Origin of the sequence: Thiomicrorhabdus arctica DSM 13458, assembly GCF_000381085.1 — a bacterium.
In the GTDB taxonomy this organism is placed as follows: Bacteria; Pseudomonadota; Gammaproteobacteria; order Thiomicrospirales; family Thiomicrospiraceae; genus Thiomicrorhabdus; species Thiomicrorhabdus arctica.
The window spans coordinates 173,014-288,356 of record NZ_KB905899.1; the positions used below are offsets into that span (position 1 = coordinate 173,014).

The window sequence follows — 115,343 nt, forward strand, 5'->3', positions numbered from 1 at the left end:
TGAATTGGGTTTAACCATTATTCCGCGCGGTGGTGGAACCGGTTATACCGGGGGCGCCATTCCATTGCATGCTGATACGGTTGTGATTAATACTGAGAAACTTGAGTATTTAGGACTGGTTGAACAGGTTGAATTACCTCAAATTGGTAAGGTTGCGACGGTTAAAACAGGTGCAGGTGTCGTCACGCGTCGTGTTTCTGAGCAAGCTGAACGAGCAGGGTATGTCTTTGCTGTAGACCCGACCTCGCAGGATGCCTCAACGATTGGCGGCAATATCTCGATGAATGCGGGTGGTAAAAAGGCGGTATTATGGGGTACGACTCTGGATAACTTAGCTTCATGGCGGATGGTCACTCCGGATGCCAAATGGTTAGAAGTTGAACGTATTAACCATAATTTAGGCAAATTACAGGATCAAAAAACCGTTTTATTTGATATTCGTCGTTTTGAAAAAGATGGCGTGACTCAAATTGGTGATACTGAACGTTTAGAGATTCCAGGGACTGGATTCAGACAAGCCGGCCTGGGTAAAGACGTTACCGATAAGTTTTTAAGCGGTTTGCCGGGTGTTCAAAAAGAGGGCTGTGATGGGTTAATCACTTCTAGCCGTTTTATTGTCCATCGTATGCCAAGCCATACCCGTACCGTTTGTCTGGAGTTTTTTGGTACCGATCTTAGTCTTGCAGTGCCTGCCATTGTTGAAATTATTGATTTCGTTGAATCTAAGAAAAAAGAAGGCATCCTGATTGCCGGATTAGAGCATTTGGATGATCGTTATATTAAGGCGGTTAAATACAATACGAAAGCTACTCGTAAAGAGCTGCCTAAAATGCTCCTGTTGGCCGATATCTGTGGTGAAAATGGTTTTGAAGTTGCTAATACATGTAGTGAAATTGTTGCACTTGCAAATAAACGCAATGCAGAAGGTTTTATCGCTGTGAGTGAGGAAGCACGTAAACGTTTCTGGTTAGACCGTACGCGTACCGCCGCGATTTCATCACATACGAATGCCTTTAAAATCAATGAAGATGTGGTGATCCCGCTAGATCGTTTGAATGAATATAATGTTGAAATTGAAAAAATCAATATTGAAATGTCGATCAAAAATAAGATTGATATTTTAGATGCTTATATTGAATACTTTGAAGGGGATATTCCAGAGTTCATCCAAGCGGATGATTTTGAGGATGTCTCAGGTCCTTCCAACTATTTTAGGGGCAAGGTAGAAGAGACCCTTGCACACTTTAAAACGGTCAAAGCACGCTGGTTGGCAAAACTTGAACGACTAGAAAGCCCAGCAGTAGAGTGCTTGAACTTATTACCACAAGAATCCCATGCGAACGTTCGAGAGGGTGATACCTTAGCGAGTCTGTTTTTAAGACGTGAAACAATTTTGTCACATCGTACTGAAGTGAAAGAATTTTTGGCGAATACCTTTTTAGGTCATGATTTTGCAGCGTTGCATAAGCGTTTAGACAGCATTCATGCCGAGATCCGTACGGCGCGCTTGTTTGTTGCTTTGCATATGCACGCGGGTGATGGAAATATTCATACAAATATACCTGTGCACTCAGGCAATTATGAAATGGTGCATTTGGCCGAAGGCATTGTCGATCGCATTATGCAAGTAGCCAAGCGTCTAGGGGGCGTTATTTCTGGTGAGCATGGTATTGGTTTAACTAAAATTCAATATCTAGAAACCTCTAAGATTGAAGCTTTTGTAAAGTATAAAAACAGAGTCGATCCTAACGGTCATTTCAATAGAGGTAAGTTGATGCCAGGTTCAAGTCTGGATAACGCTTATACCCCATCTTTAAGTTTGGTCAATCAGGAAGCGATTATCTTAGAAGCCAGTGCAATTGATGAACTGAATAATGACATCAAGGATTGTTTACGCTGTGGTAAGTGTAAACCTGTTTGTCAGACACATATTCCTCGCGCCAATTTGCTATATTCACCCCGTGACAAAATTTTGGCAACCGGGCAGGTTATTGAAGCATTTTTATATGAAGAGCAGACTCGTCGTGGTATTTCCTTTAAGCATTTTGAGGCCATGAATGATGTGGCTGATCATTGCACCACTTGTCATAAGTGTGAAGATCCTTGCCCTGTGAATATAGATTTTGGCGATGTGTCTATTCGCATGCGAAATATCCTGACGAATATGGGGAAGAAGCGTTTTTCATTCACGACTAAAATGGCACTGTTTTTTCTAAATACGAAACAACCGTTTACTGTAAAACTTTTAAGAAAGGTCATGATTGGTTGGAGTGCCGTCGGTATTACGCTCGCGCATCGAGTGGCTAAGACTTTTGGTTTGTTTGGACGAAAATCTGAACTTCCTGCAAAGTCGAATAAAATAGCACCGATTCAACAGCAAGTGATTAATTTCGTGCGTAAGCCTTTGAATACGGGGCCAAACCAACCGACTGTACGCGCATTATTAGGCTTGGAAGAAGCCAATATGGTACCGATAATCAGTAACCCTCAAAAAGTGACGGATGAATCGGATGCGGTCTTCTATTTTCCTGGTTGTGGTTCAGAAAGGTTGTTTAGTGATATTGGGTTAGCAACCATAGCGATGCTGTCAGAAACTGGCGCGCAGACGGTTTTACCTCCGGGTTATCTCTGTTGTGGTTATCCTCAGACGGCCGCTGGTCAGGCTGAGAAAGGGGATCAAATTACCGCCGAGAATCGAGTATTGTTCCATCGAGTTGCCAATACGCTTAACTATCTGGATATAAAAACGGTTATTGTCTCTTGTGGTACTTGTATGGATCAACTGCTTAAATATGAGTTTGGACGAATTTTTCCAGACTGTCGTCTACTGGATATCCATGAATATTTACAAGAAAAAGGGGTAAGTTTGGATAATGCGACCGGGACGAAATATCTTTATCACGCACCATGCCATGACCCGATGAAAAAACAAGATGGTACCCAGGTTGCTAAGGACTTATTGAAAACAGAAGAGGTTTTATTCTCTGATCGTTGTTGTAGTGAAGCGGGGACTCTGGCAACCTCCAGACCGGATATTGCGGAGCAATTACGTTATAGAAAAACCATCGAACTACAGAATGGTATCCAGGAGCTCACGGGTGAAACAAAAGCGGATAAAGGCAATGTTAAAATATTAACGTCTTGTCCGGCATGTCAGCAAGGTTTGAATCGTTATGAAGGCGAAACGGGGTTGAAAACGGACTATATTGTCGTTGAATTAGCCAAGAATCTATTAGGTGAGCAGTGGCAGAAAGATTTTGTCCAGCAACTAAAGTTAGAAGGTGTGGAGAAGGTTCTGCTTTAAAGGCAAAGTTAAAAATAGCAGACCCAAAAAAGGCGCTTATTCATGAATAAGCGCCTTTTTTTATGGGGTTCAGGTAGATAATGAACAGATATTACAAACCTAATCTAAAGTGACCAGGCCTGGTCACTTTAAAAATCAGCTATTTAGGCGTTTGTGCCGCATAATAAGCCGCTAGATCTTTGATCTCTTTATCGGTTAACCCTTTAACAAAAGCAGCCATAGTGGCGTCTTTACGGAAGCCATCACGGAAGTCTTTCAGTTGTTTTTCAAGGTAGGTTGCATGCTGTCCGGCTAGTTTAGGAAAGTTTGGCACCATGCTGTTTCCAGCCGCACCGTGGCAACCGACACAGGTGACCGATTTAGCTGGGGCATCCATCGCGTTGGCTGAAACAGAAAATAAGAAACCCGTCGTGATTGCTGTAAGTAGTAATGTTTTCATCATCATTCTCTTTGAATTTAAATAGTTGAAATTTTTATTACCTTATTTAAAGCCATGTCTACTTGTAAATCAAGCGACAAACTCAAAGAGTTCAACTTACTGTCTCTTTGATAGAATAAATTTGAGGTAAAAAAAAACCGCCCGAAGGCGGTTTTTCACTAAAACGCTATAAATTATAGAGAAGAAGTGTAAGCAGCGATGTTTTCAATGTCTGCGTCAGAAAGACCAGCAGCCATTGGAGCCATCATAGAAGTCATAGGACCTATTTGCTCACCATTTTTGTATTTGTGCAATTTAGCAACGATATCTGCTGCAGCTTGACCTGCTAATTTAGGACCAACTCCGCCTTCAGCAGCCATACCGTGACAACCTACACATGTAGCGAAAGAAGCTTTACCCGCATTTGCGTCAGCAGCTTGAGCAGCTGCACCAAAAGAAACTAATCCAGCCGCAGCCAGAGCAATAATTGTATTTTTCATAATGTACTCTCCAAAGCACTATTTAAATGGTTCGGGCCTTTCGACCCTGGTGCCTATTACAGTCGAAAAGGCCTTCTGAGTCAAGATAGAAGAGTTGAGCAATCCTTAATATTTACTGGAAAGATGCCTTAATAAGTAATAGGGGGTATAAAGTATTGATAGAAATTAACGTTTCTCTTTAAAAAGGCTGTCTTCGAGTATGAAATTAGGTCCCTGATCGGTATTTTAAATTAGGTTCACCACTTTCATTTCAATTGTCTATTAAGTGAATATAATGATAGTTTGTTCGGTAAAATGGTCTTTGATATAGAAGTGAAAAGCATCGGTCGTGGATTTAATTGACCTCAATGACAAAATGAGTGAGTTGTTTTGAATGCCTAACGAACCCAACGGATTAAAAGTGTTATAGCACGAGGAAGTGATTTTGATTAGATTGTGGTTAGTTGTATTAGTGTTGACAGGGATAAGCTGGCTAGTGTTGAAATTAGCCCAAAAATCTATTCATTTGGGTTGGGTGTTTTTATTCTGGATAGTGGCGATATTTGGGAGTACTGTCTTATTGTATGGACTGTCGGTTTTGTTGGCAGGCCTTTAGAGAGGCGTATCCAACCTAACCTAATTAAGTATCGACTAGAGCTGATTCTGTAACTGTGTGGAGATCCCCCCTCCCTAGTTAGTGTTCAGGTTCGCTTTTAAACTCTTCAAGCATGCGCTGGAAGCTCAAGTAACGACTGTAAGCTATCTTACCCGATTCAACCGCATCTTTAATGGCACAGTTGGGTTCTATGCTATGCGTGCAGTTATTATATTTACAGTGACCTAAAAAGGGTGCAAAATCAGGGTAGTAACTTGCGAGTTCATTAACTGAACAAGCGGTTGGACTAAACTGTCGAATGCCGGGAGAATCGATGAGATTTCCACCATCTTGTTGGGATTGATCCATGCTGGGTAGGTGATATAGAATGCTGTTTGTTGTTGTGTGTTTGCCCAGCCCTGTGGCTTCAGAGAGCGTGCCAACTCGAATGCCTAAATCAGGGATTAGGGCATTAATCAGAGAAGACTTACCTGCACCTGATGGACCCACAAAAACGCTATTTTTGCTATTCATAAAGCTCTTCAGTTCTTGCAGTCCAGCCTGCGAGATCGTGGAAGCGGGTAGAATTTCAATCCCAAGTTCTGCATAGGGTTCCAACAGTGCCGCAATAGTATCCCAATCTTCATCGTCCTCTAATAAATCGACTTTGTTAATGATGATAATTACCGGTATGTCTAGCTGGGCAGCACCGACTAAATAGCGGTCAATCATATCAGGATGAATGCCTGGTAATACCGGCATCACGATACCAATAAAATCGATATTTGCCGCAATCATTCGCGTTTGGCCTCGAAAACCTGGACGACTAAATTCATGAGTTCGGGGTAAAACGCTCACCACTACGCCAGTACCTGCTTCAATATCCGTTTGCCAAATGACCTGATCGCCTGCAACAAGTTTCCCCAGGTGCTGGCGAATGGCGCACTTAAAATGTTCGCCCGATTCTGCTTCCACTAAAACGCGTTTTCCAAAGCTGGTAATGACTAGGCCAGGTTGTTCCGTCCCAAGCAAACTCATATCAGAGGTTTTTTTAGGCAGAACAGCAGACGTGTCAGCAGCACTTTTTTCAGAAGTTTGCTTTTGTCTTTTGGTGTTGACTCGGCGGGTTTGCTGGTCAGTGAGTTTACGTTTGGCCATAAAGTGATTGAAACCTTATTTTTAGTGTGTAACTAAAGTGAGAAACCTAATGTGACGTGTGAAGTGAAACCCAATAAAGAATTACCACAAGATTGGAGTCGGCTAATCACTTAATGTCCATTAATCCAGTAGAGCGTTAATTTTAGCGGCCATAATCATGTCGTTATTGGTTAAGCCTTTGGCATTATGGGTGGTCAACGTGATTTTTGCACTGTTGTAGCCAAAACAGATTTGCGGATGATGATCTTCTTTATTCGCTAACCAAGTGACCGCATTTACAAAACCTATGGTCTGCTGATAGTTTTTAAAGCTAAAGGTTTTAGACATGTTTAGATAATTTAGCGGTGCATCCCAGCCCGTTAAATGGCTTAAGTTGCTTTCAATGGCTGGAATGATTAAAGGCTTAGCCCCTTTCGGTATCTCTTCACAGCGTAATTGAGTCAGTTCTTGTGATAAAGTCATTTTTGATGTCATCCCTATAATGTCTAAATGAATTTGACGTCGCCTTTGTGACGAATTTTCTAATGATGATTCTTGCCGATTAACGTTTTTAAATGGTCAATACGAATTTTAGCGGGTGGATGGCTATCATGATAAGCCGAAAAACTCGGGTCAGGCGTTAAGGTGCTGGCATTATCTCGGTACATTTTCAATAAGGCAGAAATCAGATGTTCTGCACCCACATGTTTTGCGGCAAATGCATCGGCTTCAAATTCATGTTTACGGCTTTTAAGTGCACTGATTGGCCCCATGAAAAAGAACAGTGTGGGAACGGCGGTCATAAACAACAGTAGGGCAATGGCTGGTGTTTGAGAGCTCATTCCTAAACCACTGTAAAACGCGGGTAATTGAATCAACCAGCCCAGTAAGGCTAATCCTGCTAGGGTCAAGACGGTGCTTTCAATCAATTTTTGGCGAATATGACCATGTTTGAAGTGGCCTAACTCATGGGCTAAGACCGCTTCCACTTCTTCTGGGCTGAGTTTCTCTAATAAGGTATCAAAGAACACGATGCGTTTGTTTTTACCCATGCCTGTGAAGTAAGCGTTGCCATGGCCTGAACGCGATGAACCATCCATCACAAAAATGCCGTTAGATTCGAATCCGGTGCGCTCTAACAACTGGCTAATACGATGTTTCATTGCTTCATCTTCTAAGGGTGAGAATTTATTGAAAATCGGTGCAATCCATTTTGGGTAAGCCCACATCAAAACAAACTGAAAACTCATCCAAACTACCCAAGTATAAAACCACCAGGCCTGGTCAATATAATTCGTCATAATGCTGACTACCACCCAGATAAGCGGGATACCTAATACGATCATTAAGGCCCACTGCTTTAACAAGTCTGTGAAGAATTTTAGCGGAGTCGTTTTATTAAACCCAAATGCAGCTTCAATTTTGAAGGTGCTTATAATCGAAAAAGGCAGATGCAATAAAGAGACAAACCATAAGGCAGAAAGTAAAAATACCACATCTCGCCAAACAGGGTCTAAGGCCGTGGTTAACCAGAGGTTATAGATGTCTTGAAAACCTCCGCCTAATGTCATAAATAACAAGATAGCGGCATCATAAAACAATCCCAAACGACTGAGTTGTAATTTAGAACGACTGTAGTCAGCGGCCTTTTGGTGGGCTTCTAAGGTCACCACGTCACTAAATTCTTCAGGCACACTTTGGCGATGCTTCCCGATATGGAATTGATTTTTGATATTAAGCCAAACTTCAATTAAGACATTTAAGCTTAGGGCGAATAAGAATAAAGGGGTAATCCAGTTCATAAGGCTCTTTCTACCGTTTAGATGTTGGGGTTTCTATTTTTAAAAGGAGTTTTTACGTTAATATAACGACATATTGTATGTGAAAAGAGAACCTATTATGAAGTCTGATAAGAATTTAATTTGGATTGATTTGGAAATGACCGGATTACACCCTAAAACAGATCGAATTATTGAAATAGCAACGGTGATTACCGACAGTGAATTGAATGTATTAGCCGAAGGGCCTGTATTGGCTATCCAAACGGAGCAATCTACGCTTGATAGTATGGGGGAATGGTGCACCACGCACCATGGAAAATCCGGGTTAACCAAAAGAGTTCAAGAAAGTTGGGTGACGATGCAAGACGCTGAACGCTTAACCATTGAATTTTTAAAGCAATATGTGTCTGCAGGGAAGTCTCCAATGTGTGGTAATAGTATTTGTCAGGATCGTCGATTTATGGTTGAGCAGATGCCCTCGTTAGAACGATTTTTCCATTATCGAAATCTGGACGTCAGCACGCTTAAAGAACTTGCTAGACGTTGGGCGCCGAAGGTTTATCAATCACATAATAAAAGTGGTGCGCATTTAGCATTAGCGGATGTTCATGAGTCCATTGATGAGTTACAGCACTACCGGAAAAATATGTTTGTGGCAGAATTCAATTGAAGCTAAAAAGCGTTATGGTCCCTTAACGTTCATTATAGGGAGACTCTAAATAGTGTATTAAGCCGTTAGCCGTTTTTAGTGAAAAACGTGTAATCGATAGCTTTTTAATGCAAAATTCAAGCTCACTTTATATTTTCGAGTGGTGAGTTTAGGTTTGAAGATAATGCTTTTCTTCCTAAAGGTTTCCAATTTAGACCTTATATGGCAAATTTATTCAAACAAAGCACGGCTTTGGGTTTATAACACGCTCAAAATTTTATATAATCCTTCCTTTTCCGCGTGCAAACCACGTGGATGTATTAATAAACCTTAGTTAGTCTTTTCGGATCGTCTTTTTTGTCTATTTAAATATCAGATAAATGCAGTCTATTTTTGGAAGGATTTAACGTAATTAAAAGGACCAATGTTGTGGAAATGACTGGTGCTCAAATTCTTGTAAACTACCTAGAAGATGAGGGCGTAGAGCATATTTGGGGGTATCCTGGTGGAGCTGTTTTGCCTATTTATGATGCCCTTGATACTGACGCTAAAAAAGTAAGCCATATTTTAGTCCGTCACGAACAGGCTGCAGTGCATGCTGCAGACGGTTATGCGCGCTCTACAGGAAAGCCAGGAGTGGTTCTTGTAACCTCGGGACCCGGGGCGACTAATGCCGTCACTGGGATCGCGACCGCCTATATGGATTCAATTCCGTTGGTATGCATTACGGGTCAGGTGGCTACGTCACTGATCGGTTTAGATGCATTTCAAGAGATTGATACCACAGGGATTACAAGACCCATCGTCAAACACAACTTCTTGGTCAAGAATGTCGATGACCTTGCTATTACGCTCAAAAAAGCATTTTATTTAGCAACAACTGGCCGACCTGGCCCGGTTGTGGTCGACATTCCGAAAGATGTACAAACCGCCAAAAGCAACTATGCATTCCCACAAGAAGTTGAGATGCGCTCCTACTTGCCTGTAACAAAAGGGCATAGCGGACAGATTAAGAAAGCTGTAGAAATGATGCTTTCAGCTAAACGACCTATTTTATATACGGGTGGAGGAGTCATTTTAGGTGATGCTTCAGCCGAGTTAACAGAGTTAACGCATAAACTAGGATTTCCGATTACTCAAACATTGATGGGTTTGGGCGCTTTTCCAGCGTCCGATAAACAATCTGTCGGTATGTTGGGTATGCACGGTACTTACGAAGCCAATTTATCAATGCATCACAGTGATTTGATCATTGCGATAGGCGCCCGTTTTGATGACCGTGTGACCGGGAATTTAGAAAAATTCTGTCCGGATGCTAAAATTATTCACGTCGATATAGATCCCGCTTCTATTTCGAAAAACGTATTAGTCGATATTCCAATTGTCGGTCCAGTGAAGCAAGTCGTCACTGAAATGTTGGCAAATTTGGAAAAAACTAAATTAAAGTCAGATGAAAAGGCTTTGGCTGCGTGGTGGGCTCAAATTGAAGAGTGGCGTGCGACTGAATGTCTTCGCTATGACACTATGGGGGCAAAAATTAAACCTCAAGCGGCTGTTGAAGCGGTTTGGAAAGCGACTAAGGGAGACGCCTATGTTTCTTCCGATGTCGGTCAACATCAGATGTTTGCGGCACAGTACTATCCATTTGACAAGCCGCGTCGTTGGTTGAACTCTGGCGGCTTAGGAACTATGGGCTTCGGTCTTCCGGCGGCCATGGGAGCGGCGTTGGCTTTCCCAGATGAAATTATTGTCTGTGTCACCGGTGAAGGTTCTATTCAAATGAATATTCAGGAACTATCAACCTGTTTACAGTATGGGTTTGCGATCAAGATTATTTGTTTAAATAATGGTTTCTTAGGTATGGTTCGTCAGTGGCAAGAGTTCTTCTATGAGCGACGTTATTCAATGTCTTACATGGAGTCATTGCCTGATTTCGTTAAACTAGCGGAATCTTACGGTCATGTCGGTGTGCGCATTGACAATCCAAAAACAATGACGGCACAGTTGGACGAAGTGTTCTCTGAGAAATATAAAGATCGTTTGGTTTTTGTTGACATCATCACGGATCAACAAGAGAACGTCTATCCAATGATTCCTGCAGGCGCAGGTCTCAATGAAATGATTTTGGTATAGGAGTATAAGATGAAACATATTATTTCTATGCTAATGGAAAACGAAGCCGGGGCTTTATCTCGTGTGTCAGGACTTTTCTCAGCGCGTGGCTACAATATTCACGCGTTAACGGTTGCACCAACTGAAGACGATTCCTTATCACGTTTAACGTTGGTCACCAGTGGGACAGCTCAAGAGGTTGAACAAATCGTTAAGCACCTTAATCGCTTAGTAGATGTGGTCAAAGTTCTGGATTTAACCGAAGGTTCACATATTGAGCGTGAACTGATGTTGATTAAACTTTCAGCAACGGGTGATCTGCGTGAAGAGTATAAGCGCTTGGCGGATATTTTTCGTGGCGATATTATTGATGTGACAACGACAACCTATACGATTCAGATGGTCGGGCAATCTAAAAAATTAGATGCCTTCATTGATGCGTTAGATTCAGGATTGATTCTGGAAACCGTGCGTTCAGGAACGGTGGGTGTGTTACGCGGCGAAAAGTGTTTACACGTCTAGTCTGGTAAACCCGCGTAATACTTGACTAAAAATTGTCCGCCCTTAAAATAGCGGATAATCAAAACTCTAAAAATTAAATATTATTAACTACGAATATAAAATGTCTTTATATTCATACATTTAAAGGTTTTAACATGAACGTTTATTACGATAAAGATTGTAATCTATCTATCATCCAGGGCAAAAAAGTGGCCATCATCGGTTTTGGTTCTCAGGGTCATGCGCACGCAGCTAACCTAAAAGATTCGGGTGTAGATGTTACTGTGGGTCTACGTGCTGGTTCTTCTTCAATTGCTAAAGCGGAAGGTTACGGTCTTAAGACGGCTGACGTTGCAACGGCTGTTGCTGGTGCGGATGTTGTTATGATCCTTACACCAGATGAGTTTCAATCTGTGCTTTATAAAGAAGAGATTGAGCCTAACATCAAGCAAGGTGCTGTTTTAGCATTCGCTCACGGTTTTGCAATCATCTATAACCAAGTCGCTCCTCGTAAAGATTTAGATGTCATTATGATTGCTCCAAAAGCACCGGGTCACACAGTACGTTCAGAATTCGTCCGTGGTGGCGGTGTTCCTGATCTTATCGCAATCCACCAAGATGCTTCTGGTAACGCGAAAGAAGTTGCGTTAGCTTACGCTTCTGGTGTTGGTGGTGGACGTACTGCAATCATCGAAACAACTTTCCGTGACGAGTGTGAAACGGATCTGTTTGGTGAACAAGCAGTTCTTTGTGGTGGTGCAGTTGAGCTTGTTAAAGCTGGTTTCGATACTTTGGTTGAAGCTGGGTATGAACCTGAAATGGCATACTTCGAGTGTTTACACGAGCTTAAGTTAATTGTTGATTTAATGTTCGAAGGCGGAATCGCTGATATGAACTACTCAATCTCAAACAATGCTGAGTACGGTGAATATGTAACCGGTCCTAAGGTAATCAACGCTGAGTCACGTGAAGCAATGCGCATTGCATTGAAGAACATCCAGTCTGGTGAATATGCTAAGCAGTTCATTTTAGAAGGTCAGTCTGGTTACCCATCAATGACTGCTGCGCGTCGTAACAACGCAGAGCACGGCATTGAAGTAGTTGGTAAAAAGCTACGTACCATGATGCCTTGGATTGCAGCGAATAAGATCGTAGATCAAGACAAAAACTAATTTTTTAGCGGCTTGTTTTGCCCAGCTCTGCGTTGGTTCCTGGCTCGTTTAGTCATCCTAAACTTCACCAGAAACCGCCTTGATCTGAACAAAAACGCTCGCTAAAATAGTTTGATTGAAAACCCGCATTCTATTTGAGGTGCGGGTTTTTTATTGTCTGAAATTTGACCAGGCCTGGTAGGGTTTTTTGCCAATCTCTGTGGTGCTGATTAAAAGGCTCGCTAAATGGTTTTATTGAAAACCCGCATTCTCTTTGAGGTGTGGGTTTTTTATTGCCTTAAATTTAGGGAACGTGAGTTTGACCAGGCCTGGTCAAATTCATATTTGGGTATTTGAGAGTTGCGATAGGAACTGTTTTAGACGTCAATTCAAGCAAAATGGCCAAAGATTGGCCATTTAAGAAGGCGGTGTGCGAGGATTGTTAGAATTTGAAAGAAGGGCTTTCACCGGCATTAATCAAAGAGTCTAAGTCTGTTTCGAACAGCGTTTCAACTTCCCATTCCTGATTGCTAATGCGAGTCAGAACTTGTGCTGTCATCGCTGGAGAGTATCCGGAAATGACTCCAAGACGACCGCCCAATTTTAGTTTCTCTTTATAGGCTTGCGGGATTTCAGCAACAGAACCTGTTAATACAATCACATCATATTCTTGACCGTCTTTCCAGTCAGAGCTGCCATCACCGATTTCAAAGTGAATATTGTCAAAGTTGATTAAACGAGGTTTTGCTGTCTCCTGAATTTCTGCATAGAGTTCAACGCTCGTTACGTCTTTAGCAACCTTGGCGATAAGCGCCGTCAAGAAACCACTGCCAGTACCAATTTCTAAGACACTGTCTTCTGAATCAATGTCTAAAGCTTGCAGTAGTCGACCTTCAACTCTTGGAAACATCATTGTTTGACCTTGTCCAATAGACAGTTCAATATCACTGTACGCAAGGCCTTCATTGCCTTCCTTAACAAAAAAGTGACGAGGAACGTCCATAAATAGGTCAAGTATCTTTGGGTCAAGGACATCCCATGGGCGAATTTGTTGTTCTACCATGAAGAATCGAGCCTGATCTAAGTTCATATGATTGTCCTTTGTCTGTCTTTTTAAGCGATTTCGTTATGGGTTTTTAGCTTCATGTTATACCGGTCACGAGTCTAATTGATTCGCTTTGCTAATATGTGACCTGAAATTTTAACCAAAGGATTATATCCAAAAAAAGCCCTTTTATGGATGTTAATTCACTAGGGATGGATGTTAATTCACTAGGGAAGCGCTTTCTTGTGAATAAAGGCTTAAAAATTCATGTTAATATCTGTGTCTATGAATAGATCACTGCCCGCGACCTTACTGAGTCAAATTGCTGTAGAGCATCAAGCCGTTCTTAAAGAGTGCCATACAGCCGCTCTGCTGCCTCGTCTGTTTGCGGACAGTACGCATCAAGTCTGGTCATGTCTTTATGGATATGATTCTGAAGAGTTAAATTGCGTGCTTAAAGTCTGTTCTGTTGAGGGTGTCCGTCATTCGCCGTTTTGGCAAGCGATGCAACAGTTATTTTCGTTCGATTTTGCTCATGAGATGGGTCGTTATGGCCTTGTTTATCAACACGTTAAGAGTATGACTCCTTTAAAGATTCCACGTTTAATTGCCGCAGGTTCGGCAAATAAAGTCAATCAAAGTGGCTTTTTGTTAACCGAATTTGTGGATGGCAAGGTCATAGAGCCCAATAAAATTGGTGTACCGCATATTGAGCAGCTCGCCCATCACCTTGCGGCTTTACACCAAAGCACTCAAATTGTTTTTGGACCTTTATATGCTCCACAGTTGTCTATCGATTTGTGGGGTGACGCTTTAGCAAAAACCTTAAAAGATTTAAGCAGAGCGCAAAATATTGATTTGAGGATTGCAGATGACATAATTAGGCAGATAGCGAGTCTAGAGATTGATGCTTTTTATCCTATTATGCCGGATTTGCGTTGGGATCAGTTTTTAGTGACGGATGATGGTGTATTGAATCTAATTGATTTAGATGGGCTGGTATGGGGGCCAAGAGAGCTTGAACTGGTCTTAATTGAGTATCTATTAGACCCGTCGCAGTTAGACGTGTTCAAGGCTGTTTATACGCGATCACACGTTATGCCCGATTTGGACTCAGTACGAGATGTTTATCGATTGTTATTGTTTGTTATGAATGTCCTAGGAGAATCCGATTTAGAGAAGTGGATGGGGCACCCTGTCAGATTTAAATAACTCATGAGGGATGAGTTATTTTGTCAGGGGTGATATGACTTGTATTACGCAGTTTGGGCCTGGATTTGTAGAGCACGCCAGTTTTTGTAGCCATAAATCGCCAATGCTAGATAGACCAGAAACATCAAAATGGTGACGTAATAACCTGTTTGGAAGTAGAGTGTAATCGCCGCGACATTAATGACCATCCAATAAAGCCAGTTTTCTAATACTTTTCGAACCATTAGGGCTGTATTCATGACAGAAAATACAGTGACAGCTGCGTCTAAAAAAGGTAAGCGGTTTCCCGGAATGCTGGATAAGTAGAGTCCAATTAAGCTTGTTAACATGATTCCGATGCCGATAAAGAGTGCATGAAATTTGAGTGGACGGTTTGATATTCTGAGATTATCTTTAGGCGTTGTTTGTTGTTGCCATAGTATAAAGCCATAGACGGCCATACCCATATAGTAAACGTTCAAAATCGCTTGCATGGGCAGTTGGCCTTTCCAAAACAATACGGTGTAGATGAGTGTGCTCACAAGCGCTGCAGGCCAGCACCAAATAGACTCTTTAGCGGCTAGAATCACATAAAGAATTCCCAAGCTTGCTGCTAACCACTCCCAACCTGATTGGGCTAATAGTGCATTTAAAACGATGGAGATTGGGTTTTCTTCAGCAAACATGAATGTTTGCCTTTTCTCGATCCGTGCCAATCAATTTAATCACAAAAACCGTTTCTGGAATCTGTTCCAAGACATTGAGTATTTCCGTATCTAAGGTGTCCATTACGTCTCGATAGTTGCCATAGATATGGGTTGACATACTATTGCGCTGGATCGTGACGCTCGGATTTTTTGCTAAACGTTCAATGAAGTCAATAATTGGCTGACAGAACTCTTCTCTAAGCGGGTACATGCTGATTTCAACAGAGACTTTCATGGGTTGGTTCCTTTGTATTAGGCGATAAAAAAGGGCTCGAAAGAGCCCTTAGTTTAGCAGAGGTCTAGAAATAAACTCTAGCGGTAATTCCCAGTTGGCGTGGGTCACCAAGCTTGATATAAGTCTTTTCAACAGAATACGTCGGTTCGTTTGCGAAATGATAGCCACGAGTTGCATAGCGTTCATCCGTTAAGTTTTTGCCCCAAAGGTACGCTTCCCAATTGTCTCCTTCATAACCAAGTTGTGCATTGTAAATAGCATAAGAATTGGATTTGTAAGAGTGAGTATTACTAAAGTAGAAACTGTCCATGCCTTGTGTATCGGCTCTAAAGAAAATGCCTTTTTCTCCACGATATTGAAAACCAAACGTGTATTGATAGCTTGGTGCATGAGCTTGATCACGGTCAGAAACTTTAATGACTTCAGAAGCTGATATTCCTTTAACATCAGTTTGTAAAAGTCCAAGTGAGGCAAATAACTTATAGTTTGTTTTAGGGATCCAGTCAATATTCGCTTCTAAACCATAATTCGTTGCGGAGTCGAAATTTTCTTTATAAAACACATAATTGTTGCCGACATAACTATAGCCATCAAACTGCGGGTTTTTTCTATCCATATAAAACACGCTAATGTCCGTTTTAATAGTATTGTTAGCAAGGGTTGCTTTATGCCCAATTTCATAATTGATTAGGGATTCTTTTTTAAATTGAATCAAGTTGTTTTGTGCAGAGGGGAGTCCTATATTAAAACCACCTGCTTTATATCCTCTTGAAATGCTCGCGTAGGCTTGGCCGGCATTAATCATTTTTCTCGTTAGGCTTAGACCACCGCCCCAGAGGGTATCATTTGGTGAATAATATTCACTGTTGTTGTCGGTGTAACGGGTATTGTTGTTTTCAATTCTAAGGCTCGGAGAGAGTGTCCAGCGAGCATCGAGTTGAATATCTAGTTGACCGTAAGCGGCAAGTTTATTCATTGCATAGTCGCTGATAAGGTTTGCGCCATAATTATCTGTGGTGTGGTTTTGTTCACTTAGCTTTGAACCATAAAAGCCTAGTAGCCAGTCTGTTGATTGGTTGAGTATTCTGGATTTGGGGGTAGAGGTTAGGCGAATATCTTGAGTCAATGTTTGACGTTCTTTCTTATTTTGGTAATAGTAAGCATTATCAAAAATCGTTATGTTGTCTACATTCGTATGAAATCCAGGGTAGACCCAATCACCATCATAGGCATAAATCATATCTGAATGGGCAATAGATGTTTTACTTTCTACGACAAAGTTCGGGTTGCTCGTTGAATGGATGTTAATACCCATCGCTGAACTTTTTTGAGTATCTTTACCCGGTTGGTCAGAAAGGGTGGTGAAAGAGTTGTCCAGAGACCAGGCATCATAACCATTGTCTAAGTTTGCGTGCATAAGGGTCAAATCTACACGATTTTCACTGTTAGGGAGAAAGCGAAATTTTGCACGGGCATTCAATTCATCATGCTTGTTAGTGTCATCTCTATTTAAATAATTATTTTGTCTAAAGCCATTGTCTTGAGTTTTTTGAATGGCAATACGGTATTGAGGTGCAAATTCTGCAGAAGAAAAAGCGCCTGTCGTCATCACACCTACTTGGCGTAGGTTGTCTTGTCCAACTGTTGTCTCTATTAGGCTTTCTCGTTCGGCCTGTGGGTCATTGGTTTTAATGTTGATTAACCCACCGAGTGCGCTGGCACCATAGCGTGTTGATTGAGGGCCTCTTAGGACTTCCACCTGCTTGGTATCGAATAAGTTACTGGTCATACCAATGCCACTGAAATCAATATCATCAATAGCTAGGCCAATGCTAGAGTTGGGTGCACCCGTGTATTCATCTCTTTCACCAATTCCGCGTATTTGAATATGCCTTGCTCGAGAAGATTGCCCTGAATAATTGACATTAACCGTTTTTAACAGAATATCATCTAAATGTGTAATACCTTGATCTTGAAGTTCTGCTTGGGTTATGACATCAACACTGGCAGGAATATCTTGTTCAGAAGTTTCACGAAGATCGGCTGTCACAATAATGGGTGATAACGTTTCAGTAGAGTTGTCTGCATAGCTGGTAGTTGGGATTAAACAGGTCAAAATCACTGCTTGAATGGGGTTGATCTTAAATCGCATGGATTTACTTCCTTTTAAAAGTTTTAAAAGGACAGGAATACAGAAAGCTAGTGCATTAAGGTGTGGCGAATTTGATGATTGGGATCAAACGCCAGGTAAAAATGTAACACAATGTATTTAGCCTGTCCCTACGCCAGAATTATCTGGATCAGGTTCATAGGGTTTTCAACGTATTGAAATCTCAGGCTAAATGTAAGCCGCCCCTAGGCAATTGTTTTTTAATTTATGACTAAATTGAAAAACGGAAGAATTCTACCGCATTTTTGTGTCAGAATTAGAATAATTTAGCATTTAACCCAATTTAAAGTACGTGAATTTACGAATTAATAGCAAGAGAAGTCAATATGTCTGAAGAGGTGGCTAATAAGCCTAACATTAGTAAGGCAATTCTAGAGCGTTTACAGTCTCTGGAAGACCTACCGCATTTTCCAGATGCACTGATTAAATTAGAGTACGTTTTATCGACGGATGAAAACATCAAAATTGATGAGATTGTTCAATTGATTGTTCAAGATCCTAGGCTTGTTGCAGGTTTAATAGGTGTGGTGAATACCGCTAAATATACGACGGGTAATCATATTACAGATTTGGCTGAAGCCATCAGTCGTGTTGGACTAAAAGATGTACGTTTAATGGCGCATGCTATCAATTTTAAAGAGTCTTTTAAGCGAAAGCCGCCTTTTAGCCAAACTCGTTTTATCAAGCATGCGTTGTTGTCGGCATTTATTGCACAAGGTCTCGCAAAGGTTTTAAAGCTAAATTCAGGGGATGCATTTCTCTGTGGTCTCATGCGAGATATTGGAATTTACTTATTAGCGATTGAGGATCGAGAAGGGTATTTAAAAGTGATTAAGTTGGCTGGTTATGATATTTCGAAGCTCACACGCTCTGAGGTCACCGTTTTCGGTACTCAGCATGCCATGATGAGTGCGAGATTATTGCAGAAGTGGGGGTTTCCTCAGGAAGTTGTTCTTGGGATTGCTCACCACCATGCTCCAGATAAAGCGGCTCCTCAATTTCAGCCTTATGCCTATTTAACGTATTTGGCAGAACAGGCGGTGTTTAGATTAAATATTGATAACGGTATTGCGGATTTATCTGCGGGCGATCAAGAGTCACCGTCACTGTCTCTTTTGAGAGCTCTTAATCAGGTTGGATTGACGCTGGAAGCTTATGATGAATTGATTCATAAAGCCTATGAAGCAGCGGAAGAGGTTGGTTTGCACAATTAATTCATTCATGATGGTCTTTACTTTACATTTCAATTTCAATTTTCGTTCTGACCAGGCCTGGTCAAAAGTTTTTGACTTTATTCTGAATTAAATATTGAATAATTTCGTTATTCATTTCAGCTTTAAATAAGAAAATGCTAAAATGCTCAGCTGAATTTTAACTTTACTTCTTAATTTGTATATTTCAAGAGAATAAATCAATGCCAATCATTACGTTACCTGACGGTTCAACCAAACAATTCGACGAAGCTGTTTCTGTTATGCAAGTGGCAGAAAGCATTGGGGAGGGGCTTGCAAGAGCGACGGTTGCTGGACGAGTAAATGGTGACCTAGTGGATGCGTGTGATCTCATTACCGGCGATGCTTCTTTAGAGCTTGTCACGATGCGTGATGAAGATGGTGTACATATTATGCGTCACTCTTGTGCCCACCTGTTGGGACACGCATTAAAGCAACTCTATCCTGATGTTAAAATGGCCATCGGGCCAGTTATCGAGAATGGTTTTTATTATGATATCGAAATGGAACACAAGGTTACGCCAGACGATTTAAAGCAAATCGAAAAACGTATGCTGGCCTTGGCGAAAACCAAATACCCTGTTGTTAAAAAGATGTTGTCGCGTGACGAAGCCGTGGCCACTTTTGAAGCACGTGGGGAAGATTATAAGCTAGAGTTGATTCGTAACTTGCCAAATGAGACTGAATTTGGATTTTACTTTCATGAAGAGTATGTCGATATGTGTGTAGGTCCGCATTTACCGCATATGGGCTTTGTAAAGGCACTTAAGTTAACGCATGTTGCGGGTGCTTATTGGCGCGGTAATTCTGAAAATACTATGTTGCAGCGCATCTATGGTGTTGCTTTCTCCGACAAGCAAGCGCTTAAAGACTACTTGCTGATGATGGAAGAAGCTGAGAAACGTGACCACCGTAAATTAGGTAAGACACTTGATTTGTTTCATCTTGAAGATGTCTCTCCTGGCATGGCTTTCTGGCATCCGAAAGGCACGACTTTGTATCGTGTTGTAGAGGAATATATGCGCAGTCAATTAATTGAAAATGACTATGAAGAAGTTCGCACCCCTTTGATTATGGATCGCTCATTATGGGAGAAATCAGGTCACTGGGACAAATTTAAAGATAATATGTTTACCACCGAAACCGATAATCGGGATTATGCGGTGAAGCCGATGAACTGTCCCGGGCATATTCAGGTTTATAACCGTCAACTGCACAGTTACCGTGATTTACCAATCCGTATTGCAGAGTTTGGCTTGGTGCATCGTAATGAACCATCTGGTACCCTGCATGGTTTGATGCGTGTACGTTCTTTCACCCAAGATGACGCGCATATCTTCTGTACAGAAGAGCAGATTAAAGCAGAAGTTCAAGCCTGTATTGATTTGGTTTTTGAAACCTATGCTGATTTCGGTTTTGATAATATCGCTATTAAGTTCTCAACTCGCCCAGAGCAGCGTGTTGGCGCAGATGCTGTCTGGGACATGGCTGAGGCGGCGTTAGAAGAAACGTTGCAAGACGCTAACTTAGATTATGTGTTGCAACCGGGTGAAGGTGCCTTCTACGGCCCTAAGATTGAATTCCAGTTGAAAGACTGCATTGGACGCGTGTGGCAGTGTGGAACAATCCAATTAGACTTCTCCATGACACAAGCAGAACGGTTAAATGCTGTCTATATCGGTAAAGATAACGAGAAGCATCATCCTGTTATGATTCACCGAGCCATTTTGGGTTCACTTGAACGTTTTGTGGGTATTTTGATTGAACATTACGAAGGTAAGTTCCCAACTTGGTTAGCACCGACGCAATGTGTAATTGCCTCAATTTCGGAAGTCCACAACGAATATGTGGCCGAAATGAGTAAAAATTTGAAAAAACATGGCTTTAGAGTCGAATCGGACTTGAGAAATGAGAAGGTTGGGTTTAAAATTCGCGAGCATACTATGCAACGTGTTCCATATATCTTAGTGGTGGGTGATCAAGAGATGGAAAACGGGTCGGTAAATGTTCGTGCTCGTGGAGGTGAAAACCTAGGAAGCTTTACACTTGCACAACTCGTTGATTTGCTTACGACAGATATTGGTAATTTGGGCAGAGTTAGCGCCTAAACCAATCGTAAACGAACAGACAAAACAAAATTTTTTAATAATTGGAGGATATTGCTATCGCAATTCGAAGAGGCCGTGGAAGACCACAGCAACCTGAAGCACCAAAAGATAGAATTAATAGCGCGATTACTTCGCCTGAAGTACGCCTAGTAGCATCAGACGGGGAGCCTTTAGGCGTCGTCACCATTCAAGAAGCTTTTGATGCAGCTCAGGAAGCTGGGTTTGATTTGGTAGAAATTACCGCGAAAGCAAATCCACCAGTTTGTAAAATTATGGATTATGGTAAGTACCTTTACCAGCAGCAAAAAAAGCAGCACGATGCTAAGAAAAATCAAAAGCAAGTGCAGCTAAAAGAAGTTAAGTTTCGCCCAGGAACTGAAGAGGGAGATTATCAGGTAAAACTACGCAACCTGGTGAAATTCCTAAATAATGGAGATCGCGTCAAGGTAACTATATGGTTCCGTGGCCGCGAGATCACTCATAAGGAACTGGGATTGAAGATGTTGGAACGTATTCGGGATGATATTCAAGAGGTTGCGACCGTTGAACAAATGCCGAAAATGGAAGGCCGTCAAATGCAAATGATGGTTGCCCCAACAAAGAAAAAGTAAGGTTTGATTTTAAACCTTGCTTAACACAACAGTCGGGACTTCTGCTTATGTAAGTAAGTAGGGGTTACTGGTGCAGCTCCTTCAGTGCTGTTCGTTGTTCCGAAGTAGATTGTAAATTTTTGCAGTCTTATTAAAAAACCAAGTGACCTTTTAAAAGGGACCACTTAAATGCGGAGTTTCAATTAAATGCCAAAGTTGAAAACAAACAGTAGTGCTAAAAAGCGCTTCTCTAAAACTGGCTCAGGTCGTTTCAAGTGTAAACAATCTCATCTTCGTCATATTTTGACTAAGAAATCGACTAAGCGTAAACGTCAACTTCGTTCTGGAAGTATGATTCACGATCACGATGTAGCGATGGTTCGCCGCATGTTACCGTTCGCTTAATTGGAGATTTAAGACATGGCAAGAGTTAAAAGAGGTGTCGTAGCACGCCGTAGACACAACAAAGTATTAAAGCAAGCGAAAGGTTATTACGGAGCTCGTAGTAAAGTTTTCCGTGTTGCTAAGCAAGCAGTTATCAAAGCTGGTCAGTATGCATACCGCGATCGTCGCACTAAGAAGCGTCAATTTAGACGTCTTTGGATTGCACGTATCAACGCTGCAGCACGTATGAATGGAATGACGTATAGTCGTTTTATCAACGGCCTGAACCTAGCTCAGATTGCTGTTGACCGTAAGGTTCTTGCAGATATCGCTGTACATGATGCAGCCGCTTTTACTGTTTTCGCTGAAAAAGCCAAAGCAGCATTAGTGTAAAGAAATTGGACTAGGCTAGCCTAGGCCATTTCTTCTTTAGGGGGCTTCGGTCCCCTATTTTTTTATAGATTCCTGTTTTATTCAAAACAATCTTCTTAGCTTAAATAACGATTAAAGATTTCATTGATGAATCGCACCTGCTGATTTTTTAGACTGTAGTGAAATGTTTAATCTTTATTAAATCCTTTTTGGGACATTTAAAACATGCAAGAACAACTCCAAACAATCATTTTAAAGGCACAAGAGGCCGTTTCTGGTGTCACTGAGTTAGCAAAATTAGATGACATTCGTGTTCAATACCTTGGTAAAAAAGGTGAACTGACCGATATGATGAAAATGTTGGGTAAATTGTCAAATGAAGAGCGTCCGAAAGCGGGGCAAATCATTAACGAAGCCAAGCAAATGGTTCAAAGCATTTTGAATGCTAAGAAAAGAGAGTTGGACGATGCTAAGTTAGCGAAACAACTCTCGGAAGAGACCATTGATGTAACCCTACCTGGACGCGATGTCGATGTCGGAAGTTTGCATCCGGTAACACGTACCCTAAATCGAATTGAAACCCTGTTTTCAAAAGCGGGCTTTGATATTGAAACCGGCCCGGAAATTGAAGATGATTGGCATAACTTTGAAGCCTTAAATATTCCAGAAACCCATCCTGCACGTGCCATGCATGATACCTTCTATATCAATGAGAGTACGGTTTTAAGAACCCACACTTCGGGTGTGCAGATTCGTACCATGGAAAATAAAAAACCTCCCTTGCGTATCATTGCTCCAGGGCGTGTGTATCGTTGTGACTCTGATCAGACACATACGCCTATGTTTCACCAAATCGAAGGTTTGATTATTGAAAAGAATGCCAGCTTTGCGCAATTGCGTACATTGCTAATTGAATTCTTACGCCAGTTCTTTGAAGATGAAAACCTTGAAACACGTTTTAGACCCTCCTATTTTCCTTTTACAGAACCTTCCGCAGAAGTGGATATTGCGACGGATTTATTTGGAGATGGTCGTTGGATAGAAGTGCTGGGTTGTGGGATGGTGCATCCAAATGTATTGAGAAATGTAGGCATTGACCCAGATGAATATACTGGACTAGCCTTTGGGTTGGGTGTCGAACGTCTAGCAATGTTGCGCTACAACGTGAAAGACTTACGCCAGTTCTTTGAAAACGATTTACGTTTTTTACAACAGTTTAAATAAACCCGGCCTGCTGAAATACGCTTACGAGACAAAGAATTATGAAATTTAGTGAAAATTGGTTAAGAGAGTGGACAAATCCTCAGTGGGATACAAACACATTATCTGAAAAATTAAGTTTAGCCGGTCTAGAAGTCGACGGCGCAGAAGCTGTTGCAGGTCAATTTACCAATGTTGTAGTGGGTCATGTCTTATCCGTTGAAAAACATCCTGATGCTGATAAATTAAATGTAACTCAAGTTGATATCGGTGAAGCAGAGCCTGTACAGATTGTGTGTGGCGCCAAAAATGTCTTCGTTGGCATGAAAGCTTGTTGCGCTAAAGTCGGTGCCGTCTTGCCAGGTGATTTTAAGATTAAGAAAGCTAAATTACGCGGTGTGCCATCCAATGGCATGTTATGTGGTGCCACTGAGATTGGTCTCGCGGATGACGGTGTTGATGGTCTATTAGTACTTGATTCTGAGGCTCCAGTTGGTCAAGATATTCGTAAATATCTAGATTTAAACGATATGAGCATTGAGGTGGATTTAACCCCTAACCGTGCTGACTGTTTCAGTGTGCAGGGAATCGCGCGTGATGTACGTGCGATTAGTGGCGTAGCTTTGACCCAGCCGTTCGACATTAAAGACATGTCGGGTGATCGTGCTTGTACACAAACGGTTACCGTTTCTGAAAGCCAGGCCTGTCCAAAATATCTAGGCTGTGTCGTTACAGATTTTAATACTCAAGCTAAAACACCACGGTGGATGGTTCAAAAACTTGAACGTTCAGGACTTCGTCCATTGAGCCTTGTGGTTGATATCACCAACTATGTCTTGATGGAGTTGGGTCAACCGATGCACGCTTTTGATCTTGCTAAAATTCAAGGGTCAATCGAGATCCGTTTAGCCAAAGCAGATGAAAAACTCACCACTTTAGATGACAAAGAATTAACTCTTAAAGAAGATACTTTAGTCATTGCAGATGATTCAGGGGCCATTGCGTTAGCTGGAATTATGGGGGGAGTATCCACTTCGGTCACCGCTGAAACAGATGCGATATTCTTTGAATGTGCACATTTTTCACGTTTAGCGATCACTGGTAAAGCACGTAAATACGGTCTGCATACAGATTCGTCCATGCGTTTTGAGCGTGGTGTCGATCCAATGCTGCCAGAAAAAGCTTTAAATCGAGCATTACAGTTGTTCACGGACATTGCCGGCGGAACGGTTAGTGTCTTTAATCGTATTATCTCAGAAGCCGATTTACCCAAACCAGTTACGATCGAATTACGTCGTGCTACGATTGGCAGTCGCTTAGGGGTTGAAATTGAAGACGCTCAAATCCTAGAGATTTTTAAGCGGTTAGATTTTGAAATGGTGGCTACGGATGCTGGCTGGATGATGACGGCTCCGAGCTACCGTTTTGATATGTCCATTGAAATGGATTTGATTGAAGAAGTCGGACGTATCTTCGGCTACAATAACCTTCCAGAAACACCTGTTTTGGCACCGATGGTTTTGAATGAATTACCAGAAGATATTCAGTCTTTAATGTCGTTGAAAATAGCACTTGTGCAGCGAGGCTTTAATGAAGTCGTTACCTATAGCTTTGTTGAAGAGGTTAAGCAGAAGTTGCTAGAACCTGATCTACCTTATGTGCTGTTACAAAATCCCATTTCAGATGATATGAAAGCCATGCGTACCAGTTTGTTCCCTGGTTTATTACAAACGGTCGCTTACAATCAAAATCGTCAACAGCCACGCGTTCGAATCTTTGAAACAGGCTTGGTCTTCTATAAAAACGATTCTGATCCAACAGGAGCAACGCAAGTGCCAATGATGGGCGGTGTCATTGCGGGCCAAGTTGCTGCATCTGGTTGGGATGAAGCAGAACGTCATGTAGACTTCTACGACCTTAAAGGTGATGTAGAAACCCTGGTTCGTATGAGTCATCAACTTGCCCATATTCGTTTTGAAGCCTGTCAGCATCCCGCATTGCACCCAGGGCAATCTGCGAGCATTCTTAAAGATGGCAAAGAGGTCGGAATCATGGGGCAGTTACACCCTAGCTTGGTGAAAGCTATGGGCGTAAGCGGCCATGTTTATATGTTCCAAATCCGCCAAGATGCATTAATGCACATGCAAATACCTGCTGCACAAGCCGTCTCAAAGTACCCAGAAGTACAGCGTGACTTGGCTTTTGTTGTTGATGAGAATCTCTCAGCTCAAGCTTTGATTGATGCTGTTGTATCGGTGAAGTCGGAGATCTTCAAAGCGGTTGAGTTGTTTGACATTTACCGTGGACAAGGAGTGGATCCGACCCAGAAAAGCATCGCTTTAACATTAAAAATTCAACACGCTGAAAGAACGCTTCAGGACGAAGAAGTTGAAGCCTTGGTCGCCAATATTTTAAAAGCGGCAAAGCAAGCGGTGAATGCAGAACTAAGATAAAAAACAACATTACAGACTAGATATATAGAAATAGGAATAAAAATACAAATGACTTTAACAAAAGCAGACATTGCTCAGAACTTATCAGACACTTTTGGTTTCAATAAAAGAGAGTCTAAAGAGCTTGTTGAACAATTCTTCGACGAATTGAGTGAAGTTCTAGTAGCCGGAGAACAAATTAAATTATCTGGATTTGGCAACTTTGAACTGCGTGATAAAGCCTCACGTCCTGGACGTAATCCTAGAACAGGAGAAGATGTTCCCATTTCAGCAAGAAGAGTGGTAACATTTAAACCTGGACAAAAATTACGTGCGCAAATAGATAATTATGGCAAAGCCTAAGAATCAATCAAACACCTCAGCGCAACTTGAAATAGAGTTGCCTGACAAAAAGTACTTCACCATTGGTGAGGTGGCAGAACTTTGCCAGTTGAAGTCACATGTATTACGCTATTGGGAACAGGTGTTTCCTCAGCTTGAACCCAGCAAACGTAGTGGCCGTCGCTACTACCAGCGAATAGATGTCGAGTTAGTATTAGAAATAAAGTCTTTATTGCATGATCAAGGTTTTACGATTCCAGGTGCCAAAGCCAGGCTTTCTAAAGGGGCTGTGGATCTGACGAATAGTGCGCTGTCAAAAGAGCAAAAAACAGCCATGGAACTGTTGCAGACGATGCAAAGTGAGTTGTTACAGTTTAGACAATACATTAAGAGTCGTTTCTAGGTCTTAAAAACAGTTTATTTGAAGTCATAACGTCGCTATAATAAGCGCCGTTACTCATTTTCAAAGTGAGTCAATAAAATCTATTCGGGGTGTAGCGCAGCTTGGTAGCGCACTTGACTGGGGGTCAAGTGGTCGCAGGTTCAAATCCTGTCACTCCGACCACTATTGTTTGAGTTTAACTCAAAAATTTTCTTCTACTTATTTTCTAATATTACGTCTGATCATATTACCCATAATAAAAGCTATTGCTGGCTATTGCTTAACGTTAAGTCAGGTTATTGGCGACGATTTTTCTGTTGTATTTCTAAAAGAATAATTTCTCTTAATCGTGAACCCGCCAGGGCTTCATCATGATGTATGCTCGCTTGAATGAGTTCTTTCCATGTCTTTTGTAATTGCTTCTCCAGCTCAGAATTATTCATAACTAAACTCCATTAAATGTTGATAATAGTAATATTTTATTACTTTTATTCATTAAAATCAACTGTTTAATTAATCGTGACCAATACAACGCCCAGTATGAATGGGTTTAAGCAAAAAAATAGGCCGTTACACTTTACTTGGACTGACCACTAACTGTGGTGTTTATCAAAACGTTTTGGATAAGCTCCCACTATTGTCCACTTAAATATAAACGCAGTTCTCGGGCGCTTTTTCTTAAGAAACCATATTGGGTGATCAGCCCGGTAAACAGAAGCAGACTAATGCCGCTGAGTAGGCTGATTATCCATAAATTGAAATCTAAGCTAACCTCTATCTTGAGTAAATAGTGACTCATCAGACCACTGGCAATTTGCGCAAAAGTTGCGGCTAAAATACCTGCGACAGCGCCTAATAATGCAAATTCTGTTAAACCAATTTTAATGATCTCCTTGTTTTGCGCACCTAAGGTTCTTAAGAGTATCCAGCTTTGTATCCGGCTCTGCTGGCTTGCTAATGTGGCCGTAAACAATACCCCTATGCTGGCCAATAGGGTAAACAGATAAAGTCCAGAGACGGCCCAGCTAGCTTGCTTCATGATATCCTGAATCTGCTGCATGATTTGACGAACATCGATTAAGAGCACACCAGGAGTTCTCTTGGCGAATGCTTGGGTTAGTTCGGTTGCACGTTCGGAATGATTTTGCTTCTGACGGTCTCTTCCTTCATTCCTATCAGCAAGCTTAGGTAGATGAAAATTGCTGATGTAGGAAAATGCTATCGGGCGTTCTGCAACGGGTTCGAGTATAAAAAAGAAATTTAACCGAAAGCTCTGCCATTCGACTTTACGTAAACTGCTCACCTGATAATCGTAGTTTTGTCCGGCAAAGTTAAAACGTAAGGTATCACCGAGTTGAATACCGAATAGTTCTGCGATACTGGCCTCTACTGATACGCTAGGCAGGGTTAATGTATCTCTACTGATCTTGGCTGTAATCACATTGTATTTTGGTAATTCGGCAAGCAAGGCGATATTCGCCTCGCGCTCGAGCATTCTACGCGCTCGGTCGCTCACTTGTTCACTGGCGATGAGTGGCTGTTGATTAATGGCGATTAAACGACCGCGTACCATCGGTACAAGGGGTGGTGTCAGGTGTTGCTTGGCCAGTATCTTCACCACTTCTGATTCTTGATCTGGCTGAATATTCATAATAAAAGTGTTCGGTGTATTGGCTGGCAACGAGGCTTGCCAGTTTTGCAAAAGATCTTGGCGAACAAAACTCATAAGCATTAACACAAACAACACTAAACCTACGGAGACTAATTGTATTTTCACTAGGCCAGGTTCTTTGAGTAGATTAGAGAGTGCAATATGAAACCAGCCACGACTGTAACGTTGGAGTCGGTGGATACCTTTGAGCAGTAAACTGGCAGCCAGTAGAAGGATTAAACTGATTATGACCAGGCCTGGTAGGATCCATAACAGCGACTCTAGATCAAACATCAAACTGATTAAGCCAAGCAATAGAGCAAAACTCATTAACCAGTGAATGCTTTTGGGGTTACGCGGTACTGATTTTAAAACTTGCATTGGGGAGGTGTGTAATGCGGCTTGAAAAGCCTGCCAAGCAAAACTCCACAGTACTAAAATACCACTTAAAAACCCAGTGAGCAGAGCAGACCAAGGCGGCGTGATGATTAAGGGTTGAAAGTAGTCCGCCAATACAGGTTGGAGTAGCACCGAAAGGCTATACCCTATTAGGATTCCAATGAGACTGCTAAATAGGGCGATCCACGTGAGTTGTAGAGCAAACAGACGTTGCATCTTTGCATTATGAGCACCAAACGCACGCATTAATGCCATACTGTTTTCCCAACGGGTCAAGTAAAAACGGCTGGCGATTAAAATCGACATGCCTGCAATCAATACCGCGGATAAAGCCGACAAGTCCAAAAATAACCAAGCCGTCTTCAAGGAATTCCCCAAATCTTCTGAAGGCGCTTGCGCCGATAAGGTTTGCCAGTGTGGATTGTGTTGTTGCGCGATCTTTTCAGAAAAATCGGTAATCTGTTTTTCACTGCCGGCGAGACTCAATTCATAAGTTACGCGACTTCCTGGGCCAATCAACTGAGTTCTGTTTAACGTCGCTAAAGTGATAAAAACCTGTGGCGCAAAGCTCGACATGGGATTAATAAACGTGCTGGGTTGGATGCTACCCGCTAAACCGAGCTCCAAATGTCCTAAGGTTAAACGGCTCTCTTGAGTGAGTTGCAATAGGCTAATTAGTTTGGGCTCGACCCAAGCCTCATCAGTTTGAAGAGTTTGCAGAGGTTTAAAGGTCAAGTCGTTGGTTTGACGAAGCGTACCCCTTAATGGATACGTTGCACTGATGCCTTTAAGCTGCACCAGTTGAAACTGCTTATTGCTTAAAGCCATTGTGGTAAGCGTCGTACTGTGTGCGGTTTTTAAACCGGCATCCATCGCCATTTGTGACCATTTTTGCTCGATGGGACGGCTGCTTCGGATCACGAAGTCTGCCTTCAACGATTCTGATGCTTTGCGTAGCATGCTTTGTTGGACCGTATCGCCGAGCTGTTTGACTAATGTTACGGTGCTGCTGGCTAAGATGACGGCAATCATGAGCCATAACCAATCACCCCGTTTCAGACTCCTGCCAAACCATTTAGAGGCTGTGAGTGCATCTCGCCAAAAAGCTAGCATGATTGTTTATCCACTGATGGACTTGGAAGGGGGGTAAAAGTTTGCAGTTGACCATGCACCAATTGCAGCATTCGGTTGCACTGTTGGGCAAACTCATGGTCATGGGTGACCAGAATGAGCGTGGTTTTCTGCTGCTGATTGAGCTCAAAAAGTAGGTTTTGAATCTGCTTGGCGGTCTCTTCATCTAAATTTCCAGTGGGTTCATCAGCAAATAAAATTTTAGGTTTTGTAACAAACGCTCGGGCAATGGCAACACGTTGTTGCTCACCACCGGAGAGTTCGGCAGGACGATGTTGAGCGCGATGGGATAAGCCAACTTGTTGTAAAGCCTCTAAAGCCAGTTGTTTTGCATTAGGAATTTGAAACAACTCTAATGGCATTAATACGTTTTCGAGTGCACTCATGCTGGGCATTAATTGGAAGTTTTGGAAAATAAAGCCCACTTGTTGCGCACGCATTTTTGCTCGCGCATCTTCAGAAAGTGATTCAATTGCTTGACCAAATAGCTCTATGCAGCCCGACGTCGGCACGTCTAGTCCTGCCATCAAGGCTAATAGAGTAGACTTACCTGAACCTGATCGTCCTACAATCGCTAGAGTCTCTTCTGGCTGGACAGTGAGCTGGCAAGCTTTTAATATATCCAGGACAATCTCCTCTAAAGGAATTTGATAATGAACATTTTTCAGAGTAATAATCGGTTTAGGTGGCTGAGTGTTATGCATTTTGGTTGGCTTTTAGGATTTGTATTAACATGTATTTATCCTAGTCAAAGCCAGGCCAATGCGCAAGACAATCCGATACAAATAGCACAATCAACGTGGTTAGTGTTTGGCGACAGTTTAAGCGCCGCTTATGGCATGGATAAACAGCAAGGTTGGGTGGCCCTTTTACAGCAAAAACTGCAGAAAACAGGAGCGCATGTGCAAGTCGTTAATGCCAGTATCAGTGGTGAAACCACCAGTGGCGGTAAACAGCGATTACCCGCTTTGTTGCAACAATACCATCCACAGCGTTTGGTTCTTGAATTAGGCGCGAATGATGCCTTACGGGGTCAGGACCTACGAAGTACGCAACAAAACTTGCAGGCGATGATTTCCGCATGTGTTCAATACAATAAAGCGTGTCAGGTGGTTTTATTAGGGGTACGTTTACCTACGAATTACGGCCCTGCTTATGATGGAGTGTTTCAAGCGATGTACCAGAATCTGGCCGACAATAACCGGGTTTTGTTTGATGCATTTTTTTTAGAAACCGTCGTAGAGGACCCCGATTTGATGCAGTGGGACGGCTTACATCCGAATGCAGCCGCGCAACCACTGATTTTGCAAAGAGTTTGGCCTTTGCTTGAGCCGAACCGGGTACGAATAGAATAATAAATGGCTCAATTAAAACTCAGATTAAAGATGGGGATGACAAAAGAGAAGGGACTAGGGAGCCAAGTGAAATAATGCTTTAGTCAGAGCTTTCAAAACAAATGAGGGACTACGAACGAAATGTTCATTCTCTGTAGGATTAAAATAAGCATTATGGAATGGACCGAAATGGCGCTTGATAAATAAGTTAATGCGGTTCCATGTCATCAATAGAGTATTTATCCCTGTTAAATATCCTCCAAACTAAGGGGCAAAAGAATACGCTTGGGTTTTAATCATTCGATCGTTTTGAGTGGGTAAACAAGAGACCGTGATGCCGAGGTGCATGTCGATTATGATCCTTTCCGTCTACAGGTTCCGTTTAACCGTTCTAACTGGAAATTTAAGTTAGCCTTCCAATATAAACGGTATAATTGCGAGTTGGCTTTAACATTTATTTAAAATGTGGCTTAATTTAAACTCTGGAACCAAGTTATGGAACAAAAATTACGCAATGCAGTGGCTGCGATACGTGGACATAAAATTCCTGAACTGCCTAATGAAGTTTTGCTTCTGGAAAAGGAAATAAAAAGTAAATTTTGCAGTAGTGCAAAGGTTGCAGAAATTATTGAAATGAATACGACTTTATCCGGAGAAGTGATGCGTATTGCTAATTCACCAATCGTTAAACTCCGATCCCCTGTCTCTTCTATTCGTGATGCCGTCAATGCTATGGGAATGGATCAAATCTATAATTTGGTGGTTTCCGCAGCATTAAAAAATATTTTTGGCAGTAAAGGCTTGTTTAAAGATATTATGGATAACAGTGTCGATGTGGCTTTCTGTATGGCCGATTTGGCCGAGTGGGTGGAAGGCGTTACCCGTGATGAAGCTTATATGTTAGGACTTTTTCACAATTCAGGAGCTTTAATGCTGGCGGCCAAAAGTGTGTCTACTTACGAGCCTTTATTCAGAAGTTCAATGTCGTTACCCCTCTCAATTCTACAAAAAGAACAGCAGAAATTTGGTTCAGATCATTCCATGATTGGTGTATTAATGGCTAAAAAGTGGTGCCTACCAATCGATATGTTAAGCGCGATTATGTTGCACCATAACGCCGCATGTTCGCAGATTAAAAATGACCGTGTCAGAGCAATGGTTGCCATGATTAAAATTGCCAATGCCATGGTCGCAGAAATCTCATTAGGTGCTTATCGAGGCGAAGAAATGCGTCTTTATGAAGTCGATGGCATTGAAGAGTTGATGATTCCATCCAGTACGATTAATGAAATCAGAACGGCTTTAATGTCTTATTCTTTTAAGAGTTAACGTTATTTCTTAAACAAGAATTTTTAATTCCCCGTAAACCAAAATCGGCTAAACGACTAGAAAAGGTCGTTTAGCCGATTTTTTTGTGATCAATAATTTTAGGCTAACAGCCCTGTGTTTTGAATCGCCGTTAATGTTTTAAACGTTTTAGTGGAGGATTCTAAATATCTAACCTGTTCAATAATGGAGCTGGAGGTGGTTGATATTTCTTCTACCAGCGCCGCATTTTGTTGGGTGGAATCATCAATTTCATTCAGTGCTACACTGACTTTTTGAATGCCTTGTGTTTGTTTTTCAAGACTTATCTGCATACTGTCAATCATATCGCTGACTCGTTCAATCGCTTCACTATTTTTAACAAAGGCTTGGGTGGTCAAGTCGCTTAAACGCAATCCGGTATTTACTTTCTCAATACTTGAGTCTGATACGATGCGAATATCTTTTGCAGCCTCAGCTGATTTTTGCGCTAATGAACGAACTTCACCCGCAACCACAGCAAATCCACGGCCAGCTTCACCTGCTCTCGCCGCTTCTACGGCCGCATTAAGGGCTAATAGATTTGTTTGAAAAGCAATGCCATCAATAAGACTTGTCATATTGGATATTTCACTGCTGGCAATGGCAAGGTCTTGTATCGCTTGATTCATTTCGTCAACGACTTGTCGACCTTCACGAATCGTTTGCTTAACATTGTGGCTTACCAGGTTCATCTCCGTTGCTTGTTCAAGCGTCTGAGAGACACTTTGAGCCATGACCTCCATATTTTGTGCCGTATGTTGCAGTGACGCGGCTTGGTTTTGAACGCGTTGATTTAGGTCTAGGTTACCCGTGCCAATCTCTTCGACGCCTCTCACCGTATCTTTGGTGGCATTTTGCACCATTTGTAGCATGTGGCTCATGCTGCTTGCCATGCTGTCCAGATTGGATTTTAAATCATGCAGCTTTCCACTGAATGTCGCTTCCGTTGTAAAGGCAAAATTACCGCCTTTGTAATTTTCCAGAATTTCGATATTGGTATTAATCGCAAACTCTAAGCTGTCCAATGAGCTATTCAAATACTGCTTCAACTGAAAGTATTCGCCAGGTAGATCAATCATGATACGTTGATTGAAATCTCCTTGACTCATAGCTTGCATAACCTTAATGACTGAACTTATAGAGTCACTTTGCACGTGGGTGGCTTTTTGTAAGTTTTGCATTACCGCATGATAATCACCTTGAAATTGCTCAAGGTTTATCCGTGTTTGTAAGTTGCCTTGTGCCAAATCGAGACTGACTATGTCAATGGCATGGAAGGTATTGGCGATGTTTTCCACACTGCTATTGAACTCTTGTTTTAAAGTTGCGAGTTCGCCTTGATAATGGCCATTCATCTTGGTCGAAAGTTGACCTTGCGCCAAAGCTTGACTCACTTGTGTAATTTCGCTTGTGGCGGCGACAACCGACTCTAGCAAGCTCTGTATGCTGTATCCCATTTCGGTCAGTTCATTGTTGCCGGATGGAATGGTCCAGGTTTTATAGGTACCATTGTTAGCAATCTCATTAACTTGAGTTTTAATTATCGAAAGCGGACGAGTAATCGACTTAATAAGCAAAGCATTTAAAGCCAACATCACCAGTAAAGCAATCAATCCAGACAGAGTTATTTCATAGGTTTTAGAGTCGCTAAGCTGGCTTAAAGCATCGATTAACCCGAGTGTTTGGTGCTCCGTATTTGTGGCAGCAGTCTGGAGTAATAGGTTTGCACTATTTGCCAGTTCTGTAATGGTCGTGTTGTTTTGCTGGGTAGTTTGCAGAGAATCTTTTAAATCTGAAAACGATTCAACATAGCCTTCCCATCCTGAGGTCAGCTCTGAATAAAGGTCTTGGTTTTCATAATCTGATTCAAAATGGTCACCAAGTTTTTCAAAAATTTCACTTGAGGAATCGCCTAATCCTTTTTCATCAAATGTCGCTTTATAAGATGGATCATTGATTGAAATCATTTTAAGCAGGGCAAACTGAGAAATATCAAGTCGTTCTAATACCTCTTTTAATAAAACCTGATATTCAGGGTCTAAGCCTTCAATAAGAAGTAGTGCTTTGGCACTCATTGCTATTTGCTTAGTACTGGGTTCAATGCCATAAACAAGTGTCTCTTGAATTTGATTTTTTAAGAACACTGAAGAGTTAGCGGCTTTCTTTACATTCGTGAGGACTATATCCAATTCATCCGAAAATTGGTTGCTTTGAGCTTTCGTTTCTATTTCTTTCAAGCTTTGATTGAGTGTTTTTAAGTCATCCATTTTTTGGTTGAATGCTTGACCTGTTTTTTCATCTAAGGTCAGCAGATAATCATTCATTTTTTGTAAAGTATTCGCAAAATGCGTTTGGAACTCAGAAATTTTCTCAGTTTGAGATTTTTGAATCTGCGCTAAAGTCTCTGCACTGCCACGCACCTCTATCAATGCTAGTCTCGCAGAATAAGCTACGGCTAGTAAAAAAGTGATACTGATGAATAAGTTTAACCACAGACGCTTTTGAATAGATAATTTTTCTAGTAAACGAATCATATTGCTCTCATATTGAATAAATTACCTGCCTATATTAACGGGCGTTTATGACAAAAAGATGAAGGTTATAAGATGTTGTTTACCTTATTATTAGGGGAGAGGTGAACATTACGAATGGAATTCGTAGTTCACAATATACTCTGTATTTTATCGTAGGATCGTGTAAACAACCTTTAGAATAAGAAGGCAGAACGAAAGGATTTGAAGTTGAATTTAATTGATAGAATTGATGAAACGACCAGGTCTGGTCGTTTCATCAAAGGGTGAGGTTGATTAAGACAGAGTGTTCACTAAGGCTTTCTTATAGGTTTCACTCTCTTTATCTGCTAGGTACGTTTTTAAGGCTAATGATTTAGAGCGGATATTGAAGGTTAAACGCGCTACATCATCAAAGTGTTTTGCAAAATGTACCAACATACCTTCCTGTAGGTAGTCAGGCAACTCTTGATAATCCTTGCGATTGTCTTCGGGTAATATTAACTCTTTAATACCAACCCTTTTGGCCGCGATGACCTTTTCTCTAATACCACCCACCGGTAACACTAGACCTGTCAAGCTGAGCTCTCCAGTCATGGCCAGTGGGTTTTTAATGGATTCATTACGTGCTAAAGAGAGTAACGAGGTCGCCATGGTTACACCGGCACTCGGACCGTCTTTCGGGGTTGAACCATCCGGCACATGTAAATGCACAAAAGCTTTATCGAAGAACTCCGGGTCGGCTTTGTATTTATCTAAGTTAGAAGAGATAAAGCTATAAGCGATACCAGCCGATTCCTGCATGACTTCCCCCAACTGGCCCGATAATTTAAAACCACGATTCAAGGTGTGGACACGACTGGCTTCAATGGTGAGAGTGACCCCGCCCATAGAGGTCCATGCTAAGCCGGTAATGGTACCAATTTGTTGATTGATCTTTTCGAGCGCAAAGCGCGGTTGTCCTAACATCTCTTCAAGTTCATTGACATGAATACGTGTCGATTTCATCTCCGTCGTCACAAACTTAACCGCCAGTTTACGTACAAGTTTAGAGAGTTGTTTTTTCAAATTACGCACACCCGATTCACGAGCATAGCCTTCAATGACATGTCGAATCGCGGCGGGCGTAATTTGCACCTGCTCTCGTGTCAACCCTGTATCTTTTAACAGCGCGGGCCACAGGTGATGTTTTGCTATTTTCATCTTCTCTTCAGTGATATAACCCGATAAACGAATGACTTCCATACGATCAAGCAGGGGACCAGGAATCGAGTCTAACGTATTCGCAGTACAGACAAATAAGGCTTTCGACAGGTCAAAACGCACATCCATAAAGTGGTCCATAAAGTCATGGTTTTGCTCTGGATCTAACACTTCCAATAATGCAGACGCAGGGTCACCGTGGTAAGAAGCACCAATTTTGTCGATTTCGTCCAACATAATCACCGGATTAGCCGTTTCACAATCTTTTAAAGCCTGCATAAACTTACCTGGCATCGCACCAATATAAGTACGACGATGGCCTTTAATTTCAGCCTCATCACGCATGCCTCCGACTGAGAAACGATAGAATTTTCGGCCTAAGGATTCTGCAATTGAACGACCAATCGAGGTTTTACCAACCCCTGGTGGGCCGACCAAGCAAATAATAGAGCCTGATACTTCACCTTTTAATACGCCGACGGCCAAAAATTCTAAAATACGATCTTTTACATCTTCTAAACCATCATGGCCTTTATCCAATACTTTTCGTGCCCGTTTTAGATCCAATTTATCGGTGCTGTATTTTCCCCAGGGTAATTGCGTTAACCAATCCAACCAATTGCGCGCAACATTGTATTCTGGAGATTGCGAGTCAAGGATCTTCAATTTACTCAGCTCTTCATCTGCTTTTTTCTGGGCTTCTGGTGGCAGTGTCAGGGTTTTCATCCGTTCTAGAAAACGATCACTATCCAAGGTTTGGTCATCTTTGACCATACCCAGTTCTTCTTGAATTTCATGCAGTTGTTGGCGTAAGAAAAATTCTCTTTGATGTTCTGAAAGACTCTCTTCAACACGTTCACGAATGCCGAATTGAATTTTAGTAATCTCTATTTCTTGTTTAAACAGCGTCAAGACTTTTTCCATACGCTCGGCTAAATCGAGTGTTTCCAAAATATCTTGCAACTTACTGTTTTCCGCAGACGTCAGACCAGCGGCAAAATCAGCAAGTTGAGAGGGTTCGCTGGCACTATAACGATTCAAAAAATATTTTAGCTCTTCGCTGTATAGCGGGTTTAAAGGCAAGAGCTCTTTAAAGGCATTCATGATGGCTAAACCGTAGGCCTTAAATTCGATATCAGAGCCTTCTTTAAGATCTTGTGGGTAACTGACTTGCGCACGATAGGGGGCGGACTCGTTCACCCAGTTTTCAATTTGAAAGCGTTTGATACCTTCGGCAATCAGCTGAATATAATCTTCTTTAATTTTTGGGTCATGGATTTTAACTAAAGTTCCCATGTGACTGAAATCGTCAGGCGTGGCTTTTTCGTTCTCTTCTCGATCGACATACACCAGACCTATATAACGGCACTTTCTCGAACGAATTGCCTCAAAGGTCTCACTCCAGTTCTGCTTATTCAGTAAAACAGGGAGTTGCTGGCCTGGGAAGAAAGGACGCTCCTTAACGGGTAACAAGAAAATTTCAGAGGGTAAAATAACATCCGCTTTGTCAATATGGCCAAAAACATTCGCAGGCTCACTTACTAAAAGTTGACCTTCTATAGTCGTTTCCATTTGAATCAGTTGATTATTGAGGGCTTCATTTATTTCGATTTTTATGCGAGCTTGCTCCGCTTTATCAACTTCATCCGCTTCGGCATCGAGTTCTTCGATCAACTCATCAATCAGTTCAATCTCCGTTGGACCGACTAGCTCGATAACACTCTCTTTTTTTAGCTCGGATTCTCTGGACTCAGAAGCTGCCAATGCGGCATCGTCTGCTTTAGGTTCCGTTCCAGATGTTTTTCCATCGTGCACGCTTTCATTCGGTGGCGTGTTCGCTGTCACTTCAGGTAATTCGGTTGGCAGATCTTGTGGTTTATCTATTGAATCAGTCATTAGGCAATTTCATCATTATGGATTGGTGATTGTTTGGTTTTGATCTCTTTTTTTCATCTAAAGAGAGAGGATAATACGGTATTATATGTGGTCTGAAGTAATCGTATTCAAGGGGAGATCATGCAAAATAGTGAAATTAAAATTGGGTTCATCACGGTATCGGATAGAGCGAGCCGCGGAGAGTATGAAGATTTAGGCGGACCCGCCATGCAAGCTTGGATGGCGCTGGCATTAACGAGTGAATGGACCGCGGTTGCCAAGGTCATTGCCGATGAGCAAAATCTGATTGAATCGACCCTTATTGAGATGGCGGATATCGAGGGGTGTAGTTTAATTGTGACAACTGGTGGCACAGGCCCTGCTAAACGCGATGTCACGCCAGAAGCGACCGCCAATGTCTGTGATAAAATTTTAGATGGTTTTGCCGAGCAAATGCGTGCGGTTTCCTTACAATATGTGCCAACGGCAATTCTATCAAGACAAATAGCAGGCACTCGCGGTTCAACTTTAATCATCAACTTACCCGGTAAGCCATCCGCCATCAGTGAATGCCTAGAAGCGGTCTTCCCAGCGGTCCCATACTGTATTGACCTGATTGACGGCAGTTACCTTGAAACGGATGATGAGTTCATTAAAGCATTCAGACCTAAACACGCTATCAAACCTGCACATGCACACAAAAGCCAGCAAGGATAACTCGTTATGACTAATCTTAATTATCAGCACGACGGCCTGGAAAGCATCACAGATTTCGTTCGCTGGGGTGGCTCTATCTTTGCAAAAGCAGAGTTGTATTTTGGTCACGGCACCGACAATGCATTTGATGAATCTAAGGTGCTGGTTTTTTATGCTCTGAATTTGCCGATGATCATTCCTGAAAATTATTGGCTTTCACGTCTGACCACACAAGAAAAACAAGCCGTCACCGAGTTGTTTAGGCGTCGGATTGAAAATAGGAAACCAGCGGCTTACTTAACCGGTGAAGCTTGGTTTGCAGGCATTCGTTTTAAAGTCAATGAATCGACTTTAGTTCCGCGCTCGCCCATTGCCGAGTTGATCAATCAAAAGTATGAGCCTTGGGTGAATCCTGAAACGGTTTCCCATGTATTGGATTTATGTACCGGTAGCGGTTGTATCGGCATTGCTTCATTGCAAGCGTTCCCAAATGCCCAGGTGGATTTGGTTGACATCTCAACGGATGCCTTAGAAGTTGCGCAAGCCAATATCGAACTGTACGGTTTAGAAGACTTTGCTCAAGTCATTGAATCAGACTTGTTCTCAGCGTTACAAGGCAAACAGTATGATTTGATTGTCTCAAATCCTCCGTATGTAGACGTGATAGAGATGGATGCTTTGCCTGCCGAATTTCAACAAGAGCCAAGATTGGGCCTAGAAGCGGGTGCGGATGGTTTAGACCTGGTACGCAGAATTCTAGCCGAAGCGCCTTTGTATCTAAAAGAAGAAGGGGTTCTGATTGTTGAAGTCGGGGTGTCTCAATATTACATGGAGTCGGTTTACCCTGAATTACCCTTATACTGGTTTGAGTTTGAACATGGGGGTGAAGGTGTTTTTGCCATTCAAAAGCATGAGTTGGAACTGTTTCAAGAGTTGCTTGATGCACGAGTGAAGCCGATTTAAGTTTAGTATTTTACTCAGGTTAAACATGCATCAAAGTATTTCGTCCAAACTTGTATTGTCTGGCAAAGTTATTGCTTAATACTTCGTATTATTTAACCTAAGCAGGTCTTACCCAAATGTATTCGCGTGGATTTAGAATGAACAAGCCCGTTTTATGGTTATTGTCGGCTGCCCTTTTTTTCTCAGGTTCGCTCGTTTTTGCCGCCGATGCTCAGAACGTCACAAAATTGACGCATGAATCAAAGCCTTTATTAGATTTAGGTGCAGAGTTAGATTCGAGCAGGCCGAAGGTCAAAAAGAGTGTTGCTCGTAAAGCGGCGCCTCATGCCCCTGTTGCAAAACAGACCTCTACAGCATCGACTCCCGCTGTTGGCGCGATAGGAAATAATACAATTCACTGGGGTTATACCGGTGCAAGTGGTCCACAGCATTGGGGCGATTTAGCACCTGAAAATATCATGTGTAAGATAGGTAAAAATCAGTCTCCGATTGATCTACGCGATAATGCCGCAGTGGGGACCATTGGTCTCCCCCAACTTGATGTTGTCTACCAGAATGTGCCTTTAAAAGTAATTAACAATGGACATACCGTGCAAGTCAATTACCCGCTGGGCAGTTACATTAAAGTCGGTGGACATCGTTATGAATTACTACAGTTTCATTTTCATACCCCAAGTGAACACAAGAAAGAGGGCTTTAACTATCCGATGGAAATGCATTTGGTGCATAAAGACGGCGATGGTCATTTAGCGGTGATGAGTATTTTATTTCAGGAAGGTGAAGAGAATGAAACGTTGGATGCCCTATTAGCCAATCTGCCAAGAGACGTCGGAAAGCAGCATGTTCATAAAGATGCCAGTTTAAACCCCGCGGGCTTTATACCCGCTAATACGGATTTCTATAAATACAGCGGCTCTCTGACCACACCACCGTGTTCAGAAGGCGTGTATTGGATGGTCTTTAAACAGCCGATTCAAGCTTCGGCTGAACAGATTCAGCAGTTGAACGAATTGATGGGAGACAACTCTCGACCTTTTCAAGCCACCAATGCACGTTCGGTGTTAAAGTCTTGGGCGGATCAGTTGCAAGAACCGCCTTTGTATGAGTTTTATTAAATTCATATAAGTTGTTTAGAACACTGCTTAAACTCACCAGGCCTGGTGAGTTTTTTTGTTTCTGGGGCTCGGTGTTTTTTAGTTGAGAATTTTTACCAGGCCTGGTCATTATTTAAATCTTAACTTCTTGTGTACTTGAGAAGCCTGTTTATTTAAATTACTCATTACCTTTTTTTCTCGTTCGGCTTCACGTGACTGTTTTGCTTGCCCAAAATAGTCACGATAAAAGGGCGCCTCGCTCAATCAATCGGCATTCCCTAAACACATTCACTGAAATCCCAGAACTCGCTCCACTCAGACAGCGGGGATTTTTATACCCTCAAGGGGCACCTCGACCGTTCTTTTCGTTAAGGAAATTGCACGGATTACTTTCAAAGAGGGAGTAGGACGTGTGCGGTTGGCTTGCAGATAAATTCAATGTTCAAAGTTTCCAGGCCTGACATCTCCTGCGGCTTTACAAAGCCATGTGGGCGTGGGTCGGTTTATGACCAAAAATTCTTTGAATGATCAATGACTACGTTTGAAACCAAAAAGTCATATAACTAACCACTGTTTGTAATGTGCACGTTTTATTCTGTCACCATGCCAAAACGGCGTTGGTCTTCAAATAATGAGTTAACAGGGGTAGGTTATGAGTTATGCAATAAAACGTGGATTGATTTTTTGTGGATTGGATGAGTGTCAGCTGGTAAAAGGGATTGTTATTTTAACGGTAAGTTTTGCAGTGCTTATTTTAGGTGGCACATGGTTAAGTAGCGGTCTACTCGGGTATGATTATTTTGCGATCATGAGCGATATTGCACTCTTAGTTGGTATTGCTTCAGCCTTTCCGTTAGCGTATGCCTCTCTTGTTATTCTGAAGCTCAAAACAAGATAAGAGCCGTTGTAAGCCTCCACTAAGAGAAAAGGGAGGCATTTGTATTTTCGGAATGACAAAATAAGCGTTTTTAAATTCGCTCTGTACGATAAAACGGTCTTTTGAGGTTCCCGGTATTATCGCACCAACGATCATTCCTATCGTTAACTTGCAGGTGTTTCCTCTGGATCTTGTTGTAATAGCTGCTGAAACTTAGGGTTGTCTAGCAACGAGCTGAAGACAGGATCTTCCATCACTTCTTCTGCCATGCCTTCCACATCACTCAGGGCTTTTTCGAGATTGTAAAGCGCTTCATTTGGTTGGTTGAGTAACGCATAGGCGCCCGCCAACTGATAGAAAGCGTGCTTATTTTCGTGCTCAATGAGAAGTGCTTGATTACATAAGTTAATCGCCCATTGCGGCTCATCCATCTCCAAAGCTACATCCGCTTTATACGTCAGCGCTTCGGCATTTCTTGGATCCATCTCTAAAATCTGATCATAAATATTCAGACGATTACTGAGGATTTGTTCCTGCGCCGCTTTTAGCCATAGGCTATGTATGTCTTGATTCTCTGAGATACGTTTTTGCGCACTGTTGATGCCTTTGGTTTTTCGATTCAGTTCTTCTTCAAGTTTTTCGAGTCGCTTTTCGTATTGCGAGATGACCTTGGTGACCTTATTATCGGCCAGGTTAAGGACTTTATCTTTGATTTCACGGATGGAGTTCCAACCGACAAGAAGCAGCATCGAACTGATTCCGGCAATCAAATAGAAGAAGTAGGTCACGGTATCGGTCGCATAGCCTACAGCACGTGTGGTTGCCGTGAGTTCGCGATTGACCACCTCTTTAGTCAAATCAACATGCAAGTCGTTCATATCCACTCGCAGTTGTTTGAGTTCATCCATAACATAACGCTCTATAAAGGGGTTATACATAGGCTCGGTTAAGGTCTCAACATCTTGAGTTTCCTTGTCATGAAATTGCACCGCATAGCTAATTTGCGGCAACAGAGCAAGAATCGTAAAAAGGATTAATGTTCGCATATTGCTTTCCCATGGTCGTGTATTTCGATTAAATTCAAATGTAGAGCTTTAATGGTTTTTTCATAGTCTTTCTCATTGACAAAAAATTGCATTTCCACCTGGCGGATATTCTGATGCATGGCTTCGATATTGATGTCATGAGTAAACAGCGTTTGCACCGATTTTGCCAATAAACCTTTGATACGCATATCACTCCCCATCACTGAAACCAGCGAGACTCTACTGGTGTTGAGAGTGGCGGTCGGTAGTTGCTCTAGCAATTGCGTAGCGAGACGTTTGGCTTTTTTGAGTGAGGTATTCAAGAAAACAGTAATGGTATTGGCGTTAAAGTCTTTCGTGATCACCTGACACTGCAAACGCGCGGACATGTCAATCAGGATTTTTTCATAACGACCTTGCTGACCCATCATCTCTTGGTCAAAAATTTCCAGCGCAATCAAACGCTGCATGCCGGCGATGATTTCCACTTGTGGGGATTCGCTGACATAGTCATCTGTGATGAGCGTACCATGATGTTCTGGTTCAAACGCATTTTTGATACGCAGTGCAATTTTGGCCTGACGCAATCCTTTTGCCGCATGAGGATGAATCGCTTCCATACCAAGGTTTGCGAGCTGGTCAGCAATATCGTAGTTGGTCTTCCCAATAGGGATTGCTTGCGTTTCACCCACTAGCCTAGGGTCGGCGCTGCTGAGGTGATATTCTTTGTGAATGACTGCTTCAGTCGCATTACAAAGTACAGCAATTCGGCTGAAGACCATTTCACTGTATCCACGGTCAAAAGTGTCCATCAAATTTTCACTACAATGCGCATAGCCGGTGACAATCGCTAACTCTTTTGTGAAGTCGATGTCTTTCATATTCTCTGTAATCACTTCATCCAAGGAGTGCTTGGTATCGGCCTGCCAACCCGTTAGGTCTACAAAACGGGTTTTAACGCCTTCATTTTGTAGTAGTTGACTCAAGTTCCAGGCACTGTGTGCCTCACCGATACTGGCCAGCAGTTCGCGTACGGTCAGCAAATGTTCTTCTAATGAAAAATGACCATGGCTACAAAGATCTTGAAGGTGATTTAACAGCTCTTTGGTCTTGACGATGCGCTCATTGATGAAGCCATTCGCTTTATCTAACTGCTGTGCGTCTGTAAACAAGGTCTGGTTGATTTGGTTGAGTTTTTGACCAAGCTTCTGAAAGGCAATAAACCAATCACTTTTACTGTCATTGTGAGCAAAGAGCCCAAACACGCCAGGCTGGCCGGTTTTTTTATGCTCTAACAGGTCATCGGTGATACCGCCATAGGCAGATACAACTAAAACACGGTTGTAGGGGTTGTTTGAATAGAGAACGATATTGTCTCTGACGACAGGGTAGTCACTCATTGAAGTGCCACCGATTTTTTCGATACTTAATGTTCTTAGGTGTGTATTTGACATGCTAATTTGGGTATTTATCTCTGTTGTTTGGCGTTTAAAACGGAACCATTTTGTTCGGTTTTAAACGCAAATAATCGGGATTAGTCTGTTTCAGGTAACAGATATGAACCATCTTTGTCATGGGTTTCACGACCCGTGACCGGCGGATTGAAAACACAAACCATTCTCATACCAACGCCTTTATTGGCCCGCAAAATATGTTGGTCATTGTCATTCAATGCATACACGGTGCCTTCACGGATAGAGTGTACCTTACCGTTTTTTTGTTCAACGATTTCGCCTTGGCCTTCGATGCAATACACCGCCTCAAGATGGTTTTTGTACCAAAGGTGAAGGTCTTCACCTTCTTTGATAAGGGTATCGTGCAGTGAAAAGCCCATACCATCTTTAGCTAGTAATAAGCGACGGCTTGTCCATTGGTCGGCATCTACATCGGCATCTGTGCCGATGACATCATCATAAAGATTCTTAACAATCATTATTTAGCTCCTTTAGTCGTGTTAGGGGTATATGTTTTCAGGACTTTTACAATCGCATTTTCTAAAATATCGAAGCCTTCATTAATCAACTCTTCGGTCATGACCAATGGCCCTAAGAATTTAATGAGGTCGCTCTCAGCTCCGGCGGTTTCGATGACCAGACCATCTTCGAATGCTTGTGAACAGATGGCAGAGGTAATGCTTGGATCTTTGAACTCAGCCCCCCAAATCATACCTAAACCACGTGTTTCATTAATGATTTCTGGAAAACGTGACACTAGCTTTTGCATACGTTGTTCAACCAGTTTGGCTTTTATTTTGACTTCTTTCGAAAAACTGTCATCTGACCAGTAAGTATCAAGTGCGACGGTAGAGGCCACAAACGCCAGGTTATTACCGCGGAACGTACCAGAGTGTTCACCTGCTGTCCATATGTCGAGTTCAGGCTTAAGGAGTACTAACGCCATTGGATGGCCAGCGCCGATTGATTTCGATAAGGTGATGATATCTGGCTTGATACCCGCTCTTTCAAAACTAAAAAAGTCACCTGAACGACCATTTCCAACTTGAATGTCATCCACAATCATTAAAATATCAAAGTCATCACAGATTTGACGCAAGTCTTTTAGCCATTCCTCTCCGGCGACGTTAATTCCACCTTCGGCCTGAACCGTTTCTAAAACAATCGCCGCTGGTAATTCCGTACCACTAGAGTCGTCTTCTAGAATCTTACGCAAATACGCAATCGTATCGACTTTGTCGCCTAAATATTTATGAAAAGGCACTTGAGTGGTATAGCCTGGTACACCATAGCTTTCATCATGATAATACTTGTTACCGGTAATGCTTAAGGAACCCATTGACATGCCATGAAACCCATTAGTAAAGGACATGATTTGCTTACGACCTTTGACTTTACGGGCAATTTTAAGTGCAGCTTCAATCGCACCAGTACCTGTCGGGCCCACAAATTGCAGTTTGTAATCCAAATCACGCGGTTTAAGGATATTGTTGACAAAACTTTCCATGAAATCACGCTTGGCAACAGTTCCCATGTCCAATGCGTGGCCGATACCATCGTTTTGCAGATAGCTAATAACGGCGTCATTTATTTTTGGGTTGTTGTGGCCATAGTTTAAAGCACCGGCTCCGGCAAAAAAATCAATATAACGTTTGCCAGATACATCCCAAATCTCAGCCATTTTAGATTTTTCGAAAATGGTTGGGAAAGAACGGATATAGCCACGAACTTCTGATTCATATTTGTTAAAAACTTCAAATGTCATTTGGTGTTCCTTTATAGGGTTTCTTTTATAGAAAGATAAGGTATTAATTTTTGATTGTCAGCCATTTTTAGCGTATAGAGGTCTTCAGCCTCATGATTCTCCTCTCCAAAAAAAGCTTCACTGATGAAGGGAGTGGTCTGCAGTAAAAGGCCATGTGTTTTTGCAAACGAATTAAATAAGCTTTGTGATGCTTTGTTCGATGGACTAATGGTGCATGTGATTTCAGCCATTGCTGAATCTTTAGGCTGGTTTTTTAGGAGCGCGAGCAAAAGAGCCTTAGCCAAACCTCGGCCACGTTGGCTTTCAGCGACAACAACCTGCCATACAAAAAGGGCTTGAGGTTTATCTGGCTGAAAGTATGCGGACAAGAAGCCAATAATCTGTCCATCCTGTTCGGCGACGACACATGTATCTGCAAAATGTGAGGCCTGTAAAAAATACAAGTAGCTCGAATTCAAATCCAAAGGAGGAGAGGATTTTATCAACTGATAAATGGCATAGCCATCTGTCAGGATTGGTTTACGAAAGCTAAGGTCGCTCAGGTTGTTAGAGTCGTTATGCTTGTTTTCGATAATGTTCTCCATAATATGCAATGCTTTTAATACTTTTAAAATTGATATTTGAAATTAACCATTCGCAGCAAATAAAGGCTGGTTATCGCGGAAAATGGGTATTTTTGATTATAATGGGCGCTTTAAGTTATGGCAAGCGGTAATCAAATGACAGTTCTAGATGATTCAATGGCTGGGCCATACGATTAACTCATCTGGGGAGGACCTTTAGAGTAGGCTCGATCAAAATAGGTCTAGAAAAGGGAGGGCGTATAAACGCGACGGTGAGGGTATTAAAGACAGCTGAAAAAATGATAAACGAACCTGTTTGGGTTATGGAATGAGGCTTATTGTAACAAAAAAATACTATTTATCAAGGTGTTAGGTTTTTATAAACAACGAATAGCTTAACGAAGGGCTTAATAAATCACCTATAAGCAGTTGTTTTATTTAAAGGTTTTAACCGATTATGTTCTGCCTATATTTAATACTAAAATAATGCCGTAAAATCCCAATTAAAACGGTTATTATATATTTTATACGTAAATATTCCGTTGATGGTTGACGTAATCTGTCGTTAGACAAAAGACAAATGTAAACCGTCGTTAAGTAAGTCACTCTTCAGACGATCAAGCATTAGAAAGGAATTCAGGAGTTAGAGACTCTCTTTAGGGGCTAAAATGATCCTAAGTAAACTGAGTTGTGTGGATAACCTAAGCTTATGTTGCTGATTTTACGTTGTAAAAGGTGATCGAATCAGTACAATCAGATCTCGTTTCATTTCCCAGAGTAGATCTTTTGGCTTTGGTTAAAGTTTTTAAAGGTAATTAATTTAAAGGTAAGTCGTTTTGCGTTTTATAAAGTATTTAGTCTTAATTATTGTGGTTATTTTCTTCCAGTTGATTCGTTTACTCTTTAAAAGTACACGTAAAACCGTGGATATTGGAGTAGATGCCTATAAATCGGTGAAGCACAGTGAGAGTTTTGATGAGGCTTATAAAAATTTTACCAGTAACCAATATAGTAAGGCACGCTTAAGCATCCCTGAAGAAATTATTGCTTTAATGGCTAAGATTGCCAAAAGCGATGGCACTATTAGTGAGCTTGAAATCGAATTTATGAGCGACACTATAAAATCGATGACCCGTGCAATGCAATCGGCTGGTTTACCGACCGTCATCATTGATTCAGCCAAAAAGAAGCTATATGACTTAGCCAACAAAGCTAAAAGTGATGAAAATCCCATTTCGTATTATTGTCAGACATTGAGTGAATCGGGATTAGAGATAAGAGCGGGCGCTTTGATGCAGATGATTAGCTTTGCTTCTTTGGATGGCCTGTCAGAAAAAACCTTAGCAATGCTGTTTGAAATCGGTCGTTTACTGACCTTTAACGATGAGCAGATACAGCAACTGATTGATCAAGTGAATGGTCGCGGTGGTTCAGCTTATTCAAACCCGACAATGCACGAAAATCCTTATGCTGTATTGGGTTGTTCGGAGTCTGATGACTTTGCAACGATTAAAAAAGCCTATCGCAAAATGGTGAAAGAGAATCATCCTGATTTTATGCATGGCAAAGGAGTGGATGATGCTGATATCAAAGTGGCGACAGAAAAAATGCAAGATATTAATGCCGCGTTTGAAGATATCAAAAAACGTAAGGCTCAGTAACCACTGTTTGGCTTGATGAAGCATTCAATTAGCATCTCCTTTAACCTTGGTAGATTGACCAGGCCTGGTAGAGTTTATAATGACTTACTTGTAAATTATTGTCTATTTAGTAAAATCACTTATTATAGTTCGGGGTTGCCAACTCAAAAGCACCTTGTTTTGTTTTAGATCTGTTGTTGGGAGTGACTCGTTATGTATACCGGTAGTTGTTTGTGCGGTCAGGTTCAGTTTGAAATCAGCGGTAAAATTGACGATATTGTTTGTTGTCATTGTTCACAATGCCGAAGAGCACAAGGGAGTGCGTTTGCTACCAATGCGAACGTGAACAGCACGGATTTTAGGTTTACCCAAGGTGAAGATTTGCTCACCAAATATAAGAACAATGATAAGGGCGATAAATATTTTTGCAGTCGTTGTGGTTCGCCTATGATGGCTAAAATTCACGCAACTCCTGATAAAATAAGAATACGGCTTGGCACGATCATTGACGATATTGTGGAACGCCCCACAGCACATATCTTTGCCAGTTCAAAAGCCAATTGGGAAGAGATTTGTGGTGACTTACCTCAATTTGAAGAACGGGGTTAAGTGTCTCCCATAATGTCTTTTCCTACAAATATTTAAACGTGACTGTTGAGCCTTAAATTGTCATGGTGATAAGCTACTTTGAACGGTTAAGGTCTCGCCAATTTAAATGAGATCAATTGCTATAGCTTCATTTTCTTTTCAGACTGTGTAGTTGTTTTTTTTGCAGCCTTTCGGTATTGTTGGTGCAATTGAGTAATTTATTCAATTTAATTATTTTAGGCTTGTGTGAAATGGCGACTCGCCCATGGATCAAATCTATCTTATTGGTAGATGTCATGTATTTTAGAAAACGATGTATTAGAGGGTGTTTTCTTTGATTTACGCAAGCTTTTTAACTGACAGTTAGGAGGTTTTATGAAGTTTCATTTTAAAAGTGTATCTAAGTCGGCAGTATCAGCTTTAATTTTTTCCATGGGGATGGCAGTATCCGCTTCGGTACTTGCAGGACCTCAAGCCACGCCAGGTGCTAATTCAATGCCTCATGGGCAGCCTTCACAGCAACTGAGTCCTGAGAAACAAGCAATCGTGTCGGAGCTAGAAAGTCTTCAAAAAGAGTTACAAGCGACACAACACTCTTTACAAGGTGTCCAACAACAAGCATTCAAAAAAAATCCATCTTTTATAAAGCAGCGAGAAAAACTGCAAGCCCTCGTGTTTAAGAAAATGTCTACTAAAGACTATGACGCGACAAAAGAGGTGCGCGAGTTGCAATCTATTGCGACTAAATATCAAAAGGGTAAAACAAAACCGACTCAAGAGGAAGTATTGAAATTTCGCCAGCGTGATCAGGCTTTCCAACAACGTCAACAAAAAGCTATGCAGGATCCTGAAGTACAAAAAATGACAATGTCGCTTAAAAATAATGTGGAAAAAGCAATGATGGCCATCAATCCCAAAACAAAAGAGCTAGTGGCTCAGATGGAAAGCAAGTCAAAAAAGTTTATGCAACTTCGTCAGAAAATGGCAAGCATGTAATTTAGTCACTTAATCGACCTGCTACAGGCTGACTCAAACACTTTCAGTGAAGCCTTCACTGAAAGTGTTTGAGTGTTGACAAAACGTCCTATCCCCTCCCTATAACAGTGTAGAGTCTTCTTAACTGCCTACTCAACCGTTGTTACCGTCTCTTGATTGAAAGCGTATTATCTAAGAATACCGCTTTGAAATGAAAATTTTCTGACGTAAACCTTGCACGTTTATTGATATTATTTGGGTTTAACAATACCCACCGATACTCAGTATGGCGGCTGTTTTTCAATCGTTTTATTTGTGATGCATGAAGTGATTAATGTCAGTTGACCACTTTAGAATCGTGATCACCTCTGAGAATGGCTTGGCTAAGGATGGACTGTCTTGGTTGATGCATAAATCGAAGCCGTCGGGAGACTGAAACTTCTATGTTTTAAACGTCGTTTAAAGCGCCGTTAGCCACTCATTTCTAACGGCAAAAGAGATAATAAACTCTGTTTTGAATGATGTCTTTTTATGATAAAAACAAACGGGTCTCTTTTAGTAACCTATGTTTTCATGGTGTGCCTGTGGAATGTCTTCCGCACCAGGAAGCAAATACCACATAAGGTAATCGACTACCATCGGCACAAGTACCGTATGGTGGTTGTCCGTTGCTTGTAATTGCTGACGGATTGCTTGTTTTATTTCTGGACGATTTGACGTATCCATGATGATATCAATGTGCGAACCGAATTTTTCAAGCGCATCTTCAAAATCTGGGAAGTTTGGAATCCCACGCCCGAGCGCATCTTTAAGTAATGGATTATTTTCATTGGGCTCACTGATGCCGATAATCTCGACATGTTCTGGTTTCATGTTGGTAAACTGTTCATAAAACTTGCCACCAATACGTCCTAGGCCGACCATTACTATGGTTATTTTTCTCATACATCCTTCTCCTTAAATTGTGCTTACAGTCGATTTAAAACTTCTTATGTATAAAGATTTTCATTAGTGATTATAGGGATATTGATAAAGATACTTTTGTGAAATTTTTTATATCTGCCCGAGCAAAATTTATATGGAAAAGAGAGCTCATTAACTATCGTTAAAATATACTTATTGAAGGACCATAAAAAACGTAAAACAATTCGACCAGGCCTGGTCAGTTTAGAAATGGCATCTTTTCTTTTATCTATTTATCTGTAAAATCAATGGCACTAAAGTATCCAATAAATTTATGATTAAATCACTAAAGAAAAGGATCGTAATATGAAAGATGACACCGTAAAATCTTATAAAGATAAAAGCGTGTGGATGCGTGGCCTGTATATGCTGATGTTCATAATCTTATTGGGCGTCGCGAAGTTTGTTTCGTTTGTCGTGATACTGATTCAATTCTTAACGGTACTATTTACGGCAGAAACCAATCTTAAATTGGTTCAATTTGGTAAAAGCTTAAGTTTATACCAATATGAAATTATGCTGTTCTTAACTTACAATAGTGATGCGCACCCATACCCCATGGGAGAGTGGCCAGAAGTAACAGAAGTAACAGAAGTTGCTGAAACTACTGAAAAAAATAAAGGGTAAAGGTTCTGCCCTTTTCGGCTAATTGTTGGAATTGCGAACATGGCACTTTGCCTTTTCTTGGCTTATGTAAAAAAGTGATCAATATTGTCTTTTCTTCATTCGAAAACGACTCAATGTGTTGGTCTTTTTAAAGACCTTCACCTCAATTTTCAGTGGGATATATGGGGTGTATCTCTAAGAGTAAGCCTCTTGAATTAATCAATGACTCTTTCGTTTTATCAGTGTTTTCGTTTGTTTTTAATCGTTCGCTAACCCAATTGGTGAATGTTGATGGCTACTTTGCAATGCGTTGCTTGATGTGCTGATAAGCTTTGCTAAGTTCATCGGCCACTATTTTGGCATTTTCGACGATGGCTTCTGAGGTCTCTTTCGTCGAATCCGCGATATTCTCAGCGTCTACCTTTAACGTTTGCCATTGCTTTTCTGTCGGTTCGAATGCTTTTTGTACTTCCATTGAGGCCAGATGCAGTTGCAGTTTTATTTCATCACGTTCTTTTCTGAGAGCTTCAAGGGAGCTTTCAAGTTCCGCTTGAGCCGTGCTGGTCTTAGCTGAAAGACGTTGCGAAATCTCATGATAATGTAGTTTCAAATGTTCGCCCTCTCGTTTCGCTTTAGCAATCAATTCGTCAGTGCGCTCTTGGTTATCATCCTCGATTTTGGCGATTTTATCTTTAAGGCTTAGCCATTGTTTTTCCGCCAGAACAAACTCTTTATTTACTTCCTGAGAAGCTTGATGTAATTTGGAGTTGATCCAATCGCGTTCAGTGGCCAACTTTTCGAATAAAATTTTAAACTCTTTCTTAACACTCATGGTCCGTCTCACTTGTATTGGATTTAAGTTACCTACGGCAGTCGAGATAAAATGTCTTTATTTAACGTTAAATTATCATTACTACGCTTAATCATTTTAGGCCTATTTTTGATCTATTTTTGGGCGATTTACTTAAATGAAATTAAATAATGATTTGCATCAAGAATAAAACCGCTACTTAGTCTCATCAGGTGTTGAAATGAGATGAACCGAGAGGATACCATTCTTATTTTAGGAGTAAAAATCTTTTCGAAAAACGAGCCGTTTAAGTGAGAAAACAGTCGATGAGATCTACTATAATTCGGAGATTAAGAGGCACTTCTAGAACATCATTAGACAAGCCTGTTTAGATTCGGTAATCTAGCGATAATAAAATCAGTTGTGTGGAGGTAAGGGTGCAGAAAAAAAGTGGATTGTTATTAATCTTGTCTTGGTTATCAGGTTTGGTGGGGTTGGTTTTAGGGCTTGTTTTAGAACCTATGTGGTTTGCGCGTTTTGGCAGTTTAATGGTGTTGCTCTCACTGATGAGTGAGTACTTATTACTGCATAATGAATTAAACCGTTTATATGTCAGTTTAGAGAAAGTGGATGACTCGGGCGATATTCCCGATCTGTCGCCCTCTAAATGGCATTATAAAAAAGTTAAATTGTCTCACCTGACCATCATCCTCGGGACTTTAATTTGGGGTTTTGGGGATTTACTGATTTAAGCAGGTTCAATGTCTGAGCCAACGAGCTTGACTTTTACACTCCCCCGAATAAGCTGTGCTGTAAAGTTCGAACCTTGCCTTTAGGCACGGATGAGTTACCTACTGCTTTGCTATTTTGAAGTGGGATAGTAAGTGTAGTTGATGCTGACGGAATTTGATCTCTCGCCATTTATGAAACCTAAACCAAATCGGTGCTTTTTAGAGGGCCAAATACCGATGCCAAATTTAGTTGAGGTATTGCCAGAATTGGTCTGTGTCAGCTCTGAATAGCCTAAGGCTGCTAGAAGGTCAATCGAGTCTGTTAACCAAGCCTTTACGCCCGCTGAGAGGACATAGCCATGATCATTCGCTTTTATGCATGACGTCTTAGAACAATCCTCAGCGGCAGCCCTCGCGTAGCTGGCGGTGGCAAAGCCATCCACGAACTGCATGAGCGGAATAGCCCCACCAATACCAAGCTGAGTGCTCTCTCGGGTCACATCAAGGCCGTTTACATTCTTTTCTGCGGAAAGATAAGAACCCAGCAAATAGAGGTTGCTGTGAATTTGCAGTGAAGCGTTCATACCGTAGGCATTTAACTCTTTTGATAGCCCATTTACATTGATTTGACCAAGATCCATTCCAAAGGATGTATAGCTAAAGTTAGTGGCATTGGCTACGTTTGCAAACAATGCAAGAATGGTTAAAGGAATGAGTTTTTTTAGCATAAGCTATGGCTCCAGAGGCACTTGATTTGAATGCAAGGGGGTTACTCTATTACGATGATTCATCGTATTTAAGACTGTTATGAATAAATTATCAATTCTCTAATGAAACTAATTGGTTTTCAAACGTTTTTTACTGCATAGGGTTGATCTCACCGATGTTGGTTTATATTACTCTGGACTCGCGAGAAAAAAGGCCACGATTGAACAATGAGATGATCATTCATACGCATAAGCATTTTAGACCTATTTAGGAAATGATTGAATCAAATAAGACGAAATAATAATTTGTCCATGGTTTGTCCACTTGAGAGTGCTGTTCACCATGGATGCGTGAATAAGCTCTTACTGAAAAAGGCATTAAACTCGGTAAAATGTCAGCTTAGACGTTCGTTTAGAAAAGATTGAAATTTGGGTGATATTCCTAAAACAGGGTCTCTAAAGAGAGTTCAAAAAGAAAATTTTGCTTACCAGATCATTGTTTTCGGCAGGGTCAATATAGAAACTTGGAATTGACGTTAATTTAACAAATTGGTTAAGGCCGTCTCTTTTAACCAGGCCTGGGCAGATTGTTTAAGGAGGCCTTATTCCCCCCTTAATTAAGATAGGGAGCAATAAAGGCTTCAGGGATGGGTTTGGGGCGCAGATTTTTTAAATCAACACACACAAACTCGGTGGTGGCGGTGAAGACAGTCAACCCATCACCTACTCGAATAATCTGATAATGACGTTCTCTTACACAACAGCCTTTTTGTTCCCCTAACCAAGTGCCAATCAACAGTTCATCATCTAAATAACTCCCTGCATGGTAAAACATTCGATGTTCTTTAATCACCATAATTCGATTGAGTCGTTTTTGGGTATCGTGATTGATACCGACCGATTGGCTATGCAACCAGGCCACTTGTTCCATCCAAGTTAGATAGGTTTTATTGTTGACGTGTTGTAGAAAATCCAACTCATCGACTTGCACGGTATGGCCATGAATAAAAGGCTGGGACGATTGCCAATGCTGTTGCCGTTTCATAGGGTTCTCCTAAAGTTGTCCTGAAGTTGTAATTATGTTGGTTTTGGGGTGTTTTCGATTGTTTTTTAAGCGGTCTCAAGAATGCACATCAGGCGTTTTTTAGGTAGAATATACAGATTATAACCAAGATTAGAAAGAAGTAGGCTTATGTCGGGTAATACGCTAGGACAAAATTTCAAAGTCACTACCTTTGGTGAGAGCCATGGAATTGCATTAGGCTGCATTGTAGACGGCTGTCCTCCTGGTATGGATTTGTGTGAAGCGGACATTCAAGCTGAGCTTGATCGCCGTAAACCCGGCACCTCTAAACACGCAACGGCGCGTCGCGAAGATGATGAAGTGCAGATTCTGTCGGGCGTGTTTAAAGGTAAAACCACCGGCACGCCAATCGGTTTGCTAATTCACAATAAAGATCAACGTTCTAAAGATTACTCTAAGGTGGCGGAAACTTTTCGACCCGCGCACGCAGATTACACCTACACACAAAAGTATGGTCTACGTGATTACCGTGGTGGTGGACGTTCTTCAGCACGGGAAACGGCAATGCGCGTTGCCGCGGGGGCGATTGCTAAAAAATATCTTAGAGAGCGTTTAGGCGTAGAAGTGAAAGGTTACTTGTCTCAGTTAGGACCCATCATGGTTGAAAATGTGACTTGGCCATTCGATAACAGCAATGAATATTTCTGCCCAGATTTAGAGAAAACCGAAGAGATTCGTGCCTATATGGATGAGTTGCTCAAACAGAAAGATTCAGTTGGTGCAAAAATCACCATTATCGCCAAGAATGTCCCTGTGGGTTTGGGTGAGCCGGTGTTCGACCGTTTGGATGCTGACTTAGCACACGCCTTAATGAGTATTAACGCCGTTAAAGGTGTCGAGATGGGCGACGGTTTTGCGGTCGCTGCGCAACGCGGGACGGAACACCGTGATGAAATGACGCCGCAAGGCTTTGAATCGAATCATGCGGGCGGTATCTTAGGTGGTATTTCGACGGGTCAAGAGATCATAGCGCACATCGCGTTAAAACCAACGTCGAGCATTATGACACCAGGTCGCAGTATCAACGCGGCAGGTGAAGCCGTTGAGATGGTCACAAAAGGTCGCCACGATCCTTGCGTGGGGATTCGCGCAACGCCGATTGCCGAAGCACAGATGGCAATTGTTCTGTTAGATCATTTTATGCGTAACCGCGCACAAAATGGCGATGTCGTCCCACCGATTATGGATTTGGCACACGCGTCAGATTAAGTTTTCTTGTCACTCATAGAATAAAACGCTCATGCGGTTAAAATCCAACTAGACGATACAAATACAACGGAGTATTTATGAATCAACATAAATACTCCGTTTCTGTTTCTAGACGGATCTAAAGCTTGCTCTTAAAGCATTCAACCCCTAATCTCAGAGTCACTAATTTACCATTATGTCAGACGGTTCCTTTCAATCCACCCATAAACGCTTATCGCTACACTATTTTTTATATTTTAGTGTACTTGGTGCGTTATTACCTTATTTAGGGCTGTATCTACAGTCTCTGAATTTTAACCCAATTGAAATCGGTCAGTTATTGGCGGCTTTGCTCTTAACGAAAATTGTCGCACCAAATGTCTGGGGTTGGTTGGCCGATCGAAATGGTAAAACCATTCATTGGGTGCGTGTTGCCACAGGTTTAACTTTACTGACGAGCATGGGTTTAGTGGTCTTTGAAAGCTACTGGGGTTTAATGCTGACGATACTGGTCTTCAGTTTTTTCTGGCACGCTTCTTTACCGCAATTTGAGTCTTATACTTTTGGGTGTTTAGGCGATGAAAAGCACCGTTATGGGGATATTCGCCTTTGGGGGTCGATAGGTTTTATTGCTGCGGTGGTGCTAATTGGTTGGCAGATTGAAGTCTTCAGTGTTTCGGTTCTGCCTTGGGATCTGGTGTTTTTACTGGCATTGGTGTGGTTGAGTGCTTATTTAGTGAAGGAGGGTAAACGCCATCACGATAATGAACTGTCACTGGGGTTTTTAGACATCCTTAAACGGCCAGAAGTTATCAGTTTATTGATGGTCAGTTTTTTAGTCCAATTATCACACGGCGTTTATTACGGTTTTTTCACCATTCAGTTGAGTGATTTAGGCTACGATAAAACCACCATTGCATCATTGTGGGCTTTGGGCGTGGTAGCGGAAGTGGCCGTGTTCTTTTGGATGCGAAAAATTTTCAGTCGCTACACGGTTCGCTTTTTAATTTTGTTAAGTGTCTTTTTAACCTTAGTGCGCTGGCTAATGACCGGAACTTTAGATGATAGTCTATCGTGGATGGTTGTGGCGCAACTGCTGCATGCCGCAAGTTTTGGGCTATTTCATGCAGCAGCCATTCATTTAATTGATGACTACTTTACGGGTAAACACCACGGTAAAGGTCAAGCCATTTACGCTGCATCCAGTCATGGATTGGGGGGCGCTTTAGGCATGTTAATGGCAGGTTATGCCTGGGCCGCAGGGGGGGCTTTACTCGGTTATGTGTTAAGTGCTTTTGCCGTGTTGATCGCATTAGGCATTGCTTGGCGTTGGACTAAATGAATATTCAAAAACTGACCAAATAAGAGAATAAAAACCTTATAACATTGTTAAGATTGAGCCATCACACATTAAGAAGCAATTAAGGAGAAAAAGATGCGTTTATTACACACCATGTTACGAGTCGGTAACTTAGAAAAATCGATTGCTTTTTACACTGAAGTGCTTGGTATGACGTTACTGCGTCAAAAAGAATACCCAAAAGGCGAGTTTACGTTAGCGTTTTTAGGCTATTCTAACGAAGCGGAAAATACGGTATTAGAGTTGACCTACAACTGGGGTGTCACGGAATACGATTTGGGTAATGGGTATGGACATATTGCCATTGAAGTGCCCGATGTTTATGCCACGGCGGATGCGATTAAAAAGGTGGGTGGTAAGATTATCCGCGAAGCAGGACCGATGAATGCAGGCAATACGATTATTGCATTTGCCGAGGATCCTGATGGGTATCAGATTGAATTTATAGGCGAAGGCCATATTCGTACTTGATTTATGTGTCTCAATGAAATTTAGAGGCTTTTAATTGGAGTGATCACACTGTGATTTTTACCATTGATGATAGTGCCGTCAATACCGTTTCACACCTTATTCAATTATCGGTTGCTCCTGTGTTTTTGATTGCCGGTGTTGGGGCGATTTTGGGCGTATTTTCGCAACGTTTGGCCCGGATTATCGATAAAGTCGATAAGATCAATACCGAGCTACAGCAGTCACAAAAAGATCCCTGTATGTCTAAGAAAAGTGCTGGTGAACGAAGAGTCCAAGCATTAGAAATCCAACGAGTCTATTTAGAGAAGCGTTCTAGAAATATGAATTTTGCGATACTCTTGTGCACCATGACAGGGTTCTTAGTCGCATCGGTCATTATGGTTCTCTTTTTAAGTTCATTCTTTTCATTTAGTGGTGGCTTGCTTATTGCCAGTTTGTTTATATTGGGAATGACGACCTTTATGTTGGCCTTAACGCTCTTTTTAAGAGAGATTTATATGGCGACTCATTTTATGAGAATGCGCGGGTAGTCTTATTGGAGTGGGTTAATTTTGTCTGCTAAAAAGCACCTGGTCAGGTGCTTTTTTTATATCTAAATAAATAGGTTTCTGTTTTAAATCAATTGAGTTGCTCGACAATTTTCTCAAGCTTATCACCCATTGACTGTAACTCTTTAGCGGTGGCTTTAAGGTTATTTTTATGAGCTTGAATAATCTCTTTTAGGATTTCTAAGCCAATGGCTTCACCTTTAGGCGTAATTTCAACCCAATGGCTGCGTTTGTCATCTGGATCCGGAATTCGAATGATAAGCTTCAACTCTTCAAATTTTTTTAGTACCTTAGTGATACCACCAGAAGAAACAATTAAATTTTTATAAATCTCAGAAGGTTTCATGAGACCATTATCGGCGACCCTTAAAAGGGTGGCGAGAGTATCAAATTCAAGTGTAGTAAAGCCATGTGCTGCAAATATTTTTTCTGAGTATTGCATAATGCGTTTATGCGTTAAAAATAAATTAAGTATAAAAGCGTGCATTTCTGGCGCATCATTACAAAGAGGGCAGCGGTCTTTAAGGCTATTTATTGTCATGCATTAAGGCTCTGAGTTGTTTGTACAAAATATTGTATAAAAAAGCTTTCAAGAAAGATAGTTTTTCGATAGAATAATGTTTTAGATAGCTTTCTAGGAAGCTAGATTTCATTTACATTTAAAAGGGTCGATTATGAACCTGCGTGGTTTCCAAATACAGTTTTTGCTAAAAGGGTTCAGTTTCATCGCTGTATTATTGATGTTGTCTGCTTGCGATAAGACACAACAAGAAGGTGCGCCTTCCGCGAGACCCCTGCCTAAAGTCGCTGTGAGCATCGCTCAACCTCAATCCATTCCTAATGTCGTTAATTTGACGGGTCGTATAGAAGCCAGTTTGGTCGCTGAAATTAGACCACAGGTCACAGGTATTATTCAGCAGAGACTCTTTACTGAGGGAGGGTGGGTGAAAGCAGGTGAATCTTTGTATCAAATTGATCCGGCTTCTTATCAAGCAGAATATGAGAGTGCGTTGGCAGAAGTTAAACGAGCTCAATCTGTGTTAAAGAATGCAAAGTTAACCAGTAAACGTAATAAACAGGTTGTTAAAATTAATGCAATCAGTGCGCAAGATCTTGATAATTCGATTGCCGCTGAAACTGAAGCTAGGGCAAACGTCATTGCCACCCAAGCAGCATTAGAATTTGCCAAAATTAGACTTGACCGTACCGTTATCGATTCGCCGATTGCTGGAAAAATTAGTCGCTCATTGGTAACACAGGGGGCATTGGTCACTGAAAGTCAAACTAACCCTCTTGCAATTGTACAAACGATGGATCCAATGTATGTAGATTTTGCTTTGCCAGCGAATAACATGATGTCACTGCAACAGGCCATGTCGCAGTCAGAGGTGCCGCTGAAAGTCGATGTCACCTTGGATGATGGGTCGCAATATCCCCATCAAGGTTCTGTTAAGTTTTCTGAGTTTACGGTGAATAGAGAAACCGATAGTGTCGTGTTAAGAGCGGTTTTTTCGAATCCTGACTTTAGTTTACTCCCAGGGGCATTCATCAGAGGGCAGTTGGTTTTAGGCAACCGAAATCAAGTGTTTTTAATGCCCTCTACGGCTCTGTTTCGTAATGCCAAGGGCGGAGCTATGGTCATGGTGCTGAGTGCGGATCATATAGTCGGCGTAAAACCCGTCGTTGAATCAGGCCTTTTTGAAGGTCAATGGGTCATTACCGGTGGATTGAATGCTGGAGATCAAGTGATTACGAAAGGGTTACAGTATGTTCGTCCTGGCTCAAAAGCTGATATTGAAGTTGTGCCAGCCAAAGCTAATGCTAACGGTGCAGAAGCGTTAAAAGGAGCACACTCATGAAAGTGAGTTCATCTCCTTCTCGCGCCACCTTCGCGACCTTTTTTGTTAATCGGCCTGTATTTGCATGGGTCATTGCACTGCTCATTATGTTGGCAGGCAGTATCTCATTATTTAGCCTGCCTATATCGCAATATCCAAGTATCGCACCACCCTCTATTTCCGTTATTGCAACCTATCCAGGCGCTTCTGCCAAAACCATTGAAGAGTCGGTTACGCAAGTCATCGAAAATAAGATGAAAGGATTAGATGGTCTTTTGTATATGAAGTCGGCAAGTGAATCGACGGGTACGGCAACCATTACTCTGACATTTAATAATGATATTGATCCAGATTATGCTCAGACGCAAGTACAAAATAAGTTACAGCTCGCGACTGCGGCTCTACCTCCAGAAGTACAACGTCAAGGGATTCAGGTCAATAAGGCGGTTAGAAACTTCCTGATGGTGGTCGGCTTTATCTCTAAAGACAATAGCCAAACGGCGATTGATTTGGGGGACTATATTGCCACCAATATTGCGGATCCATTAAGTCGAGTCGATGGTGTGGGGGATATCACTTTGTTCTCTTCACAATATGCCATGCGTGTTTGGTTGGATCTGCCTAAATTAATTAAATACAATCTCACCTCGGTAGATGTGGTGAAAGCGCTACAAGCCAATAATGCTGTGGTGACCGCGGGTCAATTAGGTGAAGTGCCCGCGGTAGCGGGACAGCCCATTAATGCGACGATTAATTTGCAGGGTCGTTTAAAAACGCCTGAAGAATTTGCTCATATTTTGATTCGTGCAGATGAGCAGGGGGCAGCAGTTCGAATCAGTGATGTTGCACGGGTTGAATTAGGTGCGGAAAGTTATACCAAAATGGCACGTTATAAAGGTGTACCGGTTGCGGGTTTAGCGGTCAAGTTATCCAGCGGTGCAAATGCTTTAGATACCCAAGAAAATGTGTTAGCTAAACTGGATGAACTTAAGGTTTTTTTCCCGCAGGGAATGGACTATGTCATAGCTTATGACAGCACGCCTTTTGTAAGAGCCTCGATTGAATCGGTCATTCAAACCTTGATTGAAGCGATTTTGTTAGTGTTTGTGGTGATGTTTATTTTTCTGGGTAATTTTAGGGCGACCTTAATTCCGACCATTGCCGTGCCTGTGGTGTTATTAGGGACTTTTGGTGTCTTATCACTGTTTGGTTATTCAATTAATACCTTGACCATGTTTGCGATGGTGTTGGCCATCGGTTTATTGGTGGATGATGCTATTGTTGTGGTCGAAAACGTTGAAAGAGTGATGCATGAAGAGGGACTTTCCGCACCCGAAGCGACCCGCAAGTCCATGAACCAGATTTCCGGCGCGCTGATCGGGATTGGATTGGTATTAAGCGCAGTGTTTTTACCGATGGCCTTTTTCCCCGGTTCTTCTGGCGTCATTTACCAACAATTCTCAGTGACCATCGTTTCAGCGATGGTGATCTCGGTACTGACGGCCTTTATCTTAACGCCAGCATTGTGTGCCACTATTTTAAAACCAGTGGATCATAATGCTGAATCAAAAGGTTTATATGGTTGGTTTAATCGCGGTTTTGGTCATATTACCAATGGTTACATAACGGGCGTAAAGAGCATGATTCGTTGGCGTTATGTTTTTATTGTGTTTTATTTGTTGTTGGTCGTTGTGGTGACATTTTTATACCTAAGAACCCCGTCAGGCTTTTTGCCGAATGAAGACCAAGGCATGATGATGAGTCAAGTGATGATGCCTGCTGGCGCGACTCAAGAACAAACGTTAGCCGTGGTCAAAAAGTTGGAAGACCATTTTCTGAATGATGAAGCAGAAAATATCGATGCCTTATTCACTATTTTAGGGTTTAACTTTTCGGGCACAGGTCAAAATACGGCCATGGCATTTATTAAACTTAAAGATTGGAGTGAGCGATCAAATCCAGATCAATCTGTTACTGCAATGAGTGCGAGAGCGATGCAGAAGTTCAGCAAAATCAATGAAGCGAGGGTGTTCGCATTTGCACCACCACCGGTCATGGAGTTGGGGAATGCGGCTGGATTTGATCTCTTCTTAAAAGATAATGTCGGCATGGGACGTCAAAAGCTGATGGATGCACGTAATCAATTATTAGGTGCGGGGAATGCTCAACCAGGTTTGGTTGGCGTTCGTCCGAATGGTCAGGAACCTGCACCTACATTACAGCTGCAGGTTGATCGTGAAAAAGCGGCTGCATTGGGTCTATCGTTAGCAGATTTAAATAAAGCACTTTCTGTGGCTTGGGGAAGTGCGTATGTTGATGACTTTGTCTATCAAGGCAAAGTAAAAAGAATATTCGTGCAGGCTGAAGCAGAAAGTCGAATGACACCAGAAGATCTTCGAAGTTGGTATGTGCGTAATGACCAAGGCAAGATGGTGTCAGTGAGTGCGTTTGCTACCTTAAGTTGGGGGCAAGCTTCGCCTAAACTTGAACGTTACAATGGTCAGCCCGCAGTCGAAGTCATGGGGATGTGGACACCTGATGTCAGTTCAGGTCAAGCCATGGCGATGGTTGAGAACTTAGTGGATAAATTGCCTAAAGGAGTTTCAATTGATTGGACAGGTTTGTCCTATGAAGAGAAGCAGTCCGGAAAAATGGCGATGTATTTGTATGTATTGTCGATTCTAATCGTATTTTTGGTTTTGGCGGCATTGTATGAGAGTTGGTCTTTACCGATTTCGGTTATGTTAATGTTGCCCCTGGGTGTTTTAGGGACTTTAGTCGCTGCTATGCTCACGGGTAAGCCAAGCGATATCTACTTTCAGGTTGGGTTATTGACGATTGTCGGTTTGGCGACTAAAAATGCTATCTTGATTGTCGAGTTTGCCAAAGCGCAAGTTGAACAGGGGGTTGAGTTAGTCGAAGCGACGGTTCATGCTGCAAAAATGCGTTTTCGTCCCATTATCATGACCTCGTTAGCCTTTGGTTTTGGCGTTTTACCCTTAGCGTTAAGTAACGGAGCGGGTTCTGGTGCACATAACGCGATTGGAACGGGAGTCATTGGCGGGATGATTTCCGCAACATTTCTAGGCGTGTTCTTTATCCCGTTATTTTATGTATTAGTTCAAAAGCGTTCAAAGAATAACAAAGCTGACGGACAAGCTTTAATAAAGGAAGTTGAATGATTCATCACAGGTACCAACATATTGTTTTTGCACTCGTTATGTCGTTCATGATGTCTTTTATTATGTCTTTTGTGATTACGTTTTTTAACTTAGGCTGGGTTGACGATTTTATCACGCTCTGGCTTAAATCTTGGGTGTTTGCTTTTGCCGTGGCTTTTCCAATAATTATGGTAGTTGCACCTCTGGTTAAAAAAACCGTTTCGATACTGATTAAAACACCGTAGTTGGCTTTAGCGCTGAAGGTTCGGTTATAATTCGTCCAAAATGAAAGTGTTGAAAACATTATTAAGTAACTTGTTATAAAAGGGAAAACATCATGTCTAAATTTGACAATGTCACAGTATTAAAAGAAGCGTCTGTCTATTTTGATGGCAAAGTCACCAGTCGAACAATTCTGTTTGCTGACGGTTCTAAGAAAACGTTAGGCATTATGATGCCGGGTGAGTATAAATTTGGCACTGAGTTAGCTGAAAACATGGAAATGCATTCTGGTGATGTCGAAGTGTTATTGCCCGGTGAAACCGAGTGGAAAGCGATTCCAAATGGCACAAGTTTTTATGTCCCCGCGAACTCTAAGTTTGATATTAACGTTAAGCACATTGCAGATTACTGCTGCTCATATCTTACGGAATAACGTTTAACTAAGATGTTTGCGAGCATCATTTTGTAATGCATTTAACCCAATTGACCAGGCCTGGTCAATTGGGTTTTTTAATGGATGTCATGCTGTCATAGTAGGCTGAAGTCCAAATAAAATTAGGTTTTTTCTTGCAAGGAAAGTAAAGACTTATTCAAAATCATGCCCTTTGTTGTCTCAACCGATCTTTGTGACAAAAGCTTCTTTAGAACACATTCGCCAAGTTGTTTCAATAAAAAAGCCCTAAAGTTAATCCCCATTGTTTGCTGCAGAGCAACGGTTCATAACCTGTACTTTTAGTTGGTTGATAAACGGCGGTTGTATTTTTATGGCTTTTTTGCAATGACCTGAATCACCGCGCCAGTACCCGTGTGATGCGTACCTTCAACGACATCACGTTCAATTTCTTGAATAAGAGTAAACTGTAAGCCGTTAAGTTCTTCAGTTAATTGTACTGTATTCATGGTCATATCTGCCGTTGTGGGACCACCAGTCTTATAGTTTAATTGGTCTGGAGTATAGGCTTCTAACAACATGACACCATCCTGTTTAAGACTGGTAACGACTTTCTGATGTAAGGCTCGTCTGATATTAACCGGTAGGTGGCAAAAGATAGAGACGATTCCGTCCCATTTCGCTTCGCCCAGTTCGTAATCGGCTAAATCGGCATGAATGAATTCTATAGAAACCTGGTTTTCTTCTGCCCATTTGCGAGCTTTTTGGAGGCCTACTGCAGAACCATCAACAGCGGTCACGGAGTATCCTTGTTTCGCAAGAAAGACTGCATTTCGTCCTTCTCCTTCGGCTAAACAAAGAATCTTACCTTTGGGGAGAAGGTTAAAATTTTGTGTTAAAAATTCGTTAGGTTTTGTGCCATAAATGTAATTTGGTGCACTGTATTTTTCATCCCACATTGGATCTCTCTCTTGGGTTATTATGATTAGTATAAGAGGGGTAGTCGTCTTAAAGACGCTTCAAATAACCATTATAAACAAAAGCGGGCAAAGAAAAACAGATCAGACAGCCAAGCTGACTAAAGATTAGAAAGAGAGATTGCTTTTAGAGAGTCTGAATTCAATATCTTTGTTTTGTTAAATAAAAACGGTCTGGAAAGCATTTGACTGAATAAACAGGATAGCCAGTAAGCGGCTTAAGCGACTCTTTCATCAAACCATACGCGCAATAGTAGCGAATCGTTTCAATGCCTACGTTAACTTGTTTTACGGTATTGTTAATAATTAAGTGGTTCGATGGTTATATACAAGCTTTTTACATTGAGTGGAGAACGACTTTTGGTTATTACGATATAGTCATTCGGACAAAATGGAGTGGGTCACTACCAAAAAGCCGCGGTGATGGCGATGAACAAATTTAATACGGTAGATACAATGCCCATGGGCAGAAGCGAAAACCCTGGCGTACCTGTCGGCGTTTCAGGTTGTGCATACTTTCGATGCCATAAAGCCAAAATGGTGACCATCGTGGCGCCGATCGCCATGATAAAAAACCAGTTACGAATTTCACTTGCAGATTCAAAAAATAAAACATACAAAGAAAATGGCCCTCCTACCCAAAAGAAAATAAGATATGCGGTACCAATTATTAATCCTATTAATTTACCCATCATCGTTTCACTTTTCTTGTCGTTGCTTAAGTGGCTTGTTTTTATTTTTCATACGTCGAGCTTTGGCTTTAAAGAAAAAGTGTACTGAAAAATGTAGCGCAATAAGAAGTATAAAGAAACCCATAGCAATCTCGCCAATATGATGAATCCACATAATTGATTCCCTATAAATCGTTGATTATCCGATAATTGTACTGCGTTTTTGGTAAAATTTGCAGCACTTTAAATCTAGGAGTTTCCATGAGTCACCCAAGTCAGCCATTTCAGTGGCAAACCTATAAAAATGATACGCTGTCCGGCATTACGGTCGCTTTGGCATTGGTACCCGAAGCAGTGGCTTTTTCATTTGTCGCTGGGGTTCACCCGTTGGTCGGTCTGTATGCGGCAATTATCGTAGGTATGATCACAGCCATCTTTGGTGGGCGTCCAGGGATGATTACCGCTGCCGCCGGTTCTTTGGCGGTCGTTATGATGCACTTGGTGATGGAACATGGGGCTTCTTTTTTATTCTTAGCGGTCATTATGATGGGCGTTATGCAAATATTCATTGGATTGATGAAGTGGGGGCGTTTTATCCGCATGGTGCCGAGTTCAGTTATGCTTGGTTTTGTGAACGGCCTGGCGTTGATTATCCTCGTGGCGCAGTTCACCCAGTTTAAGGATGTCAATGGTGCGTGGTTAACGGGCGATAGCCTGAATATCATGCTCATGATTATTGCGTCAACCTTAGCGATTATCTACCTCCTGCCTAAGATTACCAAAGCAGTGCCATCGGCGCTAGCAGCGATTGTACTGGTCTCTATTGCCGTTATTATGTTTGATATTAATGCGATTACCGTCGGAGATAAAGCCTCCGTTTCCGGCACTTTAGAGTCTTTGATTTACGGTGATGGTGTCGAGGGTGGTTTTCAAGGTTTGAGTTGGTTAACGACGTTACCTGAAGGCTTCTGGAGCTTAGAAACATTATGGATTGTTCTGCCTTATGCGGTGATTTTAACCATTATAGGCTCGGTTGAATCTTTATTGACCATGACCTTGATTGATGACATTACCAATACACGTGGTAAAGGTAATAAAGAGTGTATCGCTTTAGGTGCGGCAAACTGTACCGCTGGTACGTTTGGTACGATGGGGGGCTGTGCGTTGATTGGTCAGTCAATGATTAACGTGAACTCTGGTGGAACAGGGCGTTGGTCAGGTATTTCAGCCGCTTTAGGGTTGATGGTCATTGTTTTAGTAGCCTCTTCTTGGATTGAAATGGTGCCGATAGGGGCTTTGATTGGTTTGATGTTCTTTGTGGTTATCGCAACGTTTAACTGGTCTAGTTGGAATATCATGCGTGGCATGAGTAAGGCGGATGCATTTGTCATGGTGTTAGTCACTGTTCTTACCGTCATGTTTGATTTGGCGGTAGCTGTGATTGCCGGGGTCATTGTGGCCGCGTTGGTCTTTGCATGGGAGCATGCGCAACGTGTAATGTTGGAACAATCATTAGAAGTCATTAACGGTAAGACGGTTAAAACATATAAAGTGCAGGGGCCATTATTTTTCGCCTCTGCCAAAAACTTTATCGATATGTTTGATCCTAAAAATGATCCAGAATGTGTCCAAATCGATTTTATGCACTCGCGAGTATATGACCATACCGGGATTGAAGCGATTGATTCATTAACCAAAAAATATCAAGAAGCGGGTAAAAAATTGGTGCTTAAACACTTGAGCCCAGAGTGTCAAATATTGTTACATGCGGCTAAAGACTTGGTGGAAGTCAATGTTTCGGAAGACCCACATTATCACGTATCGACGAGTGGTAGAAAGTAGGACCTCTGTTACTCATGTTGATTTATAAAAAGCGCCTTAGGGCGTTTTTTTTATGTCAGGCAATGAATTCTTGTATTGCGACGAGTAGAGCGAATGGGCAAAACACATTGGTACATTGTTTGTTTTAGGCTTTAATTTTAAGTGAGAGATCACGCGAGAACCGATGCAAAAGATGTTTGAAATCGAATTTTGTAATGACAGTCGGTTTGGCTTGTTTGTGAAAGCCACTCACCTCCTCTTCTAAAGAGAGTCTTATCTTATGCAGGTAGAATTATCTATTTACACGGATTTTTTGTATAGTATCCAATAGACAACGTACGTTGTCGATCATGATGATTTCCTATTCATTACGGAGTTATGGAGTGCACAAAGAGCAAAGAGAATTTTTTAGATTTGATGTTTCGCTCCCCGTCTATTTTGAGCCAATGGGGTCTTCGGGTGCCTGTTTACAGGTGGATAAAACCCAATTAATCGAACCCCGTGAAGCAGAGCGTTTGGATGCAGCAAATAGTCAATTAGAGTCTCTCTTTGAGGATGAGGTTCATCTTCAAAATGGGGGGGTGCAACTGTTTGATGAGTTTAACCAGAAATTGGCATTTATGGCTTGGTTGGTAGAATCTATTGTTGAAGGTAAAAATCCAACCGCGCATCCAGAATTTCAGCAAAAAAAACATGAGCAAGCCCAATACAAACGCCCAGAAGGTAAAGGGTCATCGAAAATGATTCCGTTGCTACAAGCATTTTATCTTAGTATTGATAATGCAATTTTAGAATGTGTAGAGGTGGTTGATAAAAGTATCAGTGGCCAGGTCTTTATGTTTCACATGCCCATAGGCTCTCTTTTCAGCAGTCAGGATTATATTGCGAATTTGGAGGTCATCGCCAAACAAGGAAACTGGCTGGCGAGTGTGATTGAAAAGCTTATTTTTAAATTTAATTATTACGAAACGCTTTTAAATAAACTTAAGCGAGCCTATCAAAACTTATCTGAATATGAGAAATGGCCAGTTGAACGCATCAATTTAGCCGCGGGTGGATTCTCACTCATGATGAAGGAAGACTATCAGGTAGGGGAAACGCTCTGTGCTTTATTTCTAATGGACGAGCAGTTTGTATTTTCCCAAGCAGAGTGTGTTTTTGTGGAAAATAATAGGACTGGCAACACACCTGTCAGAGATGGCAAGCGGACGGCATTTAAGTTCACGTGCATCGCCGCCGAAGATGAAGCACACATTGTGCGTTATTTAATGAGTAAAGAGTTAGAGTTAAGATCCCTTGAGTAAGGTGAGAAAGAGTCATGTCAACTCATAAAAAGCGTCAAGGGCAGTATAATGCCATCCCCCTTAAGCAAGATAGGCAACAAATCTGTGTTTGTTATGATGTTTATTCCGACGAAATTATAGAGGCCATCCAAAAGGGTGCTGACAGTGTCGAGAAGGTCAGTGATCTCACTTATTCTTGTCAGGGGTGCGGCAGTTGCCGTTTTAAAATAGAGGGCTTACTGCAAGGCATCGTTTGCGTAAGCCGTGAGTAAACTCGAGTGATTTAAACGATATCAATTTATGTGGTTTACGGAATCTTATGTCGATTTAATAATGACCAGGCCTGGTCATTATTAAATTCAAGTGACTAGCTGTTTATAGAGAGTCAATTGGTTGTCGTTGTCTGCGCTGTGATTGTACTTGCTGCCACGCAATCGTTACAAAGAGCAACAGTCCAGCACTCACTGCGATAGAGGCTGATATTGAGCTGTCTAGCCAGAATGCTAAAGCATATCCTATCAATACAGCAAGCTGAGAATAGCCTACCGCCATCCATAACATCGCTTTTAAAGAGCGTGCTACCAGATAGGCACTGCTGGCAGGAATCACCAATAACGCCACCACTAAAATAGCTCCGACCGCATCAAATGAGGCAACGGTTGTCATCGAAACCAAAGTCATTAGAAAGTAATGCCAAAAAATAACATTAATGCCTAAAGAGAGTGCCAGGCTTGGATGGAAAGCAATGGTTTTTAGACGATTAAAGCTGATGATGATACTGCTTAACACGATTGTAAAAACAATTCCAATCCCCCAAAAAGCGCGCGGACCAATGTCAAAGCCGGATTCGGCAGCGAGATTGCCGATATAAATCGTGTCGAAGGGTACAAAAGCGATTTCACCATAGAGAACACACTCTTGGTCTAAATCAATCTGTCCCGCATAGAGCGATATCAAAATAACGCCTATGGCAAAAAATAGGGTAAAAATGATCCCTATACTGGCATCACTTTGTAATTTACCGACGCGATGTAAACTGTCACTTAACCAGGCGGTCAATAAGCCGATAATGACCGCACCGCCGAGCATGATCGGTAACGCTCGACTGTCGGTAATAAGATAGGCGAGCACGATGCCTAATAAGACGGAGTGACTGATGGCGTCGCCTATTAAGGCTTGTCTGCGCAAAATTAAAAAGACCCCTACCAATGCACAAGATGCAGCCACTAAAGCGGCCGTGGCGATAATCCAAATATCATTTGTCATTTAGATTCTCCAGGGATCGTTGAATTTGAGCTTGGAATCAGGTTGCCATGCGGATCGGATTGACTATTGGCCAACTCTTCTTGCAACTGTAACTCTTGCGACTCCGTCAAAATGTGTTCAATGCGCTCCGCTTGTTGGTGCACCTGTTGCGGCGTTAACTCTGCATGTTCAGTTAAATAGTTTTCCCACAAACGATGGCGGCGTGTCAGCTGCTCGGCCAACTCAAAACCACTGGTTGTCATTTCAAACCCTTCGGTTGAGGACGTTATGAGAGCCTTTTTGCAGAGTTGTTTCAACGTGCTCTGTAAACTTTCAAGTGGCATGCTTCTAAGCGCTTGGATATCAGCAAGATTGAACGTTTTGTGTTGAAAATTTTTACGTTCCAGTAGTTTATATAGCGTACGTAATATATTCTCTTCGGCGACTTTTTTGCGCAATTTTTGATGTTCAGTATAGCGTTTTAGTAAACCTTTCTCTGGGGCAAAGAGCAAAGAGATAATAAACAAAGCCGATAAACTGACCACCATCCAAGGGCCAGTCGGCATCGCGGGTGCCAAGTAGGATATTTGCGTGCTAATAATGGCACTTAAGCCACCTAAGAGTGCTGAGATAATCAGGATATGTGAAAGTTGATTGCTCCAAAAACGCGCGGCGGCAACAGGGGTCAATAGTACTGCGGCCATTAAGACCACGCCAACAAGCTGCAAGCCGACCACCACCGACATGACAATCAATAAAGCTAATAGAAGTTCATAACGATTAACGGCAATGCCGATGGTGCGTGCGTAGGTGGCGCTAAAAGCGATGAGACGGAACTTGTGAAAAAAGAGCACGACACAACTCAGAACAAACAGTGCGACATAGGCCAATAGCTTAATGTCTTTTTGAGTCATGGCGGCCGCTTGACCAAAAAGGATTTTATCTAAACCACTTTTATTGTCGACTTCCAGTCCCTGAATATAAGAGAGGAGCATCAAACCCAGTGCGAAGAAAAACGACAAGGTAATGGCCAGTGCGGCGTCCGCTTTAATTTTGGTATTTTTTGGTAACCAGTCAATTAAAAAGAAACCGAGAAAACTACTGGTCACCGCGCCTAAAAACATCACTAAGGGGTCACGGCTTTCAAACAGCAGAAAAGCCATCATGACACCTGGCAGTGCGGCATGTGCCAAGGCGTCACCTACCAAAGAACGTTTGCGTAGAAAAGCAAAGCCACCAATCACCGAGGCACTCATACCCAGTAAAATACTGCCCACCAATACCCATAGTAAATTGATGTCATCAAAAGACCAGAAGGCTAGCCAATTCGTCCAGACAGTCGGCGTGTCAAGCAAGGTAAATGCGTCCATTATTTCGTCTAATCCGTATCGTGGGCTTTATTCAGCTGAGTGCGGTACATCTGCTCGGTTAAATCATTCAATAGCGAGAGGCGGCCACCGTAGGTTTTATTAAGATTTTCTTTGGTCAGAACTTCCTCCACCGGGCCAGCGGCAATCAGTCGTGCATTGATAAAAATAATCCAATCGAAGTATTCGCCGACCGTGTTTAAATCGTGATGTACGCAAACAATGGTTTTACCTTGCAATTTTAGTTCTTTAAAAAGTTCGATGATGGCTTGTTCGGTGGCGACATCGACCCCTGCAAATGGTTCATCCATTAGATACAACGTGGCTTGCTGGGCGAGGGCACGAGCCAAAAAGACACGCTGTTGTTGTCCACCTGAGAGTTGGCTGATCTGGCGATTTTTAAAATCCCACATTTTAAGGTCTTTCAGGGCTTGCTCGGCAATATCGATATCCAGTTGACTAGGACGTTGCCACAATTTAAGTTGACCGTGCCGACCCATCAAAACGACATCTAAGACATTGATTGGAAAATCCCAGTCGATCTCTTCACGTTGCGGCACATAAGCAATGGCTTGACGTTTTTTATCGAGTGATTCACCAAAGAAGCTGGCCTGGCCTTCAATGTTTGGTTCCAATCCCATTATTCCTTTGAGAAGAGTGGATTTACCTGCTCCATTGGGTCCGACTATGGCAATCGTTTTGCCTTCTGGAATCTCAAAACTGACATCGGTCAAGACCGGTTTATGGTGATAACGCATGCTTAAGTGTTGGACACTCAAAGGAGAGGGTGTATGTGTGTTTGAATTAGGTTGCTTCATAGGTAAGCCCTTTAATATGGCACTTTAAAATGACACTGTTTTAAGGTTGTGGTTTTGTGCTTTTAAGGGCATCTACAATGGTCTTTACATTGTGTTTTACCATGCCAAAATAATGGCCGGTTGGCGTACCGGTTTGACCCATAGCATCGGAATAGAGCTCGCCACCAATACTCAAATTATGGCCCTCGGCTTTAACACCGGCAACAAGCGATTGGATAAAACGAGGAGAGACACTGGATTCTACAAAAACAGCTTTAATATTGTTTTTTACAATCAGATCTTTTAACTGCTTAATGTCTTGCAGGCCAAATTCAGATGCGGTACTGATGCCCTGTAAGCCTTCCACCTGCATGCCATAAGCACGACCAAAGTAGCCAAAAGCATCATGGGCGGTAATTAAAATACGCTGAGCTGGTGGGATACTTAAAACTTGGGTTTTTATCCATTGATGCAGTTGTTGCATTTCAGCAAGATAGAGCTGGGCATTGTCAGCATAGGCCTGCTTATTTTTTGGATCTTGTTGTTGCAAAATTTGTAATACCCGTTGTCCAGCTTGTTGCCAAAGGCTCAAGTCAAACCAGATATGTGGGTCAGGAAAGTGACCGTGTTGTAGCAGTTGCGTCCTCGGAATCAAACTACTGACGGCAAAAACAGGTTTTTTACGCGCCATTTTCTCAAAAATGTCCTGCATCTTGCCTTCAAGATGTAAACCGTTATATAGAATAATGTCAGCTCGACTCAGTCGACGTAAGTCGCCTTGAGTGGCTTTATATAAGTGAGGATCAACACCACTGCCCATTAAAGACGTGACCTCAACATATCTACCGCCAATATTTTGCACCAGGTCGGCAATCATCCCAGTGGTGGTGGTAACCTTTAGTTGAGCTTGAGCTGAAAAGCTTAACAGCAGTATACACAAGCCAATAAAACTAAATAAATTCTTTAAAACTCGGCTGGAACTCGAGTCTGTAGTGTGGCTTATGGTGCTGTAAGTCATTAACGGTTGTATAGGTTTTCTCATTAAAATATTATTCTCTACCCTGTTTAATCTTCGGTAAAATCAGTTGACTAAGGCATGGTTAAATAAAAAATTAGTCTTGGCTAATAAATGTAAGGTCTTCACTATATCATGAAACCTTAATCATGAAAAGAATCCACGAAATGTGCAGGCTATTTATCATGAGTTGAGTGTGGATAGAAGGGTAAATATTGGCTTGTAGAGTGGGGAGAATTCAGCAATCACCAGAGATAAAGTGTTTTATCCCTGGTGAATAGAGATTTAAAGCCTAAAAATTGGGCGTTTCTTAATTTTAGGTGCCGATTTTTGCGTCTTGGTCAATTGCACCATCACTTCTGTATGTGTGGTGTGTGGAAACATATCAATAAGACCGGCTTTTGTCAGACGATAACCTTGTTTTTCCAGTTCTTTAATGTCACGAGTTAAAGTCGCGGCATTGCAAGATACGTAAACGATGATTTGCGCATTAAGCAGTCCCAGTGTTTTGCACAAATCAAATGCGCCTTGACGACCTGGATCTAGCAGGATACGGTCGTATTGGTTGTTATGGAACCAAGGCAGTGGACGCATATCGTTAAATAAATTGGCTTTATGGAATTTAACATTCTCCAGTAGGTTGAGATGTGCATTGTGATTTGCGACATTCACCAAGGACTGCTCGCCTTCAATGCCGACCGCTTGGGCAACGTGCTGAGCAATGGGTAGCGTGAAGTTACCAACGCCACAAAATAGGTCTAATACCTTATGAGAAGAATCGAGCTTTAGCCAAGCGATCGCCTGCTTTACCATGGCTTTATTCATCTCAGCATTCACTTGGATAAAGCCGTCTTTTGGGAATTCAAACGTCAGTCTTGTCGGAGTTAGATTCACTTGGGTATCGAGTTGGTAATAAGGTCGGTCTATTGAGCTTGATTCTTTGTCCCCTGTTTTTTCGGTAGAGCGATTAATAAAAATACCATTGTCCGCTTCTACAAAAGTAATCTCTTTATATGCACGGCTGGCGGTATCTAATAGTTCTGCGCGATTTTCTTGGATGGATTGGTTTAAAGCAGGGCTCAATACGGGACAGTTGGTAATGTCTATAAGTTCATTGGAGGCTTTTTGTCTAAACCCTAAGCGGGCGATTTTGTCCTTTTTACTAATCACTAACCCTAAACGAGCGCGTCTGCGGTACCCCTCGCCATTTCCAACCAATGGTTCGGCTATTTCACACTGTTTGGCATCGACCGCTTTTGTCAAACCCATCATAAAGTTTTGACCTTTCAATAAACGTTGGGCATCTAATGAAAGGTGTTGCAATTGACAGCCACCACAGTTTGCGTAGTATTCGCAAAATGGCTCAACCCGTTCATTCGAGGGGGTTAAGATTTGTAAATATTCGGCTTCATCAAACTTGTCTAAAGATTGAGTGATTTTGGCTTTCACACGGTCACCAGGCACAGCCTGATGAACAAAAATGGTTTTGCCATTATGGCGAGCAACCCCGCGACCATCGTGTGTCAGTCCGGTAATGTCTAAAGAGTCAATCAATGTATTTGGCTGGATTTTTGGGGTCATAGGCTTCCGCGGTTTAAATTTATTTGGGTTACGTTTCAGTAGGTGTTAGGTCAAAAAGTACTTTTATAAGCTGATCATAAACTTACATGGTTTTGGATAACCGTAGCATTATGCTTATAGACGGTTTTCGTTAGTCAATGCCTAATAGCTTATGAGTCTGTAAGCTCAGTTTCCATTGCGGGTGCGTTAAGCAATATGTCAGGGCTTGTTTAATATTTTGTTTTGTGACCAAAGGATCCTTGTCATCCATAGGTTGTAAATAGAAGTAATCATAATTCAAGCCAGCCACTTTCTCAGGCATTAAATCTGGCTGAGGGTAAACCAGTTTTAACTCATGACCCGATTCTAAGATCAAGGGAGCATTGGCTTTAGGGCTCATACAAATCCAATCAATATTTTCGGGTGCCGATTTGGTGCCATTGGTTTCAATGGCAATCTCGAATCGATGTTTGTGTAGTTGGTCGATGAGTAATTTATCAACCTGTAAAAGCGGTTCGCCACCGGTAATGACGACAAACGGGTGCACTTTGGCTATTTCACCTTCTGAGTCTTTAGGCCAAAATTGTAAAAGGTGCTGGCAAAGCGCTTCTGCATCTGCAAATTTGCCACCATTTTGGCCATCCGTGCCAATAAAATCGGTATCGCAAAATTGGCAAATGGCCGTGGCGCGATCTTCTTCACGGCCAGTCCATAAGTTGCATTTACTCATTCGGCAAAAAATAGCAGGGCGACCGCTATGGAATCCTTCTCCTTGTAAAGAGTAGAAGACTTCTTTTACCGAATAACTCATATTAACTTTCCTTTTGCCTGAAATGATTGATTGGTGCGTGTATTTTACTATTTAGATTAGGGTGTGAAGTGATATAATTTATGATTATTTTTTAATATTTACACGGGTTGGGTTAAGCGCGATGTCAGCAAAGACTTTATACGATAAATTGTGGGATGCACATATAGTGCGTCAAGAAGATGATGGAACGGCTCTGATTTATATCGATCGCCAGTTGCTGCATGAAGTGACTTCTCCACAGGCGTTTGAAGGTCTGCGTATGGCGCATCGTACGCCATGGCGTATTGATACCAACTTAGCCACACCAGATCATAACGTGCCAACCACCGATTTAAGTAATGGGATTGCAAGTATTACCGACCCGGTTTCTCGTATTCAGGTCGAAACGTTGGGTATGAATACCCGTGAATTTGGGATTACCGAATACGCGATGGGCGATATTCGTCAAGGTATTGTGCATGTCGTTGGGCCTGAGTCAGGTGCAACTTTACCAGGTATGACGGTGGTTTGTGGTGATTCTCATACGGCAACTCATGGCGCTTTGGGTGCATTGGCACACGGTATCGGTACCTCTGAAGTTGAGCATGTGTTAGCAACTCAGTGCTTAATCCAGAAAAAAATGAAAAATATGCTGGTTAAAGTCGACGGAAAGTTATCTGCTGGGGTGACCCCAAAAGACGTCGTACTGGCCATTATTGGTAAGATTGGTACGGCTGGCGGTAATGGCCATGCAATCGAATTCGGTGGACAGGTGTTTCGAGATATGTCTATTGAGGGGCGTATGACGGTCTGTAATATGGCGATTGAAGGCGGTGCGCGTGTTGGTCTAATTGCGGTGGATGAAAAAACAGTCGAATATGTTAAAGGTCGTACTTTTGCGCCAAAGGGCGAGCAATGGGATATGGCTGTGACGGCTTGGATGGATTTAACCTCCGATGCTGATGCTGTGTTTGATACCCTCGTAGAGTTAGATGGTTCAATGATTGAACCGCAAGTCACTTGGGGTACATCACCTGAGATGGTTTTAGATGTGAATGGCAGAGTGCCAAATCCGGCGAACGAAATGGATGCTGTGAAGGCGGACGGAATTCGCCGTGCTTTGGCTTATATGGGGCTAGAGGCGGATATGGCAATTAAAGACATTCCTGCTGAATATGTCTTTATCGGGTCTTGTACTAATTCACGTATTGAAGATCTTAGAGCCGCCGCAACCGTACTCAAAGGTCGAAAGATTTCCGATAAGGTCGAGCTGGCTTTAGCGGTGCCGGGTTCGGGTTTGGTTAAGCAGCAAGCGGAAGCTGAAGGGTTGGATAAAATTTTTATTGAAGCGGGTTTCGAATGGCGTAATCCTGGCTGTTCAATGTGTTTAGCGATGAACGCAGATAAATTGCCGACAGGTAAGCACTGTGCGTCCACTTCAAATCGTAACTTTGAAGGGCGTCAAGGCGCAGGTGGGCGTACTCATTTAGTCAGTCCAGAAATGGCCGCCGCCGCCGCCATAGCAGGTCATTTTGTTGACGTGCGTGATTACATCTAACCGAGCAGGAGTGGAGAGATAAGATGGAAAAGTTTATAAAAAAGACCTCGATTGTTGCCCCGATGGATCGTGCGAATGTAGATACCGATGCGATTATTCCTAAGCAGTTTTTAAAATCAATTAAACGCTCAGGTTTTGGTCCGAACTTGTTTGATGAGTGGCGTTATGAAGATGTTGGACAACCGGATTCCGATAACTCAGCTCGACCATTACGTAAAGAATTTGTTTTGAACCAACCGCGTTATCAATCTGCTCATATTTTACTGGCACGTGAAAACTTTGGTTGTGGATCAAGTCGTGAACACGCACCTTGGGCATTAAAAGATTACGGGTTTGATGTGGTTATCGCACCAAGTTTTGCGGATATCTTTTTCAATAACTGCTTTAAAAACGGCATTGTTCCGATTGTGTTAGAAGAAGCTGTCGTGGATGGCTTATTTAAAGACGTTTTTGCCACAGAAGGCTATCAGCTAACCGTTGATTTAGCAGCGCAACAAATTATTAGGCCTAATGGCGAAGCGATTTTATTTGAAGTGGACACCTTTAGAAAACACTGTTTAATGAATGGTTTAGATGACATCGGTTTAACATTGGCGTATCAAGATGACATTAAAGCTTACGAAGTCAAAACGAAAAAAACCACACCTTGGTTATTTAACTAAGAGTATGCATTGAGTTGGACAGGTCGTAAGATTATGAAAAGTAACCAGGCCTGGTCAGTCACACAACAGAATTTAAATTTAAAGAAGTAAGAGTTAATGATATGACACAGCAAGTATTGGTTTTACCAGGAGATGGAATCGGCCCAGAGATCACTGCAGAAGCCGTTAAGGTTTTAGAAGCATTGAATCGATCTGATAATTTAGATATTGTCCTGTCTGAAGATTTGGTCGGTGGTGCCGCTTATGATGTACATGGTGTGCCATTGTCTGATGAAACCATGGCCAAAGCACAAGCGGCCGATGCGGTTTTATTAGGTGCTGTTGGTGGGTATAAGTGGGAGTCATTAGATATCTCCGTCCGTCCTGAAAAAGGTTTGTTACGCTTGCGCTCTGAGATGCAGTTGTTCGCTAACTTACGTCCTGCTTACTTGTTTCCTCAGTTGGCAGATGCGTCAACGTTAAAACCAGAAATCGTTGCGGGGTTGGATATTTTGATCGTCCGTGAATTAACGGGTGGGATCTATTTTGGTCAACCACGTGGGATACGCACTTTAGAAAACGGTGAACGCCAAGGGTACAATACTTACGTTTATAAAGAGTCTGAAATCAAGCGTATCGCCCATGTTGCTTTTCAAGCGGCGATGAAGCGTAATAAAAAATTAACGTCTGTTGATAAGGCCAATGTATTAGAAGTGACTGAGCTTTGGCGTGAAATAGTCGATGTCGTTGCTAAAGAGTACCCAGAAGTTACAGTGAATCACATGTACGTTGATAACGCCGCGATGCAGTTAGTATTTAATCCGAAACAGTTCGATGTGATGGTCACAGGTAATATGTTTGGTGATATCTTGTCGGATGAAGCGTCTATGTTAACAGGCTCAATCGGTATGTTAGCATCAGCTTCTTTAGATGCGAATAATAAAGGGATGTATGAACCAAGTCATGGCTCTGCACCTGATATTGCAGGGCAGAACTTGGCAAATCCATTAGCCACAATTTTATCGGCGGCGATGATGTTACGTTACACATTAGGTCGTGAAGATTTAGCGGTTAAAATCGAAACAGCGGTCTCTAAAGTATTAGATCAAGGGTTGCGTACTGGAGATATCTGTTCTGCTGGCATGACTCAAGTCAGTTGCAGTGAAATGGGTGATGCCGTTGTTGCAGCGCTTTAAGATCCTAGTGGTCGGACGGCTTTCGTTCAGATGAGAAACCATTTTACGATTACCATTAGTGATGTATATGGCACACATGAGTATTCGTTTAAACAGTTTATCCGTAAGTTTATATGGATTCTATTTGCGGTTTTCATTGCTGTTTGGACGGTGGGTGGCATTTCGATTTGGTGGTTAAATCAAAAAGCAAATAATGATGAATTGGTGCATAAGGCTTCCGTAAAAGCATTTACAGCAAGTTTAGAAAAAACACGTTCTGACTATGAAAGTCTGCTTGTTGAAAAGACTAAGTTAGAGCAGGACTTTTTGAGTACTCGTTCTCAGATCGCATTTTTAGATCAAGCGTTGCAAGGCCTAGAGGAATTGGTCGGCGAAGGGGATTCTGAATCCGAAGTGGATGTACCACCTTTGCCTCTCGATGAACGGGTTAAACGCGTTCAGTTAGATTCTTTAGGTAAAAATATCATGATGAGCATGGTACCAAGTGGCCCTGCTGTGGCGAATTATAGAGGACTAAGCAGTAAGTACGGACGGAGGATTCATCCGATTACCGGTAAAATTCACTTGCATGGTGGACTTGATTATCGCGGTAAAACGGGGGCTGCGGTTATCGCAACGGCTGATGGTGTGGTTAAATATTCTGCAATGAATGAAGAGAGCGGTTTTGGTAACTTAGTGACTTTGGTGCATGCCAATGGGTTTATGACGCGTTATGGGCACTTAAGCAAACGCACTGTAAAGCTCGGTGACTATGTACGAAAGGGCGAAAAAATTGGTGAAATTGGCAATACTGGGCGCTCTACTGGTCCGCATTTACATTATGAAGTTTGGTTTTTATATAAACGACTCAACCCTCAGGCCTTTAATGACTGGTCCTTAGGGAAGTACGATAAAATATTCACAAAGGTAAAAGGGGTTCCATGGGGTTCTTTAAGTCAAGCCGTCGACATGCTCGTCAAGAAGGTGGAAAAACAATTATTGCTGAAGGGTGTCTCATTAGCGGTGAAATCGCCGATTTAAAAGGAGCTTTGCATATTGATGGCCGTATCGATGGTCTTATTGATAGTGGTTATGATGTGTCTATTGGTGAATCAGGGCATGTTACAGGCTTGATTAAAGCCAAGCAGATTGTGTTGAGTGGTGTTCTCGAAGGTAAGGTTGCTTGCGAAAGTATTGATATTTTAGCGACGGGCAAACTTGTTGGCGAGTTGATCTGTGGTGAATTCACGCTAGAAACTGGCGGTAAATTTATTGGCCAGAGCCATGAGATGACGGAAGACGGTATGGCTGTAAGTTTGCCTGAGACCTTTGAAAAATTGGGTAATATGACACAAATGTCTGTCTTAGAAAGAGTCGCCTTAAATAACCAAAGTAATCAAGCTAATCAAGATGAACAGGTGGATGAGATGGCTGAGACGTCTCAAGACACTCACCAGTGATCATTTCATAAATTATGTTTTTTTGAAAAAAGCATACACATTTTAAGATTTGCTCAAGATGAGCATATGCATCGTAATCAATTTTTCAGAGTAGGTTGATTTGCTAGACATAAAACTGCATTACGGTGAAATAATATTGAAGGGTAAAAAATGACTAAGTTATACGATATTGCTGTTGTGGGAGCAACGGGTGCAGTGGGTGAGACAATATTAAAAGTACTGCAAGAGCGTAATTTTCCTGTGGGCAACTTATACCCATTAGCGAGTAGCCGTTCTGCAGGTAAAAAGATCCTGTTTGCAGGTAAGTGGATTAAGGTTTTAGATTTGGCAGAGTTTGACTTTTCACAAGCACAAATTGGCCTCTTTTCACCGGGTGCTAGTGTCTCTAAAATTTATGCCCCTAAAGCGGCAGCAGCAGGGTGCATTGTGATCGATAACACTTCAGAATTCCGTTATGATGATGATGTCCCATTGGTCGTACCTGAAGTGAATCCTGATGCGGTTGCCGGTTACAAAGCGCGCGGTATTATCGCCAATCCTAACTGCTCAACAATTCAAATGATGGTGGCTTTAAAGCCTATTTATGATGCCGTCGGTATTAAACGCATCAACGTTGCAACCTATCAAGCTGTCTCAGGGACAGGTAAAAATGCGATTGAGGAACTTGCTAAGCAGACGGCTAACTTATTGAATATGAAGCCAGTAGAAATCGAAGTTTATCCTAAGCAAATCGCTTTCAACGTGATTCCCCAAATTGATGTCTTTATGGAAAATGGCTATACCAAAGAAGAGATGAAAATGGTCTGGGAAACGCACAAAATTATGGGAGACCCTAATATTAAGGTCAATCCAACAGCCGTGCGTGTACCTGTGTTTTTTGGTCATAGTGAAGCGATACATATCGAAACGGACAGAAAAATTACAGCAGCTGAAGCGAAAGACTTAATGAAAGCTGCAGAAGGTATTGTTTTGATAGATGAGCATATCGATGGTGGTTATCCTACGGCCGTGAGTGATGCCGCTGATACCAATCCAGTGTATGTTGGCCGGATACGTGAGGATATCTCGACTGAAAATGGTTTGAATATTTGGGTAGTTGCAGATAACGTGCGTAAAGGCGCGGCAACGAATACGATTCAAATTGCTGAATTACTGATTAAAGATCATATTTAGCCGGTGATTAAAATTGCACTGGGCATAGAGTACCAAGGTACTCAGTACTGTGGTTACCAGCGACAATTGGATTGTCCAACGGTTCAGGGGAACTTAGAACAGGCTTTGTCTAATATTGCCAATGAACCGATTGCACTCACCTGTGCAGGTCGCACCGATACGGGTGTACATGCTGTTGGTCAGGTAGTGCATTTTGAAACCAAGGCAATACGACAGTTAAAAGCTTGGGTTCAAGGGGCAAATACAAAGTTGCCATCTGATATTCGTATTAGCTGGGCCAAAGAAGTTACAGAAGACTTCCATGCACGTTTCTCAGCGGGCTCTCGGCAGTATCGTTATGTGATTTATAATCGTAGAGTGAACTCTGCGGTCTTAGCCAATAGGGTGACATGGATTTACGACCATTTGGACGTTGATAAAATGCACCAGGGGGCGCAAGCGTTATTGGGTCATCATGATTTTAGTTCCTTTAGAGCCTCAGGTTGTCAGGCAAGTAACGCATTGCGAACAGTGGAATCAGTCTCGGTATCGCGTAAAGGAGATTTTGTCTTTATCGATATTCAGGCGAATGCGTTTTTACATCACATGGTGCGCAATATTGCAGGGACATTGTTTCAAATCGGTTTATCTGAGAAACCAGTGGAGTGGGTTGCAGAAGTGTTGGCCTTAATGGATCGAACCAAAGCCGCGGCGACAGGGCCTGCAACAGGCTTGTATTTTGTGAATGCATTTTATCCAGAAAAATATGGAATTCCTAAGGTGGCTTTAGATGAGGTGCTGTGGCAGTGAACCAGAAGAATCAAAGAACACGCGTTAAAATTTGCGGATTAACCTCTAAGGAAGATGCTTTATTGGCAGTGAATAACGGCGCAGATGCCGTTGGTTTAGTATTTTATGAACCCAGTCCTCGTCACGTGAATATTGACCAGGCCTGTTCAATTGCAGAATCGATTCCTGCGTTTGTGACCAAGACAGCCTTATTTGTGAATCCGGACGCTGAATACGTTAAAGCGGTATTAAGATCGGTTAAAATTGATCTCTTGCAGTTTCACGGTGATGAGAGTCCTGAATTCTGTGAACAATTTGGTCTGACCTATATTAAAGCCGTCAGAATGCGTGAAGGGATTGATTTAGTGGCTTTAGAAAAGCGTTACAGTGGGTCAGCAGGCTTGCTATTAGATGCTTATAAAAAAGGTGTGCCGGGGGGTACCGGAGAACAGTTTGATTGGGCAAGTATTCCAGCAGGGATCGCTCAAAAAATTATTTTAGCGGGTGGTTTAAAGGCTGAGAATGTCCAGAGAGCTATCCAGCAGGTCGCGCCTTGGGCGCTTGACGTCAGTGGTGGAGTAGAGGCTTCGAAAGGAGTAAAATCCGCTGAAAAAATACAAAAATTTATGCAACAAGTTATGAGGTCAGTCCAGTGACAATTGATTATTCTAAATACCCTGATGAGCACGGTCATTTTGGTCCTTATGGTGGTACTTTCGCGCCAGAAACGTTAATGGCCGCATTGGAGCAACTTAGTCAAGAATATGCCAGTGTTAAGAACGATCCCGATTTTTTAAAAGAGTTGGCTGAAGATTTACAAAACTATGTAGGGCGTCCTACACCTTTATATTATGCAAAACGTTGGTCAGAATCTTTAGGCGGTGCAAAAATCTATCTGAAGCGTGAAGATTTGAACCACACTGGCGCACATAAAGTGAACAATGCAATTGGTCAAGCCTTACTCGCAAAACGTTTGGGCAAAACACGTATTATCGCTGAAACGGGCGCAGGTCAGCATGGCGTTGCCAGCGCGACCGTAGCCGCACGTTTAGGTTTGGAATGTGTCGTCTATATGGGGGCGGATGATATTGTTCGTCAAGCTCCGAATGTTATGAGAATGAAGATGCTGGGTGCGACTGTGATCGCTGTTGAGTCTGGTTCACGCACGTTAAAAGATGCATTAAATGAAGCGATGCGCGACTGGGTGACCAATGTGGATGATACTTTCTATATTATTGGTACGGTTGCTGGACCACATCCTTATCCTGCTATGGTGAGAGATTTTCAGGCGATTATTGGTCGTGAAACCAAGCAACAATCCTTAACACAGGAAGGTAAGTTACCGGATGTTTTGATTGCGTGTGTGGGGGGAGGATCTAATGCCATTGGTTTATTTTATGAATTTTTAGGCGATGACAGTGTCAAAATGGTTGGGGTTGAGCCGGGCGGTTTAGGTCTAGAGACGGGCAAGCATGCAGCGCCTTTATGCAAAGGTTCTCCGGGGGTTCTCCATGGCAATCGTACCTATTTGATGCAAGATGAAAATGGTCAAATTTTAGGTACACACTCAATATCCGCGGGCCTGGATTATCCAGGTGTGGGTCCTGAACATGCTTGGTTAAAAGATATCAAACGCGTTGAGTATGTCTCGATTGACGATGAAGAAGCGTTGCAAGGCTTTAGAGACCTAACCAAATATGAAGGTATTATTCCGGCACTTGAGTCCAGCCATGCAATTGCCTATGCGACCAAATTGGCACCGACCCTATCTAAGGATCAGGTCATTGTGGTTAACTTGTCAGGTCGTGGTGACAAAGATATGAATACCATTGCACAAATTGAAGGCTTTGAGGTTTAAGCGATTGGGGTTCATTCAGGTTAAACCACCGTCAGTCACGATTAAATGAAGTCTTTTTTAGGGAAATAGTATGAGCAGGATACAACAAAAATTCGACGAATTGAAAAGAGTCGGTAAGACGGCTCTAATTCCGTATATTACCGCGGGTGATCCCGAGCCAAATGCAACCATAGATTTAATGCATTTGCTCGTTCAAAAGGGTGCAGACATGCTTGAATTGGGTGTGCCTTTTTCAGACCCGATGGCCGATGGCCCTGTGATTCAAAAAGCCGTCGAACGGGCGTTGCGTCATAATGTCAGCTTGGATGATGTCCTTGAGTTTGTCCGCGTCTTTCGTGAACAGGATAGTGAAACCCCGATCATTTTAATGGGCTATCTAAACCCGATTGAAGCCATGGGTTACGAAGCGTTTGCCAACGCAGCAAGTTCTGTAGGTGTGGATGCGGTATTGACCGTTGATATGCCACCTGAAGAATCTCAAGGTTATTTACAGGCACTCAGTACACATGAATTAGATCGTATCTTTTTAGTTTCTCCGACTACGCCGGAGAGCCGTTTAAAGTCCGTTAATGAAAAAGGCAGCGGTTTTGTCTATTATGTTTCTTTAAAAGGTGTGACAGGCTCAAAAGAGTTAGATACGGCGGATGTTGCCAATAATATGGCACGATTACAGGCTAAATTAAAAATACCTATTGGCATTGGCTTTGGGATTAATAATGGACCAATGGCGTTTGAAATGGCAAAGCTTGGCGATGCTGTGGTGGTGGGTTCTTCGTTAGTCAAATTAATAGAAGCCAATGAATCCAAAGGGCGTTATGATATTCATCTTGCCATTGGTGAAAAAATGGCAGAATTTCGGCACGCGATAGACAGAGCCGATGCACTTAAAGGTCAGGAGTAGACATGAGCTGGTTTGAAAAAATTTTACCAAGTATTAAACAAGTTACGGAACGCAAAAAATCCGTGCCCGAAGGCTTGTGGACGAAGTGCCCTAAGTGTGAAGCGACCCTTTATCGTTCTGAAGTTGCGCGCAATAAAGAAGTCTGTCCTAAGTGCCAGCACCATATGCGTTTAGGAGGTCGTCAGCGTTTGCATGCCTTTTTGGATGAAGGCAGTTTCAAAGAGACGGCTGCGAATATTTCACCTGTGGATGCGCTTAAATTTAAAGACATTAAAAAATATAAAGATCGAATCGCGGCTGCCCAAAAAGCCACGGGTGAGAAAGATGCTTTAATTACGGGTGTCGGAACAATTAATGGCCTAGAAGTGGTCACGGCGGCATTTGAATTCAAGTTTATGGGTGGCTCAATGGGGTCGGTTGTTGGCGAGAAGTTTGTGCGTGGTGTCAATGAGGCGATTGAACGTCAATGCCCATTTATCTGTTTCTCAGCCAGTGGTGGTGCGCGTATGCAAGAAGCGTTGTTTTCTCTAATGCAGATGGCGAAGACCAGTGCTGCGTTAGGCCGCTTACGTGCAAAAGGATTACCATTTATTTCGGTATTGACTGACCCTACTATGGGAGGTGTTTCAGCCAGTTTTGCAATGTTAGGGGATTTGAATGTGGCAGAACCTAAAGCATTGATTGGTTTTGCAGGACCTCGTGTTATCGAACAGACCGTTCGTGAAAAACTGCCCGAAGGATTTCAACGCAGTGAATTTTTGCTTGCTCATGGGGCGATTGACCGCATTATTCACCGTCATGAATTAGCGAATGAATTGTCTGATATTTGTAAGATGTTACTGAACAAATCGGCTTAATTTATTTGAGTGGTGAGTCACATTATCAATGTGTAATTATTTACCTCAATCCCGTACTACGCGGGGCAAAGATTTAAAAATATGATAATTCCAAATCGTCATTCTAGTCTAACGGACTGGGTTGATTGGTTACTTCAATTACACGCTCAAGAAATAGACCTTGGCCTCGACCGAATTCGTTTGGTAGCGAATGCTATGCAATTGACTAAGCCCGCTCCATTGGTGATTAGTGTTGCTGGCACAAATGGCAAAGGTTCGAGTGTTGCTTTATTGGTTGCGATTCTCAAAGCCGCTGGACATCAAGTTGGCGCTTATACTTCTCCGCATATCCAGTTTTTTAACGAACGCATACAGATTAACGGTAATCCGGTCAGCGATGATTTAATCATTGAGGCATTTGTCGCGATTGAAGAGGCAAGAGCACAAACTAAATTAACCTATTTTGAGTTTTCAACCTTAGCGGCACTCTATCTCTTTAAACGAGCTCAGTTAGAGGTCGTCGTACTTGAGGTAGGTTTAGGCGGGCGCCTGGATGCCGTCAATATAATCGATGCAGATGCCGCTTTGATCACTGCGATTGATATTGATCATGTCGATTGGTTAGGAGATGATCGCTCTGTTATCGCCACAGAAAAAGCCGGTATCATGCGCCGTGGGAAACCTGCTGTTTGTTCAGATATGAATCCACCAGCCAGTTTAATGGCTTATGCAAATGAACATGCCGTGCCGTTAAGCCAGTTTAAAGTTGATTTCGATGTCCTGGTAAATGACCAGGCCTGGTCGTTTACATGGTTAACGCAGCAAAATGGTGTACAGTTGAAAGGCACATTAGACGACTTACCTTTTCCAGCCCTCAAGGGGGCGTTTCAACTGAATAATGCGGCAGGGGTGATTGCGCTTTTATTCAAATTTACGGCCATATTACGAGTGGATCGTAAAGCGATTAATTTAGGCTTACAACAAGTCAGTCATCCTGGTAGATTGCAATCCCTAAAGATTGGCGCTCAGTCCTGGTTAATTGATGTTGCACATAATCCCCAGTCAGCTCTGGCGTTAGCGACTTACTTACAGCAACAACAAGCCAAGCATACTAAATTACAATATTTGTCTCTATTTTCGGTATTAAATGATAAAGATGCACTGCCAATGGTTCAACAGATAGCGCCTTTTGTGTCTACTTGGTTGATTGTTGACTTAGAGATTCCTCGAGCAACTTCAGTTAACGCTTTACGTGTCTTATTGAAGGCGGCAGGGGTTGAAGATTTAAATATCATCACCAAGAAGAGTATGGAGGATGCAGTTTCTTATGCAAAAAGCTGTGCTGTAGAAGATGTGTTAGTTTGGGGCTCATTTTTTACGGTATCTCAAGTATTAGCCAGTTTAGCCGTGAAAAAACCCATTTCAAAAACAGAGAAAGCACATGGATGATCTGAGTAAGTACCGTATAACAGGTGCTTTTCTTTGGCTTTTGGTACTGGTGATTTTAGTGCCTAGTTGGTATGGAAATCCCGTCAATTTTCATCCGGATGGGCATCAAAGCGTTGTGACTAAAGGGGAACGCCCTTTAGTAGAGCATATTTATGAATTACCTGTGCAAGCGGCCCAAAAGCAAGCAGAGATTCAAAGCAGCCCGGTGGCGAACAGTCAAACTACAGATAAAGACGCGGTCGTTAAGTCGATTAAAGAATCTAAAAGCACAGTGGTTGACAATCCGTTAGTTTCTAACGATCCAAAGAAGATGGAGCAAGCCTCTTCCCCCCAATGGATCGTCAGAATTACAGCCTACACAGAGATCAAGAAAGCCAACGATTTACGGGGGCGTCTTGAGTCTGATTATGCAGTATGGATTAAAGAATTTAAAAAAAGTGGAACTTATTCAGTGCGAACAGGACCTTATCTTTCTAAGGTCAAAGCTGAACAAGATAAACAAAAATTAGATAAAATGTTACGAACGAATGCAGAAGTCGTGCAACTTAATTGATCAGTGAGACGCTGAACAAAAATTTTTAAGTAAGAGAGAGTGTGCAAAGATGTGCGGTATTGTTGGGATTGTATTGGCTAACGGCCAAACGGTTGGTCAAGAGATTTATGACGCTTTAACTACGTTACAACATCGTGGTCAGGATGCCGCTGGTATTGTGACGTGTGACCAAGGACGTTTTTATCAACGTAAAGAGAACGGCATGGTTAAGGATGTGTTTCGCACACGTCACATGCGAGATTTGCATGGCAATATCGGAATCGGTCATGTCCGCTATCCAACGGCAGGATCTTCTTCAAGTGCAGAAGCGCAGCCGTTTTATGTTAACTCTCCTTATGGAATCGCAATGGGGCATAACGGTAACTTAACCAATGCTGATGAGTTGGCTCAGGATATTTATCGCCAAGACTTACGTCACCTTAATACCAATTCAGACTCTGAAGTGCTCTTAAATATTTTTGCACACGAGTTGATGCAACAGAAAAAACTGTTTATTGACCATGAAGATGTTTTCAATGCGGTGCGGAATGTGCATAAACGTGTGAAGGGGGGGTATGCTGCGGTCGGTGTTATCTCTAATATCGGTATTGTCGCTTTTCGCGATCCTTTTGGTTTGCGTCCGGTCGTGGTCGGTAAACGTGCGAATGCAAATGGTTTTGATTACATGGTGGCTTCTGAATCCGTCGCTTTAGATGGTTTGGGTTACGAGTTGTTAAAAGATTTGGCACCTGGAGAAGCGGTCGTCATTACCGATTCCGGTCAGATCTTCTTTCAGCAGTGTGCTGAAAAGCCGAAATTATCGCCTTGTATATTTGAGTTTGTTTATTTTGCACGTCCTGATTCAATGATTGACAATATTTCCGTTCATAAGTCTCGTTTACGTATGGGTGAAAAACTTGCTGATAAAATTCTTAAAGAGTGGCCAGATCATGATATTGATGTGGTGATGCCGATTCCAGACACCAGTCGCACCTCGGCATTAGAGTTGGCCTCTCGATTAGGTTCTCCATATCGTGAAGGTTTTATCAAAAACCGCTACATCGGACGTACCTTTATTATGCCTGGACAGCAGTTGCGTAAGAAATCGGTACGCCAAAAATTGAATGCCATTGGTTTAGAGTTTGAAGGTAAAAATGTCTTATTAGTCGATGATTCGATTGTTCGTGGTACCACCTCTGCTCAAATTGTAGAAATGGCTCGTGAAGCGGGCGCTAAAAAAGTCTATTTCGCCTCTGCGGCACCTCCGGTTCGTTTTCCTTATGTTTATGGAATTGATATGCCGTCGCCAACAGAGTTGGTTGCGAGTAATCGAACGGTTGAAGAAGTGGGCAAAATTATTGGTTGTGATAAATTAATCTATCAAGATCTGGAAGATTTGATTGAAGCGGTCGGGGTGGGTAATGAAGAAATTTCTGAATTTGACACCTCTTGTTTCAGTGGCATTTATGCCACAGGCGATATTACGCCTGAATATTTAGCTTCTATAGACAGTGCTCGCAATGATGATGCTCAAGCAACTAAACAGGCTTCTGGCCAGGAAACGGTTGGAATTTACAACGGTAACTAAAGGGGTGGCTAGGCTGTCGTTGAGTTTAACCAGGCCTGGTAGCGTTACTGTTTTTAATGATAGAGAGTTATGATGAATTCATTTGATATTGAAACATTAGCTGTTCGTGCCGGTTACGACCAAACGCAAGAGCAAGAAAATAGTGAGGCGATTTTTCCGACGTCTAGTTTTCGTTATACATCTGCAGCTCAAGCAGCTGCACGGTTTAGCGGAGAAGAGAAAGGGAATGTTTATTCTCGTTTTACGAACCCAACCGTTCGCGCATTTGAAAATCGTCTTGCGCTCATGGAAGGTGGTGAGGCATGTGTCGGCACATCCTCAGGCATGGCAGCCATTCTCTCAACTTTTATGGCTTTATATGAGTCAGGTGATCATGTTATTTGCTCACAAAGTGTTTTTGGCACCACCAAAGTTCTGTTCAATAAATACCTAGTCAAATTTGGGCTGGAGGTTACGTTTGTCTCGCAGACGGATACTTCAGAATGGAAAAAGGCGATTCAGCCAAATACTAAGGCGTTCTTTTTAGAGACCCCCTCTAACCCTCTGACAGAGATTGCAGACTTATCGACCATAAGTGCTTTGGCCAAGGCCAATGGGTGTTTATTAATTGTTGATAATTGCTTCTGCACACCGATTCTGCAAAGACCTTTAGAGCAAGGTGCTGATATAATTATCCATTCCGCTACAAAATTTCTAGATGGTCAAGGACGAGGAATTGGGGGTGCCGTGGTTGGTTCAAATGAATTAGTTGATGAGCATGTACGCGGTTTTATGCGAACGGCCGGACCTTCAATGAGCCCCTTTAACGCATGGATTTTTTTAAAAGGTCTGGAAACGTTACCTATTAGAATGGCAGCACATTGTCAAAGTGCGCTGCAATTAGCAGAGTGGCTTTCTTTGCACCCTGCTGTAGAGCAAGTTTTTTATCCTGGATTAAAGTCACACCCACAGTATGAGTTGGCTTGTAAACAGCAGTCTGCTGGTGGCGGCTTGGTGAGTTTTAAAGTGAAAGGCAACCAAGCTGAAGCATGGTCGGTCATTGATCATACTCAAATGGTATCAATCACGGCAAACCTAGGGGATGTTAAAACCAGTATTACTCATCCCGCAACCACCACACACGTTCGCGTAGAGCCTGATGCGAGACTTAGGGCGGGTATAACGGATAACTTAATACGTCTGTCAGTTGGTTTGGAGTCAATCGAAGATATTAAAGCAGATCTTGCAAGAGGTTTAGATCTATTGAGATAGGTCGGTTTTTGCAGAGCCTTCGCTAAGTAATAAAGTGGTTACTTAGCGGGTTGATGAGTGAAATTCTTTATTCTGATTTCGCTCTTCTCTTGTGGTTGTTCAACTAGTTTCTAGGCAGTGGCAGTTCAGTTTCATCGTTCTGGCGGTAGATAACACAGATTTTACCAATGGTTTGAACAAGAAGTGCACCACTTTCTTTCACAAGGTGCTGAACAATCTCTTTGCGTTCATCACGATCTGCACTGGCGATTTTTATTTTAAGAATTTCATGATGTGCAAGGGTGCTTTCTAGCTCAGCCATTAGACTTTCTGTCACACCGTTAGCACCAATCATTATCATTGGATTTAAACCGTGCGCGATGCCACGTAGATATTTTTTTTGATTATTGGTAAGTTTTTCTGGCTGGCTCATTGAATATTCCAATCATGGTCATTATTAATTAAATAGTATTTGTATATTGTAGTTGAAAACGAATTATGGCGAGAAGTAAATCGAGCGACGTTTGGTTAAAAGAGCATTTTAACGATCCATACGTTCAAAAGGCAAAGCTAGAAGGCTGGCGTTCGCGTGCAGTTTATAAGTTACAAGAGATAGATGACAAAGACAGCTTGTTTAAACCGGGTATGTGTGTCGTTGATTTGGGCGCGGCTCCAGGCGGCTGGTCGCAATGGACGACACATAAGGTTGGCAATAAAGGCGAGGTTTTTGCCTTAGATATTCTGCCCGTAGAGCCTTTTGCTGGAGTGACCTTTATTCAGGGTGATTTTAGAGAGGATGAGGTCTATGATGGCTTATTGTCAGCTTTAGCCGGACGCGATGTTGATGTGGTTATGTCCGATATGGCGCCGAATATGAGTGGGAATAAAGGGGTAGATATTCCCCGTGCCATGTATTTAGTTGAATTGTGTATTGAACTTGCTGATCAGGTATTGAAGCCGAATGGTGATTTATTGATGAAAGTCTTCCAGGGGGAAGGTTACGATCAATTGTTAAAAACGCTGCGGTCAAAGTATCAAAAAGTCATCACACGTAAGCCAGATTCTTCTCGTGCACGAAGTAAAGAAATTTATTTATTGGCGCGAGGCAAAAAGGCTTAAGAAATGCTAAGGCCTAGTTTTTTAAGCGCGTCATAAGTTTTATTTATGAAAAATATGGTAAAGTAGCAAGATTGGATTAATTTAAACGAAACTTTTCGAGGGGCGCGGTGCCCTTCTTGGAAAGATCTTAGAGAGCGGTTAAGGGTAGTCAATGAAGAATGATATGCTAAAAAATGTATTGGTTTGGGCGATTGCGGCAATGATATTGATGTCTGTATTCAATCATTTCAGTAGTAAGGGGCAAAGTGCTTCTAGTCGTCTAGATTATTCTGATTTTATTGATCAGGTTCAGCAGGGGCAAGTCAGTAAAGTGAATATTGAAGGTCCTACGATTCGTGGTGTTTATATCAGTGGCGATTCATTTACAACCTATAACCCTGGTGATGCCGGTCTAATGGGTGATTTGTTAGACAATCACGTTAAGATTACGGCACAACCGCCAGAGCAGCAAGGCGTGTTGATGCAGATCTTTATCTCATGGTTCCCTATGTTGTTATTGATTGGGGTGTGGATTTTCTTTATGAAATCCGTCGGTGGCGGTATGGGTGGTAAAGGTGGCCCAATGTCATTCGGTAAAAGTAAGGCTAAAATGCTAACAGACGAGCAGATTAAAGTAACCTTAGATGATGTAGCGGGTGCAGATGAAGCTAAGCAAGAGGTTGGAGAAATTGTTGATTTCTTGAAAGATCCTGCTAAATATCAAAATTTGGGAGGCAGTATTCCCCGCGGTGTGTTGATGATCGGACCTCCAGGTACCGGTAAGACGTTGTTGGCGAAAGCAATTGCTGGCGAAGCACAAGTACCATTCTTCACCATTTCGGGATCTGATTTTGTTGAAATGTTTGTTGGTGTAGGTGCTTCTCGTGTACGTGATATGTTTGAGCAAGCTAAGGCACATGCACCTTGTATTATCTTTATTGATGAGATTGATGCTGTTGGCCGTAAGCGTGGTTCGGGTATGGGCGGCGGAAACGATGAGCGTGAGCAGACATTGAATCAATTATTGGTTGAAATGGATGGCTTTGAAGGCAATGAAGGTGTCATTGTTATTGCTGCCACAAACCGTGCAGATGTTTTAGATAACGCATTACTGCGTCCTGGCCGTTTTGATCGTCAGGTGACGGTAGGTTTACCGGATATTCGTGGCCGTGAGCAAATATTAAAGGTTCATATGCGCAAAGTGCCTGTGGCAGATGATGTTAATCCATCCTATATCGCTCGAGGTACGCCTGGATTCTCTGGTGCCGATTTGGCTAACTTAGTGAATGAAGCTGCACTGTTTGCAGCAAGACTCAATGAAAAGTTAGTGACTCAGAAGCACTTCGAAAAAGCCAAAGATAAGATTCTAATGGGGGTTGAGCGTAAGAGCATGGTCATGAACGATAAAGAGCGTAAAATGACCGCTTATCATGAAGCTGGGCATGCCATTATTGGTTGGTTAGTGCCAGAGCATGATCCTGTTTACAAGGTTAGTATTATGCCTCGTGGCCGTGCATTGGGTGTGACTATGTATTTGCCTGAAGAGGATTCTTATAGCTACAGTAAACAAAAGCTAGAAAGTCAGTTATCAAGTTTGTATGGCGGTCGTATTGCTGAAGATCAAATTTATGGTCCTGATATGGTCACCACCGGTGCGAGTAATGACATAGAACGCGCCACAGCGATTGCTCGTAATATGGTTACCAAGTGGGGTATGTCTGATGATCTAGGGCCTTTATTATATGAAGAAGAAGATAATGGCAGCTTCATGGGAACTTCTCGTAATGCGAATGTTTCAGGTGAAATTTCAAAACAAATTGATGTGGAAATCCGTAAGCTCATTGACCGTAATTACCAACGCGCCCAGAATATTCTTTTAGAGCGTGCAAGTGAACTTGAATTAATGGCTGAAGCATTAATGACTTATGAAACGATTGATGCAGATCAGATTAAAAACATTATGGAAGGTCGCCCATCAGGTGAACCTAAGGATTGGAGTGACTCTAATGATGATGGGACTTCCGCAACACCGGGTGAAGCAGCTCCTGAAGAGGTGATTCAAGATAACCCTGGTAATGATAGTCGTTCTGATGATTTAAGTGGTGATGGACCAGTTGTAGAAAATGGTGAGCCTAAAGCGCCTTAAGTTCTGAATAAAGTCATTTTAGGGCCTAACGAAACCCCGTTGAATCGGGGTTTTTTTTTGAATAGGAAAAGTCATGTTTAACATTAAAGCATTAATTGACGAAAAATCATCAACTCAAGATGGCATGCCTCTCGTAATGGGTGTTTTAAATGTTACTCCAGACTCTTTTTCAGACGGTGGGCGTTTTGTCACTCAAAATCAGTTTACGCAACATGTTGCAGAGATGGTTTTAGCGGGCGTTGATATTATTGATGTCGGTGGAGAGTCCACCAGGCCTGGCGCGATTAAAATAGGGCTTCAACAAGAGTTAGATCGTGTATTGCCAGCGATTGAGTGGATTGCCGCACGTTACGATACGCCCCTCTCAATTGATACCTATAAACCTCAGGTAATGAGCGAAGCGGTTAGCGGAGGTGCCGTGTTGATTAATGATGTCAATGCATTGCAGGCGGAAGGTGCTATTGAATGTGCTATAAATTCCGGCGCTACGGTTTGTTTAATGCATAAATTGGGTGAGTTTGCTACGATGCAGGATACGCCTGAATATCAAGACGTGGTAAAAGATGTTTGTGACTTTTTATTAGCTCGTGCAAACCTGTGTCAACAAGCGGGAATGGATAAAAATAAAATTATCTTAGATCCAGGGTTTGGGTTTGGTAAGACTTTAGCGCATAATAGCGAGCTATTCGAAAATTTAGAGCGTTTCGTCTTGTTGGGGTATCCTCTTTTAGTGGGGGTCTCCAGAAAGCGCATGATCGGTGATATTTTAAATGCAGCTGCTGTAGAAGATCGAATTGTCGGTAGTGTGGCCGCAGCGGTTTTAGCGTCGCTTAAGGGGGCTCGTATTGTGCGAGTTCATGATGTTAAAGAAACGGTTGAGGCTTTACGGGTCACAATGCATTTAATGTAGCGTTCGTGTGTTTTACATAAAGAGTTGAGAGAGTATGCAGAGTAAGAAGAAATACTTTGGAACGGATGGGATTCGCAATCGTGTTGGTCAGGGAATGATTTGCCCAGACCAAGTATTAAAGCTTGGTTGGGCAACCGGAAAGGTCATGCGTGAACGTGGTGAAAAAACGGTCATGATTGGCAAGGATACGCGTATTTCTGGCTATATGTTTGAGTCAGCTCTGGAAGCGGGTTTTATTGCTGCGGGTATTGATGTGTTGTTGTTGGGCCCTATGCCAACGCCAGCGGTTGCATATCTAACTCAGACCTTTCGTGCAGATGCCGGGATCGTGATCAGTGCATCGCATAATCCTCATTATGATAATGGCATTAAGTTCTTTTCGGCCACGGGGAAAAAAATCAGTGATCAGATTGAATTAGCGGTCGAGGCGGCTTTCGAATTAGATATGGAAGTTGTCCCTTCGGAAGAGTTGGGAAAGGCACGTCGAATAGAAGATGCGGCTGGTCGCTATATAGAGTTTTGTAAAAGTACCTTTCATGGTAAACACAAGCTAGATAATTATAAGATTGTAGTAGATTGTTCACATGGTGCGACCTATCACATTGGCCCACATGTGTTTGCTGAATTGGGTGCTGAAGTGATTACCATTGGTGCAGAGCCTAATGGAGTCAATATCAACCAGGAATGTGGTGCGACCCATCTTGATTTGCTGCAGAAAACGGTCATAGCAGAAGGCGCCGATTTTGGGATTGCTTTTGATGGTGATGGCGATCGAGTCATGATGGTTGATGAGCAAGGCGGGATTGTTGATGGTGATATTATTTTGTATATCCTGGCAACAGTGTTGCGTAATGACGTCACCGGGGTAGTCGGGACGGTGATGAGTAATCTGGGTGTCGAGATTGCTCTCAAAGACGCTGGGGTCGATTTACAGCGTACCAATGTCGGTGATCGTTATGTCATGGAACGATTGGTGGAAAATCAGTGGTTGTATGGTGCAGAACCTTCAGGGCATGTTCTTTGTTTGGATAAGACGACAACAGGTGATGGAATTATTGCCGCATTGCAAGTTCTAACAGCGATGGTGCAGTCGGGTAAAAGTTTATTAGAATTATCTTCTGTGGTTGATATGTATCCTCAGATATTGAAGAATATTAGAGTTGAGAGCGCGATCGGATTGGATGAAAACGTTCCACTTAAAGAAAAAATAGCTGAACTTGAAGGTTTAATGGGAAATGAAGGTCGAATTTTAATTCGTGCTTCAGGAACCGAACCTTTAATTCGTGTCATGGTTGAGGGTAAAGAGGCTGATTTAGTAAAAACAGTCGCTGAACTGTTAGCTAATTTGGTTAAATCAGAATTTTCGTAAAATTTCAAGATTGTGTTTGATTAAAGAAAACGCTAATATTGTGAAACTTTTGTGTCGGAGAATATCAGGTGAGAAAACCATTTGTAGCAGGGAACTGGAAAATGCACGGTTCAAAGGCTTCTATTTTAACTTTAGTCACAGGACTGAATGCGAAATCAAGCGAAATTAGTGGTGTTGATATTGCAATTTGCCCGCCAACGATTTATATAGACTATACAAGCCATTGTTTGTCTGCAGATAATATTTTTATCGGTGGTCAAAATATCGCTGAAGAGCCAGACCAAGGTGCTTTTACAGGTGAATCATCTGTTGAAATGCTGAAAGATTTAGGCTGTCAGTATGTCGTTTTAGGCCACTCTGAACGCCGTACTATTTATGGTGAATCAGATTCGCAAATTGCACAAAAAGTTAAGGTTGCAATGAAAGCAGGGGTTACCCCTATTTTATGTATAGGCGAAACCTTAGAAGAGCGACAGTCAGGGGTAATGGAGTCAGTTATCGCAGCGCAACTTAAAGCGGTACTTGATGTAGTGGGTATTGCTGCGTTTGAAAGTGTAGTCATTGCCTATGAGCCTATCTGGGCGATTGGTACTGGTGTTACAGCTTCTCCTGCGCAAGCTCAAGAAGTTCACGCGTTTATTCGTTCTGAACTGGCGGTTTTAGATTCGACGGTTGCTGAGAAAGTCATTATTCAGTACGGTGGCAGTGTTAAGCCTAATAATGCAGTAGAACTTTTTAGTCAGCCTGATATTGATGGAGGCTTAATTGGTGGGGCATCTTTGGATGCAAATGATTTTATGGCAATTTGTAAAGCGGCAGGTGTGTAATGTTTGAAATAGTTCTATCGGTTCATTTAATTGTAGCTTTTCTTCTGATTGTGTTGGTTCTTATTCAACACGGTAAAGGGGCTGATGCCGGTGCCAATTTTGGCGGTGGTGGTTCTTCTTCTCAGTCAGTATTTGGTAGTGGTGGTTCAGGATCGTTTTTATCCAGAATGACCGCTATAGTTGCAACGATTTTCTTCGTGACAAGTTTAACACTGGCTTATATCGGTAGTCAGAAAGCGAAAGGTTACCAAAGTGTTGCTAAAGAAGCTGCTGCCGCTGCTACGGTAAAGCCTACTGACGCGCCAGTTATTCCAAACTAAAGTTATAAACGAATATTCGAATTCAGTTTTCAAACTGAATTCAATCTATATGCCGATGTGGTGAAATTGGTAGACACGCTACCTTGAGGGGGTAGTGGCGCAAGCTGTGCCGGTTCGAGTCCGGCCATCGGCACCATATTTAGAGCTATTGCTAAGTTGCAGTAGTTCAATGCCTATTGCCAAGTTGCAGTAGTTAATTTAAAGCTAGACGAGGTGTTAGCAATGCTAGAAAACTATCTTCCAGTCCTAGTTTTTATCGTGCTAGGGGCTATGTTTGGTGTAGGGCCTATCCTAATTGGATATTTGCTCGGTCCACAAAAACCAGATTCAGAGAAAAACTCTCCGTATGAGTGTGGGTTTGAAGCCTTTGAAGATTCACGCATGAAGTTTGATGTGAGATTTTACCTGGTAGCCATTCTATTCATTATTTTTGATTTAGAAATTGCATTCCTGTTTCCTTGGGCGCTTGCACTTGAAGAAGTAGGAACGTTTGGTTTGTTAGCAATGGGGGTTTTCTTAACGCTGTTGGTGGTTGGTTTTATTTACGAGTGGAGAAAGGGAGCGCTTGAATGGGAGTAGAAGGCGTTTTAAAAGAAGGGATTGTCACGACTTCAGCTGATAAGCTGATTAACTGGGCAAGAACGGGTTCTTTGTGGCCTATGACCTTTGGTTTGGCCTGTTGTGCGGTTGAGATGATGCATGCTGGTGCTTCTCGCTATGACTTAGATAGATTCGGTATTATCTTTCGTCCAAGCCCTCGTCAATCGGATGTGATGGTTGTTGCTGGTACGCTTGTGAACAAAATGGCACCTGCGTTACGTAAAGTCTATGATCAGATGGCTGAACCGCGTTGGGTTATTTCTATGGGTTCTTGCGCCAATGGTGGTGGTTATTACCATTACTCCTATTCCGTTGTTCGCGGTTGTGATCGAATTGTTCCTGTGGATGTTTATGTCCCGGGGTGTCCTCCCACTGCAGAAGCACTGTTGTACGGCATTATTCAGTTACAGAATAAAATTAAACGCACCAATACCATTGCACGATAAAGTTTTGGTTCTTCATTGGCGAAATAGGCGATAAGTAGTTTTACTATGAAACAGTCAGTATTAGATTTACAAAAGAGAGTCAATCAGGTTTTAGGGGATGATATTGTGTCATCCACCATTATCTTAGATGAACTCACAATTGAATTGTCTCCATCTAAAGCTTTGGCAGCGTTCAATCTTTTAAAAGATGAACTTGGTTTTGAACAGCTAATGGATCTTTGTGGTGTTGATTACCTAGATTATGGTTTAGCGAACTGGGAAACCATGACGGCTGTTAATAGTGGTTTCAGTCGGGGTGTTTTTGACTTTGCTGAAGACAATGATGATGAGTATTTGGATATGAAACGCCGTTTTGCGGTTGTTTATCATCTGTTGTCGATACAGCATAACTTAAGAATTCGTGTCAAAGTCTTCCCTGAAACAACACAAATGCCGATTGTTGATAGTGTCATTGATGTTTGGAACTGTGCTAATTGGTTTGAACGTGAAGCGTTTGACTTGTTTGGTATTTTATTCAAAAACCACCCTGATTTACGTCGTCTTTTGACAGATTACGGCTTTATTGGCCATCCATTAAGAAAAGATTTTCCTCTTACTGGACATGTAGAAGTGCGTTATGACGCAGAAAAGAAACGTGTTATTTATGAACCTGTCACGATTGAAAATAGAATCAATGTGCCACGAGTGATCCGTAAATAATCACCTTTAAAGTGTAATTAGGAATATGTAATGCCTGAAATTCGTAACTATACCCTCAACTTCGGTCCTCAGCACCCATCTGCGCATGGTGTGTTACGTTTGGTACTCGAGTTGGATGGTGAAACCATTGTTCGTTCTGATCCCCATATCGGTCTGTTGCACCGTGGAACAGAAAAACTTGTTGAATATAAGCCTTACAACCAGTCTATTGGTTACATGGATCGTTTAGATTACGTCTCAATGATGTCAAATGAACATGCCTATGTGATGGCGATTGAAAAGATGCTGGCGCTTGAAGTACCTGAGCGAGCTCAATATATTCGAGTCATGTTTGATGAAATTACCCGTGTGTTGAATCACTTAATGTGGTTAGGCGCGCATGCACTTGATATCGGCGCCATGACTGTATTTCTGTACGCTTTCCGAGAGCGTGAAGATTTGATGGATTGTTATGAGGCCGTTTCAGGCGCGCGAATGCATGCTACCTATTACCGTCCGGGTGGTGTCTATCGTGACTTACCTGACACGATGGCGAAACATGCAAAATCGAAATGGAATTCCGGTAAAAAACTTGATGAATTAAATGAAACCCGTGAAGGTTCATTGCTTGATTTTATTGATGCTTTCACACAGCGCTTCCCAGGGTATATTGATGAATATGAGACACTATTAACCGATAACCGTATTTGGAAACAACGTACCGTTGATATTGGGATTGTTTCACCTGAAAGGGCATTGCAGCTTGGTTTTACTGGACCCATGTTACGTGGTTCAGGAATTGAGTGGGATTTACGCAAGAAACAACCTTATGAAGTTTATGACAAGCTTGATTTTGATATTCCAGTGGGTGTCACTGGCGATTGTTACGATCGTTATTTAGTGCGTGTTGCAGAGATGCGTGAGTCTAATAAGATTATTAAACAGTGCGTTGACTGGTTACAAGTTAACCCGGGTGCCGTTATATCAGATGATCATAAAATAACGCCACCTAAACGTGAAGATGCAAAATCAAACATGGAAGCTTTGATTCACCACTTTAAGCTTTATACAGAAGGTTATACAGTGCCTGAAAGCGAAGTATATGCTGCCGTAGAGCATCCTAAAGGTGAGTTCGGTATCTATATGGTATCCGATGGTGCCAATAAACCTTATCGTATGAAAGTTCGTGCACCAGGATTTGCGCATCTAGCGTCACTTGATGAAATGGTAAAAGGTCATATGATTGCGGATGTAGTTTCCATTATTGGTACCCAAGACATTGTATTTGGAGAGGTAGATCGATGAGTTCGACAACGACTAGTCCAAAAAATTTCATCCAAGGTGATATTAAAGCCCGTATTGATAAATGGATTGCAATCTATCCAGAAGAACAAAAAAAATCAGCGGTTATGTCTGCATTACGCATTGTTCAAGAGTGCCATAACGGCTATTTGACCAATGATTTAATGGATCAGGTTGCCACTTATCTAGAAATTACACCGATGGAAGTTTATGAAGTAGCGACTTTTTACGGTAACTATGAACATGCTCCGGTTGGCGAGATTAAGCTTTGTATCTGTAATAGTATTTCTTGTATGTTACGGGGCAACCAAGGTATTTATGATTATTTAGAGCAAAAGCTCGGTATCAAACCTGGTGAAACGACTGCCGATGGTCGGTTTACAATCAAAAAAGTTGAGTGTTTAGGCGCTTGTGGTGGTGCACCAATGATGCAAGTCGGCAAAGATTATCATGAAAATTTAACCAATCAATCGATTGATTTACTTCTAGCTGAGTGGGAGAAATAGATGGTTGAACAAAATGAAAACTGCTTCCGCTTAAATCATCTTGAGAACTCCTGGGACATAGAAACCTATGTCGCTAATGGTGGTTATGAAGTTTGGAAAAAAGTATTGGCGGGAGAGTTAGAGCCTTCTGAAATTATAGAAGAAGTCAAAACATCCAATCTTCGTGGTCGCGGTGGAGCCGGATTTCCTACGGGTCTAAAGTGGAGCTTTATGAACCGCTATGCACCAGGTCAAAAATACATAGTCTGTAACTCTGATGAAGGTGAGCCTGGAACCTTTAAGGATAGAGATATCCTGCGTTATAACCCGCATGCTTTAGTAGAAGGTATGGCAATTGCAGCCTATGTTATTGGCGCTTCTGCTGGTTATAATTATATTCGAGGGGAATTCTGGGAGCCTTATCAGCGTTTTAATAACGCGATTAAACAAGCTCGTGAAGCTGGTTTTCTAGGTGAAAATTTATTAGGTTCTGGTTTTGATTTCGATCTATTTACCCATTTGGGTGCTGGGGCTTATATTTGTGGTGAAGAGACTGCGTTAATCGAGTCTATTGAAGGTAAGAAAGGCCAACCACGTTTTAAGCCACCGTTTCCAGCAAGTTACGGCTTGTACGGTAAGCCAACCACTATCAATAATACTGAAACCTTAGCGTCGATTCCTATGATTTTAGCGAAAGGTGGTGATTGGTTTAATGATTTAGGCGTGCATAACGCAGGTGGTACCAAATGTTACTCAATGTCTGGACATGTTAATAATCCAGGGAACTTTGAAGTTCGTATGGGTACCCCATTTAAAGATTTATTAGAACTTTCTGGCGGTATTTGGAAAGGACGTCAACTCAAGGCGGTCATTCCAGGCGGTGCATCCACTGCCATTTTACCAGCTGCAAAAGCACTTGAAATGAACATGGATTATGATTCCATCGCGAAAGCAGGTTCATTTTTGGGCGCAGGTTCGGTGATTATTATGGATGATCAAACAGACATCGTAAAAGTCATGCAGAACTTAAGCCACTTTTATTGGGATGAATCTTGTGGTCAATGTACACCTTGTCGAGAAGGAACCGGTTGGTTATACCGTGTTTTAACTCGTATTGTTGAAGGTAAGGGCAAACTAGAAGATATTCAGGCATTAAAAGATGTCTCTGGAAAAATCATGGGTAACGTTATTTGTGGTTTAGGCGACGCAGCCACCATTGGTTTGACGAGTGCGCTAGAACACTTTGAAGATGAATTTGTTCACTATATTGAACATGGATGCAGTATTTACGATCGTAGCTAATGATTCATGCGGGCCCAAATGTTGGGTATGTGTGAAATATTAAGTTCCATCAGAAAACTTAGGTTAAAGAATTATGGTAAAAATTGAGATAAACGGACAAGTGGTCGAAGCTCAAGAAGGTTGCATGCTCATTGATGTTGCTGATGATGCTCAGATTCAAATTCCCCGTTTTTGTTACCACAAGAAGCTCTCCATTGCAGCAAACTGCCGTATGTGTCTTGTTGAAGTGGAAGGTGCTTGGAAAGCACTGCCTGCGTGTGCCACTCCGGTCACGGACGGCATGAAGGTACATACTAAATCGGCAAAAGCCATTTCAGCACAGAAGTCTGTCATGGAATTTTTGTTGATTAACCACCCACTGGATTGTCCTATTTGTGATCAAGGTGGAGAGTGTGAGCTACAAGATGTTGCCATGGACTATGGTGATGATGTTTCCCGTTTTACAGAAGCAAAGCGTGTCGTAAGCGATAGTAATGCTGGCCCTTTGATTAAGACAGACATGACACGTTGTATTCACTGTACTCGTTGCGTGCGTTTTGGCCAAGAAGTGGCTGGAATGATGGAATTAGGAGCGACAGGTCGCAGTGAATGGATGGAAATCGGTACTTATATCGAAAAGTCCATTACCTCAGAGATGTCCGGCAATATGATCGATTTGTGTCCTGTAGGCGCTTTAACCTCTAAGCCCTATAGATACACAGCGCGAGCTTGGGAGCTTATCGCTCATAAATCTATTGCAGCTCATGACAGCATGGGGTCTCATATTCATGTTCACTCCAAAAATAATGAAATAAAACGCGTTGTACCTCGTGAGAACGAGGCGATTAATGAAGTCTGGTTGTCTGATAGAGATCGTTTCTCATATGAAGGCATTAACTCTGACACGCGATTAACACAACCCTTGATCAAACAGAATGGATCTTGGAATATTGTTGATTGGGAGACAGCGCTTGAATTTACCGTTGCCGGTTTGCAAAAGACCTTGGTCAACAGTCAAGATATAGGTGTGTTAGCTTCGGCGAGTTCAACGTTAGAAGAGTTGCATTTACTGCAGAAGCTTGCCCGTGGAGTCGGCATTGAAAATATTGATTTTCGTCATCGTCAAGTTGATTTTACGATAGATCAAACCGACTTTAATGTGCCAACTTTGGCGCATGAGATCGTAGACGTTGAAAAATTAGAGGTGGTATTGATTGTTGGTTCTTACTTAAGAAAGGAATTGCCAATTCTTAATCACCGCATTCGTAAGGCCTTTTTAGAGGGCGCTAAAATTGCTGTCGTTAATCCAATAGATTTTGATTTTAACTATAAAACAACACTACTGAATATCGAATCAGGTATGGTGTTCAACCTTGCTGGTATTGCTAAAGCGGTACTTGATATTGTGGGTGAAACTGACCAGACCTGGTTGAATTCAATTCAACCGACGGATGAACACATTGCAATTGCAACAACGCTTGTGGATGCAAAAAAATCGAGCATTATGTTGGGTCAAATCAGTCAAATGCATGCAGACTATAGTGTTCTGCAGAAATTGGCGAGTATTATTGCTGAAAGCAGCTCAACGACTCTTAATATTCTCCCGTTAGCCGCAAATGAAGTCGGTGCCCACTTAGTGAACTTCCTGCCTAAGTTGGGTAAGAACAGTGCTCAAATGATTAAGGATGGCTTAAAAGCATTTATTAATATGAATATCGAAGTTGAAGCTGACTTCACGGATGCTGATGCCGCCGTTAATGCGATGAACAAGGCCGAATTTGTGGTGAATTTAACCGCATTTGACAGCGATTTGCAGCGTCAATATGCTGATGTCATGTTGCCCATTGCCACTTATGCTGAAACGGCTGGAACTTTCGTTAATGCGACGGGTTTGAAGCAATCATTCAAAATGTCAGTAGAACCGAAAGGTGATGCGAAAGCGGCTTGGAAGGTATTACGTGTTTTGGGTAATATGTTTGATATTGCAGGTTTTGATTATGTCCATAGTAATGAAGTGTTAAGTGAGCTCTTAGACAATACTGCTGACAAGGTGGATTTTTCTGCTGTAAGCAGCCAATTGCCCACGTCTAATAACGATTCTAAAGTACAGATAATCTCGCCATATCATGTCGATGCCGTGGTTAGAAGATCTCCTTCATTACAAGCCACACCAGATGCTGACCCAGCCACTATGGGAAGAGGATAATACTGATGTTTGAGACTCTCCAAGCTTTTTTATCAAGCTTTCTATTTGAATGGTTGGCTATTCTCGTCACTCTAGTCATTCAGGCAGTTGCCGTTGTGCTCCCCATTATGTTGGTGGTCGCTTGGTTGACCTATGCTGAACGTAAAGTCATTGGTTACATGCAGGTTCGTATGGGGCCTAACCGAGTAGGGTATTTTGGTTTACTGCAACCGATTGCAGATGCCATTAAATTAATGAATAAAGAGGTCATCTTTCCGGATCAAGCTAATAAATTCCTATTTATTATTGCGCCTGTACTAGCGATCGCTCCAGCCGTTGCGGCTTGGGCGGTAATTCCTTTTGCCGAAGGCATGGTTGTCTCTGATATCAATGCCGGTGTTTTATACATTTTAGCTGTTTCATCCATATTGGTTTATGGTGTTATTATTGCGGGTTGGGCATCTAACTCTAAGTATGCTTTTTTAGGTGCAATGCGTGGTGCGGCTCAGAAGATTTCATACGAAATTGCGATGGGTTTTGCACTGGTAACCGTATTAATGATTGCCGGAAGTATGAACCTCACTGACATTGTTAATGGTCAACAAGGTGGTATGCTTAATTGGTATTTATTGCCATTATTACCGATGTTTTTTGTCTATTTTATCTCTGGTTTAGCTGAAACGAACCGTACCCCTTTTGATGTCGTTGAAGGGGAGGCTGAGATTGTTGCTGGTTTCCACGTTGATTACTCAGGAATGACTTTCGGGGTTTTCATGCTGGCTGAATACGCCATGATGATCCTTATCTCATTTATGACTTCAATTATGTTTCTTGGCGGATGGTTATCGCCATTTGAAGGCATTCCCTATCTGGAAGCGGCATTTTCTTGGGTCCCTCAGTTAGGTTGGTTAGCGTTTAAAGTTTCTTTCTTATTATTCGTATTCCTTTGGTTACGAGCGACTTTCCCAAGATACCGTTATGATCAACTCATGCGCTTGGGTTGGAAGGTACTGATTCCAGTGACGATTCTTTGGGTATTTGTGGTTGGTATTATGAAATACTTCGACTTCGGTCCTTGGTTTAATTAATTTAGAGGGTGACATGGTTAGATTTTTAAAGCATCAAATAAAAACATGGGGCCTCATTGATTTATTCAGAGGTCTGCGCGTAACAGGTAAATATCTTTTCAAAAGAAAAATTACCGTTCGTTATCCAGAAGAAAAAACACCTATTTCGCCTCGTTTTCGTGGTCATCACGCTCTGCGTCGCTATGAAAATGGTGAAGAGCGCTGTATCGCCTGTAAATTGTGTGAAGCCGTTTGTCCAGCGAATGCGATTACCATCGAATCGGAAGAGCGGGAAGATGGTTCACGTCGAACAACACAATATGACATTGATATGTTCAAGTGCATTTATTGCGGTTTTTGTGAAGAAGCTTGTCCAGTCGATGCGGTGGTTGAAACTCGCGTGTTTGAATATGCCTATGAAGAACGCGGTCCTCACATTATGACGAAAGACAAACTATTAGAGTTTGGCGACAAACATGAAGCTCAAATCGCGGCAGATCGCGCGGTTGATGCTAAGTATCGATAACGGAAAGCGAACTCAATATGACATTTGAACTATTTATCTTTTACCTATTAACAGCGGTTGCCACAGTGTCTGGTCTGATGATGATTACCATCAAAAATCCAGTTAAAGCCGCGCTATGGTTAATACTCGCTTTTATTGCGACGGCCGGTGTTTGGATTATGGCTCAGGCCGAATTCCTCGGACTCGTTTTAATCCTTGTGTATGTTGGCGCTCTCATGGTGTTATTTCTATTCGTCGTAATGATGTTGGATGTCAATATAAGTGTATTAAAGGAAGGTTTTACTCAATACTTACCTTTAGGTGTTATGGCGTCAATTGCAATTTTTTCCATGATGTATCTCGTCGTTGGGCCAGAGCATTTTGGCATTGATGTTACAGGTGAGCCTGTGAGCAACTCTGAAAATTACAACAATACTAAGTCGATTGCGATTCCCCTATATACCACTCATGCTTATGCTTTCGTATTAGCCGCTGTGTTGTTATTACTTGGTATTGTTGCGGCAATATCCTTAACGCTTCGTCGACGTCCAACAACTGAAGTTTTGTACCAAAATATCGATAAGCAGGTCAAGACATTAGCGACTGACCGTTTCAGACTGGTCAAGATGGCTTCAGTGGTGGAAAAAGCTATCCCGAGTAAAAAAGAGGACGAAAAATGATTGCTCTTTCTGATTACCTAATTTTTGGCGCCGTCCTATTTATGATTAGTATGGCGGGTATTTTCTTAAATAGAAAAAACGTCATTATCTTGCTGATGTCGATTGAGTTATTGCTTTTAGCTGTTAATACCAATCTTGTCGCATTTTCTCATTACCTAAATGATGTAACAGGACAAATCTTCGTCTTCTTCATCCTTACCGTGGCAGCTGCAGAAGCGGCCATTGGTTTGGCGATAGTCGTTTTAGTATTTCGTAAACGTAAGACCATCAATATTGATGATCTTAGCTCACTAAAAGGATAGTTGTTAATGCTACATACGATTTTAACTATAATCCTTGTTAGTCCTCTTATAGGCTCTTTGATTGCCGGTTTGTTTGGACGTCAGATAGGCCGTAGTGGTGCACATTTTGTGACAATTATAGGTGTTGCTATTTCTACGCTTTTGTCGGCTTACATTTTTAATATGTTTGTTCTTAACAGCACAGAAGCTTATAACGCAAGCCTATACACCTGGATGGTCTCTGACGGTATTCGTTTCGAAATCGGCTTTATGATTGACCAACTATCCGCAACAATGATGTTGGTGGTGACGTTTGTCTCATTAATGGTACATATCTACACAGTAGGTTATATGGATCATGATGAAGATTATGATCATAATGACCCTTACTATCAGCGCTTTTTCAGCTATATTTCATTGTTTACTTTCTCGATGCTTTCCTTAGTGATGGCTAATAACTTTCTACAACTGTTCTTTGGTTGGGAAGCTGTTGGACTTGTTTCGTATTTATTGATTGGTTTCTATATGAAACGAGAGTCAGCGATTCAGGCAAACCTAAAAGCATTCTTGGTCAACCGAATAGGTGATTTAGGATTTATTCTTGGGATCGCAGTGGTCTTCGTTTACTTCAATACCATGGACTACAATGAATTCTTTGCTCAGTTAGCGGCAAATAAAGACGTTATGATCGAAGTCATTCCAGGCGTTGAATGGTCAATGATCACTTTGATGTTGATTCTTTTATTTATTGGTGCGATGGGTAAATCAGCTCAAATGCCATTACATGTTTGGCTACCAGAATCAATGGAAGGCCCGACGCCTATTTCGGCCTTAATTCACGCAGCGACAATGGTTACAGCAGGGGTGTTCTTGATTGCACGTTTGTCTCCAGCCTTCGAACTGTCTGAAACAGCCTTGAGTGTGGTGTTGATTATTGGTGCGTTAACAGCCTTTCTCATGGGATTGCTAGGGTTAGTACAGACAGACATTAAACGTGTCGTTGCTTACTCTACCTTATCTCAATTAGGTTATATGATTGCCGCAATGGGTGCTTCTGCCTACGCTGCAGGTATGTTCCATGTGTTAACACATGCCTTCTTTAAAGCCCTGTTATTCCTTGCAGCGGGTTCAGTGATTATCGCAATGCACCATAAGCAAGAAATTTCTGATATGGGTGGGCTTAAGAAATATATGCCAATCACTTATATCACGATGTTAATTGGTTCATTGGCATTGATTGGTTTCCCTGGATTTTCAGGATTCTTCTCAAAGGACAGTATCTTATTGTCACTTAATGAAGCTGAACGTTTTGGTTCCTCACTCGCTTATGTCTTATTGATGGCCGGAGTTTTTATCACGGCATTCTACAGTTTCCGTATGTTCTTCCTCGTGTTCCACGGTGAAGAAAGTGAATACGTGAAAACACATCAAATCAAAGAGTCACCATGGGTGGTCACCGTGCCATTAATATTGTTGGCTATCCCGACCGTACTGATGGGTTTACCCATGTTTGAGCCGATGCTGACTGGTGCCTATTTTGGTGATTCTATTTATGTTCAGCCCGCTAATGATGTGATGCTTGCAGTCTATACAACTTCTTTCAATGGTGTGATAGATTTTGTTGTCCATTCACTGCTGACGTTACCCGTGATCTTAGCGCTATTAGGGGTGTTTTTAGCCTGGTTACTTTATGTCAAAGTGCCGACAATGCCAGCTAAGTTAAAGAAAATGTGTCCACGTGGCTTCTATGTATTAGATAGTGCCTATGGCTTTGACCGTTTGAATGACATCGTCTTCGTTGATGGTACGCGTAAGTTGGGTCACTTCTTTAGCCGTGTCGTTGATACTAAAATCATCGATGTTGGTATGGTCACCAACACCTTTATGACCGTCGCGAACTCGGCAAAAGTGTTACGTCAAACTCAGACAGGTTTCCTGTATCACTATGCATTCGTCATGATTTTAGGTCTGCTAGTTATGCTAGTTTGGACACTTTGGTAATTAAAAAGAATAAGAAGAAAAGGGACTGGAATTCATGCTAACAAGCTTTCCTATTTTAAGTACATTGATATGGCTACCTATTTTGGGTGGTCTGCTAGTACTATTTGCAGGTCGTAATAACGATACTGCGGCAAAATGGTTATCACTTATAACCGTTGGGTTAACGTTTATTCTTTCAATTCCATTGTGGATTGGATTTGATAATTCGACGGCTTCTATGCAGTTTGTAGAACATATTGCATGGATTCCCATGTTTAACATCAACTACCATTTAGGGGTTGATGGTCTGTCTATGCCTTTGGTATTACTTACCACATTTACACAAGTGTTAGTCGTTGCTTCTGCATGGGACGTGATTAAAGACCGTGTAGAACAATATATGGGTGCCTTCCTAATTATGGGTGGGATTATGGTCGGGGTATTTGTTGCACTCGACTCGATTCTGTTCTATGTATTCTGGGAAGCCCTATTAATTCCAATGTTTATCGTTATCGGTAAATGGGGTGGTCCGCGTCGAGTTTACGCAACATTGAAGTTCTTCCTATATACCTTTTTAGGTTCAGTTTTCATGTTGGTTTCATTCCTATACATGTATTACCAATCAGGTAGCTTCTCAATTCTTGATTTCCAAGGTATGCATTTAGGCATGACGGCGCAAATTTTGATCTTCTTGGCATTCTTAGCAGCCTTCGCCGTTAAGATCCCAATGTTCCCTGTACATACGTGGTTGCCAGATGCACACGTTGAAGCGCCGACCGCTGGTTCAGTCGTCCTGGCTGCAATCATGTTGAAGATGGGGGGCTATGGTTTCGTTCGCTTCAGTTTGCCGATTACGCCGGATGCTTCCATGACTTTGGATTGGTTGGTCATTGCATTATCATTAATTGCGATTGTTTATATTGGAATCGTGGCGCTTGCACAAAATGATATGAAAAAATTAGTCGCTTACTCCTCAATTTCTCATATGGGTTTCGTTACACTCGGTATGTTCTTAGTGTATGACATCGTTCAGTCAACTGGTTCAATGCAAGGTGCACAGTTAGGTATGGAAGGGGCAATGGTCCAGATGATCTCTCATGGTTTCATCTCTGGTGCCATGTTCCTAGCGATTGGTGTGCTTTACGACCGAATGCATACGCGTGAAATTTCAGCTTACAGTGGTGTGGTTAATAAAATGCCATGGTTCGTTCTGTTTGCAGTCATCTTCTCTATGGCGAATGTGGGTCTTCCAGGTACTTCTGGATTCGTCGGTGAATTCATGGTTATCCTAAGTGCCTTCAAAGCAAACCTATGGTACGGAACACTGGCTGCGCTGACCTTGGTTATCGGTGCCGCGTATACGTTATGGATGGTGAAACGTGTTTTCTTTGGTCCAGTGACTAATGAGAACGTCGAAAAGCTACAAGATTTAAATAAACGTGAGTTTGCCATTATGGCGACACTTGCAATTGCGATTATTGCACTGGGTGTGTTCCCAAGTCCATTAATGGAAGTCATGCATACTTCTGTTGAACAGTTACTTGTTCAAGCAACAACCTCTAAACTTTAATACGGAATAGGTGAGTTAACCATATGAATTTTGTGATTCCAGCATTTGCACCTGCTATACCAGAGATGGCGTTATTAGCGCTAATCTCTTTTATCTTGGTTGCAGATACCTTTTGGTCAAAACGTTATCAATTTGCTACCTATTATGCGACTCAGATCAGTTTAGTTGTCGTTGGTTATCTAATATTAAGCAGCTTTGCCACGACTCAAATCATTACCTTTGATGGCAGTTTTGTTCGCGATAGTTTTGCCGATATTCTCAAACTCTTTACCATTGCCATTTCAATGGGAATTTTCCTGTTTTCAAGAGAGTATCTGGTTCAGCATAAATTCTTCAGTGGCGAATATTTTGTTTTAGGCTTGTTTGGTGTACTAGGCATGTTTGTAATGATTTCAGCCCATAACATGATTACCATGTACCTTGGTCTAGAGATTATGTCACTGGCGATGATCGCTATGATCGCTCTGCGTAGAGATTGTGCGCATGCGGTAGAAGCCGCGCTTAAATACTTTATATTGGGTGCTTTAGCGACGGGAATGCTCTTATATGGTTTCTCAATGATCTATGGAGCAACCGGATCAATCACCTTCCCGGAAATGGCTGAGATTATTGCTTCCGGACAGGCTGATAGTGTTGTGCTTTCATTTGGTGTTGTTTTCGTGGTGATCGGTTTAGCATTTAAATTAGGTGCTGTTCCATTCCACATGTGGGTTCCAGATGTTTATCATGGCGCACCAACCGCTGTTACGTTATACATTGGTACCGCACCAAAAATTGCCGGTTTCGCAATGTTATATCGTCTGCTTGCAGAAGGTATGCCTGGTTTGATTGAAGATTGGCAGTCGCTCATCATAATGATTTCTATCTTATCGATGGTCATCGGTTCTATTGTCGCGATTGCACAGGACAATCTCAAACGTTTATTAGCCTATTCAGGTATCGGTCACATCGGTTTCTTATTACTAGGGGTAATCGCAGCGACGCCTGAAGGTTATTCAGCGTCCATGTTCTATGTGATTATCTATGCGATCACGAGTGTTGCTGGTTTCGGAATGATTGTCACACTTTCTAGAACGGGTAAAGAATTCGATTTAATATCAGACTTTAAAGGGCTAAACGTTCGTAATCCTTGGTTAGCGGTCATGATGTTGATTATTCTATTCTCAATGGCAGGGATTCCACCATTTGTTGGCTTCTGGGCAAAGATTGTCGTTATTGAAGAAGTCGTTAAGGCTGGTTTCACATGGCTTGCGGTTCTTGCCGTCATTATGGCCGTTATCAGTGCGTTCTATTACTTGAAAGTCGTTAAGGCCATGTATTTTGATAAGCCTGAAGATGACTCTCCTCTAGAGCCTGTTAGTCCGAGTTTAACTTGGGCAGTAAGCTTTACTGCAATTTTGTTGGTTGTGCTTGGGTTATTACCAAGTTCATTGATTGATCTTTGTTACCATAGTCTCAAAGCTCTTTAACCAAATCGTATTTAATGAGAGCCCGATACTCGGGCTTTTTTAATTTAAGGATGTAAATCATGGAATTAAATCAAGCTGTTTGGCTGTTACTCGTGACAGCAATCGTTTTAGCAAATATCCCTTTTATCCTCAGTAATAGATTATTTTTATTTATTAAGGTGTCGCACAAGTCGATTGTTGTAAATTTAATCGAATGGTTCTCCTACTTCTTATTGACGGGTTTATTTGCATATCAACTTGAAAATAAGAGTATGGGGCACGTTTCTCCGCAAACTTGGGAGTTCTATACCATCACCTTATTCATGTTTATAATCTTCGCTTTTCCAGGGTTTATCTACCGTTATAACCTTAAGAAATTCCTAAAACAAAATAAAGTATAAATAAGTGATGTTAGGGGTTGCGTAAATTCTATAACCCCCTATAATACGCCACATCGAAACGGGAAACACTCTTGGTTCGGTTTACAAATTGTCGCGGGGTGGAGCAGCTTGGTAGCTCGTCGGGCTCATAACCCGAAGGTCATAGGTTCAAATCCTGTCCCCGCTACCACATTCTAAAAGCCTGATTTTCATACACTTTATGTGTTTTGAAGGTCAGGTTTTTTTTTGCCTAAAATTTGTCCTTGTGGGGAAAATTGTGGGTGCGTCGTTCGGGGTCTTATTTACATATTGCTGTAGATGCTGATGGGTAAAATGAGCATAACGCTTAACCATCTTATAATCAGACCATCCACCCAATTCTTGAAGTACTTCTAAAGGCGTTCCTCTTTGAACATGCCAGGTTGCCCAGGTATGTCGTAGGTCAGCCAGCGTAGATGCCCAATGCCCGCTTTGTCGCAAGCCTTCTTAAAAGAGCCAGTATTCGCCCATCTAATGGATTTACTCTTGTAGATGAATACATTGTTGGGTGTTTATCTTTTTGTCTTCTAATGACCTCTATGGCGACTTCAGAGAGTGGAACGACAAAAGCTTGTTCACTCTTCAGAATGTCATATCCTTCAGTTCCTTAAATACATAGATTGTTGAACGAATGATTTGAAAGTTACAATTTCTGGTCGCTTAAAATAATGGTTAGTGAAAAGGGAAAAGGCGCTAAAGTGTAAACAACGAATATCCGAGGATGGCGGGCATTTAATGTTGAAAACGATATATTCTGATTTAAATGACTTAGATGAATCATTAAAAGCTGAGTCCCTTGCATATTTTAGAACGCTAGAAGAAGTCTAACGAATAACCATTTTGCTTGGTTTGTTACTTATGAGTATAGGTATTCTTATAAGTAATAGAAATATGTGAAAGGCAAGTGCTTTCGTTTAGATGGGACTGAACTTTTTAATTAAATTGTTCTAAGTATGTTGCCATTTTTACTTGATCACAACAAAGTGATGGATCCCGATTTTGGAATTTTTCACGCTACGAGAGGACTTTTATGGAGGTTCTTTTAGACAAAATATTTTTAGAGACTTCTGTGTAAAAACAGATTAATACGGCTGTTGATTTTTTCAACAACCGCCTAATAAGTTCAGGATTGGGTGTTTAGAATGCCAAATGAGGCATTCGTAAAAATAACCCTGGTGTTCATTTGACTTGACGATATGTTAGCTGGTCGAATTTTGATAGCTAACGTCTAATTCTGCTTGTGCTTTTGCCAACATTTCGAACTCTTCTTCTGCACTGTGTGCGACCAAATGGTTTTTGCTATAGCCAAAATAATAAGCCGCGCCAATTGCAAATAAAATCATGGTGTAAAAGAAGGCTCTCGGATCAAAAGCATAAACGCCAGTTAATGCAATTAAAGACAACACTAATGCAATTCCAGATGTGAAGATACCGCCGGGTGTTTTATAGGGACGTGGAAGGTCTGGTTGTTTGAGTCTTAAAACGATATGACTGTAAGCCATTAATGCATAAGAAACGGTTGCGCCAACTACGGCCATGGCCAGAATCAAATCACCTTCTCCACTCAGCGAAACTAAAAACCCAAAAATCCCAGGAATAATAAGTGCACGTGCAGGTACCTTTTTATGCTCAGTGGTTAAAGACAGTGATCTTGGTAAATAACCTGCTCTTGAGAGTGCAAAAATCAAACGGCTATAACCGTAGATAATAGAGAAAAAAGACGCGATGAGTCCAGCGAGCCCTAAAACATTTACTAATGTCGCTAGATTCGCATTGCCATTGGCATTTAAGGCATCTACTAAAGGGACAGCGCTTTTACTAATCATGTCAGCACCCGCAGAACCTGCTAATAAAAAGACAACTAGTACAGCAGTGAACAATAAGAACAACATAGCTGCAATAATCCCTTTAGGGACATCTTTAGCTGGGTCTTTGGCTTCTTCTGCTGCTAAAGGAACACCTTCAATCGCTAAAAACAACCACATAGCAAAGGGTAATGCTGCCCAAACACCGTACCAACCTAAGGGTAAAAATTCAGAGGCTCCTATGGCTTCGGTCACTGGAATATTGAATAGATTTGCAGAATCAAAACTACTAAATAATACAACGCCAGTCGCAATAATAGCAAATACGGCCAAACCGCTAATGATCATCATAATCTTTAACGCTTCACCCACTCCCATTAAATGAATGCCGACAAAGACTAGATAAAACATAGCATAGACCCATATGCCATTAAAGCCTGTGAGCGCTTCAAACGCGGAGCCTATGAATATGACAATAGCGGCTGGTGCTAAAGCATATTCAATTAGAACAGCAAGTCCAGTCATATAGCCTGCTGTTGAACCCAGGGCTTGACGAGAAAAACCATAGCCACCGCCTGCTGTTGGGATGGCGGATGACATCTCGGCTAGTGACAATACGAGGGTTAAGTACATAATAGCCATAAGAACCGCTGCAATGGCAAAGCCACCCCAGCCAGCTTGCGCTATTCCAAAATTCCAGCCTGCAAAATCACCGGAAATAACATAAGACACGCCCAATCCGGCCAGTAAAAACCAGCCTGCGGTGCCACTCTTAAGTTGCCGTTTAGCATAATATTCTTGATTTGTTTGTGTTTCCATAGCTCTAGACTCCATCGCTAAAATTATTCAATTAAAAAATTTTTATTTTCTTCTTCATGTTCTATGGTTTTCTCATGGCTTCGATCCTTTAAGTTAACGCCTGAAAGTTTCAAGCGACGTGATTCTTGAATTAGATACAATGCTTTTTGACTTGCGTCTTTGAAAGCCAGTCCAGCAGGCCTTATATTTGAAATGCAATTTCTGTATGCATCATTCAGCCCTACCTTAGGTTGCCAAGTAAGATAGAGTCCTAGGCTATCTGGAGAGCTTAATCCAGGACGTTCTCCGATTAAAATAATGACGAGTTGTGCATTTAGGAGTTCGCCAATTTCATCGCCAATAGCCACTCGTCCTTGCTCAACGATGCATAAAGGCGCTATGCGAATATTGGTTAATGAGGGGGTGTTTCGAATATCCTTGAATAAAGTCCCTATAAATTTAGGGGTGTTTTGTTGAACTGCTTTGGAAGAAAGTCCATCCACTACAACAATGGCTAAGTCATATTGAAAGTCATGCGCTTCAGAGTCCTGCATTAATCCCAAACGGGATATTTCATTCAGTCTTTTGCCTAAGTCTGGTCTTTGTAAGTAGGTCAAACGATCATCAGCTTGACTGTGTAAGGTGAATAGTTTTGGCTGAGATTGCAGTGAACTTAATTGAATGGATAAGGATTGAACATCTAAGGGAAGGTGCACGGCATCCTTAGCTTGCGCATGAGCCAATTGAAACGCTAGCATCTCATGTGTGGGGAGACTGACCC

The 115,343-nt window shown here is 42.0% G+C and carries 109 protein-coding genes, 3 tRNA genes, 1 pseudogene and 1 riboswitch (2 of these 114 only partly in view); of the genes and pseudogenes, 76 read left to right on the plus strand and 37 right to left on the minus strand.

Annotation, left to right across the window (positions count from 1 at the left end):
• Nucleotides 1-3,304: the 3' portion of a DUF3683 domain-containing protein gene (locus tag F612_RS0100760; protein WP_019555830.1), read on the plus strand. It extends 560 nt beyond the left edge of the window; the window shows 3,304 of its 3,864 coding nt (coding positions 561-3,864); its start codon lies off the left edge, out of view; it ends in the stop codon at nt 3,302-3,304.
• Nucleotides 3,305-3,443: 139 nt separating this feature from the next.
• On the opposite strand, the gene F612_RS0100765 is transcribed toward F612_RS0100760, so the two are convergent.
• The 5 genes from F612_RS0100765 to F612_RS0100785 all read right to left on the minus strand — a co-directional run bounded on the left by F612_RS0100765 (nt 3,444) and on the right by F612_RS0100785 (nt 7,735).
• Nucleotides 3,444-3,743, minus strand: coding sequence for a c-type cytochrome (locus F612_RS0100765; RefSeq protein ID WP_019555831.1), 300 nt, complete (start codon nt 3,741-3,743; stop codon nt 3,444-3,446).
• A gap of 173 nt (nt 3,744-3,916) precedes the next feature.
• Nucleotides 3,917-4,222, minus strand: coding sequence for a c-type cytochrome (locus tag F612_RS0100770; RefSeq protein ID WP_019555832.1), 306 nt, complete (start codon nt 4,220-4,222; stop codon nt 3,917-3,919).
• 673 nt (nt 4,223-4,895) lie between these two features.
• Entirely contained in the window at nt 4,896-5,954 is a 1,059-nt protein-coding gene (gene rsgA, locus F612_RS0100775; RefSeq protein ID WP_019555833.1) for a ribosome small subunit-dependent GTPase A, read from the minus strand.
• 120 nt (nt 5,955-6,074) lie between these two features.
• A complete protein-coding gene (locus F612_RS0100780) occupies nt 6,075-6,416 on the minus strand; it encodes a 4a-hydroxytetrahydrobiopterin dehydratase (protein ID WP_026329545.1) in 342 nt (113 codons plus the stop codon).
• A gap of 59 nt (nt 6,417-6,475) precedes the next feature.
• Complete coding sequence (locus tag F612_RS0100785; protein ID WP_019555835.1) at nt 6,476-7,735, minus strand: M48 family metallopeptidase; 1,260 nt, start codon at nt 7,733-7,735, stop codon at nt 6,476-6,478.
• A 97-nt stretch (nt 7,736-7,832) separates the two neighbouring features.
• Between F612_RS0100785 and orn the strand changes: the two genes are divergently transcribed.
• From orn to ilvC, 4 genes are all read left to right on the plus strand, one after another.
• Nucleotides 7,833-8,384 carry an oligoribonuclease gene (gene orn / locus F612_RS0100790; RefSeq protein WP_019555836.1) on the plus strand — a complete coding sequence of 184 codons (552 nt, stop codon included), beginning with the start codon at nt 7,833-7,835 and terminating at the stop codon, nt 8,382-8,384.
• Nucleotides 8,385-8,792: 408 nt separating this feature from the next.
• Nucleotides 8,793-10,496, plus strand: a complete 1,704-nt coding sequence (locus F612_RS0100795; RefSeq protein WP_019555837.1) for an acetolactate synthase 3 large subunit — start codon at nt 8,793-8,795, stop codon at nt 10,494-10,496.
• A 9-nt stretch (nt 10,497-10,505) separates the two neighbouring features.
• Complete coding sequence (ilvN, locus tag F612_RS0100800) at nt 10,506-10,997, plus strand: acetolactate synthase small subunit (RefSeq protein WP_019555838.1); 492 nt, start codon at nt 10,506-10,508, stop codon at nt 10,995-10,997.
• A 134-nt stretch (nt 10,998-11,131) separates the two neighbouring features.
• Nucleotides 11,132-12,148 carry a ketol-acid reductoisomerase gene (gene ilvC / locus F612_RS0100805; RefSeq protein ID WP_019555839.1) on the plus strand — a complete coding sequence of 339 codons (1,017 nt, stop codon included), beginning with the start codon at nt 11,132-11,134 and terminating at the stop codon, nt 12,146-12,148.
• A 421-nt stretch (nt 12,149-12,569) separates the two neighbouring features.
• On the opposite strand, the gene F612_RS0100810 is transcribed toward ilvC, so the two are convergent.
• Entirely contained in the window at nt 12,570-13,217 is a 648-nt protein-coding gene (locus tag F612_RS0100810) for a protein-L-isoaspartate O-methyltransferase family protein (protein WP_019555840.1), read from the minus strand.
• A gap of 222 nt (nt 13,218-13,439) precedes the next feature.
• On the opposite strand from F612_RS0100810, the gene F612_RS12805 reads away from it, so the two are divergent.
• On the plus strand, nt 13,440-14,384 hold the full coding sequence (locus tag F612_RS12805; protein ID WP_019555841.1) for a phosphotransferase: 945 nt from the start codon (nt 13,440-13,442) through the stop codon (nt 14,382-14,384).
• 44 nt (nt 14,385-14,428) lie between these two features.
• Here the strand turns inward: F612_RS12805 and pnuC are convergent, their stop codons facing one another.
• The 3 genes from pnuC to F612_RS0100830 form a co-directional block, all read right to left on the minus strand.
• Nucleotides 14,429-15,049, minus strand: coding sequence for a nicotinamide riboside transporter PnuC (gene pnuC / locus F612_RS0100820; protein WP_019555842.1), 621 nt, complete (start codon nt 15,047-15,049; stop codon nt 14,429-14,431).
• Entirely contained in the window at nt 15,039-15,305 is a 267-nt protein-coding gene (locus F612_RS0100825; RefSeq protein WP_019555843.1) for a YkoF family thiamine/hydroxymethylpyrimidine-binding protein, read from the minus strand. The genes pnuC and F612_RS0100825 overlap by 11 nt, the downstream gene beginning before the upstream one ends.
• Nucleotides 15,306-15,369: 64 nt before the next feature.
• Complete coding sequence (locus F612_RS0100830) at nt 15,370-17,457, minus strand: TonB-dependent receptor (RefSeq protein ID WP_019555844.1); 2,088 nt, start codon at nt 17,455-17,457, stop codon at nt 15,370-15,372.
• A 107-nt stretch (nt 17,458-17,564) separates the two neighbouring features.
• Nucleotides 17,565-17,672, minus strand: a riboswitch (TPP riboswitch).
• A 129-nt stretch (nt 17,673-17,801) separates the two neighbouring features.
• On the opposite strand from F612_RS0100830, the gene F612_RS0100835 reads away from it, so the two are divergent.
• The 10 genes from F612_RS0100835 (at nt 17,802) to F612_RS0100875 (ending at nt 26,700) form a co-directional block, all read left to right on the plus strand.
• Nucleotides 17,802-18,689 carry an HDOD domain-containing protein gene (locus F612_RS0100835; RefSeq protein ID WP_019555845.1) on the plus strand — a complete coding sequence of 296 codons (888 nt, stop codon included), beginning with the start codon at nt 17,802-17,804 and terminating at the stop codon, nt 18,687-18,689.
• A gap of 200 nt (nt 18,690-18,889) precedes the next feature.
• Nucleotides 18,890-20,815: a threonine--tRNA ligase gene (gene thrS / locus F612_RS0100840; RefSeq protein ID WP_019555846.1), complete on the plus strand. Its 1,926-nt coding sequence runs from the start codon at nt 18,890-18,892 to the stop codon at nt 20,813-20,815.
• Between the two features lie 62 nt (nt 20,816-20,877).
• Nucleotides 20,878-21,426, plus strand: coding sequence for a translation initiation factor IF-3 (gene infC, locus F612_RS0100845; protein ID WP_157760487.1), 549 nt, complete (start codon nt 20,878-20,880; stop codon nt 21,424-21,426).
• A 186-nt stretch (nt 21,427-21,612) separates the two neighbouring features.
• On the plus strand, nt 21,613-21,810 hold the full coding sequence (gene rpmI, locus F612_RS13090; RefSeq protein ID WP_083917250.1) for a 50S ribosomal protein L35: 198 nt from the start codon (nt 21,613-21,615) through the stop codon (nt 21,808-21,810).
• A 15-nt stretch (nt 21,811-21,825) separates the two neighbouring features.
• On the plus strand, nt 21,826-22,182 hold the full coding sequence (rplT, locus tag F612_RS0100850) for a 50S ribosomal protein L20 (protein WP_019555848.1): 357 nt from the start codon (nt 21,826-21,828) through the stop codon (nt 22,180-22,182).
• Nucleotides 22,183-22,386: 204 nt separating this feature from the next.
• Complete coding sequence (gene pheS, locus F612_RS0100855) at nt 22,387-23,385, plus strand: phenylalanine--tRNA ligase subunit alpha (RefSeq protein WP_019555849.1); 999 nt, start codon at nt 22,387-22,389, stop codon at nt 23,383-23,385.
• A 38-nt stretch (nt 23,386-23,423) separates the two neighbouring features.
• Complete coding sequence (pheT, locus tag F612_RS0100860) at nt 23,424-25,814, plus strand: phenylalanine--tRNA ligase subunit beta (protein WP_019555850.1); 2,391 nt, start codon at nt 23,424-23,426, stop codon at nt 25,812-25,814.
• A 48-nt stretch (nt 25,815-25,862) separates the two neighbouring features.
• Nucleotides 25,863-26,156, plus strand: a complete 294-nt coding sequence (locus F612_RS0100865) for an integration host factor subunit alpha (RefSeq protein ID WP_019555851.1) — start codon at nt 25,863-25,865, stop codon at nt 26,154-26,156.
• A complete protein-coding gene (locus F612_RS0100870; protein WP_019555852.1) occupies nt 26,143-26,538 on the plus strand; it encodes a MerR family transcriptional regulator in 396 nt (131 codons plus the stop codon). Before F612_RS0100865 ends, F612_RS0100870 begins: the two co-directional genes overlap by 14 nt.
• An 85-nt stretch (nt 26,539-26,623) precedes the next feature.
• Nucleotides 26,624-26,700 (plus strand) — tRNA-Pro (locus F612_RS0100875).
• Between the two features lie 113 nt (nt 26,701-26,813).
• Here the strand turns inward: F612_RS0100875 and F612_RS13185 are convergent.
• The 3 genes from F612_RS13185 to F612_RS0100890 all read right to left on the minus strand — a co-directional run bounded on the left by F612_RS13185 (nt 26,814) and on the right by F612_RS0100890 (nt 30,402).
• Nucleotides 26,814-26,960: a hypothetical protein gene (locus tag F612_RS13185; RefSeq protein WP_019555853.1), complete on the minus strand. Its 147-nt coding sequence runs from the start codon at nt 26,958-26,960 to the stop codon at nt 26,814-26,816.
• A gap of 191 nt (nt 26,961-27,151) precedes the next feature.
• The gene (locus F612_RS0100885) at nt 27,152-29,680 is read right to left on the minus strand and encodes an ABC transporter permease (RefSeq protein ID WP_019555854.1); all 2,529 of its coding nucleotides are present in this window, start codon (nt 29,678-29,680) and stop codon (nt 27,152-27,154) included.
• Nucleotides 29,674-30,402, minus strand: a complete 729-nt coding sequence (locus F612_RS0100890) for an ABC transporter ATP-binding protein (RefSeq protein WP_019555855.1) — start codon at nt 30,400-30,402, stop codon at nt 29,674-29,676. The genes F612_RS0100885 and F612_RS0100890 overlap by 7 nt, the downstream gene beginning before the upstream one ends.
• On the opposite strand from F612_RS0100890, the gene F612_RS0100895 reads away from it, so the two are divergent.
• A complete protein-coding gene (locus F612_RS0100895; protein ID WP_019555856.1) occupies nt 30,397-31,053 on the plus strand; it encodes an arylesterase in 657 nt (218 codons plus the stop codon). The two genes, F612_RS0100890 and F612_RS0100895, sit on opposite strands and share 6 nt — an antisense overlap.
• 474 nt (nt 31,054-31,527) lie before the next feature.
• Entirely contained in the window at nt 31,528-32,361 is an 834-nt protein-coding gene (locus tag F612_RS0100900; protein ID WP_019555857.1) for an HDOD domain-containing protein, read from the plus strand.
• 98 nt (nt 32,362-32,459) lie between these two features.
• On the opposite strand, the gene F612_RS13395 is transcribed toward F612_RS0100900, so the two are convergent.
• The 3 genes and pseudogenes from F612_RS13395 to lon all read right to left on the minus strand — a co-directional run bounded on the left by F612_RS13395 (nt 32,460) and on the right by lon (nt 37,988).
• Nucleotides 32,460-33,272 (minus strand): methyl-accepting chemotaxis protein, encoded by an 813-nt coding sequence (locus tag F612_RS13395; RefSeq protein WP_407635098.1) that lies wholly within the window; start codon nt 33,270-33,272, stop codon nt 32,460-32,462.
• A gap of 129 nt (nt 33,273-33,401) precedes the next feature.
• Nucleotides 33,402-34,913 (minus strand): annotated as a pseudogene (locus F612_RS13400) (HAMP domain-containing protein); the annotation flags it as partial.
• A 273-nt stretch (nt 34,914-35,186) separates the two neighbouring features.
• A complete protein-coding gene (lon, locus tag F612_RS0100910) occupies nt 35,187-37,988 on the minus strand; it encodes an endopeptidase La (protein ID WP_019555859.1) in 2,802 nt (933 codons plus the stop codon).
• A gap of 120 nt (nt 37,989-38,108) precedes the next feature.
• On the opposite strand from lon, the gene mog reads away from it, so the two are divergent.
• The 4 genes from mog (at nt 38,109) to F612_RS0100930 (ending at nt 41,618) form a co-directional block, all read left to right on the plus strand.
• Nucleotides 38,109-38,684, plus strand: coding sequence for a molybdopterin adenylyltransferase (mog, locus tag F612_RS0100915; protein ID WP_019555860.1), 576 nt, complete (start codon nt 38,109-38,111; stop codon nt 38,682-38,684).
• A 6-nt stretch (nt 38,685-38,690) separates the two neighbouring features.
• Nucleotides 38,691-39,626, plus strand: coding sequence for a 50S ribosomal protein L3 N(5)-glutamine methyltransferase (gene prmB, locus F612_RS0100920; RefSeq protein ID WP_019555861.1), 936 nt, complete (start codon nt 38,691-38,693; stop codon nt 39,624-39,626).
• A 137-nt stretch (nt 39,627-39,763) separates the two neighbouring features.
• Entirely contained in the window at nt 39,764-40,741 is a 978-nt protein-coding gene (locus F612_RS11890; RefSeq protein ID WP_019555862.1) for a carbonic anhydrase, read from the plus strand.
• A 631-nt stretch (nt 40,742-41,372) separates the two neighbouring features.
• Nucleotides 41,373-41,618: a hypothetical protein gene (locus F612_RS0100930; protein ID WP_019555863.1), complete on the plus strand. Its 246-nt coding sequence runs from the start codon at nt 41,373-41,375 to the stop codon at nt 41,616-41,618.
• A 143-nt stretch (nt 41,619-41,761) separates the two neighbouring features.
• Here F612_RS0100930 and F612_RS0100935 read toward each other — a convergent pair whose 3' ends face one another.
• The 5 genes from F612_RS0100935 to ectA form a co-directional block, all read right to left on the minus strand.
• Nucleotides 41,762-42,643, minus strand: coding sequence for a tetratricopeptide repeat protein (locus F612_RS0100935; RefSeq protein WP_019555864.1), 882 nt, complete (start codon nt 42,641-42,643; stop codon nt 41,762-41,764).
• A complete protein-coding gene (locus tag F612_RS0100940; protein ID WP_033394393.1) occupies nt 42,631-44,076 on the minus strand; it encodes an aspartate kinase in 1,446 nt (481 codons plus the stop codon). Before F612_RS0100940 ends, F612_RS0100935 begins: the two co-directional genes overlap by 13 nt.
• Before the next feature lie 80 nt (nt 44,077-44,156).
• The gene (locus F612_RS0100945; RefSeq protein ID WP_019555866.1) at nt 44,157-44,555 is read right to left on the minus strand and encodes an ectoine synthase; all 399 of its coding nucleotides are present in this window, start codon (nt 44,553-44,555) and stop codon (nt 44,157-44,159) included.
• Nucleotides 44,555-45,841 (minus strand): diaminobutyrate--2-oxoglutarate transaminase, encoded by a 1,287-nt coding sequence (gene ectB / locus F612_RS0100950; protein WP_019555867.1) that lies wholly within the window; start codon nt 45,839-45,841, stop codon nt 44,555-44,557. Before ectB ends, F612_RS0100945 begins: the two co-directional genes overlap by 1 nt.
• A gap of 11 nt (nt 45,842-45,852) precedes the next feature.
• The gene (gene ectA / locus F612_RS0100955) at nt 45,853-46,425 is read right to left on the minus strand and encodes a diaminobutyrate acetyltransferase (RefSeq protein WP_019555868.1); all 573 of its coding nucleotides are present in this window, start codon (nt 46,423-46,425) and stop codon (nt 45,853-45,855) included.
• Nucleotides 46,426-47,240: 815 nt separating this feature from the next.
• Between ectA and F612_RS0100960 the strand changes: the two genes are divergently transcribed.
• The 3 genes from F612_RS0100960 to F612_RS0100970 all read left to right on the plus strand — a co-directional run bounded on the left by F612_RS0100960 (nt 47,241) and on the right by F612_RS0100970 (nt 49,628).
• Nucleotides 47,241-48,065, plus strand: a complete 825-nt coding sequence (locus tag F612_RS0100960; RefSeq protein WP_019555869.1) for a DnaJ domain-containing protein — start codon at nt 47,241-47,243, stop codon at nt 48,063-48,065.
• A gap of 192 nt (nt 48,066-48,257) precedes the next feature.
• Nucleotides 48,258-48,653, plus strand: a complete 396-nt coding sequence (locus F612_RS0100965; RefSeq protein ID WP_019555870.1) for a GFA family protein — start codon at nt 48,258-48,260, stop codon at nt 48,651-48,653.
• Nucleotides 48,654-49,007: 354 nt separating this feature from the next.
• The gene (locus F612_RS0100970) at nt 49,008-49,628 is read left to right on the plus strand and encodes a hypothetical protein (RefSeq protein ID WP_019555871.1); all 621 of its coding nucleotides are present in this window, start codon (nt 49,008-49,010) and stop codon (nt 49,626-49,628) included.
• A gap of 534 nt (nt 49,629-50,162) precedes the next feature.
• On the opposite strand, the gene F612_RS0100975 is transcribed toward F612_RS0100970, so the two are convergent.
• Nucleotides 50,163-50,552 carry a Gfo/Idh/MocA family oxidoreductase gene (locus tag F612_RS0100975; RefSeq protein ID WP_019555872.1) on the minus strand — a complete coding sequence of 130 codons (390 nt, stop codon included), beginning with the start codon at nt 50,550-50,552 and terminating at the stop codon, nt 50,163-50,165.
• Nucleotides 50,553-50,876: 324 nt separating this feature from the next.
• Here F612_RS0100975 and F612_RS0100980 point away from each other — a divergent pair, with 324 nt between their 5' ends.
• Nucleotides 50,877-51,197, plus strand: coding sequence for a DUF4389 domain-containing protein (locus F612_RS0100980; RefSeq protein WP_019555873.1), 321 nt, complete (start codon nt 50,877-50,879; stop codon nt 51,195-51,197).
• A 274-nt stretch (nt 51,198-51,471) separates the two neighbouring features.
• On the opposite strand, the gene F612_RS13270 is transcribed toward F612_RS0100980, so the two are convergent.
• Complete coding sequence (locus tag F612_RS13270; protein ID WP_019555874.1) at nt 51,472-52,008, minus strand: hypothetical protein; 537 nt, start codon at nt 52,006-52,008, stop codon at nt 51,472-51,474.
• Between the two features lie 395 nt (nt 52,009-52,403).
• Between F612_RS13270 and F612_RS0101000 the strand changes: the two genes are divergently transcribed.
• On the plus strand, nt 52,404-52,718 hold the full coding sequence (locus F612_RS0101000; RefSeq protein WP_019555876.1) for a hypothetical protein: 315 nt from the start codon (nt 52,404-52,406) through the stop codon (nt 52,716-52,718).
• Nucleotides 52,719-52,828: 110 nt separating this feature from the next.
• Here the strand turns inward: F612_RS0101000 and F612_RS0101005 are convergent, their stop codons facing one another.
• Both F612_RS0101005 and F612_RS0101010 read right to left on the minus strand, forming a co-directional pair.
• Nucleotides 52,829-53,425: a hypothetical protein gene (locus F612_RS0101005; protein WP_019555877.1), complete on the minus strand. Its 597-nt coding sequence runs from the start codon at nt 53,423-53,425 to the stop codon at nt 52,829-52,831.
• Between the two features lie 592 nt (nt 53,426-54,017).
• A complete protein-coding gene (locus F612_RS0101010; protein ID WP_019555878.1) occupies nt 54,018-54,449 on the minus strand; it encodes an acyl-CoA thioesterase in 432 nt (143 codons plus the stop codon).
• Nucleotides 54,450-54,596: 147 nt separating this feature from the next.
• Between F612_RS0101010 and aroC the strand changes: the two genes are divergently transcribed.
• The 4 genes from aroC (at nt 54,597) to F612_RS0101030 (ending at nt 58,037) form a co-directional block, all read left to right on the plus strand.
• Entirely contained in the window at nt 54,597-55,697 is a 1,101-nt protein-coding gene (aroC, locus tag F612_RS0101015; RefSeq protein ID WP_019555879.1) for a chorismate synthase, read from the plus strand.
• Nucleotides 55,698-55,872: 175 nt separating this feature from the next.
• A complete protein-coding gene (locus F612_RS0101020) occupies nt 55,873-57,018 on the plus strand; it encodes an MFS transporter (RefSeq protein WP_019555880.1) in 1,146 nt (381 codons plus the stop codon).
• Between the two features lie 93 nt (nt 57,019-57,111).
• The gene (gene gloA, locus F612_RS0101025; RefSeq protein WP_019555881.1) at nt 57,112-57,507 is read left to right on the plus strand and encodes a lactoylglutathione lyase; all 396 of its coding nucleotides are present in this window, start codon (nt 57,112-57,114) and stop codon (nt 57,505-57,507) included.
• Nucleotides 57,508-57,557: 50 nt separating this feature from the next.
• Nucleotides 57,558-58,037 carry a DUF2721 domain-containing protein gene (locus tag F612_RS0101030; RefSeq protein WP_019555882.1) on the plus strand — a complete coding sequence of 160 codons (480 nt, stop codon included), beginning with the start codon at nt 57,558-57,560 and terminating at the stop codon, nt 58,035-58,037.
• Nucleotides 58,038-58,125: 88 nt separating this feature from the next.
• Here F612_RS0101030 and F612_RS0101035 read toward each other — a convergent pair whose 3' ends face one another.
• Nucleotides 58,126-58,596 carry a MarR family winged helix-turn-helix transcriptional regulator gene (locus F612_RS0101035; protein WP_019555883.1) on the minus strand — a complete coding sequence of 157 codons (471 nt, stop codon included), beginning with the start codon at nt 58,594-58,596 and terminating at the stop codon, nt 58,126-58,128.
• 133 nt (nt 58,597-58,729) lie between these two features.
• On the opposite strand from F612_RS0101035, the gene F612_RS11900 reads away from it, so the two are divergent.
• From F612_RS11900 to ppnP, 4 genes are all read left to right on the plus strand, one after another.
• On the plus strand, nt 58,730-59,914 hold the full coding sequence (locus F612_RS11900) for an efflux RND transporter periplasmic adaptor subunit (protein WP_019555884.1): 1,185 nt from the start codon (nt 58,730-58,732) through the stop codon (nt 59,912-59,914).
• Nucleotides 59,911-63,075: an efflux RND transporter permease subunit gene (locus tag F612_RS11905; protein ID WP_019555885.1), complete on the plus strand. Its 3,165-nt coding sequence runs from the start codon at nt 59,911-59,913 to the stop codon at nt 63,073-63,075. The genes F612_RS11900 and F612_RS11905 overlap by 4 nt, the downstream gene beginning before the upstream one ends.
• Nucleotides 63,072-63,299: a DUF2798 domain-containing protein gene (locus tag F612_RS0101050; RefSeq protein WP_019555886.1), complete on the plus strand. Its 228-nt coding sequence runs from the start codon at nt 63,072-63,074 to the stop codon at nt 63,297-63,299. Before F612_RS11905 ends, F612_RS0101050 begins: the two co-directional genes overlap by 4 nt.
• Nucleotides 63,300-63,391: 92 nt before the next feature.
• Nucleotides 63,392-63,709, plus strand: a complete 318-nt coding sequence (gene ppnP, locus F612_RS0101055) for a pyrimidine/purine nucleoside phosphorylase (protein WP_019555887.1) — start codon at nt 63,392-63,394, stop codon at nt 63,707-63,709.
• Nucleotides 63,710-64,038: 329 nt separating this feature from the next.
• Here ppnP and F612_RS0101060 read toward each other — a convergent pair whose 3' ends face one another.
• Together F612_RS0101060 and F612_RS0101065 are read right to left on the minus strand one after the other, a co-directional pair.
• The gene (locus F612_RS0101060) at nt 64,039-64,626 is read right to left on the minus strand and encodes a class I SAM-dependent methyltransferase (protein WP_019555888.1); all 588 of its coding nucleotides are present in this window, start codon (nt 64,624-64,626) and stop codon (nt 64,039-64,041) included.
• 422 nt (nt 64,627-65,048) lie between these two features.
• Complete coding sequence (locus F612_RS0101065) at nt 65,049-65,339, minus strand: hypothetical protein (RefSeq protein ID WP_019555889.1); 291 nt, start codon at nt 65,337-65,339, stop codon at nt 65,049-65,051.
• 237 nt (nt 65,340-65,576) lie between these two features.
• Between F612_RS0101065 and F612_RS0101075 the strand changes: the two genes are divergently transcribed.
• The 3 genes from F612_RS0101075 (at nt 65,577) to F612_RS11910 (ending at nt 68,691) form a co-directional block, all read left to right on the plus strand.
• Entirely contained in the window at nt 65,577-67,157 is a 1,581-nt protein-coding gene (locus F612_RS0101075) for a SulP family inorganic anion transporter (protein ID WP_019555891.1), read from the plus strand.
• Nucleotides 67,158-67,519: 362 nt separating this feature from the next.
• Nucleotides 67,520-68,440, plus strand: a complete 921-nt coding sequence (locus tag F612_RS0101080) for a PilZ domain-containing protein (RefSeq protein WP_019555892.1) — start codon at nt 67,520-67,522, stop codon at nt 68,438-68,440.
• Nucleotides 68,441-68,454: 14 nt separating this feature from the next.
• Entirely contained in the window at nt 68,455-68,691 is a 237-nt protein-coding gene (locus tag F612_RS11910; protein WP_019555893.1) for a (2Fe-2S)-binding protein, read from the plus strand.
• Nucleotides 68,692-68,794: 103 nt separating this feature from the next.
• Here the strand turns inward: F612_RS11910 and F612_RS0101090 are convergent, their stop codons facing one another.
• The 6 genes from F612_RS0101090 to queE all read right to left on the minus strand — a co-directional run bounded on the left by F612_RS0101090 (nt 68,795) and on the right by queE (nt 75,214).
• Complete coding sequence (locus F612_RS0101090; protein WP_019555894.1) at nt 68,795-69,685, minus strand: metal ABC transporter permease; 891 nt, start codon at nt 69,683-69,685, stop codon at nt 68,795-68,797.
• Entirely contained in the window at nt 69,682-71,034 is a 1,353-nt protein-coding gene (locus F612_RS0101095; RefSeq protein ID WP_019555895.1) for a metal ABC transporter permease, read from the minus strand. The genes F612_RS0101090 and F612_RS0101095 overlap by 4 nt, the downstream gene beginning before the upstream one ends.
• Before the next feature lie 8 nt (nt 71,035-71,042).
• Nucleotides 71,043-71,849 (minus strand): metal ABC transporter ATP-binding protein, encoded by an 807-nt coding sequence (locus tag F612_RS0101100; protein ID WP_019555896.1) that lies wholly within the window; start codon nt 71,847-71,849, stop codon nt 71,043-71,045.
• Nucleotides 71,850-71,889: 40 nt separating this feature from the next.
• Nucleotides 71,890-72,870 (minus strand): metal ABC transporter solute-binding protein, Zn/Mn family, encoded by a 981-nt coding sequence (locus F612_RS0101105; RefSeq protein ID WP_245539506.1) that lies wholly within the window; start codon nt 72,868-72,870, stop codon nt 71,890-71,892.
• 258 nt (nt 72,871-73,128) lie between these two features.
• Nucleotides 73,129-74,424, minus strand: coding sequence for a methyltransferase domain-containing protein (locus F612_RS0101110; RefSeq protein ID WP_019555898.1), 1,296 nt, complete (start codon nt 74,422-74,424; stop codon nt 73,129-73,131).
• Nucleotides 74,425-74,554: 130 nt separating this feature from the next.
• Nucleotides 74,555-75,214, minus strand: coding sequence for a 7-carboxy-7-deazaguanine synthase (gene queE, locus F612_RS0101115; RefSeq protein ID WP_019555899.1), 660 nt, complete (start codon nt 75,212-75,214; stop codon nt 74,555-74,557).
• A gap of 121 nt (nt 75,215-75,335) precedes the next feature.
• Between queE and leuC the strand changes: the two genes are divergently transcribed.
• The 15 genes from leuC to F612_RS0101190 all read left to right on the plus strand — a co-directional run bounded on the left by leuC (nt 75,336) and on the right by F612_RS0101190 (nt 90,383).
• Nucleotides 75,336-76,751 carry a 3-isopropylmalate dehydratase large subunit gene (gene leuC / locus F612_RS0101120; protein ID WP_019555900.1) on the plus strand — a complete coding sequence of 472 codons (1,416 nt, stop codon included), beginning with the start codon at nt 75,336-75,338 and terminating at the stop codon, nt 76,749-76,751.
• Between the two features lie 23 nt (nt 76,752-76,774).
• Nucleotides 76,775-77,413, plus strand: coding sequence for a 3-isopropylmalate dehydratase small subunit (leuD, locus tag F612_RS0101125; RefSeq protein WP_019555901.1), 639 nt, complete (start codon nt 76,775-76,777; stop codon nt 77,411-77,413).
• A gap of 101 nt (nt 77,414-77,514) precedes the next feature.
• Complete coding sequence (gene leuB, locus F612_RS0101130) at nt 77,515-78,588, plus strand: 3-isopropylmalate dehydrogenase (RefSeq protein ID WP_019555902.1); 1,074 nt, start codon at nt 77,515-77,517, stop codon at nt 78,586-78,588.
• Between the two features lie 30 nt (nt 78,589-78,618).
• A complete protein-coding gene (locus tag F612_RS0101135; RefSeq protein ID WP_019555903.1) occupies nt 78,619-79,608 on the plus strand; it encodes a M23 family metallopeptidase in 990 nt (329 codons plus the stop codon).
• 8 nt (nt 79,609-79,616) lie between these two features.
• Entirely contained in the window at nt 79,617-80,027 is a 411-nt protein-coding gene (locus F612_RS11915; protein WP_019555904.1) for a polymer-forming cytoskeletal protein, read from the plus strand.
• Between the two features lie 150 nt (nt 80,028-80,177).
• Nucleotides 80,178-81,200: an aspartate-semialdehyde dehydrogenase gene (locus tag F612_RS0101145; RefSeq protein WP_019555905.1), complete on the plus strand. Its 1,023-nt coding sequence runs from the start codon at nt 80,178-80,180 to the stop codon at nt 81,198-81,200.
• A gap of 3 nt (nt 81,201-81,203) precedes the next feature.
• On the plus strand, nt 81,204-81,989 hold the full coding sequence (gene truA / locus F612_RS0101150; protein ID WP_019555906.1) for a tRNA pseudouridine(38-40) synthase TruA: 786 nt from the start codon (nt 81,204-81,206) through the stop codon (nt 81,987-81,989).
• A complete protein-coding gene (locus F612_RS0101155) occupies nt 81,986-82,624 on the plus strand; it encodes a phosphoribosylanthranilate isomerase (protein ID WP_019555907.1) in 639 nt (212 codons plus the stop codon). The genes truA and F612_RS0101155 overlap by 4 nt, the downstream gene beginning before the upstream one ends.
• Complete coding sequence (gene trpB / locus F612_RS0101160) at nt 82,621-83,826, plus strand: tryptophan synthase subunit beta (RefSeq protein WP_019555908.1); 1,206 nt, start codon at nt 82,621-82,623, stop codon at nt 83,824-83,826. Before F612_RS0101155 ends, trpB begins: the two co-directional genes overlap by 4 nt.
• Before the next feature lie 70 nt (nt 83,827-83,896).
• Entirely contained in the window at nt 83,897-84,727 is an 831-nt protein-coding gene (trpA, locus tag F612_RS0101165) for a tryptophan synthase subunit alpha (RefSeq protein WP_019555909.1), read from the plus strand.
• A gap of 2 nt (nt 84,728-84,729) precedes the next feature.
• A complete protein-coding gene (accD, locus tag F612_RS0101170; protein ID WP_019555910.1) occupies nt 84,730-85,584 on the plus strand; it encodes an acetyl-CoA carboxylase, carboxyltransferase subunit beta in 855 nt (284 codons plus the stop codon).
• Between the two features lie 81 nt (nt 85,585-85,665).
• On the plus strand, nt 85,666-87,012 hold the full coding sequence (locus tag F612_RS11920) for a bifunctional folylpolyglutamate synthase/dihydrofolate synthase (protein WP_019555911.1): 1,347 nt from the start codon (nt 85,666-85,668) through the stop codon (nt 87,010-87,012).
• Nucleotides 87,005-87,565 (plus strand): SPOR domain-containing protein, encoded by a 561-nt coding sequence (locus F612_RS0101180; RefSeq protein ID WP_019555912.1) that lies wholly within the window; start codon nt 87,005-87,007, stop codon nt 87,563-87,565. The genes F612_RS11920 and F612_RS0101180 overlap by 8 nt, the downstream gene beginning before the upstream one ends.
• A gap of 49 nt (nt 87,566-87,614) precedes the next feature.
• On the plus strand, nt 87,615-89,132 hold the full coding sequence (gene purF, locus F612_RS0101185; protein WP_019555913.1) for an amidophosphoribosyltransferase: 1,518 nt from the start codon (nt 87,615-87,617) through the stop codon (nt 89,130-89,132).
• Between the two features lie 72 nt (nt 89,133-89,204).
• Nucleotides 89,205-90,383 carry an O-succinylhomoserine sulfhydrylase gene (locus tag F612_RS0101190; protein WP_019555914.1) on the plus strand — a complete coding sequence of 393 codons (1,179 nt, stop codon included), beginning with the start codon at nt 89,205-89,207 and terminating at the stop codon, nt 90,381-90,383.
• A 103-nt stretch (nt 90,384-90,486) separates the two neighbouring features.
• Here F612_RS0101190 and yhbY read toward each other — a convergent pair whose 3' ends face one another.
• Complete coding sequence (yhbY, locus tag F612_RS0101195) at nt 90,487-90,795, minus strand: ribosome assembly RNA-binding protein YhbY (RefSeq protein ID WP_019555915.1); 309 nt, start codon at nt 90,793-90,795, stop codon at nt 90,487-90,489.
• A gap of 65 nt (nt 90,796-90,860) precedes the next feature.
• Between yhbY and rlmE the strand changes: the two genes are divergently transcribed.
• From rlmE to F612_RS0101310, 23 genes are all read left to right on the plus strand, one after another.
• A complete protein-coding gene (rlmE, locus tag F612_RS0101200) occupies nt 90,861-91,481 on the plus strand; it encodes a 23S rRNA (uridine(2552)-2'-O)-methyltransferase RlmE (protein ID WP_019555916.1) in 621 nt (206 codons plus the stop codon).
• Between the two features lie 151 nt (nt 91,482-91,632).
• Nucleotides 91,633-93,606, plus strand: coding sequence for an ATP-dependent zinc metalloprotease FtsH (gene ftsH / locus F612_RS0101205; protein ID WP_019555917.1), 1,974 nt, complete (start codon nt 91,633-91,635; stop codon nt 93,604-93,606).
• Between the two features lie 73 nt (nt 93,607-93,679).
• Complete coding sequence (folP, locus tag F612_RS0101210) at nt 93,680-94,516, plus strand: dihydropteroate synthase (protein ID WP_019555918.1); 837 nt, start codon at nt 93,680-93,682, stop codon at nt 94,514-94,516.
• A gap of 34 nt (nt 94,517-94,550) precedes the next feature.
• The gene (glmM, locus tag F612_RS0101215) at nt 94,551-95,885 is read left to right on the plus strand and encodes a phosphoglucosamine mutase (RefSeq protein ID WP_019555919.1); all 1,335 of its coding nucleotides are present in this window, start codon (nt 94,551-94,553) and stop codon (nt 95,883-95,885) included.
• A 68-nt stretch (nt 95,886-95,953) separates the two neighbouring features.
• On the plus strand, nt 95,954-96,712 hold the full coding sequence (gene tpiA, locus F612_RS0101220) for a triose-phosphate isomerase (protein WP_026329555.1): 759 nt from the start codon (nt 95,954-95,956) through the stop codon (nt 96,710-96,712).
• On the plus strand, nt 96,712-97,032 hold the full coding sequence (gene secG, locus F612_RS0101225) for a preprotein translocase subunit SecG (protein ID WP_019555921.1): 321 nt from the start codon (nt 96,712-96,714) through the stop codon (nt 97,030-97,032). The genes tpiA and secG overlap by 1 nt, the downstream gene beginning before the upstream one ends.
• Before the next feature lie 51 nt (nt 97,033-97,083).
• Nucleotides 97,084-97,168 (plus strand) — tRNA-Leu (locus tag F612_RS0101230).
• Nucleotides 97,169-97,254: 86 nt separating this feature from the next.
• On the plus strand, nt 97,255-97,611 hold the full coding sequence (locus F612_RS0101235) for an NADH-quinone oxidoreductase subunit A (RefSeq protein WP_019555922.1): 357 nt from the start codon (nt 97,255-97,257) through the stop codon (nt 97,609-97,611).
• Nucleotides 97,602-98,078 carry a NuoB/complex I 20 kDa subunit family protein gene (locus F612_RS0101240; protein WP_019555923.1) on the plus strand — a complete coding sequence of 159 codons (477 nt, stop codon included), beginning with the start codon at nt 97,602-97,604 and terminating at the stop codon, nt 98,076-98,078. Before F612_RS0101235 ends, F612_RS0101240 begins: the two co-directional genes overlap by 10 nt.
• Before the next feature lie 45 nt (nt 98,079-98,123).
• Nucleotides 98,124-98,777: an NADH-quinone oxidoreductase subunit C gene (locus F612_RS0101245; protein WP_019555924.1), complete on the plus strand. Its 654-nt coding sequence runs from the start codon at nt 98,124-98,126 to the stop codon at nt 98,775-98,777.
• Between the two features lie 30 nt (nt 98,778-98,807).
• A complete protein-coding gene (locus F612_RS0101250; RefSeq protein WP_019555925.1) occupies nt 98,808-100,061 on the plus strand; it encodes an NADH-quinone oxidoreductase subunit D in 1,254 nt (417 codons plus the stop codon).
• Nucleotides 100,058-100,564, plus strand: a complete 507-nt coding sequence (gene nuoE, locus F612_RS0101255) for an NADH-quinone oxidoreductase subunit NuoE (RefSeq protein ID WP_019555926.1) — start codon at nt 100,058-100,060, stop codon at nt 100,562-100,564. The genes F612_RS0101250 and nuoE overlap by 4 nt, the downstream gene beginning before the upstream one ends.
• Nucleotides 100,565-101,845, plus strand: coding sequence for an NADH-quinone oxidoreductase subunit NuoF (nuoF, locus tag F612_RS0101260; protein WP_019555927.1), 1,281 nt, complete (start codon nt 100,565-100,567; stop codon nt 101,843-101,845).
• 73 nt (nt 101,846-101,918) lie between these two features.
• Nucleotides 101,919-104,030: an NADH-quinone oxidoreductase subunit NuoG gene (nuoG, locus tag F612_RS0101265; protein WP_019555928.1), complete on the plus strand. Its 2,112-nt coding sequence runs from the start codon at nt 101,919-101,921 to the stop codon at nt 104,028-104,030.
• A 5-nt stretch (nt 104,031-104,035) separates the two neighbouring features.
• On the plus strand, nt 104,036-105,097 hold the full coding sequence (gene nuoH / locus F612_RS0101270; RefSeq protein WP_019555929.1) for an NADH-quinone oxidoreductase subunit NuoH: 1,062 nt from the start codon (nt 104,036-104,038) through the stop codon (nt 105,095-105,097).
• A 13-nt stretch (nt 105,098-105,110) separates the two neighbouring features.
• Complete coding sequence (nuoI, locus tag F612_RS0101275) at nt 105,111-105,602, plus strand: NADH-quinone oxidoreductase subunit NuoI (protein ID WP_019555930.1); 492 nt, start codon at nt 105,111-105,113, stop codon at nt 105,600-105,602.
• Nucleotides 105,603-105,619: 17 nt separating this feature from the next.
• Complete coding sequence (locus F612_RS0101280) at nt 105,620-106,261, plus strand: NADH-quinone oxidoreductase subunit J (RefSeq protein ID WP_019555931.1); 642 nt, start codon at nt 105,620-105,622, stop codon at nt 106,259-106,261.
• A complete protein-coding gene (gene nuoK / locus F612_RS0101285; protein WP_019555932.1) occupies nt 106,258-106,563 on the plus strand; it encodes an NADH-quinone oxidoreductase subunit NuoK in 306 nt (101 codons plus the stop codon). Before F612_RS0101280 ends, nuoK begins: the two co-directional genes overlap by 4 nt.
• A gap of 6 nt (nt 106,564-106,569) precedes the next feature.
• Entirely contained in the window at nt 106,570-108,543 is a 1,974-nt protein-coding gene (gene nuoL, locus F612_RS0101290) for an NADH-quinone oxidoreductase subunit L (protein ID WP_019555933.1), read from the plus strand.
• A 34-nt stretch (nt 108,544-108,577) separates the two neighbouring features.
• Entirely contained in the window at nt 108,578-110,092 is a 1,515-nt protein-coding gene (locus tag F612_RS0101295; RefSeq protein WP_019555934.1) for an NADH-quinone oxidoreductase subunit M, read from the plus strand.
• Nucleotides 110,093-110,115: 23 nt separating this feature from the next.
• A complete protein-coding gene (gene nuoN / locus F612_RS0101300; protein ID WP_019555935.1) occupies nt 110,116-111,561 on the plus strand; it encodes an NADH-quinone oxidoreductase subunit NuoN in 1,446 nt (481 codons plus the stop codon).
• Nucleotides 111,562-111,620: 59 nt separating this feature from the next.
• The gene (locus F612_RS0101305; RefSeq protein ID WP_019555936.1) at nt 111,621-111,941 is read left to right on the plus strand and encodes a DUF2818 family protein; all 321 of its coding nucleotides are present in this window, start codon (nt 111,621-111,623) and stop codon (nt 111,939-111,941) included.
• A 92-nt stretch (nt 111,942-112,033) separates the two neighbouring features.
• Nucleotides 112,034-112,110, plus strand: a tRNA-Met gene (locus F612_RS0101310).
• Nucleotides 112,111-112,154: 44 nt separating this feature from the next.
• Here the strand turns inward: F612_RS0101310 and F612_RS13405 are convergent.
• The 3 genes from F612_RS13405 to eutC form a co-directional block, all read right to left on the minus strand.
• Nucleotides 112,155-112,400: a tyrosine-type recombinase/integrase gene (locus F612_RS13405; protein ID WP_083917254.1), complete on the minus strand. Its 246-nt coding sequence runs from the start codon at nt 112,398-112,400 to the stop codon at nt 112,155-112,157.
• A 758-nt stretch (nt 112,401-113,158) separates the two neighbouring features.
• Nucleotides 113,159-114,583, minus strand: a complete 1,425-nt coding sequence (eat, locus tag F612_RS0101315) for an ethanolamine permease (protein WP_019555937.1) — start codon at nt 114,581-114,583, stop codon at nt 113,159-113,161.
• A 23-nt stretch (nt 114,584-114,606) separates the two neighbouring features.
• Nucleotides 114,607-115,343, minus strand: the 3' portion of a protein-coding gene (gene eutC, locus F612_RS0101320; protein ID WP_019555938.1) for an ethanolamine ammonia-lyase subunit EutC. Its footprint extends 112 nt past the window's final position; the window shows 737 of its 849 coding nt (coding positions 113-849); its start codon lies off the right edge, out of view; the stop codon is at nt 114,607-114,609.

What these genes read in the sequence shown, in the direction of transcription:
- F612_RS0100765 (WP_019555831.1), bottom strand. Translation starts at nt 3,743, where the DNA reads ATGAAAACATTACTACTTACAGCAATCACGACGGGTTTCTTATTTTCT.
- F612_RS0100770 (WP_019555832.1), bottom strand. Translation starts at nt 4,222, where the DNA reads ATGAAAAATACAATTATTGCTCTGGCTGCGGCTGGATTAGTTTCTTTT.
- rsgA (WP_019555833.1), bottom strand. Translation starts at nt 5,954, where the DNA reads ATGGCCAAACGTAAACTCACTGACCAGCAAACCCGCCGAGTCAACACC.
- F612_RS0100780 (WP_026329545.1), bottom strand. Translation starts at nt 6,416, where the DNA reads ATGACTTTATCACAAGAACTGACTCAATTACGCTGTGAAGAGATACCG.
- F612_RS0100785 (WP_019555835.1), bottom strand. Translation starts at nt 7,735, where the DNA reads ATGAACTGGATTACCCCTTTATTCTTATTCGCCCTAAGCTTAAATGTC.
- orn (WP_019555836.1), top strand. Translation starts at nt 7,833, where the DNA reads ATGAAGTCTGATAAGAATTTAATTTGGATTGATTTGGAAATGACCGGA.
- ilvN (WP_019555838.1), top strand. Translation starts at nt 10,506, where the DNA reads ATGAAACATATTATTTCTATGCTAATGGAAAACGAAGCCGGGGCTTTA.
- ilvC (WP_019555839.1), top strand. Translation starts at nt 11,132, where the DNA reads ATGAACGTTTATTACGATAAAGATTGTAATCTATCTATCATCCAGGGC.
- F612_RS0100810 (WP_019555840.1), bottom strand. Translation starts at nt 13,217, where the DNA reads ATGAACTTAGATCAGGCTCGATTCTTCATGGTAGAACAACAAATTCGC.
- F612_RS12805 (WP_019555841.1), top strand. Translation starts at nt 13,440, where the DNA reads ATGTTAATATCTGTGTCTATGAATAGATCACTGCCCGCGACCTTACTG.
- pnuC (WP_019555842.1), bottom strand. Translation starts at nt 15,049, where the DNA reads ATGTTTGCTGAAGAAAACCCAATCTCCATCGTTTTAAATGCACTATTA.
- F612_RS0100825 (WP_019555843.1), bottom strand. Translation starts at nt 15,305, where the DNA reads ATGAAAGTCTCTGTTGAAATCAGCATGTACCCGCTTAGAGAAGAGTTC.
- F612_RS0100830 (WP_019555844.1), bottom strand. Translation starts at nt 17,457, where the DNA reads ATGCGATTTAAGATCAACCCCATTCAAGCAGTGATTTTGACCTGTTTA.
- F612_RS0100835 (WP_019555845.1), top strand. Translation starts at nt 17,802, where the DNA reads ATGTCTGAAGAGGTGGCTAATAAGCCTAACATTAGTAAGGCAATTCTA.
- thrS (WP_019555846.1), top strand. Translation starts at nt 18,890, where the DNA reads ATGCCAATCATTACGTTACCTGACGGTTCAACCAAACAATTCGACGAA.
- rpmI (WP_083917250.1), top strand. Translation starts at nt 21,613, where the DNA reads ATGCCAAAGTTGAAAACAAACAGTAGTGCTAAAAAGCGCTTCTCTAAA.
- rplT (WP_019555848.1), top strand. Translation starts at nt 21,826, where the DNA reads ATGGCAAGAGTTAAAAGAGGTGTCGTAGCACGCCGTAGACACAACAAA.
- pheS (WP_019555849.1), top strand. Translation starts at nt 22,387, where the DNA reads ATGCAAGAACAACTCCAAACAATCATTTTAAAGGCACAAGAGGCCGTT.
- pheT (WP_019555850.1), top strand. Translation starts at nt 23,424, where the DNA reads ATGAAATTTAGTGAAAATTGGTTAAGAGAGTGGACAAATCCTCAGTGG.
- F612_RS0100865 (WP_019555851.1), top strand. Translation starts at nt 25,863, where the DNA reads ATGACTTTAACAAAAGCAGACATTGCTCAGAACTTATCAGACACTTTT.
- F612_RS0100870 (WP_019555852.1), top strand. Translation starts at nt 26,143, where the DNA reads ATGGCAAAGCCTAAGAATCAATCAAACACCTCAGCGCAACTTGAAATA.
- F612_RS13185 (WP_019555853.1), bottom strand. Translation starts at nt 26,960, where the DNA reads ATGAATAATTCTGAGCTGGAGAAGCAATTACAAAAGACATGGAAAGAA.
- F612_RS0100885 (WP_019555854.1), bottom strand. Translation starts at nt 29,680, where the DNA reads ATGCTAGCTTTTTGGCGAGATGCACTCACAGCCTCTAAATGGTTTGGC.
- F612_RS0100895 (WP_019555856.1), top strand. Translation starts at nt 30,397, where the DNA reads ATGCATTTTGGTTGGCTTTTAGGATTTGTATTAACATGTATTTATCCT.
- F612_RS0100890 (WP_019555855.1), bottom strand. Translation starts at nt 30,402, where the DNA reads ATGCATAACACTCAGCCACCTAAACCGATTATTACTCTGAAAAATGTT.
- F612_RS0100900 (WP_019555857.1), top strand. Translation starts at nt 31,528, where the DNA reads ATGGAACAAAAATTACGCAATGCAGTGGCTGCGATACGTGGACATAAA.
- F612_RS13395 (WP_407635098.1), bottom strand. Translation starts at nt 33,272, where the DNA reads ATGGCAAGCAGCATGAGCCACATGCTACAAATGGTGCAAAATGCCACC.
- lon (WP_019555859.1), bottom strand. Translation starts at nt 37,988, where the DNA reads ATGACTGATTCAATAGATAAACCACAAGATCTGCCAACCGAATTACCT.
- mog (WP_019555860.1), top strand. Translation starts at nt 38,109, where the DNA reads ATGCAAAATAGTGAAATTAAAATTGGGTTCATCACGGTATCGGATAGA.
- prmB (WP_019555861.1), top strand. Translation starts at nt 38,691, where the DNA reads ATGACTAATCTTAATTATCAGCACGACGGCCTGGAAAGCATCACAGAT.
- F612_RS11890 (WP_019555862.1), top strand. Translation starts at nt 39,764, where the DNA reads ATGAACAAGCCCGTTTTATGGTTATTGTCGGCTGCCCTTTTTTTCTCA.
- F612_RS0100930 (WP_019555863.1), top strand. Translation starts at nt 41,373, where the DNA reads ATGAGTTATGCAATAAAACGTGGATTGATTTTTTGTGGATTGGATGAG.
- F612_RS0100935 (WP_019555864.1), bottom strand. Translation starts at nt 42,643, where the DNA reads ATGCGAACATTAATCCTTTTTACGATTCTTGCTCTGTTGCCGCAAATT.
- F612_RS0100940 (WP_033394393.1), bottom strand. Translation starts at nt 44,076, where the DNA reads ATGTCAAATACACACCTAAGAACATTAAGTATCGAAAAAATCGGTGGC.
- F612_RS0100945 (WP_019555866.1), bottom strand. Translation starts at nt 44,555, where the DNA reads ATGATTGTTAAGAATCTTTATGATGATGTCATCGGCACAGATGCCGAT.
- ectB (WP_019555867.1), bottom strand. Translation starts at nt 45,841, where the DNA reads ATGACATTTGAAGTTTTTAACAAATATGAATCAGAAGTTCGTGGCTAT.
- ectA (WP_019555868.1), bottom strand. Translation starts at nt 46,425, where the DNA reads ATGGAGAACATTATCGAAAACAAGCATAACGACTCTAACAACCTGAGC.
- F612_RS0100965 (WP_019555870.1), top strand. Translation starts at nt 48,258, where the DNA reads ATGTATACCGGTAGTTGTTTGTGCGGTCAGGTTCAGTTTGAAATCAGC.
- F612_RS0100970 (WP_019555871.1), top strand. Translation starts at nt 49,008, where the DNA reads ATGAAGTTTCATTTTAAAAGTGTATCTAAGTCGGCAGTATCAGCTTTA.
- F612_RS0100975 (WP_019555872.1), bottom strand. Translation starts at nt 50,552, where the DNA reads ATGAGAAAAATAACCATAGTAATGGTCGGCCTAGGACGTATTGGTGGC.
- F612_RS0100980 (WP_019555873.1), top strand. Translation starts at nt 50,877, where the DNA reads ATGAAAGATGACACCGTAAAATCTTATAAAGATAAAAGCGTGTGGATG.
- F612_RS13270 (WP_019555874.1), bottom strand. Translation starts at nt 52,008, where the DNA reads ATGAGTGTTAAGAAAGAGTTTAAAATTTTATTCGAAAAGTTGGCCACT.
- F612_RS0101005 (WP_019555877.1), bottom strand. Translation starts at nt 53,425, where the DNA reads ATGCTAAAAAAACTCATTCCTTTAACCATTCTTGCATTGTTTGCAAAC.
- F612_RS0101010 (WP_019555878.1), bottom strand. Translation starts at nt 54,449, where the DNA reads ATGAAACGGCAACAGCATTGGCAATCGTCCCAGCCTTTTATTCATGGC.
- aroC (WP_019555879.1), top strand. Translation starts at nt 54,597, where the DNA reads ATGTCGGGTAATACGCTAGGACAAAATTTCAAAGTCACTACCTTTGGT.
- F612_RS0101020 (WP_019555880.1), top strand. Translation starts at nt 55,873, where the DNA reads ATGTCAGACGGTTCCTTTCAATCCACCCATAAACGCTTATCGCTACAC.
- gloA (WP_019555881.1), top strand. Translation starts at nt 57,112, where the DNA reads ATGCGTTTATTACACACCATGTTACGAGTCGGTAACTTAGAAAAATCG.
- F612_RS0101035 (WP_019555883.1), bottom strand. Translation starts at nt 58,596, where the DNA reads ATGACAATAAATAGCCTTAAAGACCGCTGCCCTCTTTGTAATGATGCG.
- F612_RS11900 (WP_019555884.1), top strand. Translation starts at nt 58,730, where the DNA reads ATGAACCTGCGTGGTTTCCAAATACAGTTTTTGCTAAAAGGGTTCAGT.
- F612_RS11905 (WP_019555885.1), top strand. Translation starts at nt 59,911, where the DNA reads ATGAAAGTGAGTTCATCTCCTTCTCGCGCCACCTTCGCGACCTTTTTT.
- F612_RS0101050 (WP_019555886.1), top strand. Translation starts at nt 63,072, where the DNA reads ATGATTCATCACAGGTACCAACATATTGTTTTTGCACTCGTTATGTCG.
- ppnP (WP_019555887.1), top strand. Translation starts at nt 63,392, where the DNA reads ATGTCTAAATTTGACAATGTCACAGTATTAAAAGAAGCGTCTGTCTAT.
- F612_RS0101060 (WP_019555888.1), bottom strand. Translation starts at nt 64,626, where the DNA reads ATGTGGGATGAAAAATACAGTGCACCAAATTACATTTATGGCACAAAA.
- F612_RS0101065 (WP_019555889.1), bottom strand. Translation starts at nt 65,339, where the DNA reads ATGATGGGTAAATTAATAGGATTAATAATTGGTACCGCATATCTTATT.
- F612_RS0101075 (WP_019555891.1), top strand. Translation starts at nt 65,577, where the DNA reads ATGAGTCACCCAAGTCAGCCATTTCAGTGGCAAACCTATAAAAATGAT.
- F612_RS11910 (WP_019555893.1), top strand. Translation starts at nt 68,455, where the DNA reads ATGTCAACTCATAAAAAGCGTCAAGGGCAGTATAATGCCATCCCCCTT.
- F612_RS0101090 (WP_019555894.1), bottom strand. Translation starts at nt 69,685, where the DNA reads ATGACAAATGATATTTGGATTATCGCCACGGCCGCTTTAGTGGCTGCA.
- F612_RS0101095 (WP_019555895.1), bottom strand. Translation starts at nt 71,034, where the DNA reads ATGGACGCATTTACCTTGCTTGACACGCCGACTGTCTGGACGAATTGG.
- F612_RS0101100 (WP_019555896.1), bottom strand. Translation starts at nt 71,849, where the DNA reads ATGAAGCAACCTAATTCAAACACACATACACCCTCTCCTTTGAGTGTC.
- F612_RS0101105 (WP_245539506.1), bottom strand. Translation starts at nt 72,870, where the DNA reads ATGAGAAAACCTATACAACCGTTAATGACTTACAGCACCATAAGCCAC.
- F612_RS0101110 (WP_019555898.1), bottom strand. Translation starts at nt 74,424, where the DNA reads ATGACCCCAAAAATCCAGCCAAATACATTGATTGACTCTTTAGACATT.
- queE (WP_019555899.1), bottom strand. Translation starts at nt 75,214, where the DNA reads ATGAGTTATTCGGTAAAAGAAGTCTTCTACTCTTTACAAGGAGAAGGA.
- leuC (WP_019555900.1), top strand. Translation starts at nt 75,336, where the DNA reads ATGTCAGCAAAGACTTTATACGATAAATTGTGGGATGCACATATAGTG.
- leuD (WP_019555901.1), top strand. Translation starts at nt 76,775, where the DNA reads ATGGAAAAGTTTATAAAAAAGACCTCGATTGTTGCCCCGATGGATCGT.
- leuB (WP_019555902.1), top strand. Translation starts at nt 77,515, where the DNA reads ATGACACAGCAAGTATTGGTTTTACCAGGAGATGGAATCGGCCCAGAG.
- F612_RS0101135 (WP_019555903.1), top strand. Translation starts at nt 78,619, where the DNA reads ATGAGAAACCATTTTACGATTACCATTAGTGATGTATATGGCACACAT.
- F612_RS0101145 (WP_019555905.1), top strand. Translation starts at nt 80,178, where the DNA reads ATGACTAAGTTATACGATATTGCTGTTGTGGGAGCAACGGGTGCAGTG.
- trpA (WP_019555909.1), top strand. Translation starts at nt 83,897, where the DNA reads ATGAGCAGGATACAACAAAAATTCGACGAATTGAAAAGAGTCGGTAAG.
- accD (WP_019555910.1), top strand. Translation starts at nt 84,730, where the DNA reads ATGAGCTGGTTTGAAAAAATTTTACCAAGTATTAAACAAGTTACGGAA.
- F612_RS11920 (WP_019555911.1), top strand. Translation starts at nt 85,666, where the DNA reads ATGATAATTCCAAATCGTCATTCTAGTCTAACGGACTGGGTTGATTGG.
- F612_RS0101180 (WP_019555912.1), top strand. Translation starts at nt 87,005, where the DNA reads ATGGATGATCTGAGTAAGTACCGTATAACAGGTGCTTTTCTTTGGCTT.
- purF (WP_019555913.1), top strand. Translation starts at nt 87,615, where the DNA reads ATGTGCGGTATTGTTGGGATTGTATTGGCTAACGGCCAAACGGTTGGT.
- F612_RS0101190 (WP_019555914.1), top strand. Translation starts at nt 89,205, where the DNA reads ATGAATTCATTTGATATTGAAACATTAGCTGTTCGTGCCGGTTACGAC.
- yhbY (WP_019555915.1), bottom strand. Translation starts at nt 90,795, where the DNA reads ATGAGCCAGCCAGAAAAACTTACCAATAATCAAAAAAAATATCTACGT.
- rlmE (WP_019555916.1), top strand. Translation starts at nt 90,861, where the DNA reads ATGGCGAGAAGTAAATCGAGCGACGTTTGGTTAAAAGAGCATTTTAAC.
- ftsH (WP_019555917.1), top strand. Translation starts at nt 91,633, where the DNA reads ATGAAGAATGATATGCTAAAAAATGTATTGGTTTGGGCGATTGCGGCA.
- folP (WP_019555918.1), top strand. Translation starts at nt 93,680, where the DNA reads ATGTTTAACATTAAAGCATTAATTGACGAAAAATCATCAACTCAAGAT.
- glmM (WP_019555919.1), top strand. Translation starts at nt 94,551, where the DNA reads ATGCAGAGTAAGAAGAAATACTTTGGAACGGATGGGATTCGCAATCGT.
- secG (WP_019555921.1), top strand. Translation starts at nt 96,712, where the DNA reads ATGTTTGAAATAGTTCTATCGGTTCATTTAATTGTAGCTTTTCTTCTG.
- F612_RS0101235 (WP_019555922.1), top strand. Translation starts at nt 97,255, where the DNA reads ATGCTAGAAAACTATCTTCCAGTCCTAGTTTTTATCGTGCTAGGGGCT.
- F612_RS0101240 (WP_019555923.1), top strand. Translation starts at nt 97,602, where the DNA reads ATGGGAGTAGAAGGCGTTTTAAAAGAAGGGATTGTCACGACTTCAGCT.
- F612_RS0101245 (WP_019555924.1), top strand. Translation starts at nt 98,124, where the DNA reads ATGAAACAGTCAGTATTAGATTTACAAAAGAGAGTCAATCAGGTTTTA.
- F612_RS0101250 (WP_019555925.1), top strand. Translation starts at nt 98,808, where the DNA reads ATGCCTGAAATTCGTAACTATACCCTCAACTTCGGTCCTCAGCACCCA.
- nuoE (WP_019555926.1), top strand. Translation starts at nt 100,058, where the DNA reads ATGAGTTCGACAACGACTAGTCCAAAAAATTTCATCCAAGGTGATATT.
- nuoF (WP_019555927.1), top strand. Translation starts at nt 100,565, where the DNA reads ATGGTTGAACAAAATGAAAACTGCTTCCGCTTAAATCATCTTGAGAAC.
- nuoG (WP_019555928.1), top strand. Translation starts at nt 101,919, where the DNA reads ATGGTAAAAATTGAGATAAACGGACAAGTGGTCGAAGCTCAAGAAGGT.
- nuoH (WP_019555929.1), top strand. Translation starts at nt 104,036, where the DNA reads ATGTTTGAGACTCTCCAAGCTTTTTTATCAAGCTTTCTATTTGAATGG.
- nuoI (WP_019555930.1), top strand. Translation starts at nt 105,111, where the DNA reads ATGGTTAGATTTTTAAAGCATCAAATAAAAACATGGGGCCTCATTGAT.
- F612_RS0101280 (WP_019555931.1), top strand. Translation starts at nt 105,620, where the DNA reads ATGACATTTGAACTATTTATCTTTTACCTATTAACAGCGGTTGCCACA.
- nuoK (WP_019555932.1), top strand. Translation starts at nt 106,258, where the DNA reads ATGATTGCTCTTTCTGATTACCTAATTTTTGGCGCCGTCCTATTTATG.
- nuoL (WP_019555933.1), top strand. Translation starts at nt 106,570, where the DNA reads ATGCTACATACGATTTTAACTATAATCCTTGTTAGTCCTCTTATAGGC.
- F612_RS0101295 (WP_019555934.1), top strand. Translation starts at nt 108,578, where the DNA reads ATGCTAACAAGCTTTCCTATTTTAAGTACATTGATATGGCTACCTATT.
- nuoN (WP_019555935.1), top strand. Translation starts at nt 110,116, where the DNA reads ATGAATTTTGTGATTCCAGCATTTGCACCTGCTATACCAGAGATGGCG.
- F612_RS0101305 (WP_019555936.1), top strand. Translation starts at nt 111,621, where the DNA reads ATGGAATTAAATCAAGCTGTTTGGCTGTTACTCGTGACAGCAATCGTT.
- eat (WP_019555937.1), bottom strand. Translation starts at nt 114,583, where the DNA reads ATGGAAACACAAACAAATCAAGAATATTATGCTAAACGGCAACTTAAG.